The sequence below is a fragment of the Celeribacter sp. genome (genome assembly GCF_048261515.1).
Taxonomy (GTDB): domain Bacteria; phylum Pseudomonadota; class Alphaproteobacteria; order Rhodobacterales; family Rhodobacteraceae; genus Celeribacter.
In genome coordinates, this window is record NZ_JBLXFZ010000009.1 from 1 (window position 1) to 109,688 (window position 109,688).

Sequence of the window (109,688 nt, forward strand, 5' to 3'; positions counted from 1 at the left end):
AGATTAGCAGCCTAATGTGAAACCCTGATCCACCTTAAATGGGCTGCAATATGGTCGAAAAAGCTGGACCACCTCTGGGCGTGCCACGTTTCGCGCGTGAGGTGGCGTGGAGCCACACAGGTTACCGACCTCGCGAAAAAGGGGGGGGGCGGTCGGCTGAAATGTGAATTGGGGGGAGTGGGGATGCGCATCGCCTGTTGGGCTGGCGGAGCGTTAGTAGATTGCGTTTCGCAAAATAAAAACGGCGACCGAAGCCGCCGTTTTTGAATTCAAGTGTCCCTAATGGGACGAAACTTAGTTCTTAGCGATTGCTGCAACAGCCAGCAGGCCGAGAAGGATCAGAGCAGCGGAACCACCGAGGGAGGAGCCAGCAGCTTCTTCCACGATAACCGGAGCTTCGATCACGGGCTCGGAGTAACCACCAGCAAAAGCGGCGGTAGCAGCCAGAGTAAGGCCAGCAGCAAGTACGACTTTTTTCATCACCAGATCTCCATAAAAGAGGTATACACTCGGCCACTCTGGCCAAGCTCGAAGCTGATTTTGCACAAACACGGCTTCTGATAAACCCCTAATTTGACCAGCTACCCCCCTAGCGCAGGCAATCTGTGCCTCTATAGCCACATATATTGCCCTACGGTGCCGTTTACCGTCTTTTGAAGCGGGTATATCGGGGCGCACGGGTATTTCCAACGCTCTGATTTTCAATCGTTCCTGATGATTCTTCTGGACATGTATTTGGACATGATCCATCTCCGATACAAGACGAGCAGTGAGGGAGAGTTATGGTTAAAGGCTTTTTGTGGCTGACGCTTGCTTATGGTTTGAGCCAGTTTTACCGCGCATGTCTTGCCGTGTTTGCGCCCGTGCTTGCTCAGGATATCGCCGTTTCGGCGGATCAGATATCGACGGCGCTAGGCCTTTGGTTCCTTGCTTTTGCCGCCATGCAGATCCCTGTGGGTTGGCTTCTTGACACCAAATCCCCGAGGATCACTGCGGCGGCGTTGCTCGTTCTTGGCGGTGGTGGCGGTGCGTTGGTCTTTTCTGTCGCGCAGGGCCCATTGGGTGTCTACATTGCGATGATTGGAATCGGCATCGGTTGTTCATCGGTTCTAATGTCTGCCCTGTATATTTTTGCCCGCCTCGCCCCGCCTGAGCGGTTCGGAACGCTGGCAGGGCTAATTCTCGGCATCGGATCACTTGGTAATGTCGCGGCATCGGTGCCGCTTTCATTCGCGCTCGATATGATCGGGTGGCGTGCCACGATGGTGGTTCTGGCGGGTATCACGGCGGTGGTTGGTGTGGCCCTTTGGAGGTTCGTCGAAGACCCGCCACGAATCCTGCGTGATAGCTCCGTGCCGACAACTTCCTTTGCCGACCTTCTGCGTATCTGGCCGATCTATCCCGTTCTCGCTATTGCGCTTGTGGCTTATGCGCCTGGTGCTGGACTGCGCGGGAGCTGGATCGGCGGCTACCTCACCGAAACCCACGGGCTTGATACGGTGGGGATCGGGCGGGCGACAATCTTCATGGCTCTCGCAATGATTGCGGGTAACCTCGCCTTCGGACCTGTTGACCGCATCATCCGAAGCCGCCGCCTCATTGTCGGCGGTGCGGCGGTTATCACGGGCCTTGCGCTCATCGTTTTGTGGCTCGCCGCCGACACACTGAGCCTCGTGCCCGCGTTGGCGCTGTTCATGATCGTTGGTTTTTTTACCTCAAGCTATCCGCAGATCATGAATCACGGGCGCTCTCTCCTGCCCGAAGCTCTAATCGGGCGTGGCGTCACTTTGATTAACCTTGCCTCTATAGGTGGTGTCGGCCTGTTCCAGATCGCGACGGCACGCACATTCAACGCTGCGCAAGCGGGCAAGCAAACTCCCGCCGATCCTTACGGCGCGGTGTTTCTTCTGTTTGCCGTTGCGGTGGGAGTGGGGTTGATGATCTATCTCACTGTTCGCCCCAAGGAAGCCAAATAGCCATGTCCTCATCATCAGACGTTGCCGTCATCGCGCCGAATCTGAAGCGCCGCTTGTCGGGCGTGACGGCGACTGTTGTGCGGCTGGTGCCCGTGCAGGCGAAAGAAATCGACATTCGGGCGACGGGGCCAGGTCTTCCGCCGTCGGTGCCGCATATCCCCTTGTGGCGTATACCGTTTTTAACGCGTCGCACACGGGTTTGGCATGCGAGGCGAAATGTTGAGATGCTGCTTGGACTGTTCTTACGCAATGTCCTGCGAATGCGGTTAAAACTGCTTTTTACATCGGCAGCGCAACGGCAGCACAAGCCCTTTACGAAGAAGCTGATAGCCAAAATGGACGCGGTCGTAGCGACATCGCCTCAGGCGGCTGCCTTCCTTGATCGCCCCGCGACGGTGATTATGCATGGAATCGACGTCGATACTTTTCGTCCGAGCGAGAACATGCACGCGACCCGTCGTAAGCTCGGTCTGGCGGATGGTATGTTGATCGGCTGTTCTGGACGGATCAGACACCAGAAGGGTCAGGATCTCTTAGTCGAAGCGGCGATCCCGCTACTTCGTTCTCGAACGAACGTGCATGTGGTGTTCACGGGACGGGCCACGCAGGAAAACGAAACCTATTTGTCTGCGCTCCGCGAAAAGATTGACGCAGCAGGCCTCGGAGACCGAATGCGTTTTATCGGCGAAATTCCGTGGGACGACATGATCGCATTCTACCAGTCGCTTGATCTCTTCGTGGCGCCCGCCCGCTGGGAAGGGTTTGGCTTGACGCCGATTGAAGCGATGGCCTGTGGAACGCCTGCGATTGCGTGCCGTGGCGTCGGGGCCTTTGATCAACAGATTAAGGACGGCGAAACAGGCGCACTGATCGAAAAGGACAACGTGTCCGATTTGCAAAGGGCATTTGAGGCGCTGATAGACAATCCGGACCGCCTCGCGGCCATGCGACCTGCAGCCCGCGCGCATGTCGTGGAGAAATTCAGCATCGCTCGTGAGGCCCAGGCGCTGATCGCGATTTACAGGGATCTTCTGTCCGATGGGTAAGTTCGGCTTTTTCATCGCGCGTCTTCTGCGCCGAGAGGCGCCGCTTGCCCGTCTCTCGGTGCCGCAAGCGAAAATCTTGAAGGCTCTAGAGGACAAAACTGTCGCGATTGTCGGGAATGCCCGCGCGCTGTCTAAGACCGCATACGGCGCTGAGATTGACACGCATGATGTGGTGATCCGCATCAACGGCGCGCCGGTGCCTGCCGCGATCAGTCACGGCACGAAAACTGATTGGCTGGCCATGGCAACACGGGTTCCGGCACAAGAGCTTTCACGGATCAATGCGGCGAGACTCATGTGGTTCAGCCACAAGCGTAAACGGCTCGATTGGCACGTGGCGCAAACTGAGGGGTTCTATCTGCATCCTCTTTCGGACTACGCGAAACTGGAGCGCACCTTGGGGCGTCAGCCGACGACTGGCGCGATGGTCATTGATCTGGTTTCCCGCAGCAACGCAGTCGAAATCAACCTCTATGGCTTCGACTTTTTCTCGTCGCTCTCGCTCTCTGGCCGCCGTAGTGCCGAGGATGTTCCACACGATTTTGACGCTGAAGCGGCCTTCGTCAAAGCACTAATCCGCGCTGATCCGCGGGTGTCTCTTCATGAAATGAAATAGGGTCGATCAAGGTTTCGCCCTTTACATTCCACCACAGTATTATATCCCGACGCCCGTCTAGAGAGACTGAAGGAGTATCCCTGATGGGCTATAAAGTCGTCGTCGTTGGCGCCACGGGTAACGTGGGTCGCGAAATGCTGAACATCCTCGCCGAGCGCGAGTTCCCCGTGGACGAAATTGCCGTGCTTGCCTCGCGCAAATCCCTCGGCACCGAAGTGAGCTATGGCGACACCACCCTCAAGACCCAAGACCTCGCCACCTTCGATTTCGCGGGTTGGGACATGGCGCTCTTTGCCGTAGGGTCCGAGGCGACCAAAGAATATGCACCCAAAGCGGCGAAAGCGGGCTGCGTTGTCATCGACAACTCGTCGCTATACCGCTACGATCCCGATGTCCCGCTGATCGTGCCGGAAGTGAACCCGGATGCGATCGAGGGTTATTCCAAGAAGAACATCATCGCCAACCCCAACTGCTCCACCGCGCAGATGGTTGTGGCTCTCAAGCCGCTGCATGACCGCGCGAAGATCAAGCGCGTTGTGGTCTCCACCTACCAGTCCGTTTCGGGCTCGGGGAAAGCTGCAATTGACGAATTGTGGAACCAGACCAAGGGCATGTATGTCCCAGGTCAGGAAGTGGCGCCGAGCGTCTACCCCAAGCAGATCGCCTTCAACGTGATCCCGCATATCGATGTCTTTATGGATAGCGGCGACACGAAAGAAGAGTGGAAGATGATCACCGAGACCAAGAAGATCATTGATCCGTCGATCAAGGTCACGGCGACCTGTGTGCGCGTGCCTGTGTTTGTTGGCCACTCCGAGAGCATCAATATCGAGACCGAGGAGTTCCTCGACGAGGACGAAGCGCGCGATATCCTGCGTGAGGCACCTGGTATTCTCGTGGTCGACAAGCGCGAAGACGGTGGCTACGTCACGCCTGTTGAAAGCGTTGGCGACTTCGCAACCTTCATCTCACGCATCCGTCAGGACGTGACGGTCGAGAACGGCCTGAACTTCTGGTGTGTGTCCGACAACCTGCGCAAGGGCGCGGCACTGAACGCGGTTCAGATCGCTGAACTTCTGGGACGTCGCGTACTCAAGAAGGGTTGATTGGCGGCTGTCATCACGCGCAAGAGATTCGGGGAAAGGCGCTTTCGGGCGCCTTTTCCTTTGCCTGATTGGTGGATGTGAGGCGTTTCCATGGGGGAGCAATTGCACGTCAAAGGCGATTTGGCCGACTTTCTGACGCAAGTCTTAAAAGAGTTTAACCACTTTAAGGCGAAGGGTTACAAAGTGTTACAAGAGATTGTGGCGCGCTCTGGCACGTATACTTTGAGTTTTATTCATCCTCAGGGCGAAATCCCGCCTCTGCTGTGCTCAAATTCAGGAAAGCAGAAAGGTCTACCGATATGATCCGAGTTTCCCTTAACCTGAACGCCCTGATCCACGCCCGCGACATTTCTCCCTCCACTGCGGGCCGAGGTGGGACGGCGGATTATAAAAGTGATTTGGGTCGCCCACTGTCCGAGCATCAGCCGCATTTGACTCGCGAGGAGGTGTGCGAGACCTTTGCGGACAAAGCGTGGTGCCGTGCCGCAATCGAGGCGGCACTGAAGAAACGCGACGAAATTGCGTGATGCCTTCCCGAACGCGATAGGCAATCCTCCGCCACGTTCGGACGACAATTGACGGAACACAGGAATTTGGGTTGCGCCTGCGGGGCGCCCGATGAAATCTGTGCCCTGTTATCAGGAGGATACCATGACCCTTATTCCCATTCGGTTTTCTGTTTTTGCTGCGGTGCTTGCGAGTGCTGTGCCCGTCGCGGCATGGGCCGATCAATTCGACGCGCAATCTGCCGTCAAAGCCGTCACACTCTATCCCCAAGGAGCCGAAGTGCATCGCACGGGGGCGGTTGAATTGCCCGCTGGCACGCATATCGTTACCTTTTCTGGCGTTCCCGCCGCGGGCGGCGAGGTATCGCAATTTGCACGCATGTTGCAGGTCGCGGTCTCAGGTGGTCAGGCTGGCGCTGTGACGGTTACGCCGAGCGTCAATGGCATTTCCCGCCCGACAACCGACATCGCCCGTGCCGCTCAGGCCGAGGTGGATCGGTTGAAGGATGCGCTCGATGACGCGCATCGCGCACAGGCGGCGATTCTCGACGAGGTGACAGCCGCGCAGGACAGTCTCGATTTCCTTGGACGTCTCTCAAGCGAGGCCGACGGATCGGCGCAGGAGATCGCAGCGACCGTACAAATGATCCGCACCGAGTCCCTCGCAGCACGCAAAACAATGGCCGAGGCGCAGGTTCGCGCGGATGCGATGAACGACGAAATCAGCGAGATCAGCGAGGCGCTGGACGTTGCACGCGCCGAACTCGCCGCCTATTTCGACGAGGAAGTAAATCGGGTCACGATTTCAGTTCCCGTCACGGTTGCGGAGGCGGGCACGGTCGGGTTTGATTTCACCTACCTGACGTCGGAGGCGATGTGGCAGCCGCGCTATGACATCCAGCTCGATACGGAAACCGAAGCCATGCGTATTTCCCGCAAGATGGGTGTGAGCCAATCGACGGGCGAAGCGTGGGAAAACGTGTCACTTACTTTCTCGACACAGGCTCCCAGTGGCGCACTGGCGCCCTCCGATGTGTATCCGCACATCCGCCGTATCGAAGATCCATCTGCGCCAAAGCCACTCGCTCGGGGTATGGCATTGAGCGATGGGATTGCGGCTCCCGCGATGATGGAGGAGGCCGTCATGGCCGATAAGTCGATCGCGGTGACAACGCGTTATGGCCTTAACGTCCAGTTCGACCTGCCCGCACCTGTCACGTTGTTGTCGGGCGACACCACGACGGATTTCGCGCTTGAAGAGGTGACGAGCGCGCCTGAGATCACCTTGCGTGCTGTTCCGCTCTACGAGGACACTGCATTCGTCGTGGCGGAATTCACCAATGATAGCGACGCGCCCCTTCTTCCTGGTGAGGCGGTTGTCTATCGCGACGGGGCGCTCGTCGGTGATCGAATGATGCCTCTGATTGCTCAAGGGCAAGAGGTCGAGCTGGGCTTTGGCGCGGTCGAGGGTGTCACCGTCCGCCGCGTGGTCCTTGATCGCAACGAAGGGGATCGCGGTGTGATCCGAAAATCTAACGAGCAAACGAACTCGATCCGTTTGGAAGTCGAGAACCTGACCGACCGTACATGGCCCATGGAGGTGATCGACCGCGTGTCGGTTTCCGAGCAGGAGGATCTCGAAGTGACATGGGAAGCAAGCACGCCGCCGAGCATCGAGAACCTCGACGAGATGCGTGGTGTGCTGGCGTGGACCTTCGATCTGGCGCCTTCCGAGACATGGACGACGGAAGTGCTTGAAACACTCAAATGGCCAGAGGGAAAAATCCTTCAGTAAGATAAATGAGTAGGGCCGCCGCTTACCGCAGCGGCCCTTCTACCATTGCGTGTCTCGCGCGATGGTGATTCGGGCAAAATTCTGGCGAAAACGCTTGCGCCACAATGTTGCCCAAATGCCGACGCGAAGCTGCCTTTGCACCGTCACGGAGATGACGGCCTGTTAACCGTGTCAGCACGGATAGAGCAGATTTTAACTTTCGCAAATGCGTCTGATTTGTCATTTTAAGTTACTGATAAGAAACAATAAGATTGTTCGTCAATGCAGCGCCCGTAAGAGCTTCCTAAAATTGAAAAGATGCATGAATTCGCCTCTCGGGCGCTTTGGTGTTCCATGATCTCAAGGGTTCAGGGGCACGGACCGAAAGGATGATAAAATGATCAAGCTGTTGAAAGCCGATGACCAAGGTGTCGAGACGAAAAGCGCGATTGTTCTCAACTGGGACGTGCGCATCGATGAGGCTGTGCCGCAGCCAGCAAACCACAATCTGACGCGGGAAGCGCGGGAGAGCAATGTTGTGCCCTTGGGCCACTACATCGCGCCGCCCGACTTCCGCCCCGATCTTGGCGCGCGGGCGGCCATTGCCGCCTGATCCGCCGCGACATTCGAGACATCAGACACAGTGACGAAAGGAAACCCCATGACCGATTTCATCGCGAAAGCCCGCGCCAACCGCGTGATTGCTCTGAAACTGCACAAAAGCGGGACGGTGATGTTCTTTCCCGACGACATCCCCGAGGTCGGGACATCGCGCAAAGTGACACATATCAGCAAGCCGATGTTCGTGCGCAGCCAGTCCCTGCGTGACGCCGCAATTGTAGCGACGCCAGCGAAGGAGGCCGTTGCCAACCTTGCTGACGAACCACTGGTTCTGGGGCGCGAACACGCCGCGTGACGTTAAGGGCCGTTTAGACAGGAACGAAGGAGTTGCTGTTCGGGTCGTATTGGTGCAACTCGCCTTCGCCGATATCGGTCCAGAGCGCGTGGAGTGACAGGTTGTTGTTCTCGACGGCTTCGCGCACGAAGGGGAAGGTCATGAGGTTCTCAAGGGAAACGAGAACCGCCTCCTTCTCCAGCGCCCGCGCGCGGTGCTCTTCGGGCACATCCTGCACACGTTCGTAGCCTGGCCTCAGGATATCCATCCAACGTCCGACAAAGGATGACTTCTCTTCCAGTTCGGGCGCGCGACCCTCGCACATGTCTTGGCATCCTTGAATGCCGCCGCAGTTCGAGTGACCGACCACAACGATATGGGCCACTTTCAGTGCGACAACTGCGTATTCCACGGCGGCGGAGGTGCCGTGGTTCTCGCCGTCATCGGTAAAGGGTGGGACCAGATTGGCGATGTTGCGGTGGATAAAGAACTCACCCTGATCGGCGCCGAAAATGGAGGTCACATGCACACGGCTGTCGCAACAGGCGATGATCATTGCACGGGGGCGCTGCCCTTCGGTCGCTAGACGCCGATACCACGCCGCATTCTCGTCGAAGGTGGTCGCCTTCCAACCTTGGTAGCGCTGGACCATGTATTTCGGGAGGGGTTTGGCGTTTTTCATGTCTGCGATCCTTATGTGTGCGTAGATCGTTCAAGATCATGTAGAATTTAGAGTAATTGCTGGGGAATTCGAGGGCAAAATACGCCCGCTGTTAAACCTTTTCTTGAGAGTGTCGGGAGCAAAATCATCTCGTGCGTGGGGGCGCATGACTATCAGGGGTAGAAAATGGTGGTGAGAAAACTTCGGCCCGATGCCGCAGTGACGGTGGACCGCGAACGATTGGACCAACTCTATGTGCGGCTTGGCACTTCTGGAGCGGATGGGGTCGTGAGCCGCGCGATGGAAGAACTGGCGGTGCGTCTGGCACGTGTTGCCAAGTGTCACGAGAAAGGGGACTTGGCGGAGTTGCGGCGCGCAGCTCGCTCGATGGTCGCGATCTCGGAGCAGATTGGCATGATGACTTTCGCTGCCGTGGCGAAGGATGTTTCCGGTTTGGCTTTGACCGACGATGGCACGGCGCTCGCGGCGACGGTCGAGCGTTTGACGCGGATCGGTGAGAATTCGCTTCTGGCGATATGGGATATTCAGGGCGCGTCGATCTAGGAGCGTTGCCAGAGTGGTGGGAATGAACGGGGCTCGCGCCAGTGTGCGGGCTCTCATGTGTTCTGATGTGGCGAAGGTCCCTGTCCCCTTGCAGCGGGCGTTCCATGGGCTAGGGTGCTTCCGACCGAATGCAAGCCGCGCCACGAGGATGCGGCGCACTACGAAGAGGTTTCCGACATGCCCATGACCTTTGCCACTCCCGACCCCGATGCGCGTCCACTTACGTTGATACGTGCTGAAGACCTAGATGCCTACTGCGAGACCTTGCCGCCATCACAAAAGGCATGGGTTACAGCGTCGGGGTTCAAAGCGGGGTTTGGCGAGACATGCGTCCTCCCTGGCGAGAGTGGGCTCGCGGGTGCTTTGGGCGGCTTGGGCAATGCAAAAGCACGAAAGCGCGACCGCTTCGCTTTGGCCTCCATCCGCGCCGCTCTCCCTGCGGGCATCTATCGCCTTGAAACCGACCTGAGTGGTCCTGCACTCAACGAACAACTTCTTGGCTGGTTGCTGGCGGGCTACCGATATGGCGCTTACAAGAAAACCACGCCACCCGAGGCACATCTTGTCGCCCCCGAGGGCATAGATGCCACGCGGTTGGAGGCTATTGCGGCGGGCGAGGCGCTTACCCGCGACCTGATCAACACGCCTGCCAACGACATGGGCCCCGCCGAACTGGAAGCCGCAGCACGAGACCTAGCGCGCACTTTCGACGCCGCAATCTCGGTCGTGGATGACCAGAAGGTGCTGGCAAAGGACTTTCCGATGATCCACGCGGTGGGACGCGCTTCGACCCGCGCGCCGCGATTGATCGACATGCGGTGGGGCGAGAGTGGCCCGACGCTGACACTCGTGGGCAAGGGGGTCTGCTTCGATACGGGCGGTCTTAACATCAAGCCAGGTGCCTCCATGGGGTTGATGAAAAAGGATATGGGCGGCGCGGCGACGGTTCTCGGGCTGGCGCGCATGATCATGGCTTTGGGTCTTGATATCCGCCTGCGTGTGCTCATTCCCGCCGTTGAAAACGCCATTTCGGGCGATGCGTTCCGTCCGCAGGATGTGCTGTCGTCACGCAAAGGGTTGAGTGTCGAGATTAACAACACTGATGCCGAAGGTCGTCTGGTACTGGCCGATGCGCTTGCGCTTGCGGACGAGGAGGTGCCTGATCTGATTATCTCAATGGCCACGCTTACGGGCGCGGCACGGGTGGCCGTGGGTCCTGATCTCGCGCCCTTCTTTGCGACCGAAAACGAGGACGCTGCGGCGGTGATCGTTGGCGGCGTGAAAGCCGCCGATCCAGTGTGGCAGATGCCCTTCTGGGACGGGTATGAAAGCATGATCGAACCCGCTGTGGCCGACCTCGACAACGCGCCCAAAGGGGGTATGGCGGGGGCGATTACCGCAGCTTTGTTCCTGCGCCGCTTTGTCACCGAGACCCCGCGCTACATGCATTTCGACATATACGGATGGTGTCCGTCGAGCAAACCCGCGCGCCCCAAGGGGGGTGTCGGACAGGGCGCGCGCGCCGTGCTTGATGCGCTGCCCGACCTGTTGTCGCTATGACCGACCGCCGTGTGATCCCCGCCAATGCGCGTGTAGCGCTCGCGGGATACGCCTGCGACGGTCAGCGCGAGGTGACGGCGCAACATGCGCAAATCTGCCTGCCCGTGGCCGACCTGCGCGCCGCGCCTGACGGCGCACGGGACAGGCAGTTGTTGTTTGGTGAAGGTTTCAACGTGTTGGAGCGGCGCGAAGGCTGGGCTTTTGGTGTGGCTGCGCGCGATGGTTATGTCGGCTATGTTGACGAGCAAGCACTCGGCGCGGTCGTGGCGCCGACGCATCAAATTTCGGTGCGCGCAACGCATCTCTATCCGCGCGATGATTTCAAGACGGAAGCCGGCGCTAGCCTGTCTTTCGGGTCCAAGGTCACGGTGATCGACGAGCGGCGCAAGTTTATGGAGATCGAGGGCGGGCATTTCGTGCCGAAGGCGCATATCCGTCCGCTGGAACGGCCCTTTTCGGACCCTGTTACAATCGCGCAGCTCTTTTTTGGCACGCCCTATCTCTGGGGCGGCAACTCGACCTTCGGCGTTGATTGTTCGGGGCTGGTTCAGGCCGCACTACTCGCCTGTGATATCGCGTGCCCGGGGGATAGCGATCAGCAGATGGGGCTGGGCGCGATGGCGACGGGGGATTACGCGCGGGGCGATCTTCTGTTCTGGAAAGGGCATGTTGCGATCTGTGTGGATAGTGAGGTGCTGCTTCACGCCAATGCGCACCACATGGCCACGCAATACGAGCCGATCAGCCGCGCCATCGCGCGTATTGAGGCGCAGGGCGAGGGGACGGTCATTGCCCGCCGACGCCTTTGAGTGCGGGAGTTACTCGACGGCGCGGATGAGTTTGCGGTCGAAAAAGCGTAAGACGGTGGGCAGGTCGTGGCCGCGTTTGAGAACTTGACCATCCATCCCGATCACCGCATACATGCCCTGACGTTTGCGTAGGCGGGGGCGCTTTTCGATGCGATACATCGGGTGCTCGGCGGTGCGGCGGAAGACTGAGAAGACGGCGACATCGCGCAGGAAGGACATGCCGTAGTCGCGCCATTCGCCAGCGGCAACCATGCGCCCATACATGCCGAGAATCGCGCCCAGTTCCTGACGGTCGAACGCGACTTTGTCCTGCGGGGAGCGACCATTGGGAAAGGGAGTGAGGTTCTGTGCGTTCATTCCACGATGGTGCGACCAATCCCTTGATAAATCAAGGATTGATGAGATGTGGTGGAGTGAGGCGGGGGCGCTGCCTTGTTTTTGCCGCATAATGACCTGCGCTTTGACTTTTTCGCTGCGAGTTTTGGCCCCCATTTATTGTCATACCTACTCCACGGAGCGAAAACGCTTTGCCCCGGTGTCGCGGTTTAACAGCCCCCACCCAGTTCGCGGCGCCGGGGATTTCGCTCCAGACCTATAAGAGCCGGGATTGCCGTATGGCGTCCCGGCTTTTCTTATTTCGCGCCTATGCTGCTGTGATGGTGGTTACGCGAAGCTGCCGTGACAGAACCAGCCCGACGACAAGGCTCCGCCATGCGCGTAGAAGAGCCATAGCGCATCGCCATTTTCGCAGATCACATGCCAGTAGTCCCGTACGCCAGACCGCCAGTCGGGTTCGTCGAGCCACCATTCGGGCGCGAGCCGTTCGGGGCCGCGATAGCTTGCAACGTCAAGCGTGCGCCCGCGCCAGCGGAATTGTGGCGGTGGGCGGGGGCGGTCAGGGGCGTGAACGCGTTCGGGGCGCCACATCATCAGCGGACGGGGGCGTTCGGGGTCGGGCCACGCCTCGCGCCACGGCTGCGACCACGCGGCGGCCATGAGGCGGGTCGTTTTTTCGGGGATATGGCTGTCGGCGGGGTGGATGCGGGTGATCCGTTCCATGCCGACGCGAGTGCCCATCCGCCCGATGAGATCGTCCACCCCTTGCCCCGCATGTGCCTTGGCGCGGGCGGCTTTTGTTGCGTCGAGGTGGCCGCGCATCTGCTGGTCCTGTACCGCTTCGGTGACGGGGGCGGAGATGCGCAGGACATCAATGCCGAAGCCTGCGTCGATGTCTCCGAGTTTGAGCGCCAGAAGCGGTTTGATTCTGTCAGGGTCATGGGAAGGGCGGGCGAGGCCGACTTCGATGGTCTCACGTCCCTGATCGACCCGAAAGCATTCCAACCGCACCCGCCGCGCTCCGCGCCCTTTTGCCTTGAGGCGGGTGCTGAGAGCGGGCAGGAGCCGATCCAACCCCGCCAGAATGTCACTGTCTAATCCGATGGGTTCGGGCAATGTCATCCGTGCGGCGAAATGCTCGGGCGGGCGTGCAGGGGAGACGGGTTCGGGATCTTGCCCGAAAGCCTGATCGAGCCTACGCACGAGATCGCGTCCGAAACGCCGCGCCAATGCGGCGCGCGGCATTCCCGACAGATCGCCGATACATTTGAGGCCAAGGCGGACGAGTTGCGCGGCGGTGTCGTTGTCGATGCGCAAGGCGGCTACGGGAAGTGGTGCGAGCGCTTGGTGCATCTGGCCTGGAGGGGCGATGCGCGGTGCACTTCCTGCGGGTACGCGCGACTGAGGCGCGGCCCCGCCGCGTTCCCAATGTCGACGTCTGGCTGCGCGCGAACGGGTGGCGCGGGCTTCCTGATCAATGTCGTCACCGCTGCGCAATCCCGCCTCTTCCCGCCCTGCGAAGCGCGCCAAGGCCCAAGCCGCGCCGACCGTATCCGCCAGCCCCGCTTCGACGGTAAGGCCGAGATCGCTGCCTTCGGTCATGATCTGCGCAAGCATTGCCTCTTCGCCGCCGAAAAGATGAGCGCAGCCCGTGATATCAAGCACCAATCCGTCGGGCGGCACCTCTCCGACCCACGGTGTGAATTTCCCTGCCCAGCGGCGCAGTGTGGTGAGAAAGGCGCTTTCGGCGTGGACGGAGCGCAGACGGGTGATGAGTGAAGGGCAGATCGCCATGGCATCACGCAGGGGTTGCCCCTGTACCAGTCCCGCCGCACTTGCCTCGTGCGACAGTGACCACAAGACCTGCATCTGGCCTATCTCGCGAAGTACGGCAAAGGGCGCGTTTTCAACGCCCGCGTGACCTGACCTGATCATGCGCTCGGCACCCAAGCGAGGGAACCATAGGGAGAGGATGCGGCGGTTTCTACGGGACATACGGCGCGGGATTCTGATGGGTGTTCTTGTAATGTTCTTGTTGGTATCAGGTTAGAGGCGGTTCTGTCGAGTCTGTGGCGTTGCCATGCGACATGACGCAAAGTTGATCCCATTTCCTGATGCCCTAAGATACGGTCGCACTTGAAAGACTCAGCCACATTAGGGAGCTACCATATGAAGATCACACTCGTTGCCGCTACGCTTAGCCTCGGACTTGCCGTTGGGGCCGTGGCTCATGACCACGTTTCAAACCCCGCCGTTGCCGCGCGCATGGAAGCAATGTCCGCTATCGGCGCGTCGATCAAGACGCTCGGCAGCATGGCAAAGGGTGAAATTGAATTTGACGCTGACGCGGCTCAGGCGGCAGTCGACACGGTGGCTGTGGAGTCAACAAAAGTGCCAGCATTGTTCGAGGCGCAGGAAACCGACCCCGAAAGTGAGGCAAAGCCCGAGATCTGGTCCAACTGGGATGATTTCGTAGCCAAAGCACAGGCGCTGCAAACGGCGGCCGAAGGCGCGACGATTTCTACTGCGGCCGATATCGGACCTGCAATGGGTGCCATGGGCGGGACCTGCAAGGCCTGCCATTCCGACTACCGCTTGTAAGAGCTCAGAGACGGTGCGGGTGGAGATCACCCGCACCAAACCCGCACAATACGTTCGTCCTCATCGAGGTCGATGTTGGTACGGTCCGGGCGGAAGTCATGCGTGACCATTCCGCCTACGGGGATCACTCGCACAGGGTCGGGTAGGGGCACACGCGACAGCGCACTGCGTGGCTCCCCGATGAGAGGGGTGACAACGGATTTGGCGCAGCCTTCGGTCATGTCGGAAAAGCCCTTTTGAGATGTTTGGGACTGTGCGTCCTCGCGACAGGCGCTCAAGCCTAGCGCGACCAGAAAGACGAGCGCGATCCGAGTGGTTGTGCGTATCATTTTTTCACTCCGTAGCGTGCCATGAACATCTCCACAGCGGCCGCGATGATGTGGTCGGTGTCGTAGCTCTCGTCATTGTGGAATGTGCAGCAGGTGACGGAACGAACCTTGCATAATTCGGCGAACTGCTCGGCCGCCAGTTCTATATCGTTGATCTTCAATTCATTCCGCTCGATTGCTGAGCGCAGGTAGTCGGAAATTCGCTCGCGCACCTGCATCGGGCCGCATTCGTAGAACTTCTTCCCGATCTCGGGGAAACGGCTGGATTCCGCCACAGCGGTGCGGAAGATGGCCTGCCCAAAGGGGGAGGTCATATATTCGACTAGCTTGTGCCCGATAAGCGGAAGCACCTCTTCGGGCGGACGGCTGGTGTCGAGGCTGGCCGCGCCGATGTCGGCCTGTCTGCGCATTTCGTGCGTGGCGACCTCGACGAAAAGAATGCGCTTGTCTGGGAAATAGGAATAGAGCGTGGCTTTCGACACGCCAGCCTCGCGCGCGATGTCGTCAACGGACGCGCCTTCGAACCCGTCGCGAAGAAAGACCTTGGTCGCGCCTTCGACCACTTGATCGAACTTGCGTCCCTTTTTGATTGCGGGGCTGTTCACTGCGCTTACCTGCTCCATTTTTCCGCGACAGCATAGCCTCTTGATGACACAGAGCAAAGCGCGGACGGTGAAAGAATGGCAGGTCCATGACGGACCTGCCCAGTGCTCGACAGGGATGTGTCGAAACGCACGGCTATGAGATCGTTCGCCGTGCGGATCATAAACTAAACCAGTCGGTTCAGTTGCGCAAGGGGAACTGAACTAAACGGTTCGCTTTTCGGGCTATGGGTGCCCTTGCGCAAATGGGGTGGCCTAAGTATTTTAGAATAATTCTAAACTGGAGTGACACATGATACCGGGATTGGCGAACAGGCGTCGTTTTGCAGACTTGAGCGAGCAGGAAATACTCGCGCTGGCGATCTCTTCAGAAGAGGATGATGCGCGCATCTACCGTCTTTATGCCGAACGGTTGCGCGAGGAATTTCCCGATAGCGCCGCCGTGTTCGACGGGATGGCCAAGGAAGAGGATGGCCACCGCGCGTCCCTTATCGCGCTTCATAAAGCTCGCTTCGGGGACGTGATCCCGCTGATCCGCCGCGAACATGTCTCGGGCTACTATGCGCGCAAACCTGTATGGTTGATTGAGAACCTTGGGCTGGATCGGATGCGGGCGGAAGCGCGGGCGATGGAGCGCGAGGCGGAGGCATTCTACACGAAAGCGGCAGCGCGCACGTCTGACGCCGACACCCGTGCCCTACTCGGCCAACTGGCGGCGGCGGAAGCGGGCCATGAAGTGAAAGCGGGGGAACTTGAAGAGAAGCACCTCGGCGATGACAACCGCGCTCGCGAGGATGAGGACGCGCATCGCAAGTTCGTCCTGACATGGGTGCAGCCAGGATTGGCGGGGCTGATGGATGGTTCCGTCTCGACCCTCGCACCGATCTTTGCCACCGCTTTTGCAACGCAGGACACATGGACCACGTTTCAGGTAGGTCTTGCGGCCTCCGTGGGGGCAGGGATCTCAATGGGGTTCACCGAAGCGGCTTCCGACGATGGCGAATTGTCGGGTCGAGGCTCGCCCGTCAAACGTGGTTTTGCTTCGGGCATCATGACGATGCTCGGCGGTTTGGGTCACGCATTCCCCTATCTTATTGCCGACTTCTGGACCGCGACGGTGATTGCAATCATCGTTGTGTTTGTCGAGTTGTGGGCAATCGCGTGGATCCAGAACAAATACATGGAAACGCCCTTCGTTCGAGCCGCGTTTCAGGTTGTGCTGGGCGGCGCGTTGGTGTTCGCTGCGGGGGCATTGATCGGGGTCGGATAGAGCGACCCTTGACCTGACGAAAGGCGACGCGGCGTGACAAAAATCTATGTGGATGCGGATGCCTGCCCTGTGAAGGCGGAGGCGGAGAAGGTCGCAACGCGCCACGGCGTGCCTTGCCTTTTGGTGTGCAACGGCGGGCTGCGCCCCTCGCAAAACCCGTTGGTCGAAGTTGTCTTTGTCCCCGACGGGCCGGACGTGGCCGACATGTGGATTGCCGACCGCGCGGGCAAAGGCGACGTGGTCGTCACGGCGGATATTCCGCTGGCCGCCAAGGTGGTCGAAGCGGGGGCACGGGTTCTCAAGCATGATGGCGAGGCGCTGACAACGGCCAACATCGGCAACGTTCTGGCTACCCGCGACCTCATGGCGGACCTGCGTGCCGCCGATCCGTTTCGGCAGGGCGGCGGGCGCCCCTTTTCCAAGGCCGACCGCTCAAGATTTCTCGACGCATTGGAGCGCGCCGTGACGGCCGCAAAGAGGGATAAAGCATGACGGTAGAGGCAGTCGTCTTCGACATTGGAAACGTGTTGATCACATGGAATCCCGAACGCCATTACGACGCGCGGATTGGGGAGGCACGGCGCAAGGAGATGTTTGCAGCCGTGGACCTACACGCCATCAACGACCGCGTGGATCGTGGAGAGCCGTTTCGCCAGACCATTGAGAAGGCCGCCAAGGATTACCCCGAATTCCGCGAAGAAATCCTGATGTGGTATCATGAATGGATACACATGGCGCAGCCGGCTATTCCGCAATCGGTGGCGTTGCTTCGTGCGCTGCGAGCCAAGGGGATGAAGGTCTTTGCCCTGTCCAACTTCGGCATCGAGAGTTTCGAATTTGCCGAGACGAAATACCCCTTCCTGACCGAATTCGACCGCCGCTATATCTCAGGCCACATGGGCTGCGTGAAGCCGCACAGCCTGATCTACGAGATGCTTGAAGCCGATTGCGGCGTTGGGCCTGAACGGCTCCTCTTCACCGACGACCGTCAGGAAAACATCGATGCGGCAACCGCGCGCGGCTGGCAAGGCCACCTGTTCGAGGGGCCAGAGGGCTGGGCCGAGCGACTGGTCGACGAAGGGCTTTTGACGCGGAATGAGGCGGGTCTCTAGCCTAACGCACGCGCCGCGCGCTGGCCCAGAGGCACTTCCTTAACAGGCAAATGTACGATGGCGGAAAATGCGCCGACACCGACGCCAACCCACCAAACGGCGGTGTAGTCGCCGTAGATGTCATAGAGCCGACCACCCAGCCACACGCCCATAAAGGCACCGAGCTGGTGGGAGAAGAATACAATCCCATACAGCGTCCCCATGTAACGCAGCCCGTAGATATGGGCCACGAGGCCAGAGGTCAGAGGCACCGTTGCGAGCCAGAGCGCACCCATGACCACAGAGAACACCAGAACGGTGGTGGGCGTGATCGGCAGGGCTATGAACACGGCGGCGGCAATCGTGCGGCACGTGTAGATCGCGGCGAGCAGGTATTTCTTGGAGATGCGATTGCCAAGATAGCCTGCCATAAGCGTGCCGCCGATATTGGCCAGACCGATGAGCGAGATGGAGATCGCGCCAAGCGTTGATGTCGAGGTGACGCCGAGAGATGCCAGTGTGCCAGAGGGATCAATCGCGCCACACATCTCGGTCACAAGTGCGGGGAAATGCGCAGTGATGAAGGCAAGTTGGTAGCCACAGGAGAAGAATCCCAGAAAAATAAGCGTATAGGAGGGATCGCGCGCGGCCTTCAGAAGAATATGTCCGAGGCTCTCTTCCAACTCGGGCCGCGAGGCGGGCGCCGCGACACGCATCATGGGCAGGATTAGAAGCGAGGCGAGGACGGAGGCGGCGAAGAGCAGGAAGACACTCTGCCATGTCATGAAACCAAGCAGCCAGTCGGCCAGCGGCGCGCCGAAGACCTGACCCGCCGAGCCTGCTGCTGTGGCGATAGCCAATGACATGGAACGGTTGGCGTCCGAAGAAGCGCGGCCAACGACAGCGAGGATCACTCCGAACCCAGTGCCTGCGATGCCAAATCCGACGAGGACTTCATAGAGCTGATGTGCCTCTGGCGAGACAGCAAAGGAGGATAGGACAAGCCCCGCCGCATAGAACAGCGCACCGATGATGATTGCCTTGCGATCACCCATTTTCTCCGCGATGGCGCCGAAAATCGGCTGACCAATACCCCAAAAGAGATTCTGGATCGCAATGGCGAGAGAGAATTCAGCGCGTGGCCAGTTGAACTCGGATCCGATTGGGATTTGAAACACGCCAAAGGAGGCACGGATCGCGAAACTCACGACGATGATGATACAGCCCGCGATAAGCACGGGGGTGATGAGCGGTGCGCGCGTGTCGGACATTTTGGCCTCCTTTGGCGCGGAGCATCTGTCGAAGGGGGCGGGGTGGTCAATCAAATGATCTGCATGCCCCCTATTCGCTTTTGTTATCCGGCGTGAAACGCTAGGGAGAATTATGGAAAATTTGACCTCGATCTATCGCGCCAAAGTCGCTGATGGCGCGCTCAAAGCAGACCCTGCACAGGAAGCCGTGTTGCCGCTGATGGACAGTGTGCGCAAAGAACTGGCGGCCAGCGGGCATGGCAAGGGTGGCCTACTGTCGCTCATCGGCGGACGACGTAAGCGGCCCGCAGCAAAAGGGCTCTATCTGTGGGGCGGAGTCGGCCGTGGGAAATCCATGCTCATGGATCTATTCCACGAACACAGCCCCGTGCCCTCCCGCCGCGTTCATTTCCACGCCTTCATGCAGGAGGTGCAGGCCGAAATTCATGACGCGAGGAAAAGCGGCGTCGCGGATGCGCTTGCACCCGTGATCGAAAAGGTGGCGCGTGACATTCGCCTGCTCTGCTTCGATGAGATGCAAATTACCGACATCGCCGATGCCATGATTGTCGGGCGGTTGTTTGAGGGGCTTTTCGAACGCGGCGTCACGGTCGTGACCACCTCCAACCGCGTGCCTGATGATCTCTATAAGGATGGATTGAACCGTCAGCTCTTTCTCCCCTTCATCGCGTTGATCAAGGAAAAGATGACGGTGCATCATTTGCATTCCCCCGTTGACTACAGGCAAGGACGCCTGACAGGAGCGCAGGTCTATTTCCACCCAAATGATGCGGACGCGCGGGCGGCGGTTGATGACATCTGGAACGACCTTACGGGTGGTGCGAAGGACAGCCTGACGCTACGGGTCAAGGGGCGCGATGTGGTGCTGCCACGCTTTCACAACGGTATGGCGCGTGCCGAGTTCTGGGAGTTGTGCGGGCAAATGTATGGTCCCGCTGACTACCTTGCCATTGCCGAGACGGTGAAGTTGCTGATCCTTGAGGATATTCCACGACTGACGCGCAACAATTTCAACGAGGCCAAACGGTTCGTCACGCTGGTCGATGCGCTTTACGAGGCGAAGGTGCGGCTTGTCGCGACGGCGGTGGATGAACCCGAACGGCTCTATATCGAAGGGGCAGGGGCGTTTGAATTCGAACGCACTGCGTCGCGTCTGCGCGAGATGCAGGATGCGGATTGGGGCGTGGAAGACTAGCCGCGTCACAACGAATTCGGGCCGCCCTTTCGAGCGGCCCGCATCACACTTTTGTCTGAGGATCTACTCGCCAGCGACAGTGTAAGCCGCGCCCATCGTGTCAATCCACGGATGGCTGCGCAGGGCTTCTTCCACGGCGGCACGTGCGTCATCGACGAGCATCTGACCGTCATAACCCTTGCTGTTCATGTCTGCGATCCACTCTGCGATTACTTCGTCGCCAAGCGCCTTGATCTTGTCGGTCTCTTCGGCAGGCAGAAGCGCGATCTCGTTGCCACTGGCGCGGATTTCTTTCAGCCCGTCCTCGTCGCCGTGATCATAGGCGGCACCCGCCCATTGCGACGCCATCAGACCAGAATTCGCGTCGATAACGGCCTTCAGGTCATCGGGAAGGCTGTCATACTTCGCCTTGTTCATCGCCCAGATGAAGTAGAGATTGTAGAATGACCGATCACCCGCCACGTCGGTGTGGCTGTCTGTCAACTCATCTAGTTTCAGGCTCGGTGCCATTTCGAAGGTGATCATCCCTCCATCAAGAACGCCTTTGGCCAGCGCCTCGGGAAAGGCGGGAACGGGCATTCCCACAGGGGTCGCGCCAAGCTTGTCGAGCAGCAGGGTAGATGTCCGAGTTGGCGCCCGCAGTTTGAGACCCTTGAGATCGTCCGCCGTTTCGAGCACCTCGCCCTTCTTGTGAACCAGACCCTCGCCGTGCATGTGCACGGCCAGAACTTTAACGTCCTTGAAGTCGTCCATCAGGTGCTTTTGCGTGAAGCTCCACGCCGCGACCGAGGAGAGTTCTCCGGACTTCGCGGTGATGAAGGGAAGTTCGAGCGTTTCCGTTTCGGGGAAACGTCCAGGTTGATAACCGGGGATGACCCAGCCACCGTCAATCGCACCGTCGCGGATGAGGTCGAACTGGTCGGGCGCTTTCCCGCCAAGTTGCATCAGCGGGTAGATCTCGATCTTGATCCGCCCTTCGCTTTCAGCTTCGATCTTCTCCGCCCAAGGCTCCATGAAATACATCGGTGACCCCGATGCCGGTGAGACAAAGTGTTGGAAACGAAGCGTGACTTCTTGTGCAAAGGCTGTGCTTGCAACGATAGACGCGGCTGCGGCGAATGCGGCAGCACGAAGGGTGAATTTGGTCATATGTATATGGCCCCCAAATAAGCTCCCCAAGGTCCGGCGCTATCCGGGAGCTTGATCGTTACGCCGTTGGACAAGTTCCCTGTGGAACAGGTCAGCCGGAGCGGCGAACTGAAGTTTACGTAAGGGCATTTCTGGGCGGGCGCAAGCGCGCATAGCGCCGCAGCCCGCCGCGTGTCAGGTCTTGTAGGTCGGGTGGAACATGCCTGCGGGAGAGGTCGTGAAGATATCCGCCCCTGTGGCCGTCACCCCAATGGAATGCTCGAACTGTGCCGAAAGCGACTTGTCGCGTGTCACGGCGGTCCAGTCGTCGGAGAGCACTTTCGTCTCGGGGCGGCCAAGGTTGATCATCGGCTCGATGGTGAAGAACATACCCTCTTCGAGCACGGGCCCCTGGCCTGGGCGGCCGTAATGCAGAACGTTCGGCGGCGCATGGAATACGCGCCCCAGCCCGTGACCGCAGAAGTCGCGCACCACCGACATACGTTTGCTTTCGGCGTAGCTCTGGATCGCATAGCCGATATCGCCAAAGGTATTGCCAGGCTTTACCGCTTCGATCCCGATCATCAGAGCGTCATGGGTGACTTGTATCAAACGTTCGGCGTGTTTCTTGGGGCGGCCTGCAACATACATGCGGCTTGAATCCCCAAACCAGCCATCCTTGATGACCGTGATGTCGATGTTGAGGATGTCGCCATCGAGAAGTGTATCGTCGTGGCGGCGCTTTTCGAGATTTCGCGAAGCGGTTTCACCCTTGCTCATCGGGATGCCCGCACCAGGAATGCCGTGGCAGACCACGTGGTTGATCGAAATGCAACTCGCGTGTTTGTAACCCTTGTAGCCGATGGTCGCAGAGGTTGTGCCCAGCTCGATCACGCGCTTTTCAACAAAGGCGTCGATTGCCCCTGTGGTTACGCCAGGCTGCACGATCTCGGCGACTTCGTCGAGAATTTGCGCGGTGACTTGCCCTGCCGCGCGCATCCCTTCGTAGTCCGCATCCTCGTGAATGCGAATTCCATCTTTGGTGATGCGGCCACGATGTGTCTCGTCCAAGGGTCTCTCCTACGTTAATGCGGCTTCATATACGCCCATGATCCCGTAAATTCCAGAGGCGAAGGGCCGCAGGTGAATTCAGCCGACATGCAAAGGGGTTGGCACCAGTGTGATCTCCTCGGGCGTGGCCTTAATGCCGTAGGCGCGGATAGAAACCCCCGCAGCGCGGGCGGCCACTTCGGCGGCTGCATAGGTCGGGTCGATGTCGGCGGCCACAGCAACGTGGTCACAATCCGTGCGCGCAACGAGGTAGAGCATCGTGGCGTTGTCTCCCGCTTCGACCTGCGCCGCCAGAGTGGCCAGATGTTTCGCGCCGCGCGCGGTTTTCGTGTCGGGAAACTCGGCGAGGCCCGCCTGCCGCGAGAGTGTCACCGATTTGACTTCAATCCATCTGCGCGCATTCCCGTTTGTCAGCAGAAAATCCGCCCTCGAGTTTTCGCCATAGGCCACTTCGGCACGCAGATTACCCGTGAACTCGGGAAGCAATCCTGCGGCCAGAGCCTCGCCCACGATCCTATTGGCAAGGCTGGTGTCGACCACGACCATCGCGCCACCGACCGCCGCCAGACGCCAGCCGAAATTGAGCTTCTTTTTGGGGTCGTCGTTTGGCTCGACCCAGATGCGCGTTCCTTCCTCCGCCATGCCCGTCATCGCACCCGGGTTTGGGCAATGCGCGGTGACTTCGCGTCCGTCCTCAAGTCGAATATCGGCGAGGAAGCGTTTATAGCGACGAATAAGCGTGGCGGGGACGAGTTCGGTTTGAAAGCGCATGGGCGCAGGCCTATACCGATAGGGTAGATATGCCAAGGAGGCCATGATGCCGAATCCAACCGCCGCCATGCTCGTGATCGGGGATGAAATCCTCTCGGGTCGCACACGCGACGCCAACATGTATCATTTGGCCGGTGCATTGACGAAACATGGCATCGATCTGAGGGAAGCGCGCGTTGTGTCCGATGACAAAGACGCCATCGTATCGGCGATCCGCGCGCTCTCGGCGTCCCACGATCATGTTTTCACGTCAGGCGGCATCGGTCCGACCCATGACGACATCACCGCCGATTGCGTGGCCGCGGCTTTTGACGTTCCTATTGATGTGCGCGAGGATGCCCGCGCGCTTATGGCAGCGCATTACGGGGCGCAGGGCGCGGAGTTTACGGCCGCACGGTTACGCATGGCGCGCATTCCCGATGGCGCGACACTAATCGACAATCCTGTGTCCATTGCGCCCGGGTTCACCCTTGGAAACGTTCATGTCATGGCTGGGGTGCCCCATATTTTCGAAGCGATGCTTGCCTCGGTTCTGCCCACAATTACGGGAGGCACACCGCTTATGTCGCAGAGCTATCGCATTGATCGGGGCGAAGGTGTTGTGGCCGAGCCGCTGCGCGACATTGCGGAGCGCTATCCCGATCTTTCGATTGGATCCTACCCATTCCAAAAGGGTGGCGCATACGGCACAAACATCGTCATTCGCGGCTTCGACGGCGCGCAAATCGACGCGGCCATGCTAGAGCTTGCCACATTGTTTCCGCGCGACTGAGATGACCTCCTACGCCTCCCGCCAAATCCGGACCGCGCTCCACACTTCGCCTGGAATGGCGACTTGGGATGGCTGCCACTTTCGTCAGAAAGGTTTCCGCTGACCCGATGCTTCCTCGCGTATTTTCCCTGACAATCGCGGCTCTCGTCGTTTTCGCTATACCCATGGCGGCGCTCGACCTTCCGTCGAACGCGATCGCTACTGAGCACGACGAAACCGTGCGCGAAATCACCTTTCCGACGCGCTCATTGGCGAATGGGGTTGTGGTTGATGACACGGTAATGCTGGCGCAAAGCGGCACGGTTACGCGGCGGGCGTGGTCAGTGCCCAGTTCGATTACCAGTTTCCAGCTTATCGACCCGCTTCGCGCGCAGATTGAGGCGGACGGCTTCGAGGTGCTTTTTGCCTGTGCCGATACTGTGTGCGGTGGCTTTGCCTTCCGCTTCGAGCTCGACCTCTTGCCGCCGCCACATATGTTCGTGGATCTCGGAGATTTCCAGTATCTTGTGGCGCGTGATGATGAAGGGCATGTGGCAAGTATTGTCACGAGCCGCACGCGCAACGCGGGGTTTATCCATCTGTCCGAAGTGGTCCCGCGCGGCGTACCGACAATAGACATCACTGCCGCACCTGCACCCGAAACTGCACCCGAACCGGGAGGGCTCCCAGAGGCGGATGCGGGGAGCGAGGAAACCATCGTGTCCGCGCTGATTACGCATGGCCATGTGTCGCTTGACGATCTGGCGTTCGAGACGGGCGCGTCGACCTTGGGGGCGGGGCCGTTTTCATCTCTCCGTGCCCTTGCCGATTTTCTTACGCAGACGCCTGACGCGCGGATCGTTTTGGTCGGGCACACGGATAATGTCGGAGCGCTCGAAAGCAATATCGCCTTGTCTCGCCGTCGCGCTGAAGCGGTAAGGGATCGCCTTGTGAGCAACTACGGCGTCTCGCCTTCGCAGATCTCGGCAGATGGCGTGGGCTACCTTGCGCCCCGTGTTTCCAACGACAGTGATGGCGGGCGCGACAAAAACAGACGGGTCGAAGCTGTTCTGGCTTCGACCCGTGAAAACTAACAGGATGGAAATGCGTGTCCCGACTTACCAGTTGTCGGGGCCTTTGTCGGCAAAGGTGTTCACGAGGAAGTCGATGAATGCGCGCACTTTCGGCTGCGTAAATCTGCCTGGCGGGTAGACCGCGTAGATGCCTTGGGTTTCCTGCGGCAGGCCTGGAATGGCCTCTTCGATCAATCCTTTTTCCAGCGCATCAGAGTAGAGGAAGGACGGCAGGTAAGCGATGCCCAACCCTGAAACGGCGGCGTTGAGAAGCGATTGCCCGTCGTTCACAGTGAGCCAGCCCGCGGTGCGTACCTGACGTTTCTCGCCTGAAGGAGCCGTGAGTTTCCAAACGGCGGAATTGGATTGGTTGCCGTAATGTAGGAGCTTGTGCTCGTTGAGGTCGTCGATCTTCTGCGGGCGGCCGTATTTCTGGAAGTAGGAGGGAGAGCCGACCATCATCTTGGTCGTCTCGGTCAGCTTGCGCGCGCGCAGAGTGCTGTCTTCCAACTCGCCGATACGGATCGCCATGTCGAAGCCTTCGGAGATCAACTCCACATAGCGGTTGTTGAGCACCATGTTGACGGTGATGTCGGGGAACTCAGAGAGAAATTCGCCAAGAACGGGTGAGAGATGATTGACCCCGAAATCGGTCGCAACGGAGATGCGCAACAGGCCCGAAGGCGCTGATTGCATAGAGGTGACAAGTGCATCAGCCTCACCTGCATCATTGAGCACACGGCGGGCGCGATCATAATAGGCCAATCCGATCTCCGTCGGACTTACTCGCCGCGTTGTGCGATTAAGAAGCCGTGCGCCGAGGCGGGCTTCAAGGGCGGAGACGTGCTTGGAAACGGCGGATTTGGAAATCCCCATCTTCTTCGCAGCGTCAGTAAAGCCGCCCTGATCCACAACCGTGGCAAAGGCTTCCATTTCAGTTAGTCGATCCATTTATTCTTTACCTGCAGCATCGTCCCCACGCAGACGAAAATCACAGGCAATTCGGGCAACAATGGGGAGATCGAAGGACAATAGCATGATCCTTTGATAGATCGTCACCAAGGGGGAAACGGGAGGCGTTACCCCCTTGGTGTGCTAATGCTTTGACAACGCGACGATTTCCTTCGCGTTAGAGCGTGGAGGCCAGTCGCGCAGCTTGGTCGATAGCGCGTTTTGCATCCAGTTCGGCGGCAACATCGGCGCCGCCGATGACATGCACCCGACGCCCTTCCGCCTCCAGAGAATCTGCCAGTGAGCGCTCGGACAGTTGTCCTGCGCACATGACGATCGTGTCGGCCTCGATCAGGCTCTGCTCGCCATTCTTGGTAATCAGGATCCCTTTGGGCGTGATTGAGTCGTAAGAGACGCCGCCCATCATCGTAACACCCTTCATTTGAAGCGTTGCGCGGTGGATCCATCCCGTCGTTTTGCCCAGACGTTTTCCTGGCTTCTCGGCCTTGCGTTGCAGCAGGGTGATCTGGCGAGCGGGGGCGTTGGGGTGGGGGCCGTCAGGCGAGAGGCCACCGCGATCCGTGGCGGGATCGGTGATGCCCCATTCTTCTTTCCACGCGTTAAGGTCGAGAGTCGGGCTATCCTGTGTCGAAAGGAATTCCGCAACGTCGAAGCCAATTCCGCCGGCGCCAATGATGGCCACACGCGGGCCGACGGCGACTTTGTCGCGCAGGATATCGATGTAGCTTACGGTGTTTCCGTGATCGTTCTGGCCTGCAATTTCGGGATCACGCGGAGTAACGCCCGTCGCCACGATCACCTCGTCGAAATCGCGTAGAAGTTCGGGCGTGGCGATGGTGCCAAGCCGCAGGGTCACGCCCGTTTGGTCCAATATAGTCGCAAACCAGTCGACGAGACCGTTGAATTCCTCTTTGCCAGGCACCTGACGCGCCATGTTGAGTTGGCCACCGATTTCATTCGCGCGGTCAAAGAGTGTAACGCAATGGCCGCGCTGCGCCGCCGTGATTGCGGCCATCATTCCTGCAGGGCCCGCGCCCACGATGCCAAGGGACTTGCTCTCGGTGGCTAGAGTGTCGTCAAATTCCGTTTCGTGGCAGGCGCGTGGATTAACGAGGCAGGACGACAGCTTGCCCTGAAACGTGTGGTCGAGGCAGGCTTGGTTGCACGCGATACAGGGCGCGATTTCTTCCGCCCTTCCAGCAGCAGCCTTCGCGACGAAAGCGGGGTCGGCCAGAAACGGGCGGGCCATGGACACCATATCCGCGCAGCCCTCGGAGAGAACCTGCTCGGCCACATCGGGATGATTAATGCGGTTGGACGTGACGACAGGGATGGAAACCTCGCCCATCATCTTCTTCGTCACCCATGAAAACGCGCGGCGCGGCACGGATGTGGCAATTGTCGGCACGCGGGCCTCGTGCCATCCGATGCCTGTGTTGAGGATCGTCGCACCCGCTTTTTCGATCTCGTGGGCGAGCGTCACAACCTCTTCCCATGTCGAACCGTTCGGGATCAAGTCGATCATCGAAATGCGGTAGATCACGATGAAATCAGGCCCGACAGCCTCCCGCACCCGTTTGACCACTTCGATGGGAAAGCGCATCCGGTTTTCATAGGAGCCGCCCCACGCATCTTCGCGACGGTTGGTGTGGGTGACGAGGAACTGATTGATCAGGTAGCCTTCGCTGCCCATGATCTCGACCCCGTCATATCCCGCCTCGCGCGCGCGTTTTGCGGCGGTGGCATAGTCGGCAATCTGCTTCTCGATTCCCTCTTCGTCGAGTTCCTTCGGCGGGAAGGGTGAGATCGGGGACTTGATGGCGGAGGGAGCAACGCAATCGGGATTGTAGGCGTAGCGGCCCGCGTGCAGGATTTGCATGGCGATCTTGCCGCCTGCGTCGTGGACAGCATCCGTCACACTTCGATGGTTGGCAATGTCGGCGTCGGAAAACAGGCCCGCCGCTCCTGCAAAAACGCCGCCCTCCGCGTTGGGCGACATGCCGCCCGTCACGATCAGACCGACGCCACCGCGTGCGCGCTCCGCGTAAAATTCTGCGACGGCGTCCCATTTCCCGCGTTCTTCAAGGCCCGTATGCATCGACCCCATCAGGACGCGGTTTTTGAGTGTCGTAAAGCCGAGATCAAGCGGCGCTAGCATATGCGGATATTGGGTCAATTCGAGCCTCCCTTTTGCCACGCAGAATGGGGTTCTTGCGCGGGCGTGTCACGCAAAACGCCGCGTCAGAGTGGCTGAAATCAGGCGCTGCCCGTGTCGACGCAATGGCGGCGAAAGGCGCGTTTGAGAAGGTCCAGTTCCTCGCGCATGAGTGCCATCTCTGCGCGAATGTCGCCCGCGAGCGCCTCGCCAGCGATCAGTGTGCAATCCCCAAGCCGCTCGCCCGTTTCGCGATCGGTGAAGAGAAAGACCTCAACCCCGTCGCTAATGATGTCGACGGGAATGGCAAAGCGGAAGAAATATATGCCTGCGCGATCCGGATCTTCGGCCAGCGTGTGACCCAGAACGGGTTGGTCGCGGTGTGTCACCTCGATCGTCGGTTCGCCCGTGTCACCGTCAGGCAGGTGTATTTCACCCTCCCAAACGCCCGCGTGGAGCCGTTTCTTGACCAGTTTCATCGTGCCAGTAGACATCCCTGTTTCCTTACATCTCGGCCCGTGGATGACGTGACACGGTCACGTCGCGCAACAGGATCTGGTTCATCTGCGGCCCCTCGAAAATCAGGTCAACCCAGAGCTTTTCTACGCGCGCCTCATTGAGGTCGGTATAGGCGAGGTCGAACTCGACAAACACGTTATCACTGTCGAGTGGCAACTCGCGGACCAACTCGTCGCTATTGGGGCCATGCTTGATATTTAGTCGGGCGAAAATCTCGATGGGATATTCGGTATCGACCGCACAATCGAGGCGGACAACGTGGCGTTTGGTCAATCCACTGTGCGCCTCGGAAGGTAGGTCGATGGAAAGCGACAGGAACGATCCGTCGAATCGCAGCACATCAAGGTTAAGCGCAAATGGCGACAGGTCGGTTTCCGAAATATTGCGCACCTGTCGGAAGGTCAGTTCGCTCGCCGCGCAGTCGTGGAATAGCGTGGCCTCCGCGCCGATCTTCGTTTTGGATGGGACCGCCGCGCCGCCGCGCGGAGTGATGGGGCCGCGCCAGATTTCGGGGCGATGCGCCCAGTCGGTGTAGAGAGGCAGTTGCATGGCGTTCGATCCGATCAGCGGCAGGGCCAGCCGACCATCGGCAATGAAGCGGAATCGTTCCAGAACATCCAGTAGGCCCCGCGCCTGCTGCCGCAGATCACGCAGGCTTTCGAGATCACAGGCCTCCGCCTCGTGCAGCCGCTTGCGCCAGCGCGCGCGAGCCAGACGGTTTAAGCGCCTCTCGATCAGTCGTGTCAGTCTGCCGCTCATGGCTCAGTGGTGCCTCTTGATTGTCGTTTCCAACAGTGGACCGCAGAAAGGTTGCAATTCAACAAATACCATCGGATTCACCCGCCTATTTCATTTTCAGAAACAATGTTTTGGGGCAAGGCTTGATTTGCGGCGGAAACTGATTGCGCAAAAGCGGCGGTTTGCCGTTTGACCTGTTCGCTCGACAATGGCGCGGCGGCGTATGGGGTGACGGTGAGCGACACGAGACGGTCAGAGACCACCATCACCGCGCGCCAGTATTCGTCGGATAAGGCGCCAAGCGGGTTCGGTGCGCTGTCGCGTGCGTGAACAAAGAACACGTTTCCATCCGTGAATGTGTCGATCAATGTGATCGTGCCCGCAGATCCTGCGCGTGACAAAGCGGCTTTCCCGGACTGTGACCCGAAGAAGCTGGAAAGGCGTTCCGCGTCGAAGGCGGTCGGGATCGATAGCGGGGCCGAGGCTGAGGCAGTCAGGAGCGCAAGCGCATCGTCGCCCCGCGATACGCGCCGCCCGTGCAATGCGTCGCAATTGGCCATCAGGACAAAGGCACCGTCCGCGCTGTCGTCAAGAGCTGCGCGATCAACGCAGTAACCGATGGGCCCCGCAATCGTCAGCCCCGCGCCCGTAAGCTGCACAGCATCCCGTTCGCGTGCTCCGCCAAAACCACCTGACGACAGGTCCAGTTCACACCCCGCCAGTGCCACCACAGCGACCAGCGTCACGCTGAGGCGGGCGCAATGTCCAAAGATGGGAAGTGCGATCATGGCGGACCTTTCGCCAGTGTGGCGTGTTAGGAGAGTGCCGCCGTGGATAGCCGCGCCCGCGAAGGTGTGCAAGGATTACGCATTGCTCCCTATGAGGGTCGGCGAACGGCTGCTAGATAGGCGCGAAAGGAGACGTTACGTGATTGATCCCGATTACTCCGCGATGCTGGCTTCGGCCCGTCGCCACCCCGAACAATGGCGCATTTTCGCTATTCTGGCCGTGGGCCTGTTTGTAATGATGCTCGGCACGCCGCTGTTCTTCCTGGTGGTTGGCTCCGCGGCGTCCGAGTTGAATGTAGTCGCATTAGGACGGAATCACATACCGCGCCTCGGCGTAACGCCTGGCGGAGCTTTCGTGGTCTTCTCCTCCTTTGTCGTCATGATCGGTGCGACTTGGTTGACAGCGAAAAGGCTCAATGCACGCGGTTTGCGTGATATCACGGGCCCCGCTGCGCGTCTGCGGGCGGATTTCGTGACCTGCGGGAAATGGGTGGTCGGGATCACTGCCCTCACCATGCTGCTGCCGTGGGACCATGCGGAGATGGAATTCGTTGCCCAATACACCTCGTCACAATGGCTTTTCTGGCTGCCGCTGGCGCTTCTTGGTCTGATGATTCAGGTCACGGCCGAGGAAATGTTTTTTCGCGGCTACCTGCAAACGCAGATCACGGGCGCGACGGGTTCGATTGCCCTTGGCATCCTCTTTTCGGCGTTGGTTTTTGGCATTGGCCACTTGGGCGCGAGGGATGGCGTGGGTACGGCAGGCATGATCTTCCCCGTCATTTGGGCGGTTGCATTCGGTCTTGTTGCGGGTGATCTGACGGCGCGAAGCGGCTCCATCGGCCCGGCCATCGCGCTCCACCTCGTCCACAACGCCACGGCGATGTTGATTGCGCCGCATGAGGACTTGCTGTCGGGCTTCGGCCTCTTCGTGCGCACTGGTGGTATCGCATCTGCCTATAGTGATCCTTTGGTCATGCTTTTCGAGAGCCTGCACCTTCTGGTGCTATGGCTGACGGTGCGAATTGCGCTTCGGCGTTGATTGCATTTCCTGCCCACACGGCTTATCTGGGTGGAAATCGAAAACGGCGCGAAGGCACCAGAATGAACTGGATCTCCAACTACGTCCGACCGAAGATCGGGTCCCTTTTCTCGAAACGAGACACGCCCGACAATTTGTGGACCAAGTGTCCCGAATGCGGAGCTATGCTTTTCCATCGGGAGCTTTCCGATAACCAGAACGTTTGCACGAGTTGTGATCACCACATGCACATCGCGCCGCGCGCACGTTTCAAGGCGCTTTTTGATGGCGGTGTTTTCACCGAGGTGGATGTACCCGAACCCATCGAGGATCCACTCAAGTTCAAGGATCAGAAGCGTTATCCTGACCGTATGAAAGCGGCGCAGCGCGCGTCGGGCGAGAAGGAAGCCATGTTGGTCGCGGAAGGCGAGATTGGTCGCACGCCCATCGTCGCCGCAGCGCAGGATTTCTCCTTCATCGGCGGGTCCATGTCGATGTATGTCGGCAACGCTTTCATTGCTGCCGTTGAGCGCGCGATCAAGCTCAAGCGTCCCTTTGTGATGTTCTCCGCCGCTGGCGGCGCTCGGATGCAGGAGGGAATTCTGTCCCTGATGCAGATGCCGCGCACGACCGTGGCGCTTCAGATGCTCAAAGAAGCGGGCTTGCCTTACATCGTGGTGCTCACACACCCGACCACGGGCGGCGTGACAGCGTCCTATGCAATGCTGGGTGATGTGCAAATTGCCGAGCCCAATGCGCTGATCTGTTTCGCGGGACCTCGTGTGATCGAGCAGACCATTCGCGAGAAGCTGCCCGAGGGGTTCCAGCGTGCCGAATATTTGCTGGATCATGGGATGCTTGACCGCGTTACACATCGCACCAAGCTCAAGGAAGAGCTGGTCACGATCCTGCGCATGATCGGAAACCTGCCGCCCGCTGTTGTGGCTGATTTGCCCGCGCCAGATGACGTGGACGAAAAGCCGGACGCGACCGAGACTGCTGCGGAGGCTGATGTTCAAGCGGAGCCTGCCGAGACTTCTGAAAAGGACAGCGCTGCGAAGTGACGCGCGGCGCGTTTTGCCTGTGAGGGCGCGATGACATCCGATGTGATTCTCGGTCGCCTCATGGCGCTCCATCCCAAGGTGATTGATCTCGTGCTTGATCGTGTCTGGCGGCTGCTGGAGGCGCTTGATCATCCCGAGTGCGACCTGCCGCCCGTCATTCATGTTGCGGGGACCAACGGGAAGGGCTCCACCCTCGCCATGATCCGCGCAGGGATTGAGGGGGCGGGAAAATCGGCCCATGTCTACACCTCGCCGCACCTCGCCTATTTCCACGAACGCATTCGTCTTGCCGGTGAATTGATTTCCGAGGACGGGCTTTCTGCGGTTCTGGAGGAATGCGAAGCGGCCAATGATGGTGCACCGATCACCTATTTCGAGATCACGACCGTCGCTGCGATCCTTGCCATGTCGCGGGTGCCTGCCGACTTCACGCTGCTTGAGGTGGGACTTGGCGGTCGGCTGGATGCAACCAATGTGATCGAGCGTCCAGCGGCGACCGTTATCACGCCCGTCTCTGTTGACCACACCCAGTTTCTTGGCGACACGATCGAACAGATCGCAGGGGAAAAGGCGGGGATCATCAAGCGCGGTGTGCCTGTCATCGTTGGTCCGCAAGAAGACGCTGCGATGGAGGTGATCGAGGATCGCGCCATGCGTCTCGGCGCGCCGATTCTGGCCTATGGTCAGCACTGGCACGTTTGGGAAGAGCGCGAGCGGTTGGTCTATCAGGACGAAAACGGCTTGCGTGATCTGCCTCTGCCTGCCTTGCGCGGGGAACATCAGATTATGAACGCGGGTGCGGCGCTGGCTGTGTTGCGGGCGCTGGAATTGGGTGATGCCGCCTGCGAGGCCGCAATGACTGACGCCGAATGGCCTGCGCGGATGCAGCGATTGCGGCGCGGTCCGCTATTCGACCGTACTCCCCATGCCGAGATATGGCTCGACGGTGGACATAACCCCGCAGCGGGGGAGGCTATTTCGCGGGTGCTCTCGAGCCTGCCTGAGCGTCCGACTTACTTCGTCTGTGGGATGCTCAACACCAAGGACATTTCGGGTTATCTGCGCCCCTTGGCTGCCCATGCCGCGCATCTTTATTCCGTGTCGATCGCGGGCGAGACCAATACGCTGCCCGCCTCCGAGACTGCTGCACAGGCTCGTGCCGTGGGTATGCAGGCAAGCGAGGCCGAGAGCATCGAGGCGGCGGTGTCTACGATTGCCGAACACGTGCCGAACGCCCGTATCCTGATCTGCGGATCGCTCTATCTCGCGGGCAATGTCCTGCGCGCGGGCAACGGCTAAAGACCGATACGCGCGGGCAGGTCGCGCAAGTCGGCCAGATGTTCGGCCCCTTCCCCACCAAGGCGCGCACCATCGCCAGACGGATCAAAACCGAAACAACGTATCCCCGCCCGCCGTGCAGCGATACAACCCGAGGGGCTGTCATCAACCATGACGCAGTTCTCGGGCGCAACACCCGCCGCTTTCGCTGCGATCAGCAAAAGGTCCGGGTCGGGTTTTGCCGTGTTGTGGCGATGTGCGGAGTGGATGCGCCCCTTGAGGCGCTCGTAGAGCGCGGGGTGCGCGCCGAGCGTGATCTCCATCTTCGCATCTGGACCATTAGAGGCCACGCAATAGGCAATGCTCGCGCCGTCGAGTTGATCGAGCACTTCCTCGATACCCTCCATGAGCGGCACGCCGTCGCCAAGACGGGCAAACATCTTTTCATAGAAACGCGGCACCCAGTCCTCGGGCAGATCGGCGCCTGCCGCACGTGCCTTCTTGGCGACATTCTCCATGAGCAGCCCAGTGTAGTCGCGCTCGATATCGGCCATGGCGAGGGGCAGACCATGTGCCTCAAGGTCGTCGCGCAGTAGCGAGAGGGTAGGCGGTTCGCTGTCCACAAGCACCCCGTCGCAATCGAAGATCACACATTGAACGGTCATTTCGGCTCCAGAAAATTGATTTTCGTATCCCCGTATCTGCGGGTGTCGAGCAGGGTCAGCTCGTCGGGAGGCACTATGGGCGCGCTGTCTTCCCAGACCACCAGCGCGCGGGGTGTCAACCAGCCTCCGGAAAGTGCGGCTGCGATAGCCTTCTCTCCGAGGCTTTTGGCATATGGCGGGTCGAGGAATACCAGATCGTAGGGGGCGCTTGTGTTGGCGGGCAGGCGGGTCGCATCGACGCGCATCACTGTGGTGACGTCTTCGGCTTTGCACTTCGCGATATTCTGCGCCACGAGGCTTTGCGCCTTCCTCCCGTCATCGACGAAGGTCACGCATTCCGCTCCGCGAGACAGGGCCTCAAGCCCCAATGCGCCCGTTCCCGCGAAAAGATCGAGCACGCGGGCGTCCGTGACGGCATCGCCGTATTTCCCCGCGACCAGAACCGAAAACAGGCTCTCGCGCACGCGGTCAGTGGTGGGGCGAAGGTGTGCACCCGCATCCCCCTTGCCAACGGACGCCAACGCCAGCCCGCGGAAATTACCTGCAATAATTCTCATCAGCCGCGTAGCAGTTCTTTGAGGTCGGTGTCGGGGTTGGCGGCGCGGGCGGGATCTACGCTCTTGCCCGCCTCGATCAACCGCTTGGCCACCATATAGGCGCGGGTGTCGTTCATGGAGTCGATGGCGATCAACTGGCCCGCGCGGTAATACCAGTGCGACCGTGTGCCCTCGCCCTCGCGCACGGCAATTTCGTCGTGCCCCATCGATAGGCCCGCGATCTGAAGCTTCACGTCATATTGGTCGGACCAGAACCACGGCTTCGGCACGTAAGGCACATTCGCACCAAGGATGTTGCATGCGACCAACTCGCCCTGATCAATCGCGTTGCCAACGCTTTCAAGGCGCATTTGCTGGCCTTCATGCGGGAATGAGGCGCAATCGCCTGCAGCATAGATCGACGGATCAGAAGTGCGCCCGTATTCATCCGTGCGAATGCCGTTCTCTATCTCTAGACCCGCCGCCTCGGCCAGTGCGGTGTCGGGAGTGATGCCCACGCCGACAATCACGAAATCAACGTCGAGCACCGTGCCATCCGTCAGTTCCGCTTCGCGCACCCTGTCGTCACCGCGCAGTTCCTTGAGGCCGACGCCTTCGCGCAGGTCGACGCCGTGCTCTTTGTGAAGGTCGCGGAAGTAGTCTGAAGTCTCCTTTGCCGCGACGCGTTGCAGGATGCGGTCGGCCATTTCCACCAACGTGACATTCAGGCCCTTCTTCGCGGCCACGGCCGCGGCTTCCAATCCGATATAGCCGCCACCCACGATCAGGACGCGTGCACCCCCTTTGAATTCGGGGGCGATGGCATCGGCGTCTGCTAGCGTGCGCATCGCATAGACGCCACCAAGTGCGCCGCCAATAGCCTCGGGCAGGAGCCGTGGACGGGCCCCCGTGGCCAGCACCAACGCATCATAGCTTTCCACACGCGGGCCTATCGAAACAGTCTTCGCCTCACGGTCGATGGAAGTCACGGATGTGCCCGTTACCAGTTCAATATTCGCGTCTTCGTAATAGCTCGCTGGGCGCAGGAACAGCCGTTCTAGCTCCATCTCGCCAAGCAGGTAGGCTTTCGACAAAGGCGGACGCTGATAGGGCGGTACGGGTTCGTCGCCGATCAGCAAGATACGTCCCTCATAGCCTTCGCTGCGCAGCTTGGTGACGATGGATTGACCCGCTTGACCTGCACCGATGACAATGACTTGACGCATCAAACTTTCCTCTAGACCAATTGCCACGAGACACTACATCTGAAGCTTAAGAAGATACAATGCGAAGGACATAAAATGACAATTACTATTGGCGACACGCTCCCAGCGGGCACTGTCTTAACGATTGGTGAAAATGGACCCGAAGCGGTTGATCTCGACACCAAATTCAAAGGTCGCAAGGTCGCGCTTTTCGGTTTGCCTGGTGCCTATACTGGCACCTGCACCACGGCCCACCTTCCCAGTTTCATCCGCACGAAAGGGCAATTCGATGCCAAGGGTGTGGACGAGGTGATCTGTATCTCCGTCAACGATCCTTTCGTGATGGACGCATGGTCCAAGGATACGGGCGCAGGCGATGCGGGGCTGACGATGCTCGCGGACGCAGAGGGCGCTTTCATCAAGGCGCTTGGCCTCGATTTTACAGCGCCGCCCGCGGGTCTCTACGGACGCTCGCAACGCTTCGCGCTCTATGCCGAGGATGGCGTGGTCAAGGCGCTCAACGTTGAGGATAACGCTGGCGAATGCACCGTGTCGGCGGGTGAAGCGCTTCTGGACGCGATCTAATCGTGATTGATCAAGGTTTGCGTGGGGAAGGGAATCTCCACGCCTGCCTGATCCAGCGCGACTTTCACATTGCGTTTCATATCGGCCTGGTATTGGAAATAGTCTTCGGATTTGACCCAAGCGCGCGCGAGGAAATCGACAGAGAAATCGCCAAGGTTATTAACTTGGAAAAATGGCTCGGGATCGGTGAGCGAGCGAGGGTCGCCCATAATCGTGTCACGAATGACCTTCTCGGCAAGTTTAAGATCCGCGTCATAGCTTACACCAAAGACCCACTCCGCGCGGCGTTTCGGATTGGTTGAGTAGTTGGTGATGATATTGCCCCAGACCTGCGAGTTCGGCACGATCACCTGCACATTCGACAAATCGGACAGTTCGGTGAAATTGAGTGAAATGTCTTTAACCGTGCCCATCTTCCCTGAAACCTCAACGAAGTCGCTTACCTTGAACGGGCGGAACAGGATGATCATTACCCCCGCAGCCACGTTCGACAGAGTGCCCTGAAGTGCCAGACCGATGGCGATACCCATGGCACCGATGAGCGCGGCGATGGAGGTTGTCTGAACGCCGAAGGAATTGAGGATGAACAGCACCGTGAAGGCGATGATCGCATAGCGGGCGATGTTCGACAGGAAGTTGAACAGCGTCGCGTCCATCCGCTTGTAAGTCTCGGGAATGCGACGGATGCGGCGACGCGCCCAGCCCGCGAAAAACAACCCGATGATCAGGAGCGTGAGCGCACCAGCAAATGATCCCAGCACACTCAGAAGGAATTCCTCGTCGAATAAGTCGGCCACCGTTATTCCATTGTAAAGCTCGTAGTTCAAAATCGTCTCAAGCATCGTCTGTCTTCCGTTCTGGCCCTCTTCGGGGCGGTGTTCCTCGCGGCCCAGATGGCCGGTCAGGCGGATAAATTGCAATGGGCCTGCTGTTGTTCAGTCGTGATCCTCGTCGCGCGCATCCTTTCGGAACGGCCCCCACGCGGTCAGGACTTCAACCTCCTCGTCAACGGCGGCCTGTTCGGCGGCGACAAATTCCGCAACCGCCCGTCTGAATCCCTGATCTGCAATCCAGTGTAGCGAATGCGTCGGGGTCGGCAGGTAGCCGCGCGCCAGTTTGTGCTCACCTTGCGCCCCCGCCTCGACCGTCGCAAGATCATGTGCAATGGCGTAGTCGATGGCTTGGTAGTAGCACAGTTCAAAGTGCAAACAGGGATGGTGCTCGGTGCAGCCCCAATAGCGTCCGAAAAGGGTATCGGACCCGATGAAATTGAGCGCGCCCGCAACGGGTTTGCCGGCGTCCAGCGCGAGGACCAAGAGCACATCGTTTCGCATCGTTTCATGCACATGATCAAAGAACGCGCGGGTGAGGTAAGGAGTTCCCCATTTTCTCGCGCCAGTGTCCTGATAGAAATTCCAGAAGGCATCCCAATGTTCTGGACGGATGTCATCGCCTGTGAACTGCACGATCTCACCGCCGAACCCCTGCGCAGTGGCGCGTTCCTTACGGATGTTTTTGCGTTTGCGCGACGACAAGTCGGCGAGGAAGTCGTCGAAGACTTCATACCCGCGGTTTCTCCAGTGAAATTGCTGGCCTCCGCGCGCCATGAGACCCATCTGTGTGCCTGCTTCGCGATCTTCGGTGCTGCAAAATGTGATGTGGAGCGAAGAAATTTGGTTCTGCGCGGCGACAGAAACTGCCCCCTCGGCCAACGCGGCTCGTCCGATCATCTCAAACCCTTCGCGGGCCAGGAGCCGTGTTCCCGTGACAGGCGTGAAAGGCACCGCGATTTGGAGCTTCGGATAGTATCGCCCGCCCGCGTTCTCATAGGCATTCGCCCATGAGTGATCGAAAACATATTCGCCCTGACTGTGCGATTTGGCAAACATGGGAGCGACCGCGATTACCTGCCCGTCCTTTCGGGCTGCGATGTATTGCGGGTGCCATCCCGTGCCCGGCCCGACCGACCCCGAGTCCTCCAGAGCGTGCAGAAAACGGTAGGTCGTGAAGGGATCGGCGGCCCTGCCATCAACATTGGAGCGCGCGCAGGCGTCCCAATCCACCGCGCCGATCCCGTCGATTGTGGGCGTAAGAAAAACTTCAATCTCGTCTGACACGCATCATGCTCCCGCTAGCGCTGTCGATCGCCCCCATAAACGGGGGTAATGCAGCGCCGTTCCTGTTCAGAATTGGTGTCTCACCCGCGGCGGTCAAGCGGGCAGGTAGCCCTCGAAGGTGATATTCTGCGCAACTTTCCGTGCCTTGATCTCCTGTGCAGCGCTCTTAACCGTCCAGCACAGAACAGGTATTCCGCGCTCTTTTAGCGCCAGAACGGGAGGGTGGTCCAATGCAGTGATCTTGTGCGAGATGAACGAGGCGCCAACGGCCTCGACCTTATCCAGAGATGCAAGCTCCGCACGCCGCGCGTCCGAGAGCAAGAGCCAGTCCTTTTTGGGAAAGTCTGAAGTTGTCAGTCCGCGTGGCACATCAGGCAGGAGGTCGCGCATCTCCGCGACGGCGTGCGGGTTGAAGGACATTACCGCGAGCGGACCCTCATAGTCGCGCAGCACTTTGGCCACGGAGGAACCAAGCGTTCCTATATCGGAGCCCATCATTCCGTCCTGATCCTTGATCTCGATAAGCAGAGGAACCCGCCCCGCAATTTGGTCGCAGATCTGGGCTAGAGTAGGGATGCCGACCTCGCCCGTGCGATAGGACACATTGGCCAGCGCATCCGCGCTCCTTTGACGGATCGCGCCCGTGGCTGTTGTCACCCGCCCCAGATCGTAGTCGTGAAACACCATCGCATCGCCGTCCGCGCTCGGTTGCACGTCGATCTCGATCCCGTATCCCCGCGCAATCGCCGCCTCTACGGCGAGGCGTCCGTTTTCGGCACGGGTTCGGTTGCCATCGTGCAGGGCGCGATGGGCAATGGGGCGGATCAGAAAAGCGTTTGGAAGCGGCGGAACGGGCATTAGGCGAGTTCGAAGATGGCCTCGATCTCGACCGCGACGCCGAAGGGAAGCGATGCAGCCGATACCGCCGAACGCGCGTGCCGCCCGGCATCGCCCATCACAGCGACAAATAGATCGGATGCGCCATTGACGACCTTTGGTTGGTCGCCGAAATCAGGCGTCGAGTTTACGAAGCCCACGAGTTTCACCAGCCGCTTGATCCGCGAGAAATCGCCCCCCGCGGCGGCGCGTGCCTGTGCCAGAAGCGCGAGCGCGCAGGTTTGTGCGGCTGCGGCCCCCTCTTCGACAGTCAAATCTGCTCCGAGCTTTCCAGTGATGAAACCGTCGGCACCAGTGGACACCTGCCCCGAGACATAAAGATGCTTCCCGCTGATCACGTAAGGAACGTAGTTGGCGGCGGGAGCAGGGGCGTCGGGCAGCGTCAGTCCGAGTTTGGTCAGTGCGTCGTCGATGGCGGTCATGGCATGGGTCTCTTTTCTAGATCAATCTTCGCGGAATGCGCGGTTGAAATAGTCTGCCAATGGTTTGACCAAATAGGCAAGAGGTGTCCGCCCCCCACGCGACATAAAGACCTCCACGGGCATCCCTGGCAGGAGCGTTGTCCCCTCGGGCAGCCGCGCCCTCTGATCCTGAGGGAGCGTAAATTCGGCACGGTAGTATTGCGCGCCTGTAAACTCGTCGCGGAACGCATCGGGGGAGATGGTGAGCAGTGTTCCAAGCAACTCGGGCGTGCGTCGTTGATCGAATGAGGTGAAGCGAAGACGCACGGGCTGGCCACGGTAGACCTGATCGACGTGGGTCGGGCTGATCTTGGCGGTGATGATGAGCGGGCTGTCAGCGGGGACGATATAGAGCACGGGCTCGGCGGGCGAGATGACTGCTTCGGGCCCGAACACAGACAGGCCGTATACCGTCCCGCTTACGGGTGCTTTCAATTCAAGCCGCGCGGCGCGTGCCGACATGGCGGCGCGTTGCTCGCGTAGCCGCGACAGGGCGGGTTCTATGTCCTGTAACTCGCTGATCGCACGCTCTCGCTGGTCTGTGCCGAGTTTGAGAATGGCCAGATCAATCTCCGTGATCTGCGCGCGGGCCTGTGCCAGTGATGCGGCGAGACGGCTGATCTCCCCAGTCAGGCCGATAACCTCGCGGCGCAAATCCGTTACGCGGCTTTGCTGGGTCAGCCCGCGGGCGCGTAGCGAGGTTTGGTCCTCAAGGTCAGCCTCGGCCAGTGCCTTTTGTTCGGTGAGCGCGGCGGCTTGGGCCTCCAGCCCGTCGATCTGAGCATCAATCTGGGTTTTGCGTTTTTCGAGTTGCTCAATTTCACGGGCCTGTGTGATGCGCCGTGCCTCGAAAAGCGATCGCTGCGTTTCGGCGGCTTTCGTGGCCACGTGATCTACGGAGACCCGCGCACGAAGTTCGTCGGGAAATGTCAGGGCATCCGCGCCATCACGCTCCGCTTCCAAACGGGCGGCGCGGGCGAGGAGTTCGAAATATTGCCCGTCGGCAATCGAGATATCGTTGCGTAGTTCATTGGCCGATAGGGTCAGGAGGATATCGCCCGCCTTGACCTTGTCGCCCTCGCCGACGTTGAGACTGGCTACGATGCCGCCATCGCGATGCGCGACTTCCTGTCGGTTCTGGGCTACCTCGACTTTGCCTGAGGCCACCACGGCTCCGTCGATGCGGGCAAAAGCGGCCCAGCCGCCGAAGCCGCCAAATAGCACCAGCACGCAGAGGAATCCGACCGTGGATAGGCGGCGCGTTGACCATGGGGGCGCGGAAGCGGTCATTGCACACCCCCTACGCTACCACGTCGTATTTCAGTGACATTACGCACGGTGTCCCTGAGCACTTGGTCTTTGGGGCCGAAGGCGCGGGCTGTGCCGTCTTTGAGCACAAGGAGCTTGTCGCATTCCTCGATTGCCGAAGGGCGGTGCGCCATGATTAACGCCGCGCCGCCAGCGTCCTTGTGCGCGCGGATCGCGGCATTGAGCGCCATGGAGCCTTCGTTGTCTAGGTTCGAATTTGGCTCATCAAGAATCACGACTACGGGTGCGCCGTAGAAGGCGCGGGCAAGGCCGATCCGTTGCAACTGACCGCCCGACAGCAACCCGCTCGAGGAGGAGACCTGCGTATCGTAGCCATCGGGCAATTCTAGGATCATCTTATGTGCAGCGGCTTTTCGAGCTGCGGCGACAACGGCCTCATGGTCGGGATCGACCGCCAGCCGCGCGATATTCTCCGTGATTGTTCCGTCGAAGAGTTCGACCGATTGCGGGAGGTAGCCGATATAGGTGCCGAGTCTTTCGGGATCATATTGGTCGATCTTCGCGCCATCGAGGCGAATGGTCCCGCCCGAAGCGGGCCACGCACCAGTCAGCGCCCGCGCCAATGTTGATTTGCCCGCGCCTGAGGGCCCAATCACGCCAAGCGCTTCGCCGGGAGTGACGTGAAAGGAGACCATGCGAAGGGAGGCTTGCGCCTGCCCCAGAGGGATGATGGTCAGGTTCTTCACGTGGAGGGCGGCGGACGGACGGGGCAGTTCCATGCGTGGCGCGCGCACGGGATGCGCGCCGAGAAGTTCGGCCAGCGCTTCCCGCCCGCGCAGTGCCGATTGGAGAACAGCCCATTGGTTGATCAGCACGCCGACGGGCTGCAAGGCACGTCCCAGCAGGATGGAACCTGCGATCATCGCGCCAGGCGTCAGTTCGCGTTCCAGCACGAGCCACGCCCCAAGCGCCAGCATCGCGGACTGTAAGAACAGGCGTAGCGCCTTGGATGCGGCGGTGTAGGACATTGTGATATCTGCAGCCATGATTTCGTTTTCAAGAGCGGCCTCGCGCGCAGTGAGCCAACGACGATAGGCGGCGCGTTGCATTCCCATTGACTTGAGCGCTTCGGATGCTGCGGTCAGGCGGGTGGCCATTTGTGCCGCGGTGATATCAGCGCGTTGTGCCTTTGCGTTTGGCTCTCTGGTCGCCCTGCGATGCGCCAGAGCGACGAGGACAAGAACAGCCCCGCCGCCAAGCGCGAACATTCCGAGGTGGGGATGAAACAGTGCGATGCCTAAGAGGAACAGCGGCGTGAAGGGCAGGTCAAAGAACGCGGCCAACACGGGCGAGGACAGAAAACGTCGGATCGCGGCAAGATGATCCATCGCCTCCGAACGCTCGACCAATCGCGGGTTGTTTGCGGCGCGATCAAGGGCGGCGTTGAAAACGCGCTCCTCCAACGTCGATTGGAACCGCGCACCGATCCGCGCGAAGATGCGGCTGCGTACACCGTCCAGAAGCCCCATCATGAGAAAGAGAAACGCCACAATCGCAAAGAGCGCCACCAGCGTTGCTTCCGACCCCGAACCGAGCACGCGGTCGTAGACTTGCAGCATGAAAAGCGGACCAGTGAGCATCAGGAGGTTGATGCAGATGGAAAAGACAAAGGAACCAAGGAACGCCCCGCGCGACTGGCGTCGGACCTGCGAGAGTTCTTCGGCCCCTTGTCGAAACTGGTCTGTGGAAATGGAGGACATTGAGGGAATTTCTGCCTGCTTTTTTGGGAGACAGTGCAGCGCAAAAGCGCGCATATATGTGGTCTCGTGGAAAACGTGTTGATTCTCGGCCACACGACCATAAGTCCCTAAAGGTAAAGATTGGGCTTCCGTCGGAAAAACCCTATGTGCCCTCCACGAATTCTTCACCAAAGGCGTGGTCTCCGAACCGCGCCGATGTAACGATGCCACTGGTCGCTTCTGGCCTGTTCGATCTGAAAGTTTGATCCATGAACGCTCGCCTGCGCATAGCTCCGCCCGTCATTCTCGCCTCCGCTTTGCTTGCGGGGTGCGCTGCGACGACGCAGGGGGACATTGATCCTTACGAAACGGCCAATCGCGAGACCCATGAATTCAACACGGATGTTGACCGTGCTTTGGTAAGGCCAGCCTCGCAAGTCTACGGCACGGTACTTCCATCGGTGCTACGTCGAGGCGTCTCGAACGTGTCGGACACGGTCGGGCTTCCAGGGGTGATTGCCAATGATATCCTTCAGGCGCGCCTTGACGATGCGGGCTACAACCTCTTCCGCTTCACGGTGAACGCGACGATCGGGATTGGCGGGTTGCTTGATGTGGCCAATGCTTTCGGCCTGCCTGCTCGTCCGACAGACTTTGGCGAGACGCTTCATGTCTGGGGCGCGGGAGAAGGGCCCTATGTGGTCCTCCCCGTGATTGGCCCATCGACGACACGGGATGCCGTCGGCCTTGCTGTGGATGTGGCATTGAACCCTGCGAAAGTCGTGTTCGGCGCGGATGTGGTAAAGGCCATCGGCCCTTTGCGCGCTGCGACGTTGGTGAACGACCGCTATGAATATTCGGATATCTACGAATCCGTTCTCTATGACAGCGCTGACAGCTATACTGTGATGAAGCTGACCTATCTCGATAGTCGCCGTTACACGCTCACGGGCAATGACCCCGCGCGCGACACAGGTGGCGAACCCTCCGCTGACGATGCGGCTAACTATGATCTGTATGAGGATTTCTATGATTGACGCGACGCAAATGTCCCGACGTTTCTTTTTGGCTGCGGGTCTGTCGACAGTGGCTCTGGCCGTGACCCTGCCGCGCCCCGCCCTTGCGTTTTCGGAAGGCGAGGCGCGGTCGCTCATCACGCGTACGGTTTCCGACATCAACGGGATTATTAATTCGGGGAAATCTGAGAGCGCGATGTATCGCGACTTTGAGGGTGTTCTGACCACCTACGCGGATACGCCGTCGATTGCGCGCTCGGTCCTCGGACCGCCCGCCCGTAGCGCGTCATCGTCCGACCTGACCGCTTTCACCAAGGCGTTCAAAGGGTATCTTGCCCGCAAATACGGCGCACGTTTCCGCGAGTTCATCGGCGGGCAGATTCAGGTCAACTCGGTGCAGAAAGTCAATTCGATCTACGATGTGCGCTGTACTGCGATCCTGCAGGGAGAGGCGCCTTTCGCAATCTCCTTCATCGTCCACGACAAGTCGGGCAAGTTCATCGATCTGCAGATCGAGGGCATTTCCCTGCTTAAGACCGAACGCGCCGAGATCGGGGCAATGCTCGATCGGGCGGGAGGTTCGATTTCCGCGCTGACACGCTCGTTGGGCTAAAGGCGGTAGGGCAGGCGCTCGTTTGGCGCGTGCCTTAATTTCCTCCGAAAATCTGGTCGAGAATGTCCATGATGACGTTGTCGGCCTTGTTGTTTGAGCGCGAGCCGTCCGAACCTGCGGTTTGGGCGGTGCTGTCGACGCTCGGCGGGCGTTCGGGGCGGATCATCGGCAGGGGCTTCGGCTCGATCCCTTCCATGACACGGCTCATGGTTTCGTGCCAAATTTCGGCTGGCAGGCCGCCACCCGTCACACCAGTAAGCGGCGTGTTGTCATCGTAACCCATCCAGACACCTGCAACATAATCAGCGGTGAACCCCATGAACCATGCGTCGCGCGCAGCCTGTGTCGTGCCTGTCTTGCCAGCCACTTCGATCCCGTCGATGGCGGCGCGTGATCCCGTGCCACGCTGCACCACGTTATACATCATGTAAATCAATTGCTGAGCGGCGGAGGGGGTGATCACGCGTTCACCAAGGCCGCCTTCCTGCCCCATCAGCGGCTCGGAATCTCCTTTGAGCCGAAGCGACTTGAGACCGTAGGGCGTCACGGAGGTGCCGCCGTTGAGAATCCCCGCATAGGCACCTGTCATCTCAAGGAGCGTCGTCTCGGATGCGCCGAGCGCCAGAGCAGGGCCTTGGGCCAGATCGCTTTCGATCCCAAACATCTGCGCCACGGTGCGGACGTTTTCCAACCCGACATCGGTGGCGAGCTTCACCGCAGGTATGTTGTAGCTGTGGCGCAACGCATCGGTGAGCGTAACGGGGCCGTGGAATGTGCGGTCGTAGTTTTGTGGCGTCCACGGACCCGAGCCAGGGATGTCGAGCGTGATCGGCTCGTCCACTATGACGCTGTCGTATGAATAGCCGAGGTCCAGTGCCGTGGCATAGACGAAGGGTTTGAAGGCGGAGCCGGGTTGCCGCTTCGCCTGTGTCGCGCGGTTGAATGCGCCAGATACTTTGAGCTTGCGCCCACCCACCATCGCACGCACTGCTCCGTCCGCGCTCATGACAACAATAGCCGCTTGAGCCTCGGACCCTGCACGCACCTTATTCTCGAACACCCAGGTCAGCGCCTCCTCGGCGGCGCTCTGGATGCGGGTGTCGAAGGTGGTCTCGATCACTACATCCTCGGTCGTATCACGGGTCAGGAAGTCAGGACCCGAGCCCATCACCCAATCCGCGAAATATCCGCCCGCGTTCCTCTCGGCCGTTTCCGAAAGTTCGGCGGGGTGCGCTTTGGCGTAGGCACGTTCGTCGTCGTTGATGTAGCCCTGCTGGTTCATCAGCAGCAATACAATCCCCGCGCGCTCTTGCGAGCGTTGCAGGTTGTTGGTCGGTGCATAGCGCGAGGGCGCCGTGAGCAGACCAGCAAGCATTGCGCTTTCGGCAATGTTCACTTCTGCCGCTGATTTTCCGAAATAGCGTTGCGCGGCGGCCTCGAATCCGTTGGCGCCGCCGCCCAGATAGGCGCGGTTCATATAGATCGAGAGGATCTCGTCTTTGGAGTAACGCGCCTCCATCGCCATAGCGTAGATGACTTCCTTGATCTTGCGCGCAATCGTCGTCTGCCGGCAATCGGCTTCATAGGCAGTCTGGCTCTCCCACTCTTTGGGATCATAGGGCGTGCCAAGGCAGAGCAGTTTCGCAACCTGTTGCGTCAATGTAGACCCGCCGTGGCCTGAAAGCGGTCCGCGTCCTTCGCTCAGGTTGATCCGAATGGCCGAAGCGATGCCGCGCGGGGAGACGCCGAAGTGACGATAGAAGCGTTTGTCCTCCGTCGCGATAATTGCGTTCTTTAGATACGGCGATACGGTGTCAGCGGTGATTTGCCCGCCAAACTGCTCGCCACGCCATGCATAGACCGATCCGTTGCGGTCGAGCATCGTGACCGACCCTCGTGCGCGTCCGTCCAAAAGGTCGGTTACAGGAGGGAGTGTGGTGTAGATATAGGCAACGGACAGCCCGATCACGATCGCCAGCACCACTGCCGTGCGCGAAATGACGACCCAGATGAACCGCCCAATCCAGCGCAACAAGCCCAGAACTACGCGCACAATCCACGGCCCCTGTGGCTTTGACTTTCGCGCGGCACGGGATTTTTTGCGCGTCGCAGGTTTCGCTGCTTTCGATTTGGCGTTTGATTTCGCTCCGCCCGTAGGCTTCTTGGGATAGCGACGATCCGCGACCAGTTTTCCGCCTTTGCGATTCTGTCCTGTCATACCTCTGCCCAGCCGTTCTGTGACGGTTTGCTGTCGTTTCGGGCAGACTACAGGGGGTTTGTCGGAATGTTGAGTGGAAAGGCGCCGGTTCTCAAACTTCCTCGATTGCCTAATTTTAATGCATGTCGCACAATTTGTACAATTTTTGTGCGTTTTTATCTACTGGTGACCCGATTCGCACCCGCCCTTTTCTTGTGCGATCCCGTCTCACTGCCTCTTGTGAAGCCGTGACTGCCGCCAATCGGCAGACGCCCGCTTAATCGGAAGGGGAAAAACGTGAAACTGATTATTGCTGCGATCAAGCCGTTCAAGCTTGAAGAAGTCCGCGAAGCGCTAACTGGCATCGGCGTGAGTGGTATGATGGTGACCGAGATCAAGGGCTTCGGCGCCCAGTCCGGACACACCGAAATCTACCGCGGCGCGGAATACGCCGTGAACTTCGTGCCGAAGGTGAAACTGGAGATCGTTGTCTCCGACTCAATGGCCGATCAGGTCGTATCCACCATCGCCTCCACCGCCAAGACCGCCAAAATCGGCGATGGCAAGATCTTTGTCCTCGACGTGGAAGGCGCCGTGCGCGTCCGCACCGGCGAGACCAACGACGACGCGGTTTAACCCGCGCCTGTCTCAAGAGACAAAAGGGACCAATCCAAGATGAAACTCTCCAAACTTATTCCGGCCTCTGTGGCAGCCTCAGCGCTTCCCCTGATGGCCTTTGCCCAGGACGCCGAGGCGGCTGCGCCGACATTCGACGAAATCGGCCCCTACATCATGACCACGCTGCTGTTCCTGATCGGCGGCTTCCTCGTGATGTGGATGGCTGCAGGCTTCTCCATGCTCGAAGCGGGTCTTGTCCGCTCCAAGAACGTCACCACTCAGCTGACCAAGAACGTTGCCCTCTTCGCAATTGCTTCCGTCATGTACTGGCTCATCGGCTTCAACCTGATGTACCCGGGTGAATGGATGATCGAAGGGATCATGGGGCCGTGGTTCTCCACAACCTCGCTTGAGCCTGTCGGTCTCGGCGCTGCCGATGCATCGCTTGACTATGCATCCGTTGCTTCCGACTTCTTCTTCCAACTGATGTTCTGTGCGACCACCGCATCCATCGTGTCTGGTACTCTCGCCGAGCGCATCAAACTGTGGCCGTTCCTCATCTTTACCGCGATCCTGACTGGCGTGATCTACCCGATCGAAGCGTCCTGGCAGTGGGGCGGTGGCTTCCTGAGCGAAATGGGCTTCTCCGACTTCGCTGGTTCCACAGTTGTGCACGCTGCTGGTGGCTTTGCCGCTCTCGCTGGTGCAATCGTCCTCGGCCCACGTATTGGCAAGTACAAAGACGGCAAAGTAAACCCGATGCCCGGTTCCAACCTTGCTCTCGCAACGCTTGGTACGTTCATCCTGTGGCTCGGTTGGTTTGGCTTCAACGGCGGTTCGCAGCTTGCTGCTGGTACCGTTGGCGACATCACTGACGTTGGCCGCATCTTCGCGAACACCAACATGGCCGCTGCTTCCGGTGCACTGGTCGCACTCATCCTGACGCAGGTTATCTACGGTAAAGTTGACCTCACCATGGTGCTCAACGGCGCTCTGGCTGGTCTGGTGTCGATCACTGCTGAGCCGCTCACCCCGTCGCTCTTCATGTCTCTGTTCATCGGTGGCATCGGCGGTCTGATCGTGGTCTTCGCAGTCCCTGCACTCGACAAGATGAAAATCGACGACGTTGTCGGCGCGATCCCTGTCCACCTCATTGCTGGTATCTGGGGCACCCTCGCTGTGCCGCTGACCAATGATGGCACGTCCTTCGTGACGCAGATCATCGGTGTGGTTGTCATCGGTCTGTTCGTCTTCATCGTGTCGCTGATTGTCTGGATCATCCTCAAAGCAGCCATGGGTATCCGTGTCTCCGAGGAAGCCGAGATCACAGGCCTCGACAAAGCGGAACTGGGCATGGAAGCCTATCCCGAGTTCTACAAAGGCTGATCTCCCTTCCTAACATCAGCCAACATTGGCCCGGGCGTTCGCGCCCGGGTTTTTTCGTTTTCACGGCGTCTCTCTGCCGTCCATAAACGTATTTGAAACCAAGTGCGCCTAAACCCGAAGGCAGTGAGTTCCAGAAGGACCAATGCCTTGGGTAAGACCGCCACCGCATCCGCTCCGCTGCGCCCCATTGCGCGCGACAGGATTCCCGCCTGTATGTGGGTGGCATTGGCCCTCATCGCGATGTTCTCGACGCATCCGCTTACCGCCTGTGCCGAGCACGCGTGGGCGGCTAGGGCGCAACCGCTGGCCACACGCTTTGCGCGCCCACTCGCAGCGCCACAGGCTGACACTTCACTCATCTCACCAGTGGCTCCCTTGATGGAAGGTCCGTCTGTTAACCAGCCACCGATGGAAGCCTCGCTTGGGGTAAGAGAGGGCGTGCCGTTCCTTACGCCGCACAATTCCGCGAACAGCCTCTTTGCGGGGCGTGAGAGCGGAAGCTTCTTCGCGCCCTTGCCGCCACGAGTTTCTGGCGCGCGTATCCAGCACGTCGCACCATCGCGACTTGGTCCCGTCACTGGCCTCCGCGACATTATCGGTCGTGCGGAATCGCGGCGCGACGGATACGATGCTGTCAATCACGGCGCGAAGGTCAAGCCGCCACGCCGCCCGACCGAGATGACCATCTCCGACATCTACAATTGGATCGACGCCACGCCGGGTCAGCCGCACGCCATAGGACGCTTTCAGTTCATTCCCAAAACATTGAGGCGCCTCGTCGCGATACTCGGCGTCCCCCATTCGGCACAGTTCTCGCCCGAGCTTCAGGACTATCTTGCGGACCAACTTCTTCGTGAAGCGGGGATCATGGCGATGCAGGCAGGGCAGATCACGCGGCGCGACTTCATGATAAATCTCGCGAAGATCTGGGCGGGTCTTCCGACCCCATCAGGGAAATCGCACTACCACGGTTTCGCGGGCAATAAGGCGACGATCACTTGGGCTGAATTTGATAGGGAAATGGCGCGGCTCTTCCCGACATAGGCGAGGGTGTCTTCGCGGGACAATTAGCAGCAAAAAGGGGCGCCCAAAGGCACCCCTTTGTCGCTTTGTTTGCGACTTGATCGCCTACTTGCAAGTCTTGGCGATTGCCTCGGCCAGAAGCGGCACGGTCTTGCTGTTGAGGCCCGCGATATTCATACGCGAGTCACCTACCATGTAGATGCCGAATTGATCGCGCATCACTTGCACTTCTTCTGGCGTCGCGCCAATGCGTGAGAACATGCCGCGGTGTGTTGCGATGAAATCAAAACGGTCAGAGTTCGTGCGCTGGCGCAACTCGTCGGCGAGCTGTTGGCGCAGGCCAAGCATTCCGTTCCGCACCTCTTCCAACTCCGCCATCCAGTCGGCTTTCAACGCATCGTCGTTGAGGATCATCGTCACAAGACGCGCGCCGTGGTCGGGCGGGAAGGAGTAGTTCTGGCGGTTCAGGAAGTTGAGTGATCCTTGCGCCTTGCTCATGCCTTCCGCCGTTTCGGTCATCGCCATGAGGCAGCCAGCGCGTTCGCGGTAGATGCCGAAGTTCTTCGAGCAAGACGCTGCGATGAGAAGTTCCGGCAGCTTGGAGGCGAGAAGACGGGTCGCTGCGGCGTCCTCTTCAAGACCGTCGCCGAAACCCTGATAGGCGATATCGACAAGCGCCAGAGCGCCCTTCTCGATGATCAAATCGGCCACCGCGCCATATTGCTCAAGCGTCAGGTTGGCGCCCGTCGGATTGTGACAGCAGCCGTGCAGAAGTACCAGATCGCCCGCCTTCACATCCTTGAGGCTCTCCATCATCGCGCCGAAATCGACGGTGCAGCTTGCTTCGTCGAAATAGGCATACTCGCGATTGGGCAGCCCCATGAATTTGAGGATCGATAGGTGGTTCGGCCACGTCGGGTTCGACGTCCAGACGGTGCAGTCAGGGTTGGCCAGACGGGCCAGTTCAAATGCCTGACGAATCGCACCCGTGCCGCCAGGGGTGGCGATGGCCGCTACGCGGGCGTGATTGACACTGTCGGCCAGAACCAGAGATTTCATCGCCGTGCCATAGGCGGGGTCGCCTGAAAGTGCGGTGTAGGATTTCGTGGTTTCTTCTTCCCACAATTTCTTCTCGGCCGCCTTGACCGCACGCATGATCGGGGTGTGGCCGCTGGCGTCCTTGTAGACACCGACGCCAAGGTCGATTTTCGTATCGCGCGGGTCTTCGCGATAGAGTTGCATCAGTTGAAGGATTTTGTCGGCCGCTTGCGGCTTCAGATTTTCGAGCATCACGCTTCTCCAGTTGCGACGCGCAGGTCGCCATACATGCCCCATTCCGCCCAAGAGCCATCGTAAAGCGCGTGGGTTGCGCCGATGCGTTCGAGCGCGAGGCTAAGAATTGCTGCCGTCACCCCTGAGCCGCAGGATGTGATGGCGGGTTTGGTGAGATCGACGCCTGCGCGTTCGAAGATAATGCGCAGTTCGCCGGGTGTTTTCATCGTGCCATTGCTGTTGAGTACATCGCTAAACGGCACATTGCGGGAATTCGGGATATGACCCGAACGCAGGCCCGGACGCGGTTCCACGACTTCACCACGAAAACGCGGGGCTGCGCGGGCGTCGACGATGGTGTGGTCGCCGAGTTTTGCGGAGGCGGCGACCTGCGTTACGTCACGCACCAGTGCGTCGTTGATCTGCGGCACCATGTGTCGGTCGCGGATCACGGGTGGTTCGTCGGTCACGGGGCGTCCCTCGGCCACCCATTTGGGCAGGCCTCCGTCGAGGACGGCCACATTGTTCTGGCCGAAGTATTTGAACATCCACCACACGCGCGGAGCGGAGAAAATTCCAGCACCGTCGTAGATCACGACCTGATGCCCGTCCCCGATGCCGAGTGCGCGCATCCGCGACATGAATTTCTCAACTGGTGGCAACATATGGGGAAGAGCAGATCGCGCGTCCGAAACATCGTCGATATCGACAAACCGTGCACCAGGAATATGCGACGCGGCATACTCTGCCTTCGCGTCGCGTCCCGCGTCGGGCATGTACCAGCTCGCGTCGATCACACGCAGCTCGGGCGATTTGAGGTTCTCGGCGAGCCAGTCGGTCGAAACCAGCGTTTTAGGGTCGGATTGGGGCATATCGCACCTATTCAACTGTTGCGCATGTCTGCCATACCCGTCCCTTTTGGCCCGTGCAAGCGATGCGGGCGGAGCGGTGGTCTAATTGCGAATAATTGCGGCGCTACCCGCTTTGTTTGAGCAAGCGCTGTTTCTGGCGGCCCCAGTCACGTTTGGCCTCGGTCGCGCGTTTGTCGTGGTTCTTTTTACCCTTGGCGATGCCAAGCTTAATCTTCACGCGCCCCTTGTGGTTGAAATACATGACCAGCGGCACAAGCGTCATGCCTTGGCGACCGGTTGCCTGCCAGAGCCGCGACAACTCGCGCTTGGAGACCAGCAATTTGCGTTTGCGGCGTTCCTCGTGCGGGAACATGGCTTGCTCGTAAGGGGCGATATAGGAGTTCGTCAGCCAAAGCTCGCCATCTTCCACCGCGGCATAACTCTCGGCGATATTGGACTGGCCCACGCGCAGCGATTTGACCTCGGAGCCTGACAATACGACGCCGCACTCGATGTCATCTTCGATGGCATAGTCAAAGCGCGCGCGCCGATTCTCGGCGATCACCTTGTAGTTCTTCTCTTCGGGCGTCTGTTTTTTCTTGGCCATGGTCAAATGCAGATAGGGGATGAAAGGCCCAGTGTCCACTGGCAGCGCCAAGGCCGCGTGGAATTCGGGCCATGCGAGAGAAAGAAAACGCCGCGCTCCAGTGCTAGGGCGCGGCGTTCGGTCGTTGTGAAGGCGTGGGCGCTTACAGCAGTTCGGCGTGCTCCATCGCCGCACGGATATGGGCCTTGGTCTCGTCCGCAAGCGGCGTGAGTGGCAAGCGCACCTCATCCGAGCAAAGCCCGAGAAGGGACATGGCGTATTTCGCACCTACCAGACCAGGCTCAAGGAAGAGCGAAATGTGGAGCGGCATGAGCTTGTCGTTGATCTCGCGGGCGAGTGCATAGTCCCCGTCGAGTGTCGCCTTCTGCATCTGTGCGCAGAGCTTCGGCGCAACATTCCCAGTCACCGTGATGCAGCCGAGACCGCCGTGCGCATTGTAGCCGATAGCAGTGGCGTCCTCGCCAGAAAGCTGAAGGAAGTCAGTGCCACATGTGATGCGCTGTTGCGGGACGCGGGACAGGTCGCCTGTTGCGTCCTTCACGCCGATGATGCGGGGAAGTTTGGACAACTCGCCCATTGTCTCGGGCAACATGTCGATGACCGAGCGCGAAGGGATATTGTAGATAATGATCGGAATATCAGCGGCGTCATGCAGCGCCGTGAAATGCGCGATCAGCCCTCTCTGTGTCGGCTTGTTGTAGTAGGGCGTCACCACGAGAGCCGCATCCGCGCCGACTTTGGCGGCATGGCGCACAAGGCGGATGCCCTCGGCGGTGTTGTTCGACCCTGCGCCAGCGATCACGGGGATGCGCCCAGCTGCGGTTTCGACGACGACTTCGACCACTTTCTCGTGCTCGGCATGGCTGAGTGTCGGGCTTTCGCCCGTGGTGCCAACGGGGACAAGCCCGCTGGAGCCTTGCTCGATGTGCCATTCGACCAAGTGTTTGAGTGCATCGAGATCCAGTTCGCCGTTCTTGAACGGCGTCACCAATGCAGGAAGAGACCCTTTGATCATGATGCGCTCCTTTTCGGAAATATAAAATTGTTTGTATGTCCGCCGACCGCGTGAGTCGCGCCCGTGGGGACGCGCGGAAACTAGCCGCGAACTTCGGGAATGCCAAGAATGTGTCTTGTCCGCGCTCCGCGCTGCGTTACCCTCGTGGCAAAAGCGCACCGATCAAGGCGCGCAACTGACCTGAGGATTATCGACCAGACCATGCCATTGCCCTTGATTCATAGGCTCATATCACGCACCGCCTTTGTCGCGGCGACCTTTGCCGTAACGCTGTCGAGTGCCACGGCCTCACCCGAATCGGATGCGCTTGAAGTTGCTTATCAGCACCGCGCGGCGGGTGACTGGGATGCGGCGCGTGCCGCCGTGAGCGGTTTGGGGCGCGATATTATCGACTGGCACTACCTGCGTGCAGGCAAGGGCAGCTTCGCCGAATGCCAGGCCTTTCTGGAACGCAACGCCGATTGGCCAGGCCTTCCGCTTCTGGCGGAACGTTGTGAGCAGAACATTTCCGAGGGCACCAATCCTAACGACGTTATTGCCTATTTCGACGAATTTCCGCCCGAGACAGGCGAAGGCACGATTGCCCTCACGCGTGCCTATCAGCAACGCGGACTTGAAGCCGATGCGCAGGCGCAGGCCGTGATTGCGTGGCAAAGTCTCTCGCTCGACGATGAGGTGACCGCCTACCTGTTGACCCACTTCCCCGCGCAGGTTGCTCCCTTCCATGAGGATCGCGCGCGGATGCTCCTGTGGCGCGGTTTCTACGACGAGGCGAGGTCTCTTGAACCCTACCTGCCCGATGGGTGGGGGGCGCTTATTGATGCCGCGTCGAAACTGCGCGGCGATAAAAACGGTGTGGACGACGCGATTGCGGCTATTCCCGACACGCTTGCCGATGCTCCGATTCTTGCGTTCGAACGATTCCAGTGGCGCATGCGCAAGGGGCGATACGATGATGCGACCTCGCTCCTGTTGCAGCAATCCACCTCCCGCGACGCCTTGGGCCAACCTGAAGCGTGGGGTGAGCGCCGCCGCGCACTTGCGCGTCAGATGATGCGCGACGGCAAGGCGCGGATTGCCTACACATCGGCGGCGCGGCACTACCTTGACCCTGACGAGGATCACTACGCCGATCTCGAATGGCTCGCGGGCTATATCGCGTTGCGCTATCTCGACGAACCACTGACTGCACTCGACCATTTCAACCGCTTCCGCGTGGCCGTGGCGACACCCATTTCACTGGGCCGTGCGGGCTATTGGGAGGGGCGCGCGTTGGAGGCGCTCGGAGCTGAGGCGGATGCGCTTGCCGCCTATTCATTTGGGGCGCAGTTCCAGACTTCCTTTTATGGGTTGCTCGCCGCCGAACGTGCGAGCCTGCCGCTTGATCCAGCGCTTACGGGCGAGGTGCGTTTCGAAGATTACAGCGGCGCGGCCTTTATGAGTTCGACCGTGTTACGCTCGGCGCAACTTCTATACGAGGCAGGAGAGAAGCCACTCGCCGCACGTTTCATGCGCCACCTTGGTGAAAGCCTGACGCCGCAGGAGCTTGGCCAGTTGGGCGATCTTGCGCTCGACACACATCCCTATCTCGCCGTGCTTGTGGCCAAATTCGCCGCCGATCAGGGCATCGTGCTCAACCGTGCCTACTATCCGTTGCACGATCTGGCTGATGCCAACCTTCCCGTTGATCCCGCGCTCGCGCTGGCCATTGCGCGCCGAGAGAGCGAATTCAATCCCGACGCGATGTCCTACGTTGGTGCGCGCGGGTTGATGCAACTTATGCCGCGCACGGGCGAGGCGATGGCCTCAAAGCTCGGCGTGGACGGGTTTGAGGAAAGCGACCTGCATGATCCCGTGTTGAATGCCCGCCTTGGCTCGGCCTATCTGGCGCAGTTGATCGAGGAGTTCGGCGCGAACATGCCGCTTGTCGCGGCAGGCTATAACGCCGGTCCATCGCGCGCCCGCGACTGGATTGCGCGCTACGGTGATCCGCGTGGAGGGGGCGTCGATCCCGTCGATTGGATCGAACACATCCCCTTCCGCGAGACACGCAACTATGTGATGCGAGTGATGGAAAGCCTGACCGTCTACCGCGCGCGCCTGTCAGGCGAAACGGGACCAGTCACGCTCTCCCAACAACTCACCGCCCGCTAGAGGTCACGGCTCACGGTGTCCGCTGCTCGGCCACCTTGCGGGCGCGTAACAGTGCAAACATCCCTGCCGCGACAACAAGCGACGTGCCGATCGCCACGTTAAGGCGGATCACATCGTGGAAAACGATCACGCCGAGCATGGAGGCGAAGACGAGTTGTAGGTAGGCAAATGGCTGGATCGCAGAGGCCTCGGATAGCTCATAGGCACGGATGAGCAGGTAGTGGCCGAAAGTCGATGTCGCGCACAAAAGGGCCATCCACGCCCAATCGCCAAACGTCATTGTTTCCCAGAACCACACACCGATTATCGTCGTCACGATTGCGCCAGAAATCCCCGTGTAAAAGAACGTTACCGATGCGGGGTCGCGGCGGGCAACATAGCGGTTGAGCAATCCGTAGAGCGCGAACATGGCTGCCGAACCGAGCGGGAAGATTGCCGCCATCGACCACACGCCTGATCCGGGCATCAGGATGATCAGAACCCCGATGAAGCCAAGCGCCACCGACATCCAGCGGCGCCACCCGACGCGCTCGCCCAGCAGTGGCCCCGACAAGGCGGTGATGATGAGCGGATAGGTGGCGAACATCGCGTGGCTCTCGACCAACCCCAGTTTTACAAAACCGATGACCATTACGATCACTTCGAGCGCAAGCAGGGCGCCGCGAAAGAATTGGAGCTTTGGCTGAGCGCTACGAATGACTTTCGACAGGCCGCCTGCCGTACGTGCCGACCAAAGGATAACGAAGCTGGCAAAGACCCAGTAGCGGATCATGATCACCATGTAGACGTTGTATTCCCCCGCGAGGTGGCGCGAAATGCCGTCCTGCATGGCGAAGATGAACATCGTCAAAACCATGAGCATGACGCCGAGGCGCGTGTTCTGTTCGGTCATTTCCCGTCCTCTCGTTTGGTCCCTTGGCTCATGTGGCGTTTGCGCCCGAAGCCAGAGCAACGCGTCACATCGAACCCGCCCGCGTCGAGGGCGCGGCGCACGTGGCCCGCCGCGGTGTAAGTAGCAAATGTGCCGCCCGAGACCGTGTGCCGTCCGACTTCCTGCATCAGGTCCTCGCCCCATAGCTCTGGGTTTTTCGCAGGTGAGAACCCGTCGAGGAACCACGCGTCGGCCTGTCCGTCCCACGCTGCGAGCTTCCCCCGTGCATCACCTTCGATCACCTCCACAGAAAGCGTGCCAAGCGTGAAGCGTCGTGCGCCCTGCGCCCAAGCGTCCAGAAAAGGCGCGGAAATCGCAGCGGCTTCGGGAAAGGCATCGAGCGCTTTGGTGATGTCATCTACGGTCATCGGGAAGGCTTCAAACGATGTAAATCGCACCTTGGGGCCGCCCTCATTCGCCAGCGCCAACGCCAGCATATTGAGCCCCGTCCCAAACCCCAGTTCAGCCACATGGAAACCATCGCACAGCCGCGCGGGCAGGTCATTGCCCGCCAGAAACACGTGCCGCGTTTCCTCCAGTCCAGAGGTTAGCGAGAAATAGGGATCGTCGAACCGCGTCGAAACAGGGAGTGTTCCGTCGCGCCATGCAATCTGGGCTGTCTGGTGGTCGGCCATGGGATGTCTTATGAGAGAGGTTGCGTCTACCGCCCAGTTAGCGGTCAGGCGGTTCGGGTTGCAATGGGCAATAATGCAGATGGCACAAGCGGATATCACCATCTACGGCGCGGGGGCATTCGGCCTGTCCTGCGGATGGGAAGCGGTGAAGCGCGGCGCGAAGGTGCGCGTGATCGACCCTAATGGGGTCGGCGCGGGCTCTTCGGGTGGTGTTGTGGGCGCTCTGGCTCCGCATACGCCCGAACGCTGGAACCCGAAAAAAGAGTTCCAGTTTCAAAGCCTCATCATGTCCCGCGACCACTGGCCTGCCGTCGAGGCCGCGGGCGGTGTCTCATCGGGCTACGGGCGCGCGGGTCGGCTTCAGGCTGTGGTGAACGCGCGCCAGTTGGAGCTTGCGCATCAGCGTGCTGAGGAGGCCCGTGACCTGTGGCAGGGGAAGGCCATCTGGGAAGTGCTGGATGCGCAGGCCATCGCCGCGCGGTTTGGCGATTGGGCGCCGCACAGCCCGACGGGTTTCTGGGTTTTCGACGACCTCTCTGCTTGCCTCAACCCGTGGCGCGCGTGTCAGGCGCTGGCTGCCGCGATCACTGCGCATGGCGGCGAGGTGGTTACGGAAGGCCCAGAACAAGGCGCGGTCATCCACGCGAGCGGTTGGTGGGGGCTGAAAGACCTCAACGCCGCTTTCGGGCGCGAAGTCGGCAATGGTGTGAAGGGGCAGGCGCTCCTGCTTGATCTCGACATGCGCGACCAGCCGCAAATCTATGCCGAGAGCCTGCATGTCATTCCTCACGCCGATGGCACAACGGCGATCGGCTCGACCTCTGAGCGGGAGTTCGATAGTCCCGATACCACGGATGCGTTAGCTGATGACCTGCGTGCCCGTGCAATCGCCGCGCTTCCGCAACTCGCTGATGTGCCCGAAATCCGCCGCTGGGCTGGCGTGCGCCCGCGTGCCAAAAGCCGTGCGCCGATGCTTGGCGCATGGCCCGAACGTGACGGGCATTACATCGCCAACGGCGGATTTAAGATCGGCTACGGCATGGCACCGCTTGCGGCGAAGGTGCTTGTCGATCTCATCCTTGAGGGGCGCGACGCGATCCCCGAGGATTTCAAGGTCGAAGCGAGCCTTTAATACTCCACGCCGCGCTGTGCTTTCACGCCTGAGCGGAAGGGGTGTTTGATCAACTCCATCTCGGTCACAAGATCGGCAACCTCGATGAGTTTCTCCTTCGCATTCCGCCCTGTCAGAACGACATGGGTGAGCGGCGGCTTTTCGGTCTGGAGAAAGGTCACGACCTCGTTGATGTCGATGTAGTCATAGCGCAGCGCGATGTTGATCTCGTCGAGCAGCACCATGCGATTGGCTTCGTCGCGGATCAGCTCCTTGGCTTTCTCCCACGCGGCCTGTGCCATCTCGATGTCGCGTTCCTTGTTTTGGGTCTCCCACGTGAAGCCTTCTCCCATCGTGTAGAAGGCGCAGGTGTCGGAAAACTTCTCATTGATCAGATCGCGCTCGCCGCACTCCATGCCGCCCTTGATGAATTGCACCACGGCGCATTGCATATCGGCGGCGATGCAGCGGAAAATCATCCCGAAAGCGGCCGAGGATTTCCCCTTGCCTTTGCCCGTATGCACGATGACCAGACCTTTTTCATCGGTCTTGGTCGCCATGATCTTGTCGCGCGCGGCTTTCTTCTTGGCCATCTTGGCGGCGTGGCGGGCGTTGTCGTCTGTATCGGTCATGGGATGCTCCTTTTCGCGCCGCAACAGACTGCCTGTCTGCGCGCGAAATGGCAACGGCAAAGCGGGCGCGCAGCGGACACGAAAAAGGGCGCGCCCGATCAGGCGCGCCCAGCCGCTCTTGTAGAGGAAGGGACCTACTCGGCGGGGACTGCGTTAGGCTCCGATGTGCTGAAGTGTTGCCCGTTGAGGCGGAACACCAGAGCGATCATGGCAAGCTGGAACCCGATGGCGATTGCGGTGACGACCCAGTAGGCGGTGCCGAATTTTTCGATCATGCCTGCGCCAACAAGACCCTTGTTGATGAAGAAGAACCCAAGCACCGACAGCGCCACCCCTGGGCAGACCAGAGCGTAGGAACCCGCGGAGGTTTTCGTGCCGAAGACGAAGTCCTTAAAGTAGCCCTGACGCTTGAGAACGGTGAGCCCGAGGCCGAGGAAGACCAGCTGGATCGACACACCTTTGGCAAGGAACATCAGCGTATCCGTTGCGGTCGAATGACCGTCGAAGGTCGTGTGCAGCCCGTGGTCCTGACGCATGAACATGATCGACAGGATCGTGACCAGCGGGATGATGATCATCAGAGTCGGGCCCGCTTCTTCTGCCGTGCCGTAGTGCAGCATGGAGTTGAATGCCGTGACCAGCGCGAGCAGGGCATAGACCAGCGCTGCCGTGCCGAGCATGGTGGAGCCGACGAGCGATGTGCCCACGATCCACGGTGTTTGCGACATTGCAGCGGGGGAGGCAAAGCCCACGGCGGACATGGCGAGTGCGAAGGCAGGCAGGAGCTGCGCAAAGGAGTTGTGTGCGGTCACATCGAACACGCCGCCTTTCGACAACACCCGACCAAGAAAGTCGGCAATGGTCTTCAGCGCGTTAGCGGCGATCAGCGCAAAGGCGATCATCGCGAAGGGGAAGAGGTATTCGACCACGTTCCACAGACCAGGCACGAAAACCATACCCGCGATAAACAGGCCGTTTACCGACATTGCCAGCGCAAGCGGCATCGCCAGAAGTGTCGTTTCCGCGTTCGATGCACGCAGTTTTGCGTAGCGTTCGGATTTCTTGAAACGGTTATACTGTCCAAGGTTCCAGAACAGGTACTTGAGGTTGAGGAAGACAAAGGTCGCGATCCCGATCATCGCCACGGTGATGCCGAATTTCAGCGCCCCGCCCGATGTGGCCCACGCCGCCATGATGTCTTCGAAGATCGGTACAGGACGACCCGGATGTGGCACCCAGAACATCAGATACATAAAGAACGTGACGGCCAGCCCACCTGCGCCGACCGATGAGAGGAAGTAGAGCGGAACATAGTTCTCGCTGGCTTTTGAGGGTTTCATGATGCGTCTCCTAATTCATATTCAATACCGTGAATATAAATGCGGACGGCTTTTCGCATTGATCTAAGTCAAATGCATCTTTTAATGCGGCGGTGGCTCCGTTTTGATGCATGGGAGCTTTGTCGCTCATGCGCCGATTGCGCTGCGGCGGTAAGCGAATTTCACCAAGGAAACGGATCTGATGCAGATTATCGCCCTCACCACCTATCCACTCAAAAGCGGCGCCCCCACCAGCCACGAACGCATTCTCGCGGGGCCGATGGGGTTGGAGGGCGACCGTCGTTGGGCTGTGTGCGACGAATCGGGCGTGGTGGCGACGCGCCGCGAACTGCCGCAACTGGCGCGATTGAATGTAGCCTCAACTGCGGACGGGTTGCGGACCACCTGCGACGGGATTTCTTTGGAAGTCCCCGTTCCCGTTAATGTCGATCCCGTCGCGGCGCAAGTTTTCTCAACCCGTTTCAATGGCGTTCTGGATGCGGGAGATGCGGCGGCGGGCTTTGTCTCCGAAGCGCTCGGCCAACCGCTACGCCTCGTCTATTTCCCCGACGCGCCTCTGCGGCCTGTTTCGGTCAAGCACGGACCCGAGGGGCATTATACGGCCTTCGCCGATGGCTACCCGATCCTCATCGCCACCGAGGCCTCCCGCGCCGCTTTGAATGCGGCTTTGGGCGAGGAAATCGCCATGCGCCGCTTTCGCCCCAATATCGTAGTCGACGGCGATTTCGCGCCGTGGTCGGAGGACAAGTGGGTTCTGATCCGCGCGGGCGGAGCGCTGCTGCGCATTGTCAAACCCTGCGAACGCTGTGTCATGACCACGCAAGACCCCGACACGGGCGAACGCCTTGATCCGCGCGAGCCGCTCTATACGCTCGGCAAACTCCACCGCTCGGCCCGTGGGAAGATCATCTTCGGCCAGAATGCCATCGTCGAAGAGGCGGGGGTGTTGCGGCTTGGGGATGCGGTCGAGGTGGTGGAAACAGGACCGTCCAATCTGCTGTAATCGCGACAAGCGTTAGGGATTTGTTAACCGTGTCCGTGCAAGCTCCCGGCCATGCGCTTGATCCTGACCTTTCTAATCGCCGCGCTCCCGCTTTCCGGATGCATGACCTCCGCTTCCATCGGATCGGAGCGCCTGACCGCAACGCCGGTCGCCGTCGATGGCCATCTCTATCACGTCTATCGCCACAGGGACGAAAACCGCGCCGAGGCACATCGGGTCGATTTTGTCGTCCCGCCCCCGTCACGTGTTGAGGTTCTCCAAGGCGGATACAAGGCCATCATAGCCGCCACAGGATGCAAAATCCCCAATGGCTCCCTAGATGGCGATCAGGCGATTGTTACAGCAAAGCTCGACTGCTCCTAGTCGCGTAACGCTTCCAGACGCGCCCGCGCCGAGTTCGACCGAGGACGCCACAACCCGCGATCCATCGCCTCCAAGAGCCGCTGGGCAATCTCGTCCAGAGCGGGCGCATTGTGGTCCGCGATAAACTCCCGCGTCTCATCATCCTCGATAAAGGCCGCGTGAACGAGGTCGAAATGATGGTCGCGCACCGCATGGGTCGTGGCGGCGAAGGCAAACAGGTAATCCACTGTCGCCGCGATCTCGAAAGCGCCCTTGTAGCCGTGGCGCTTCACCCCGTCGATCCACTTCGGATTGACCACCCGCGAGCGGATCACCCGCCCGATTTCCTCGTCCAGCGTGCGGATGACGGGCCGTTCGGGGCGTGAGTGATCGTTGTGGTAGATCGGGCGTTCCTGCCCCTGAAGCGCGGCCACCGCCGCCGCGGCGCCCCCCTCGAACTGGTAGTAATCATCACTGTCGAGAAGGTCGTGTTCGCGGTTGTCTTGGTTCTGCACAATGGCTTCGACCGAGGACAGCCGTGCCTCGAAACTTGCGCGATCCCGCACGCCTTCGCCTCCCGCGCCATAGGCATAGCCGCCCCACTCCAGATAGGCATCGGCCAGATCGGCGCGGTTTTCCCACAGCCGCTCGTCGATCATCGCCTGCAAGCCCGCGCCATAGGCCCCTGGTTTCGATCCGAACACCCGCGCCGTGCCTTCGCCCGCCCGCGCCCGCGCGGCGGCGGGGTTGTCGGCATCGCTCTCGTCCAGCGACTGCACCGCACGGGCCGCACTATCCACCAGCGCAATGAGTTGCGGAAAGGCATCACGGAAGAAGCCCGAAACGCGCAGGGTCACGTCCACACGCGGACGCCCCAGCACCGAGGCGGGCAGAATCTCGAACCCCGTCACGCGGCGGCTCATGGCATCCCATGTGGGCTTCACCCCCATGAGCGCCAGCGCCTGCGCAATGTCATCCCCACCCGTGCGCATGTTCGCCGTGCCCCACGCGGTCACAAGCATCGCCCGCGGCCAGTCACCGTGGTCCTGCAAATGCCGCTCGATCAGCAGGTTCGCGGATTTCCAACCCAGCGTCCACGCGGTCTGCGTCGGCACGGCGCGGGCATCCACGGAGAAAAAGTTGCGCCCCGTTGGCAACACATCCATCCGCCCGCGCGTCGGAGCGCCAGAGGGGCCAGCCTGAACGAAACGGCCCGAAAGTCCGCGCAACAGCCCCTCAATTTCGGCAGGACCACAGGCGGCTACGGTCGGCATGACCACGTCGCGCAGGTGGGTCAGAACCGCGTCCGAGAGCGGCCCGACACCGCTCGTTTCCTCATCAAGCATCTGCGCCGAAAGCAATTCCAGTCGTTCCACCGTGTCGCCCGTGGTGCGCCAAGAGTCCTTACTGGTCCGCGCGAGCGCATCAGGGCGCGGTCCCTCCCACGGTGCGGCCATGTCGCAGTCCAGCGGATCGAACCCAAGCGCCAGATCATCGGCCAATGCACGGGTCAGAGAGGCGTTCTCTCCCGTCCCATCCCCGCGCGGAACCCGCACCAGCGCCAGCGCCAGATCACGTGCCAGACGCCCCTCGGGCGCGGTGCCGAAGATATGCAGACCGTCGCGGATTTGCGCTTCTTTGAGTTCGCACAGATAGGCATCGAGTTTGGCAAGATCGCCATCCTCATCCGTCCCTGTCATCCCTGCGTCACGGTCCAGACCTGTCACCGACGACAGCGACAGGATTTCCTTGCGCAGTGTCTCGATCCGTCGCGGATCGACGCCCGCCGCCTCGAAATACTCGTCGACCAGAGCCTCAAGATCGCGCAGCGGCCCATAGGTCTCTGCGCGGGTCAGGGGCGGGGTCAGGTGGTCGATGATCACCGCCTGCGCACGGCGCTTCGCCTGTGTCCCTTCGCCCGGATCGTTGACGATGAACGGGTAGAGATGCGGCATGGGGCCAAGCACCACTTCGGGCAGACAGGTTTTTGAGAGCGCCACGGCCTTGCCTGGCAACCATTCCAGATTGCCATGCTTGCCCATATGCACAATCGCCTGCGCACCGAAGGCATGGCGCAGCCAGAAGTAGAAGGCGAGGTAGTTGTGCGGCGGCACGAGATCGGGCGCGTGATAGGTGTCCGTCGGGTCGATGTTATAGCCCCGTGCGGGTTGGATGCCGACAACCGCATTGCCGTATTCCAGAACGGACAGCGCGAAGCCGCCCGCGTCCCCGTCAAAGAACGGATCAGCCTCGGGCGTACCCCAGCGATCCTCGATCCCCTCGCGCACCTCACGCGGCAGGGTGTCATAGGTCGCGCGATATTCCGCCAGCGAAAGCCGCACGCCCCCCGTCCGCGTTGCGCGGTCGGTAAGCCAGTTGGTCGGTCCGCTCAGGATCGCCTGCATCAGCGCGTCGCTATCGTCGGGAATGCCAGTGACGGCATAGCCCTCACCTGCCAGCGCCCGCAGCGTTTCAATCGTGGCGGCAGGGGTATCAAGACCCACACCATTGGCCAGCCGCCCGTCCTTGTTGGGGTAGTTGGCAAGCACCAAGGCCACCTTGCGTTCCGCTGTATCCGTTCGGCGCAGCGCCGCCCAATTCGCTGCAAGATCGGCCACGAAGCGGATGCGCTCCCCGTCGGCCTGATAGGTTGCAATCGTACATTCGGTTTCCGCGTCGAAATATGCCTCCCCCTTGAACGACACGGCACGGGTAAGCACGCGGCCATCCACTTCGGGCAGGGCGACATTCATCGCGATGTCACGAGCCGATAATCCCGTCAGGCCCTCGTCCCACGCCTCATGAGAGCTGCTCGACAGCACCACTTGGAACACGGGCGCCTCATTGGCAAATGGCGCAGCGAGCGGGTTGTTGCCCGCCTTTTCAGGTGTGCCCACGGCAAAGGAGGTGCAGTTGAGGATCACATCGGGCGGCGCATCGGTGAAAAGCGATTCCAGTGTGGCGACCGAAATCGGGTCTTTCAGCGAGGCGACGAAAACAGGCAGGGGGTTGAGCCCCTTGCGCATAAGCGATTTGACCAACTCGTTGATCGGCGCAAGCCCCGCGCCTTGCACCAAAGCGCGGTAGAAGGTGATCGGCACGATGGGCGCACCCTCCGTCCACTGCGCCCGCGCCGTGTCGAGGTCGCAGACACCATCACCTGGCCAATAAACGCCCGCCCGCAAAAGAGAGGTGGCAGGGGCAGGGCGCTCCCCGCCGTGAATCATCGCTTTGGCATAGGACAGGAACGCGGTCGCATTGCTCGCGCCACCTTCCACCAGATAGGCCCAGAGCGCGTGGTAGTCCTCGGTCGATACGGTCGAAAGTCCCGCCAATTCGGCGTCTGGTTTGTCGTCGCCCGGAAGCGCGGCAAAGGCGACCCCCTCCTCCATCAATCGCGCCGCATATTGCTCCAGCCCGTATTTCCAATAGCCCGACCCGCCAAGCACCCGCGCGACCACCAGTTTCGACTTCGTTGCACAGGTGTCCAGATGCATATCCACCGACATCGGGTGGCGCAGGTGCATGAGTGAGGCAAGCCGCAGCGTGGGCGGCGCGTCCATATCGGCGCGCGCCTGCGACAGCGCCGCCAGTTCCGTGTCTGCGGCGGAAATCACCACCAGATCGGCGGGCGTCTGGCCGAGGTCAAACGCCTCCGTACCATCGTCGATGGCTCCCGGTGTGGCGGCGAGCAGGTGCATTACAATGCCTTTTCGTAGAACACGGAGACGCCATTGTTTTCGTAGTCGCCAAAGGCGAGACAACGGGTAAATCCGTGGCGCTCGTAGAGGCGACAGGCGGCTTCCAACTCGTCGCCCGTCTCCAACTTGAGCGCGCCCAATCCTTCCTCACGCGCTGCATCCTCAATGGCGCGCAACAGGGAACTTGCGATCCCCTTGCCTCGTCCCGCCGCAGCGGTGAACATGGATTTCACCTCGCCATAACCGTCCCCGAGCTTGTAGGCTCCGACTCCCAGAACCGCATCTCCCTCGCGCGCGATGAAGAACCGCACATCATCGGCAGCCAACGCCTCGGTCGGTAGCGCGTGATTGTGCTCGTCGGGGTAGATTTCCGCCTGCAACGCCTGCGCCTCGGCGAGCAGGGCAGCGGGTTGCGGATCGAGCGGGTTGCCGCGTTCAACGATGATCATGGGTCTTAGGCTTTCAGTGCTGTTTCGATGGCGGCGCGATCCATCCCCGCTTGTCCGATTACAACAAGGCGCGTCTGGCGTGGCGCGGTGCCAAAGGGTTGGTCAAAGTAATGATCGACGCGCGGGCCGACTGCTTGCACCGTGAGGCGCATCGGTTTGTCCTTCACCGCGACAAATCCCTTGAGCCGCAGGATGTCATGGGCTCGGATGGTCTGTGCGACTTGGGTGGCGAAGGCTTTCGGGTCCGCGATCTCGTCGCGTTCCACAACGAAACTCTCGAAGTCGTCATGGTCGTGATGGTGGTGGTGATGATGGTCGTGATCATGATCCTCATCGTGATCGTCATGATCATGGTCGTCGTGGTGATGATGATGCACCTCGCCACGCGCGTCCATGTCGGCCTCCGACCCTGCGCCCTGACCGAGCAACACATCCACAGGCAACGCGCCCATTGAGGCTCGCACGACTTGAACGCCGTCACGTGCTTCGCCTTTGAGACGCGTGACCAGAGCCTCCGCCTGTGCTTCGCCAAGCAGGTCAGCCTTGTTCACAACGATCATGTCGGCACAGGCGATCTGATCCTCGAAGAGTTCCGAAAGCGGTGTCTCGTGATCGAGGTTCTCGTCGAGTTTGCGCTGGGCATCCACGGCGGCGACGTTATGAGCGAAACGCCCCTCGTCCACGGCCTTGCCATCAATCACCGTCACCACGCCATCGACCGTCACCTGCGTCGAAATCTCGGGCCAGTTGAAGGCCCGCACAAGCGGTTGCGGCAGGGCCAGCCCGCTGGTTTCGATCACGATGTGATCGGGTTTGTTCTCGCGCTCCAGAAGTTTCTGCATCGTCGGGATGAAATCATCCGCAACCGTGCAGCAGATGCAGCCGTTCGACAGCTCCATCACATCGTCCTCGGTGCAGGTCTCGTCCCCGCAGCCCTTGAGAATGTCGCCATCGACGCCGAGATCACCGAACTCGTTGATGATAAGTGCGATGCGCTTGCCGTTGGCATTGGCAAGCATGTGGCGGATCAGCGTGGTCTTGCCCGCGCCGAGAAAGCCTGTGACCACGGTGGCAGGAATTTTGGTAGCCATATCAGGCCTCCCCATAACGTGAAAACGCCGGAGCGATGAGGCCCCGGCGTGAGTGTGGAAAATTGCGGAGCTTAGGCGTTGGCCAAGGTGCGCGGCGACACCAGACCTGTGCGGTCCAGACCTTTGATCGCTTTCGCACCCGCCAGAATGGCAAGGTCAACGAAAGGCTCGATGGCGATCACGGCGATATAGGCCGCGCCGAAGGTTGCGATCTCGCCCATGGCAGCAAAGCCCTGACCGTAGATGGCCCAGAAGGCGACCCATGCAACGATGCCCGCCTGATAGGTTGTGGATAGCGCCAGCGCCTGTTTGTAGCTCACATCTGCATAGGCTGTTTTCGGCGCGATGATGCGGTCGGCAACCATCTTGATCGCGAACAACGGCACCAGAAGCGTCGTCACGTTCATCCCGTATTGCGGCAGATCGAAGGGCGCGACCGTCACACCTTGCAGTAACAGACCAAGCGCAAGGCCGAGCGCGGCAGGGGCTGCGCCGAACAGCAGGAACAGTGTCGAGCCGAAGATGAAATGCACCTCCGAGACGCCCACGGGCACATGCGGCAGCACTTGGAAGGAGAAGAAGGTGGCGATCACTGCGAGCGCGGAGCGGGAGATGAGCGACGTGGCGCCGCTCTCTTTGATAGCGTCCCACGCGTATTTCGCGGTGAAGCCCGCAGCGCCAGCGGCAGTGGCAACAGAAAGCGCGATCTTCGCGCCGTTCACGATTCCGGGTTCGATATGCATAATCTCTGTCCTCTAATGCCGTCATCCCCGACGGCGGTTGGTTATGAGGCGAAGGCTGGTCTCCTGGCTCACGGGTCGTAACGCGTCCGTCCCCTTCCCAAGGCATCTCTGCCCCAGTGGGTGTCTTGACGAGGCGCTCACCGCTTACAGTCGCGGGGGCGGCTTCGGCTTTGGACCCCGATTTGGGTCGTCCACACCAAATTCCCAATTCTCCCCTGAACGCTTGGCGTCATCATTGGGGAACCTTTGCAGGGCCCATTTGGCGTATCGACTCGCCGAGGGTCAAGGTCTTTCGCCTTCCCGCGACCCTTTGGCCTCCGCAGGTCGCCGATTTGCGCGATATCTTGTGGATAACTGTGCCTGATTGCCCACATCTCGGTGCATCGCCATTGACACGCGGCAGTCACCTCCGAACACTCGCTCTATCCGACGGAATCAGAGAGGAATGCGCCCTTGCGGTTCACCCGCCTTAGACTGAACGGCTTCAAAAGCTTCGTTGACCCGACCGATCTTGTGATCGCGGACGGGCTGACGGGTGTTGTCGGGCCGAACGGTTGTGGCAAGTCGAACCTGCTGGAGGCATTGCGCTGGGTCATGGGGGAGAACCGCCCCAAGGCCATGCGCGGCGGCGGCATGGAAGATGTGATCTTCGCTGGTGCCTCGACGCGTCCCGCGCGCAACTTTGCCGAAGTCTCCCTGATGATCGACAATTCCGAGCGCCTCGCACCGCCCGGTTTCAACGACGCCGATAGCGTCGAGATCATCCGCCGTATCACCCGCGACGCGGGCTCCGCTTATAAGGTCAACAGCAAGGACGTTCGCGCCCGCGATGTGTCCATGCTCTTTGCCGACGCCTCCACGGGCGCACATTCGCCCGCGCTCGTGCGTCAGGGGCAAATTTCAGAACTGATTAACGCCAAGCCGAAGAACCGTCGCCGCGTGCTTGAGGAAGCGGCGGGGATTTCGGGACTTTACCAGCGCCGCCACGAGGCCGAGTTGAAACTCAAGGGCGCTGAGACCAACCTCGCCCGTGTCGATGACGTGATCGAACAACTCGCCAGCCAGTTGGCCTCGCTCGCCCGCCAAGCCCGTCAGGCCGCCCGTTACCGCGAGATCGGGACGGAACTGCGCCATGCCGAGGGGCTGCTTTACTACCGCCGTTGGCGCGATGCCGACGAAGCACGCTCCGAGGCCGATGATGCTTTGCGCACCCGCACCAAGCAGGCAGGGGAGGCCGAGCGCCTTGCCCGCGAGGCATCAAAGCAGCGCGAAGCCCGCGAAGAGGCCCTCCCGCCCCTGCGTGAGGAGGAGGCCATCGCGGCCGCTGTCCTGCAACGTCTCACCACCGCCCGCGACCAGTTGGACGAGGAAGAGAGCCGCACCGCCGACACGATCGCAACGCTCACTCGTCGTATCGAACAACTCGTGGCCGACATGGCCCGTGAGGAACAGCTCAACAAGGACGCGGGTGAAACCATCGCGCGGCTGGAATGGGAGCAAAAGGAACTGGCCAAGGCCTCCGAGGGCCATGGCCCGCGCCTTGAGGCCGCCGCTCTGGAATCACAAGAGGCCAGCGAGATCCTGTCCGACCGCGAAACCGACCTGTCGGAACTGACCGAGGATGTGGCCCGCCTCTCTGCGCGCCACCAATCCGCCAACCGCCTTGTCGAAGACAACCGGAAAACACTTGAACGCGCTCGCGTCGAGGCTGATCGCGCCCGCGAGGCCGTAGACGCCGCCCGCGAGGCGATGGAGACATCTGGCGCAGCGCTCGAAGCCGCCAAAGCCGCGCAGGACGAGGCCACCGCCCGCGCCGAGGCTGCCGAAGCCAAGCTGCTCGCTACAGACGAGGCCCGCGCCGAAGCCCATACCCGTGAAAGCCAAGCCCGCGCTGCACGTTCCGAGGCCGAGGGCGAGGTCGGTGCGCTCAAGGCCGAAGTCTCCGCACTCGCCAAACTGCTCGACCGCGACCAGACATCGGGTACGCAACTTCTCGATCTCGTGAAGGTTCAATCTGGCTATGAGAAGGCGCTGGGCGCCGCGCTGGCCGACGACCTGCGCCAGCCCGCCATCGAGAGCTATCAGGCGTCGGGCTGGGTCACGCTGCCCGAGTATGACGACGATCAGGACTTGCCGCCCTCCGTGCAATCGCTTGCCGATTTCGTCACCGTCCCCGACCTGCTCAAACGCCGCATCTCGCAAATCGGTTTCGTGCGTGCCGAGGATGGCGCACGGCTTCAGGCCGAGTTGGAGCCGGGTCAACGTCTGGTCTCCATCGAGGGCGACCTGTGGCGCTGGGACGGGTTCCGCGCAGGGGCCGAGGACGCCCCTTCCGCCGCCGCACTGCGCCTGCAACAACTCAACCGCTTGGAAGACCTCAAACAGGAACTCGTTGCCGCCGAGGCCAAGGCATCGGGCGCGGTTGCCGCCCACGACCATCTCAAGGCCGAACTGACGCGCCTGACCGAAGAGGACCGCCGCGCACGCGAAGACCGTCGTGAGGCCGACCGCGCGCTTTCCGAGGCGGCCCGCGCCCTGTCACGCGCCGAGAATGACCGCAGCCTCGCCGAGGGCAAGGTTGAGAATCTTGGTCTCGCCGTGTCCCGCCACGAAAGCGACGCCCGCGACGCCGAGGCGCGTTTGAGAGAGGCCGAGAAGGGGCTTCAAGGGCTGCCCGATCTGCAAGCCGCCCGCGACCGTATCGAAGAGATCAAGATGACCGTCGAGGCCGCGCGGATCACCATGATGACCAAGCGCTCAAGCCACGACGAAATCCGCCGCGAGGGCGAGGCCCGCACCCGCCGCTCGCAGGAAGTGACCAAGGAATTGAGCGGCTGGCGTCACCGCCTTGAGACCGCCGAGAAGCGCATCGGCGAGTTGATGGAGCGCAAAAACGCAACCGAGCAGGAGTTGGAAGCCGCCTCCACCCGCCCCGCCGAAATCGCGGAGAAACGCGCGAGCCTCATGGAGGAAATCGCCACAGCCGAAACCCGCCGTAAAGCCGCGTCGGACGCGCTGGCCGAGGGGGAGACCGCTCTACGCGATGCAGTGCAGGCTGAACGCGAGGCCGAGCGATTGGCGTCCGAGGCTCGCGAATCCCGCGCCGCCGCCGAAGCTCGCCGCGATGCCGCCCGTGAAACCGTCGAGGGCGCCGTGGCCCGTATTCGCGAGGAGTTGGAAACCACGCCCCGCGCCTTGCTCGAAGAGCTCGACGTGGACCCCGAAACGATCGCCGACCACGATACCATCGAAGTCGATGTGAACCGCCTTAAACGCTTGCGCGACAGTCTGGGTGCGGTGAACCTGCGTGCCGAGGAAGACAGCCGCGAAGTGCGCGAGGAGCATGACTCTCTGGTCGCGGAAAAGAACGACTTGGAAGAGGCGATCAAGACCCTGCGCGGGGGCATCAATGCGCTCAACCGCGAGGGCCGGGAACGTCTCCTGACCGCCTTCGAGCAGGTCAACGAGAGTTTCGGAAACCTCTTCAAACACCTCTTCGGCGGGGGCGAGGCGAAACTCGTTCTGGTCGAAAGCGACGATCCGCTTGAGGCTGGGCTGGAAATCATGTGCCAGCCACCTGGAAAGAAGCTTTCCACCCTTTCGCTGTTGTCAGGTGGGGAGCAGACGCTGACCGCGCTGGCGCTGATCTTTGCGGTGTTCCTTGCCAACCCCGCGCCGATCTGTGTGCTCGACGAGGTGGACGCGCCTCTCGACGATGCCAACGTCACGCGCTTCTGCGACATGCTTGACGAGATGACGCGCCAGACCGACACGCGCTTCCTCATCATCACCCACCACGCCGTTACTATGGCGCGGATGGATCGCCTGTTTGGCGTGACGATGCAGGAGCAGGGTGTGAGCCAGCTGGTCTCCGTCGACCTCAAAAAAGCCGAGCAGATGGTGGCGTAATCCCCGCCGCATAGGGCGGGGATTGTGCGTGTCGTTGAGCCTTACAGCGCGTTCAGCAACGCCGTTGTCGGCCACGCATCGGCAGGCAGGCCAAGCCGCTTTTGCTCCGCTTGCACCGCCGCGCGGGTCTTGCGGCCAAGGATACCATCGACACCGCCGACATCATGCCCACGCGCCGAGAGCTTGCGCTGCAACTGTTCCATCTGCGCACCCGACAGGCTCGCATCGGGATTGCCCGCGTTGTAAACTGGAGCGCCCTCAAGACGGGTGGCGAAATAGGCCGCCGTGGTGACGTAGACGAAACTCTTGTTCCACTCGAAGTAGACCTCGAAATTCGGATAGGCGAGGAAGGCGGGCCCCTTGCGACCCATCGGCAGGATGACGGAGGCCTTCAGGTTGCCGTTGCCGAGTGATCCGCTGCGCGGCTTCACGCCGAGCTTGGCCCATTGCGAGACTGTCAGCTTGGTATCCAGACCCGTTTTCGACCAATCGAGATTGGAAGGGACGGTGATCTCCTGCAACCACGGCTCTCCCGCACGCCAGCCCAGATCCTTGAGCATCTTGCCGCCTGACATAAGCGCATCGGGCGCGGAGGTCTTGAGCGAGACATGCCCGTCACCGTCGCCGTCCACGCCGTTGTGGAGAATGTCTTCGGGGAGCATTTGCACCATGCCGATCTCGCCCGCCCATGCGCCCTGCGTGGTCGCGGGGTCAAAGTCGCCACGGGCATAGAGTTCCAGCGCAGCGACGATCTGTGGCTGGAACAACTCGGGGCGGCGGCAGTCATGGCCGAGGGTCATGAGCGCGTTGAGCGTGTTGAAGTTGCCCTGCACCTGACCGTAGTCCGTTTCCAGCGCCCAGAAGGCCAGAAGCACCCCGCGCGACACGCCGAATTCGCGTTCCACTCGGTCGAAAACCGAGGCGTATTTGCCGCCGTAGTGGCGACCGTTGTCGATGCGGTTCTGGCTGATGACAGCGCGGGAGAAGTCGATGAAGTCCTTTTTGAATACGCCCTGCGCACGGTCGGCGCGCAGCACCGCATCGCTTTTTTGCGCGGAGGCGAAGAAGCGGTCAACGGTAGCCTTGTCATAGCCGCGCGATTGCGCGTGGGATTTCATGTTGCCGACAAAACTGCCGAAGGAGCCGCCGCAGGGCACGACTGTCTGCGCGGCCCCCACCTGTGGCAGGGCAAGGCTCGCGGCGAGGATGCTCGCGGAAATTACGGTGCGGCCAAACGATTGAAATGGCGCGCGGAGTCGGGCGGTGAATGTCATGACGTGTCCCTTGGTAAACTGGTTTGCAGGCACGTTACCCACCACCGCGCTCTCACGCAAACGCGACGATGGCAGTCACCGCGACCATCACGCCCCAGACCCGCCAGAGCGCACCGCAGGCGCGGGTGATATCGGCAGGTTGTGCGTCGCGGCGGCCATCAGGATGCACCCAAGGGAAAGGCGTGAGCGTGCCCCCGTAAGAACGCGGCCCCGCAAGCGCCACGTCAAGCGCCCGTGCCATCGCCGCTTCGGGCCAGCCCGCATTGGGGGAGCGATGCCGTGCGGCGTCATGGGCGATGCCGACGGGTTCGATCCGCAGGTGCGTCAGCGCGATGAAGAGCGCCGTGAGCCGTGCGGGGATCAGGTTGAGCAGGTCGTCGAGCCGCGCGGCGGCCTTGCCAAACTCCTCGTGGCGTTCCGTGCGGTAGCCAATCATGCTGTCGGCGGTATTGACCATCTTGTAGATCAGCATCGCGGGCAGGCCGCCGATCAGGAACCAAAAGGCAGGCGCAACAACGCCGTCGGAAAAATTCTCCGCCGCGCTCTCGATAGCGGCGCGGGCAACCGCGTCAGGCGTCATCTCGGCGGTGTCCCGTCCGACGATTTTGCCCACTTCCGCCCGTCCCTCGCGCAGTCCCGTGGTGAGCGCCTTTGCCACCGCTCCGACGTGATCCACCAGCGAACGATGCGCCAGCAGGATCGCGGCTACCACGATGTCGAGCAGGGGGAAGAGGGCGAGGACATAGCCCGCCACTCCCGAAAGAAGCACCAGCGCGAGGATCAGCACGGCACCCTTGGCAATTCGATGGTCGCCCGCGTTGAACCGTTCGTCCGCCCAACCGATGAGCCGCCCCATCACAACGGCAGGATGTGGCACACGCGACCAAAGCCAGCGCGGTTCGCCCAGTGCCGCATCCAGCAGCAGTGCCAGAAGAAGCGCAAGGCCCGTGCTCATAGCGCGGCCTCCACCTGATCCCATCCCGTTGCGGGGGGCAGGCCGAGCCGCAGCCATCGCTCCGAATAGGGGAAGATCCGCGACCAAACACGCCCTTCGGCCAGTCGCCGCTGCCATGCGCGGGCGTCGTCAACGTCGTAAAGGCGGAAAAGTGTCGTGCCGCCCACAAGCCGCGCACCCTTGTCTGTCACGAGAGCATCAAGCCGCGCGGCATCCTCCGACAGTCTCGCCCGTGTCTCCGCCGCCCATTCGGGATCGCTCAAGGCGGCCGCGCCAATGGTGAGCGCGGGGCCAGAGACCGCCCACGGTCCGATCATCGTCGCCAGACGATCCACCAGCGCAGGCGCGCCGATGGCAAAGCCGAGCCGCAGCCCCGCCAGACCCCAGAACTTCCCGAAGCTTTTCAGCACAATCGTATCGTCGCGGGTGGTGCGGTCGATGTGGCTGGTTTCGGGCGCGACATCGCAAAAACTCTCGTCGATCACCGTGAAGGGCGCGGTAAACTCCGCTGCATTCCAAAGCCGCCCGTCGGGGTTGTTGGGATGCACAGCGACCTGCACCGATCCGAAATCCTCGCCCACGTCCCAGCCATGCGCCTCAAAGGCGCCCGCGTGTTCGTTATAGGTTGGCGTCACGATCCGCGCCCGTCCCTGAGGCCAGAGCGCGGGGATGCGCGCGATCAGCGAAGAGGCTCCAGGAGCGGCCAGAACAGCCGCCTCGTCAGGCACGTTCCAGAACGCGCGGGCGGACTGGATCAAATGATCCTGCGCCGCGGCGTCAGGGAGTGCGGACCAAGCGTCTGCGCCGATCTCGCCAATAGGGTAGGGGTCGGGATTGATTCCCGTGGACAGGTCAATCCAATCGGATCGTTCCCCGCCGTATCGCGCCACGGCGGCGTCCAACCCGCCCCCATGATCACGATGCCTGCTCATCAGGTATCTCCGTCGGAGGGCTCGGGCAGGGGCAGATGCCGCGAGACGAAATGCCCCTTCACGCCTTGGGGCCATTCGCGGAAGGGCACTTGGCCTGTGGGTGCGGCGGCATGTTGCGCGGCATAGGCGACGATGGCCTCGGCGTCCTCCGCCGTGCCGTCGAATTTGCCCAAGCTATAGCCGATTTTGCCCGCGCCCTGCACAATCACATTGCACGCACGCTCGCAGCCCATGGTGCAAGCCACGCGGCGCGTCGCAACGCCTGCCTTCTCCGCACGGGCTTCGATCTCGGCGGCGAGAACCTCGCCGTCGGTTTTCTCATCCCCGCGCGCGGCCCAATCGTCGCGCTTGCAGGTTTCGCAAATGGTGATCCATGTCGTCATGGCCCCTCTTTTGCCACCCGCCCGCACAAGTGCAAGTCAAATCTACCCGCGACAGTGCGGCGCGTCGAAATCAATCTCGGGTGTGACTGGGACGATGCGGTTGGGATTGATCGTGTCGTGGCTGTAGTAGTAGTGGCGCACGATGTGATCGAAGTTCACGGTCTCCGCCACGCCCACCCATTGGTAAAGCTCGCGCACACAGCCCCAGATGTTCGGGTAATCCTTGAGCATGTGGCGGTTACACTTGAAATGCCCGTGATACACCTTGTCGAAACGGACCAAGGTGGTGAAGAGCCGCCAGTCGGCCTCGGTCACGCGGTCGCCCGTCAGGTGGCGGTTTTCAGCCAGAATGCCCTCGATCCAGTCGAGACTGTCAAAGAGCGGACCAACCGCCTCGTCGTAGGCGTCCTGCGTCGTGGCAAAGCCGGCCTTGTAAACACCGTTGTTCACCGTGTCATAGATACGCGCGTTGAGTGCGTCGATCTGAGGGGCGAGGTCATCGGGATAGAAGTCCAGCGTATTGCCCGTGAGCCCGTCGAAGGCAGAGTTGAACATGCGGATGATCTCGGCGCTTTCGTTGGACACGATGGTGCCGCGCTGTTTGTCCCACAGGATTGGCACAGTGACACGGCCCGAAGCTTGCGGATCGGCCTTGGTGTAGATGTCGCGCAGGTAGGGCAGGCCAAAGAGATCATCGCCCGTCGCTCCGTCGAAATCCGCATCAAAGGTCCAGCCTTCCGACAGCATGTCGGGATGCACCACGGAGACCGTGACGAGATCCGTCAGCCCCTTGAGCGCGCGGAAGATCAGCGTGCGATGGGCCCAAGGGCAGGCATAGGAGACATAGAGGTGATAGCGGTCGGCCTCGGCCTTGAAGCCGCCCTCTCCGCTCGGTCCTGCCGATCCGTCTGGCGTGATCCAGTTTCGGAAGCTCGTGACGGTGCGCACGAACCGCCCGCCCGATGCCTTGGTGTCATACCAGCTGTCGTGCCATTCGCCGTCTTGCAAATATCCCATGTCATTACTCCTGATCGCACGGCTCCAAAGGCCGCGCCCCGTATATTTCGTTAAACAAAACCTAGTGCGCAGACGTGTGTGCGAAAATGTTGATTGGGGCGCAGAATGCCTGCGCATATGCACAGAAATATAACGGACCTCGCGCAGGACATTGCCATGCGACAGGAGCTGCGTGGAAAGCGTTTGAGAATCCTCCCCGCGCATCCTATAGATGGGGCGACGAGCCCCGCCATGCGGGACAGAGAGGTTGGCCGCAGGAAAGATCGACCCATATCGGGGATCGGATGCAGCATCGTCAAAGGTCGCCCGCGCCGCACCGCGCGGATCGTCCCAAGCCTCCTTGACAGTAACGCCCGCCCGTTCGGGCAAACGACAAGGATATACCATGAGCCGCACATTGCGCAGTGTCACAGCCCTTCCCCTTCTCCTCGCCGCGGCCCCTGCCGTTGCGCATCCCGGACACATCACCGACACCGTCGCAGGTCACGACCATTGGGTCGCTGGCATCGCGCTGGGCATTGCGGCTGGCGTTGCCATCATCGGTGCGATCAAGTCGATCAAGGGCTCCAAAGCCGCGCAGGAAAGCGAAAACGAGGCCGCCGAGAGCGACGCCTCCTCCGACGCCGACCCGCAGGAAGCGTGAGCGCCATGAAAACCGGAGTGATGATCTGCGGCCACGGGTCACGCAGCCAAGCCGCCGTGGACGAATTTGCCGTGCTGGCCGAGAAACTGCCCGCGCTTCTTCCCGAGGACTGGCTGGTTGACTACGGCTATCTCGAATTTGCCAACCCTGTGATTCGCGACGGCCTTGACCGTCTGCGCGAGGCGGGCTGCGACCGCATTCTCGCCGTGCCGGGGATGCTCTTTGCCGCGATGCATTCCAAGAACGACATCCCCACGGTTCTCAACACCTACGCCGCCAAACACGGTGTGGACATCTCCTATGGTCGCGAACTTGGCGTTGATCCCAAGATGATCGCCGCCGCCGCCGACCGTGTGCGCGCCGCTGTAGATGCCGCCAATGCCGAACATGGTGAAATGCCGCTGCACGAGACCGCACTGGTCGTCATCGGGCGCGGGGCCTCTGACCCTGATGCCAACGCCAACGTGTCGAAAATCGCGCGGATGCTGTGGGAAGGCATGGGCTTCGGCTGGTGCGAAGTGGGCTATTCGGGCGTGACCTTCCCGCTCGTGGAGCCTTGCCTGCAACACGTTTCCAAGCTCGGTTACAAGCGCGTCATCGTCTTCCCCTATTTCCTCTTCACAGGCATCCTGATCGACCGCATCTACGGCTTCACCGATCAGGTCGCCGCCGAACACCCCGACATCCAGTTCGTCAAAGCAGGCTACCTGCGCGACCACCCGAAGGTGCTCGAAACCTTCGCCGAGCGGATCACCGAACAGGCGGGCGACGCGCAGATCCCCAACTGCGGCATCTGCGCCTACCGCACCCAAGTGCTGGCGATGGACAAGGGCGAGAGCCGCACCATCTCCTCCGAGGACCGCAACCACCCCGCCTTTGCCGACATGCCGCCACCCACCTGCGTGCTGTGCAAATACCGCACCCAAGTGATCGGCTTCGAGGCCGAGGTCGGCGCGGTGCAGGAAAGCCACCACCACCACGTCGAGGGCCAAGGCGCCTCCGCACCTGGTTCCAACGTGGCCGATTGTACGCTGTGCGATACCTTCTGCACGGGGATGTGCCGTCTCGACATGCAGCACGAGCATCACCACCACGACCATGACCACCACCACGGTCATAGCCACGGTCACGACCATCATCATCACCACGGTCACGATCACCACCATGACCATGACCACGTGCATCCCGTCTACCCGCACGCGGATCACCCGCACGGGCCGGAAAGCGCGCGGAAAGCAAAGTGATGCGCCCCTACATCAAAGACCCCAAGGCGATCTACGCGGAGAGCTTCGCCACCGTGCGGCGCGAAGCGCGCCTTGATCGCTTCGGCGCGGGCATGGAGCATCTCGCCATCCGCCTGATCCACGCCTGCGGCATGGTCGAAGTGGCCGACCGCCTCGCCTTTTCGCAAGGGGCCTATGAGGCGGGCCACGCGGCCCTGCAAGCCGGTGCGCCGATCCTGTGCGATTGTGAAATGGTCGGCGCGGGAATCATCCGCCGCTACCTGCCCGCCGAAAACGAGGTCATCGTCACGCTCAACGATCCTGCCGTGCCTGATCGCGCCGCGGCCATCGGCAATACCCGCTCGGCGGCTGCCGTGGAACTGTGGGACGACCACCTCGACGGTGCGGTTGTCGCCATCGGCAACGCCCCCACGGCGCTCTTTCACCTGCTCGAACGCATCGACGAAGGCGCACCCAAACCCGCGCTCATCCTTGGCTTCCCCGTGGGCTTCGTCGGTGCCGCCGAGAGCAAGGCCGAACTCGCCACCAACCCGCGCGGTGTGCCTTTCGTGGCGCTCAAGGGACGGCGCGGCGGATCGGCCATCGCATCGGCGGCGGTCAATGCGCTCGCCGTGGGCCTGCCTGAAATCGGGGAGCGGCAATGACGACCCGCGCACCTTGGCTCCATGTCATCGGCATCGGTGATGATGGCCTCGACAGCCTCACCCCCGCCACCCGTGCTGTGCTGGAAAGTGCCGAGGTTATCTTCGGCGCAGACCGCCACCACGCCCTGACCAATAGGCTCAAGGCCGAGCGCCGCGCATGGCCCTCGCCCTTTGACGCGCTGATCTCTGACTTGCGGGCGCTGCGGGGCAAACGTGTTGCGGTCCTCGCCACGGGCGACCCGCTCTGGTACTCGGTCGGCGCACGTATCGGGCGGGAGATCGACCCCGCCGAGATCACCTATCACCCGCAATTCTCCGCCTTCCAACTCGCCGCCTGTCGTCTTGGCTGGAGCCTCGCCGATTGCGAGACGCTCACCATCCACGGACGCCCTGCGGCGCAGATCGTTCCCTTCCTCGCGCCCCGCCAAAGGCTGCTTATCCTCACCAAAGACGCGCAAAGCCCGTCCGAGGTCGCGGGCCTCCTGACCGAGCGCGGCTATGGTGCTTCCCGCCTCACGGTGCTGGCACATATGAACGGCGCGGATGAGGCGCGGTTCGAGGGCACTGCCGCCGACTGGTCCCACGCCGTCCCAGACTTCCACACCCTCGCGGTGGAATGTATCGCCGACGAGGGCGCGGCCCTGCTCCCACGCACGGGACTTCCCGACGATGCCTTCCTCTCGGACGGTAATATGACCAAACGCGAGACCCGCGCCGTGACGCTGGCCAAACTCGCGCCCGCACGCGGGGCGCTGCTTTGGGATATCGGCTGCGGCTCTGGCTCCGTGGCAATCGAATGGATGCGCGCGGCACGAGACGCCCGCGCCATCGGGATCGAGCGCCGCGCGGACCGCCGCGACATGGCCACAACCAATGCCGTGACCTTGGGCGCACCCGCACTCAAACTGATCGACGGGGAGGCTCCCGCCGCGCTTGACGGATTGCCCGCGCCCGACGCGGTGTTCATCGGCGGTGGCCTGACCCGCGCCGTGTTCGACGCCGCATGGTCCGCGCTCAAACCCCACGGGCGGCTCGTGGCCAATACCGTCACGCTTGAGGGCGAGGCTGCGCTGTTGGCGTTGCACGCTGAATTTGGCGGCGAGCTTGTCCGCCTCTCGGTGGAGCGCGCCAAACCTGTCGGGCGGCTGCACGGCTGGAAACCCTTCATGACCGTTACGCAATGGTCGCTGACCAAGGGAGTTATCGCATGAAAGGCACCCTTTATGGCGTTGGCCTCGGGCCAGGTGATCCCGATCTGATCACGCGCAAGGCTGCGCGGCTGATCGAAAACGCCGAAGTCATCGCCTACCCGACGCTTGCGGGCGGCTCGTCCTTTGCCCGCGCTATCGCCGCCGAGTTGATCCCCGCCACTGCGCAGGAGATTGTCATGGATGTGCCTATGAGCGTCGAGCGTGGCCCCGCGCAGGCTGCCTATGACAAGGGCGCAGCCGAGATCCGCGCCGCTCTTGATGCAGGTCGCGATGTGGTGGCGCTCTGCGAAGGCGACCCGTTCTTCTACGGTTCCTTCATGTATCTCTTCGCGCGGTTGCGAAAGGACTATGCGGTTGAGGTCGTGCCTGGTGTGACCTCGGTGACGACCTGCGCCGCCGTTTCGGGGCTGCCTATGGCGGCGCGTAACGAGGTGGTCACAATTTTACCCGCCCCTAAGATAGCGTACGCAGGGGTCCGACAGATGTCCGACACATATCCGACGGATATCATACAGGGGTCCGACACCATCGCGATCATGAAGCTGGGCCGCCATTTTGCCGCTGTCCGTGCCGTGATCAAGGAGGCGGGCCTGACCGAAAAAGCGGTCTATATCGAGCGTGCATCGACCCCCGACGAGGTGGTCCTTCCACTCGCGCAAGCGCCTGAAAAGGCACCATATTTTTCCATGATCCTGATCGTGAAAGGGGCCGACCCGTGGCTGTAAAACCCGTAGTTGTGGCCGTAAGCGCCAGCGGAGAGGCGACCGCCGCGAAAATCGCCGTGGAACTCGGAGCCGAGCTTCATGGCCGCGAAGGGCGCACTCAGGCAAAGATTAGCTTTTCCAATGCCTTAGAGCATATCCGCGACCTGTTCGCGGCGGGTATTCCCGTCATCGGCGTCTGCGCCAGCGGCATCCTCATCCGCGCCGTCGCGCCGCTTCTGGGCGACAAGACAACCGAGCCGCCCGTTTTGTCTGTCGCCGACAACGGCAGTGTGGTTATTCCGCTGCTCGGAGGTCATCGCGGCGCCAACCGCTTAGCCTCTGAAATCGCTGGATTTTTGGGCGCCAAAGCGGCGATCACCACAGCGGGAGATGTGTCGATGGGCGTGGCGCTGGACGCGCCGCCCGCGGGGTGGAAACTGGCCAATCCCGAGGCCGCTAAAACGGCCATGGCAGGGATGCTAAGTCACGGTGGCGCAACGGTTTCTGGCGATTTCGCACAGGCCGCCGCATGGCTTTCCGATGTGCCCGAAGGCACGGGCGCAACACTCCTATGCACCGAAGCGCCGCAAGAAGACGACACCGCAACCCTCGTCTACCACCCGCAACGCTACATCCTCGGTGTCGGCTGCTCCCGCAATTGTCCACCCGAAGAGTTGGAAGCACTCGCCCGCCAACAGCTTGAAACCGCTGGCATTTCTCACCACTGCCTCGCCGCAATCGCGACCGTTGACCTCAAGGCCGACGAGCCCGCGATTCTCGCTTTGGCGAAAGCGTGGGACGTGCCGCTGCGCCTCTTCACGGCGGCGGAACTGGAGGCGGAGACAGAGCGCGCGGCCACGAAATCCGACATTGTTTTCAATGAGATCGGCACGCATGGCGTGGCCGAGAATGCCGCGCTGGCCTGTGGCGGGGAGGCGGTTTCTCTGACCCATCCGAAGATCAAATCCGAAATGGCCACCGCCGCCCTCGCCCGCGCCGAAACCGTCATCACGCAGCCTCTTGGCAGACCGCGTGGCCGCCTCTCCGTCGTCGGCATCGGACCAGGCCAGGCCGCATGGCGCACGCCCGAAGTGTCGAAGCTGATCGCTGACGCCGAGGAGCTTGTCGGCTACTCGCTCTACATCGACCTTCTCGGTCCGCTCGCCGCAGGCAAACAGCGCAGTGACTACCCCCTTGGCGGGGAGGAAGACCGCTGCCGCTACGCGCTGGAACAGGCGGCGAAGGGCAAGAACGTTGCGCTGGTTTGTTCAGGTGACGCAGGCATTTACGCCATGGCCGCACTGGTGTTTGAGTTGCTCGACCGAGGGCCTGACGAGAACGGCGTTTCGGATGCAGCGCGGCGGGCAGAGGTCATCTGCTCCCCTGGTGTTTCGGCGCTTCAAGGCGCGGCTGCACGGGCGGGTGCTCCCTTGGGACACGACTTCTGCGCCATCTCGCTCTCCGACCTTCTGACGCCGCGTGACGACATTGTGCGACGCTTGAAAGCCGCCGCCGAAGGCGATTTCGTCATTGCCTTCTACAACCCCGTATCAAAGAAACGCCGCACGCTTTTGGCCGAGGCGCGGGATATCTTGTTGCAACACCGTCACGCCGACACGCCCGTGATGCTGGCCTCCAATCTGGGGCGCGCGACCGAGCATGTGCGCTACCGCCGCCTTGATGAACTAGACGTGGACGAGGTGGATATGCTGACGGTTGTGCTCGTCGGATCCTCCAACACGCGCCTTGCGCAACTGGGCGAAGGGCCACGCATGTTCACGCCGCGCGGCTATGCCCGCCGCATCGACGGTGATCTCAAACACGTCGGCAACCGCCACCTCGAAGGGGAGAGCTCCACATGACGGTCTACTTTATCGGCGCGGGGCCAGGTGATCCCGAACTGCTCACCAAGAAGGCCGAGCGGTTGATCGGGGAATGTCCCGTTTGCCTTTACGCGGGATCGCTGGTCCCTGCGGAGGTCGTGGCCTGCGCACCCGAAGGGGCGCTGGTGATGGACACCGCACCGATGACCCTCGACGACACCCATGCACAGATCAAACTGGCCCATGAGAAGGGGCAGAACGTTGCCCGTGTTCATAGCGGCGATCCCTCGCTCTATGGCGCAATTGCCGAGCAGATCCGCCGCCTGCGCGCCGATGGGATCGACTACGAAATCATTCCTGGTGTGCCCGCCTATGCCGCCGCTGCCGCTGCATTGGGGCAGGAACTCACCATCCCCGAGATCGCGCAGTCCATCGTTTTGACCCGCGTTTCGATGAAATCCACCTCCATGCCCGAAGGCGAGACGCTGGAGAACTTTGCCCGCACAGGGGCAACGCTGGCCATTCACCTCGGCATTCGCAACCTGCGCGAGATCGAGCGGCAATTGGCGCCGTACTACGGCTCGGACTGTCCCGTTGCCGTGGCCTATCGCGTTGGCTGGCCCGATCAGGTGCTGATCCGCGGCACCCTGTCGGATATCCGTGAAAAGGTCCGCGCCGAGAAAATTACACGCACGGCCCTGATCCTCGTTGGCCCAGCTATGGGTGAGGTTTCGGACTTCATCGACAGTGCGCTCTACGATCCCGACATGCCGCATGTGCTGCGCCCGCGAGTGCGGCAAACGGGTGACTCCTGAAGATCGGAAGGGACCGTCACGAAAGGGTAACTTGACGGTAACTATATTCGGCGCATCTTAGTGTTAACCAACGCTTGGAGTGGTCTTATGTCCGAATACACATCCGAATTCCTACCCAAAGAGGTCCGCGAAGGTCTGGAGCTTGCCCGCAAGGCGAGCCTGAAGAAGCGGTCTCGCCTGCGTGTGCAGACGGGGGAGGAGACCTATCGCGTGTTGCGGATGTGGGAAAACGGCTTTGCCCTCGACCGCGACGATGCCGATCACTTGCGCGGGTTGGTCGACGTTTATGACGGCTCTAGGCACCTCTATCAGGCGCTGATCGTGGCCAGTCAGGATGACGGCCACGAAATGCAGTTCGAGTTCAAACGCTCCACCGCAGCCACTGACCGTGCGCCGCTGGACTATGATCGCCCCGACGACGCGCCGATCGCATTGTTGCCGCGATAGGCGTTTTTACTGAAGATCGCTGAACGCCGCCGTGAGCCTGTCGCAAGCCTCTTGAACGAGGCTGCGCGGGGTTGCGAGGTTGAAGCGTAAGTAGCTTTCTCCTCCTGTGCCGAATGTTTCGCCGTGGTTGGGCGCGACACGAGCGGTCTTCTGCACGCGGGTGAGGTATTCGTCCTTGCTCATTCCCGTCCCCGAGAAATCCACCCACGCCAGATAGGTCGCTTCCAAGGGCATGGACGCCAGCCCCGGAATGGCGTTGATCGTCGCGTCGAAAATCGCGCGGTTGCCGTCGATATAGGCCACCATGTCGTCCACCCACGCGGCTCCCTCGGGCGAGTAGGCGGCAGTGGCCATATGAACGCCGAAGGAATTGGGCGAGATACCCAAAGCCGCCATCGTTCCCGCGAACTGTTTGCGCAACTCGGGGGCTTCGATAATGACGTTGCCCACGTGGCTGCCCGCGATGTTGAAGGTCTTGGTCGTCGCGGTCATCATCACCAGCCTGTCGGTGATGTCGCTGAACTGCGCCATAGGGATATGGGTGTTCCCGCCAAATACGATGTCGTGGTGGATTTCGTCGGACACGAGGATCAGATCGTGGCATTTGCAGAAGTCGGCTACGCCTTGCAACTCCTCGCGCGTCCAGACTCGGCCACCCGGGTTATGCGGCGAGCACAGGATGAACATGGTCTCATTGCCCGTCATCTGCGCATCCCACGCATCGAAATCCATCGTGTAGCGGCCATCGGTCATCGCGAGTTCGCACTCGACCACTTCGCGACCCGCTGCTTTGATCGTGCGGGCGAAGGCGTGGTAGACGGGCGTGGTGAGCACAACCCCGTCGCCTGCTTTGGTGAAGGCCTCAAGGCAAAGCCCCGTTCCGTTGACCAATCCGTGTGTGGTGAAAATCCATGCAGGATCAACCTCCCAGCCGTGGCGCTCTTTCATCCACCATTGGATCGCAGCGTGGTAGTCGCCTTCGTCTCCGAAATAGCCGTAGATGCCGTGGGTCGCCATATCTTCGACCGCCTTTTGCACGCAGGCAGGGGGCCGGAAATCCATGTCAGCGACCCACATCGGGATGCCGTCTTTGGGCGAAACGCCATAAAGGGCCTCCATCTGGTCCCACTTCGCGGAATGGGTGCCTGTGCGGTTGATAATTTCGTCGAAACGGCTGTCGGTCATGGGGCGTCCTCTTGCACTTTTTTGAGAGCTTAGATGCGCTGCGCGGTGGATGAAATGGAAAAACGGCGAACACGGTCATTGCATGAAGTGATGACCCTTGCCGCGCTCTGTGTGCCGTCACAGTTGCACCCGCGCGCGGGTTTGACTACATGCATCCCATGACCCTGAGACCGATCCTGATCCACCCCGACCCGCGTCTGAAAAAGACATGCGATCCCGTCACGGACTTCGACACCGCTTTGGCGGCGTTGGCCGATGATATGTTGGAGACGATGTATGAAGCGCCTGGCATCGGACTGGCCGCGCCGCAGATCGGCGTGATGAACCGTCTTCTGGTAATGGATTGCGTGAAGGAAGAGGGTGGCACGCCCGAACCCATGGCACTCGTGAACCCGAAAGTTGTTTGGGAGAGCGAGGATAAGAACGTCTACGAGGAGGGATGCCTCTCCATTCCTGGACAATATGCCGAGATTGAACGTCCCAAGATGGTGCGTGTTCAATGGCAGGACGTAACGGGCAAGGCGCACGAAGAGGAGTTCGACGAGTTGTGGGCCACCTGCGTCCAGCACGAAATCGACCACCTCAACGGCACGCTCTTCATCGATTATCTGAAGCCGCTCAAGCGCCAGATGATCACCCGCAAGATGCAGAAGCTGAAGCGCGAACAGGCGCGGGCGTAAGCTGTCCCGTGACGGTCCCGCGCGCGTGAGGCCTGCGACACCAGTGTAACGACGATCCGAGGACCGCCATGCCGACGCGCCCCTTTCTGCCCTATCCCGACAAGCGCCTGAAAACCGCCGTGCCCCCCGTCGAGGCGATCACCGACGAGGTGCGCGCGATCTGGGATGACATGGTCGAGACCATGGACGCCATGCCAGGCTACGGGCTTGCAGGGCCGCAGATCGGCGTGATGCAGCAGCTCGCCGTGGTCGATTGCTCGACCGAACGTGGCAAAGCCGTGCGCATGGCCAACCCCCGTATCCTGCACGCCTCCAGCAGATTGCGCGAACATGAGGAAGCCAGCCCGAACCTGCCCGGAATGTCCGCCGTGATCTCCCGCCCCCGCGCGGTGACGGTCGCCTTTCTCAACGAGCATGGCGAGGAAGAAGAGCGCGATTTCGTTGATCTCTGGGCCACTTCCGTCCAGCACCAGATCGACCACCTTCAGGGGCGGATGTATTTCGACAGCCTCAAACCTGTGAAGCGTCAGATGTTTCTCAAGAAAGCGAAGAAGACGGGAGCGATGAAATGAAGGTTGTGTTCATGGGGTCGCCCGACTTCTCCGTGCCTGTGCTTGATGCGCTGGTTGAGGCGGGGCACGAGATTGCCTGTGTCTATTGCCAGCCGCCGCGTCCTGCAGGGCGTGGGAAGAAAGATCGCCCGACCGCCGTTCATGCGCGCGCCGAGGCTCTTGGTCTACCCGTGCGACACCCGCTCAATTTCAAGGATGCCACCGATGTCGAGGCCTTCGCCGCGCTTGAGGCGGATGTAGCTGTGGTCGTGGCTTACGGGCTGATCCTGCCGCAGGCGTTGCTCGATGCGCCGAAACACGGTTGCCTCAACATCCACGCCTCACTCCTGCCGCGCTGGCGCGGGGCCGCCCCGATCCACCGCGCGATCCTTGAGGGCGATGCGATGACGGGTGTTTGCGTGATGCAGATGGAGGCGGGTCTCGATACGGGGCCGGTGCTCTTGCGGCAGGAAACCGAGATTTCCGACGAAGACACCACCGCCACGCTGCATGACCGCCTGTCCGAGATGGGGGCCGATGCGATCTGCGCCGCGCTCGACGGGCTGTCGGTTCTGGTCCCCGAGCCGCAGGCCGAAGAGGGCGTTACATACGCCAAGAAGATCGACAAGGCCGAAGCTAGGATCGATTGGTCCAGCTCTGCCACCGAGGTGGACCGCAAAATTCGCGGCCTCACCCCGTTTCCAGGTGCATGGGCCACGCTGAACGGTGAGCGGATCAAGTTCCACATGTCGCGCGTCACGGATGGTGCGGGCGAGGCGGGCACGGTGATCGGCCCGTTCACCATCGCCTGTGGCACGGGTGCGGTCGAGATCACAGTTGCGCAGCGTGAGGGAAAACGGGCTATGCCTGTGGATGAAATTCTGAAAGGATTGGAACTCCCCGAGGGCAGCCAATTCAAATGAGGTTCGCATGTTTCCCGTATTGATCGGCACAGTCGTTATCGCTGGCATCGTCGGCTACGCGTCAGAGAAGACGGGGTTCACCCGAAACGGCTATCTCCAGTCGATCATCATTTGCGTTGGCGGAGCCTTCCTCGCCTATTTCGTAAAGTTGATGTTTGGCCTCGGATTTCGCCCCTCAGGGGTGAACGCCATCGTTGCGTCTCTCGGGGCGTTGATTATTGTTCCCACGCATTGGCGCAAACGCTAGGAGGGCAACATGCCCATACTCTATCTGATCATCGTTGGTGCAGCGGCTGGGTTCATCGCGACCCGCGTTCTGGATATGCGCACCTCCGTGCCTATGACTATCGGGATCGGGATGGCCGGCGCGCTGTTTGGCGGCTTGATCCTGCGCCTTGTCGGATCGCTCTTCGGCTTCCTTGGTGGGTTCGTCGGTGCGGTCATTGGCGCGATGCTGCTCATCTGGATTTGGAAGAAGCTCTCGGAGCGCGGGTAAGCGGTGATGCTCGGCCTGCTCTCCATACCAGGACGTTTGCTGGGACTGTTTGTCGGGCTATGCCTGTGGCTCTTTACGCGACCTGGCGGCTGGGCCGTGGTCTGCGTTCTCGTGCTGGTGGCGTCCGAGTATTACACCGATTTCCTTGGCATCGGCGGTCGCCCCTGACACGTCAGCTGCGCGGCGGCTGTGATTTATAGACTGGTAGCGTCCAGCCAAAGCGCAAACTTCCCGCGCGCAGTACGAATGTCACGATCCCGCAGCTTAGAGCCATCACCACGGGGGACGGGGTGATAAAGGTCGTCACCACCCCCGCAATTGCCCCCGCGCAGGCCGCAGAGGCATAAAGCTCTCCTTGTTTGAGAACGAGCGGGACCTCGTTACACACCACATCCCGCATCAACCCGCCAAAGCACCCCGTGGCGATCCCCATGATCACGACGATAACGGGCAATTGGTCCATCTCGTTGGCCACACCTACGCCCGCCGAAACCGCCACGGCAAGTGCGACAGCATCGGCCCATGTCAGCACCTTGAGGCGGCTTTCAAACAGGTGGGCGGTAAAGAACACCACGAAGGCCGCCAGAACAGCAACGCCGATGTAGGTGACATCCTCGATCCAGAACACTGCGTCGCGGCCGAGCAGTACATCGCGGGTGGTGCCGCCCCCGACCGCAGTCAGGCAGGCGACGAAGGCAAAGCCCACGAGGTCGAGTTGCGCGCGCGATGCGGCCAGCGCACCAGAGATCGCAAACACCACGACCGCGGCGAAATCGAGCGCCCCGACGAAGGTCATTTTGCTGCCGACTTCGCAGGCTTGAAGGGGGCCATTCCCGCCCGAGCCAACTCGTCGGCGTGCTCGTTCTCGGCGTGGCCTGCGTGACCCTTGATCCATTTCCACGTCACGTTGTGGGTCGCCTGCGCCTCATCCAGACGCTGCCAGAGATCCACATTCTTGACTGGCTTCTTGGATGCGGTTTTCCAGCCGTTGCGCTTCCAACCGTGAATCCACCCCGTCACGCCGTTTTTCACGTAGGCGCTGTCAGTGGTGATGGTGATGTCGGTCGGGCGTTTGAGCGTCTCCAGCGCGTTGATCGCGGCCAGAAGCTCCATGCGGTTGTTCGTGGTCTCGGCCTCGCCACCCTTAAGTTCGCGCTCTTTGATGACGGTGCCATCCTTGAGCGCGCGCATCAAAACGCCCCAGCCACCAGGGCCAGGATTGCCCGAACAGGCACCATCGGTCCATGCGTGGATTTCGGTCATTGGGCGGGCACCCTCAGAACGCGGGGCACTTTGAACTCGATGTTCTCTTGCGCGGTTTCGACCAACTCTTGTGTCACGTCGAAGCGGTCGCGGAAGGCGTCGATGACCTCGTTGACCAGCACTTCGGGAGCCGATGCGCCCGCCGTGATGCCGACCGATGTGATCCCTTCAAGCGCGCGCCAGTCGATGTCCGTGGCCCGTTGCACCAATTGCGCATAGGCGCATCCGTTGGCGCTGCCCACTTCAACGAGGCGTTGCGAGTTGGATGAGTTCGGTGCGCCGATCACCAAGAGCGCGTCGATTTGTGGCGCGATGGCTTTCACGGCAGCCTGACGGTTGGTGGTGGCGTAGCAGATGTCTTCCTTATGCGGGCCGACAATATCGGGGAAGCGGGCGCGCAGGGCGGCGACGATATCAACGGTGTCGTCCACCGAAAGCGTTGTTTGCGTGATGAAAGCCAGCCGCGACGGATCGCGCACGTCGAGCCCCGCCACGTCGTCGGGCGTCTCGACGAGGAGCACTTCGCCGTCGGGAAGTTGGCCCATTGTGCCGATGGTTTCGGGGTGGCCCGCGTGGCCGATCATGACCATTTGCAACCCGTTTTCGTGATGGCGCTCAGCCTCGATATGAACCTTGGAGACCAGCGGGCAGGTCGCGTCGACGTAGACCATTTCGCGACGCGCGGCCTCGGCTGGGATCGCTTTGGGCACGCCATGCGCGGAGAAGATCACAGGGCGGTCATCGGGACACTCGTCCAACTCCTCGACAAAGACCGCGCCCTTGTCTTTGAGGCTGTCCACGACGAATTTGTTGTGCACGATCTCGTGGCGCACGAAAACGGGCGGCCCCCACTTGTCGATGGCCATTTCCACGATCTTGATCGCGCGGTCGACGCCTGCGCAGAACCCGCGCGGGGCGGCGAGATAGAGGGTGAGGTCGGGCTTGGACATTGGGCACTCCTGTTCGCCTCCCAGAGGTAAGGCGCAGGCGGGCCGAGGTCCAGACCCAACCTGTCTCCAAACGAAGTCGGGCAGGCCAATGTGACCTGCCCGCTAACCGTTTGACGTGTTGAAGCCGCCTAGTCGTTGTCGAGGCGATCGTTGTCGGTGAATTCGCGCGGCGGACGTCCGATGACCTCGCGCAGATCGTCCAGCTCGATGAAATTGTCAGCCTGACGGCGTAGCTCGTCGGCGATCATCGGCGGCTGGCTGCGAATAGTGGAGACCACGGAGACGCGCACGCCTTGTCGCTGGAGGCTTTCGCACAGCGGGCGGAAATCGCCATCGCCCGAGAACAACACAATGTGATCCACATGCGGGGCCAGTTCCATCGCGTCGACGGTCAGTTCGATATCCATATTGCCCTTCACCTTGCGTCGACCCATCGAGTCCGTGAACTCTTTGGCGGGCTTGGTGACCATGGTGAAGCCGTTGTAATTCAGCCAATCGACCAACGGGCGGATCGGCGAATAATCGTCATTTTCTAACAGCGCCGTGTAGTAAAACGCGCGTAACAGCTTGCCCCGACGCATAAACTCCTGACGCAGGAGTTTATAGTCTATATCAAACCCGAGCGCCTTCGTTGCTGCGTAGAGGTTCGAGCCGTCAATAAATAGGGCGAGACGTTCATCTTTATAAAACATTGGGTGGCCTTGTGTTTCTTGCCAGACGTTTGTGCCGCGACTCAAAATCTGTGGTGCCGCGAAGGGAACATATATAGTGATTACGGAATCGGACAACCAGACGCTGTATATAGGATCGTAACGTCGTGAAATTTGATCTCAGTCATTCTGCGTCGCGGGATCGTCCAGCTTTTATTGCTCTTGGCTCCAATCAGCCGTCCTTCGCGGGGCCGCCGAAAGAGACGCTGCGCGCGGCTCTGGAGATGATGGCGGAGCACGGTTTTGTGGTGGCGCGCGAAAGCCGATTTTACGAAACGCCTGCTTTTCCTGCGGGGTCGGGGCCGAATTTCGTAAATGCTGTTGTGGGGGTCGAAACGTCGCTGTCCCCGTCCGAATTGCTCTTACAACTCCACGAGATCGAACGTGCCTTCGGGCGTGAGCGCAAGGAACGATGGGCCGCGCGTCCGCTCGATCTGGATCTTCTGGCTTATGGTGATGTGATCTGCCCTGATGTGGACACGGTGCGCGACTGGATGGCGTTGCCACTTGACGAGCAGATGGCGCGCGCACCCGAGGGGCTTGTTCTTCCACATCCGCGCCTAGCCGAGCGGTCTTTTGTGCTGATTCCCTTTTCCGATGTCGCGGCTGATTGGACCCATCCGATCACGGGAAAATCAGTTGCGGATATGCTGCGCGCCTTGCCTGTGGGTGATATTGAGGCGGTCAAACCGCTCTGAAATCGGCGGCACAGGGCGTAAATTCGCCCAAAACACCTAGAATTGAGGGGATAGCCCTTCCATCCGTTCTTGTCATTCGTCTGTAAGCGGCCTAAATAGAGCGCTTGTTACCCCGTCCTGATAGAGATTGGAGATCCCATGGCCCGCGTGACCGTAGAAGATTGCGTCGATAAGGTTCCGAACCGTTTCGAGCTTGTGATGCTTGCGTCGCACCGTGCCCGTGAGATCGCTGCGGGTTCTCCCCTGACTGTGGACCGCGACAACGACAAGAATCCCGTCGTGGCACTGCGCGAGATCGCGGAAGAGACCCAGTCCGCCGACTCCCTGCGCGAACGCGCGATCGAGTTCTATCAGACGCAGATCGAGGTTGATGAACCCGAAGAAGACCAAATGGCGCTTCTCATGGGGCAGGAAACCGACAAGCCCGCCGACGACGACATGTCCGAGGAGAAGCTTCTGCGCGCTTTGATGGAAGCACAGGGGCAGCAGTAATAGCGTCGTGCGCAACTCGCACGGCCAAGACACGGAGTTCGCGGACCGGCCATGATCGACGTCGAAGACCTGATCGCGCTGGTCCGTAACTACAATCCACGAACAAATGCCGATCTGATCCGCGAGGCCTACGCCTATGGCCGCGAGATGCATGAGGGGCAGTTCCGCCACTCTGGCGAGCCGTATTTCACCCATCCCGTTGCCGTTGCCGCCATTTTGACTGAACAGGCGCTCGATGACGCGACGATCATCACGGCCCTTCTCCACGACACGATCGAAGACACCCGCGCCTCCTACCAGGAGGTGAAGCGGCGTTTCGGTCAGGAAGTTGCCGATCTTGTCGATGGTGTGACCAAGCTGACCAACCTGCAACTGTCGTCGACCGAGACCAAGCAGGCGGAAAACTTCCGCAAGCTCTTCATGGCCATGTCGAAAGACTTGCGGGTGATTCTCGTTAAGCTGGCCGACCGCCTCCACAACATGCGCACGATCAAGTCGATGCGCCATGAAAAGCAACTCCAGAAAGCGCGTGAAACCATGGACATCTTCGCGCCGCTGGCAGGGCGCATGGGGATGCAATGGATGCGTGAAGAGTTGGAGGATCTCTCCTTCCGCGTCATCAACCCCGACGCGCGCAACTCGATCATCCGCCGTTTCATCACGCTGCAACGCGAGACGGGCGATGTGATCCACAAGATCACCAACGACATTCGCACCGAGTTGGAAAAGCAGAAGATCGACGCGGATGTATTCGGGCGCGCGAAGAAACCCTATTCGATCTGGCGCAAGATGGAGGAGAAGCAGCAGAGCTTCTCACGTCTTTCCGACATCTACGGCTTTCGCGTCATCACCCGCTCCGAGGCTGATTGCTATCGTGTGCTTGGCGTAATCCACCAGCGGTGGAAGGCAGTTCCTGGACGTTTCAAAGACTACATCAGTCAGCCGAAATCCAACGGTTATCGCTCCATCCACACCACCGTTTCAGGACGTGATGGCAAGCGTGTCGAGGTACAGATTCGCACGCAGCAGATGCACGATGTGGCCGAAAGCGGCGTGGCCGCGCATTGGTCCTACCGCGATGGCGTGCGCGCGCAGAACCCCTTTGCCGTTGATCCCGCCAAGTGGCTCGCGCAACTGACCGAGCGTTTCGAGAACGCCGAGGATCACAGCGAATTTCTCGAGCATGTGAAGCTCGAAATGTATGCCGACAAGGTGTTCTGTTTCACGCCGAAAGGCGAGGTCGTGTCCCTACCCAAGGGCGCGACACCTCTGGACTTTGCCTATGCGATCCACACGCGGATCGGGGATAGCTGCGTTGGTGCCAAGGTTGACGGGATTCGCGTGCCGCTTTGGACACGTTTGAAAAACGGTCAGTCCGTGGTTGTGCTCACGGCCGAAGGGCAGCGACCACAGGGCACTTGGCTCGATATTGTGGTGACGGGACGTGCTAAAGCCGCGATCCGCAAATCCCTGCGCGAAGAGGACCGCGAACGGTTCGTCAAACTCGGCACAGAACTGGTGCGCGTGGCCTTTGCCCATGTGAACAAACGGGCCACCGATAAGGCGTTGAAAACTGCGGCCAACCAGTTGTCTTTGGCCAGTGCCGAGGAGTTGCTCGCGCGAGTTGGTTCGGCCGAGCTTGCGGCGTCCGATGTGGTGCGCGCGCTCTATCCTGAACTCATCGAGGAGAGTGACGAGATCGAGGCGAAACGCGCCGTGATCGGCCTGTCGGAAGGCGAGACCTTCCACCGCGCTGATTGTTGCCAGCCTGTGCCTGGCGAGCGGATTGTCGGCATCACCTATCGCGGGCGCGGCGTCATCACTCACGCCATCGACTGTCCCGCGCTTGAGGAGTTGGAGGCCGAGACAGATCGCTGGGTCGATCTGCAATGGCACGCGGGTCCGCACGCCGCGCAGCACACGGTGTCGCTCGACCTGACTATTTCCAACGGAGCGGGCGTTCTCGGGCGGATCTGCACCCTGATCGGGGAGCAGAAGGCCAATATCTCCGATCTGAATTTCATCGATCGCAAGCCTGACTTCTATCGTCTGATTGTCGATGTGGACCTGCGCGATATCGAGCACCTTCACGCAGTGATGCTGGCGTTGGAGGCCGAGAATGATGTTGCTCGCATCCGCCGTTACCGCGACCTTGATCGCAGACCCTGAGGGGCGCGTGAATGGTGTTTAAGCGACGGGATAAACTCTCTCCGCTGATGTGGCTGAGTAATGTGCTGTGGCCGAAAGGTGGCTGGCATCGCGCCGCGCTATACCTGCGTCACCGCCTGCATCGCCTTCCTGACACGCCGCAGAAAATTGCCCGCGGTGTCGCGGCAGGTGTCTTTGTCAGTTTTACGCCCTTCTTCGGCCTACACTTTGTCATCGCCTTCTTGGGTGCGAAACTTGTGCGTGGCAACTTTATCGCTGCATTGCTTGGAACCTTCGTGGGTAATCCGCTGACCTATGTTCCCATCGGTGTGATCTCGCTCAAGATGGGACACTTCATGCTCGGCACCGCGTTCGATCATGCTCATGAGCGGTCTTTCGTGGGGAAGTTCTTTGATGCCGCGCGGGACTTCTGGATCAATTTCAAAGCACTCTTCACGGGTGCGGATGCGAACTGGGACGGGCTTATCGTCTTTGGTCGGGAAGTATTCCTGCCTTATCTGGTAGGGGGCATCCTGCCGGGTTTGGTGGCGGCCATCGCGGCCTATTACCTCACCTTGCCGATGATCGTCGCCTATCAGGCGCGGCGCAAGAAACGCCTGCGTGCCAAGCTTGAAAAACTACGCAAGCGGGCGGCGGGAGAAAAGGTCTCTGGCAAGCGAGGATAGGGGTGCGTGATCGGCCTTATCATCAAATGTCGTTTTCCTTTTCGGGCCGCGCCGTTATGGTTTCGCCATAGCATAATCAACCTCAATCAGGCCCAAAATGACACAGACCCTTCCGCTTCGCCTCGGCATGAACATTGACCACGTTGCGACCGTGCGAAACGCGCGCGGGTCCGAATATCCAGACCCGATCCGTGCCGCAAAACTCGCCGAAGAAGCAGGGGCCGACGGGATCACCGCTCACCTGCGCGAGGATCGCCGCCACATCACCGACACCGATATTGACCGTTTGATGGAGGCACTGTCGTTGCCGCTCAATCTCGAAATGGCTGCGACCGACGAGATGCAGGCGATTGCCCTTCGCCACAAGCCGCATGCGGTCTGCCTCGTGCCCGAAAAACGCGAAGAGCGGACCACGGAGGGTGGGCTTGAAGTGGCGCGCGAAGAGAACAGGCTGGCACATTTCATCGCGCCGCTGCGCGAGGCGGGGTGCCGTGTGTCGATCTTCATCGCCGCCGACCGTCCGCAGATCGAAGCCGCCGCGCGCATTGGGGCTGCCGTTGTCGAATTGCACACAGGCGCCTATTGCGATTTGCATGCCGAGGGGAAATTTGACGAGCGTGACGAGGAGTTGGAGCGCCTGCGCGAGATGGCCGCACTTGCCGCAGATCTCGGACTTGAGGTGCACGCAGGCCACGGTTTGACCTACGACACGGTCAAGCCGATTGCCGCCATCCCGCAGATCGTCGAATTGAACATCGGGCATTTCCTGATCGGGGAGGCGATTTTCCGTGGCATTAAACCCGCCATTGACGAGATGCGCCGCCTTATGGACGAGGCGAGGGGGTAAGAGATGGCGCGCGTCACGACCCCGACACTTCCGCCCGCCCAGCCCATTGCTACGCGAGAAGGGATGTCAGCATGATCCTGCATACTGTTTTTTGCGCACTCACGCCCGATCACGATCCCGCCGAACTGGCCGCTGTCATGGCGGGGCTTGAGGCACTGGAGTTGGACGGTTTTGTGGGGTTCGCGCATGGCCCGAATGTTGACGCCGAGGGCAAGACACCGCGCTATCCATACGGATTCCAATGCACATTCACCGATCGCGCCGCGCTTGACCGCTACGCGCAGGATGCGGGGCATCGGGCGCTCGGAGCGCGGCTTGTGGCGATTTGCGAAGGTGGCGGCGAAGGTGTCCTCGTGTCCGACATCGATACGGATCAGGCCGTGGGCATCGCCACGGGTGGAGCGGCTCAATGATCCTCGGGATTGGCACCGATCTGGCCAATATCGAGCGTATTCAGGGCACGCTCGACCGTTTTGGCGAGAGGTTCAAAAACCGCGTATTCACCCCCACGGAGCAGCGCAAGGCGGAGAACCGCAAGGATGTGGCGGGGACATATGCGAAACGCTGGGCGGCGAAAGAAGCCTGTTCCAAGGCGCTCGGGACGGGGCTTGCCATGGGGATTTCGTGGATCGACATGGCCGTGACCAACCTCGGCACGGGCCAACCCGTCATGGAGGTCACGGGCTGGGCCAAAGAGCGGCTCGAAGAGATGACGCCCGAAGGTCACGAAGCAATTATCCATGTCACGCTCACCGACGACCACCCCTGGGCGCAGGCATTTGTCGTGATCGAGGCGCGTAAAATCGGCTGATCTTCGCGTGTTGCGGGGGCCATAAATCCCCGTATTACTTGACTCTACGCACCCGCGCCCGCATGAAGCCCATGAAACAGTGCGCCGTTCGATTGCGGTGCCTATGAGCAATGCAAAGACGGACACACCCGACAGATGAGTAGCTTCAAAGACAGCGCGATTGAGACAGTCAAAACAATCGTCTACGCCCTCCTGATCGCGGGGATCTTCCGCACCTTCTTCTTCCAGCCGTTCTTTATCCCCTCCTCGTCGATGAAGGACACGCTGCTAATCGGTGATTTCCTCTTTGTGAATAAGATGAGCTACGGCTATTCGAAGTCCTCTTGTCCGCAGTTGGTGAATTTCCTGTGCCCGATCTCTGGACGTATCCTCGACCGTGCCCCTGAGCGTGGCGATGTGGTGGTCTTCGAACACCCGACGCAGCACCGCGCCTTCGTGAAACGTCTCGTTGGCCTGCCTGGTGATCGCGTGCAGATGCGCGACGGGGTGCTCTACATTAACGACGAAGAATCTGTGCAAACGCCCGACGGCACCTTTGTCGAGACCTACGCGCGGCAAGGGTCAGCGGGCAACATGCCACGATGCGCCAACCCCGCACCCGGCACTGGGGCCGACTGTATAAAAGAGAAGCTCATCGAGACCTTTCCTGACGGGCATAGCCACTCAATCCTCAACATCGGCCAAACCCGCGTAGACAACACCAGTGTTTTCACTGTTCCCGAGGGGCAGTATTTCTTCCTCGGTGACAACCGTGACAACTCCGCCGATAGCCGCGTAGCGCAACCCTCTGGTGTCGGCTTCGTGCCCGAGGAATACCTGCTGGGTCGCGTGGATCGTGTTATCTTCTCCGCCGAGGGGCGCTCGCTCCTGTTCTTCTGGACTTGGCGCCTTGACCGTTTCTTCGAGAAAATCATTTGAAACTTTCAGCCGAACTCGAAACCTTCCAAAGTCGCCTCGGGCACCACTTCTCCGATCCCGAGTTGCTGATCCGTGCCACTACGCACAGCTCGATTTCCTCAGCCTCGCGGCCTGACAACCAACGGCTTGAATTTCTGGGGGATCGTGTGCTCGGTCTGACCATGTCCGAGGCGCTGTTCCAAGCTGACAAGGCGGCGGCCGAGGGTCAACTCGCGCCGCGTTTCAATGCCTTGGTCCGCAAGGAAACCTGCGCCGATGTGGCCCGCCAGATCGATCTTGGTGCGGTTCTGAAACTTGGACGTTCGGAGATGCTTTCAGGTGGGCGGCGCAAAGAGGCGCTGCTGGCCGATGCGATGGAAGCGGTGATCGCGGCTGTCTATCTTGACGCGGGCTTTGAGGCCGCGCGGGACGTGGTCCTAAACCTCTGGGGTAAGCGGATCGAAAGTGTGGACGATGATGCCCGTGACCCGAAATCCGCGCTTCAGGAGTGGGCGCAGGCCCGCAAACAGGCCCCGCCGAAATACGAGACCGTTGCGCGCACGGGCCCCGATCATGCTCCCGTTTTCACCATCCGCGTGACGCTCGATAGCGGCGAAAACGAACAGGCGAAAGCGCCGTCGAAACGCGCCGCCGAACAATCCGCCGCAAAGGCGCTGCTTATGAAACTGGAGGCCGGAAATGGCTGATTCCACTGATACCCGCGCGGGCTTTGTCGCCCTGATCGGCGAACCGAATGCGGGCAAGTCGACTCTGCTCAACCAGATGGTCGGCGCGAAGGTGTCCATCGTCACGCACAAGGTGCAAACCACCCGTGCCCGTATTCGTGGCGTGGCGATCGAAGGTGAGAGCCAGATCGTTTTTGTCGACACGCCGGGGATTTTCAAACCCAAACGCCGCCTCGACCGCGCGATGGTCACTGCCGCTTGGGGTGGTGCTGCGGATGCAGATATCACCGTGCTGATGGTGGAGGCGCATCGCGGTCTGACCGAGGGCGTCGAGGCCATTATCGAGGCACTGGAAGAGAACCCCGTGCGCGGGAAGGTTGCTCTGGCAATCAACAAGATCGACATGGTGGAGGTCCAGAAATTGCTGGACCTGACCAAGAAGCTCAATGACCGCTTTACCTTCGTGGAGACCTTCATGATCTCCGCCGAAAAGGGGCGCGGTGTTGATGATCTGCGTAAATGGCTGGCCAAAGAACTTCCCGAAGGGCCGTGGCTCTACCCCGAGGATCAGATCGCTGACTTACCGATGCGTATGATTGCGGCCGAGATGACCCGCGAGAAACTTACGCTGAACCTGCATCAGGAATTGCCCTACCAGCTCACGGTCGAGACGGAGAAGTGGGAAGAGCGCAAGGACGGATCGGCTCGTGTCGACCAGATCGTCTATGTCTCCCGCGATGGCCACAAAGGGATCATCCTCGGCAAGCGCGGCGAGACGATCAAGCGGATTTCCCGTGCCGCACGTGAGGAACTCGAGGAGTTTCTGGGCCGCAAGATCCACCTTTTCCTTCAGGTGAAGGTCCGCCCGAACTGGCTGGAAGAAGCCGAACGCTACGGCGAGATGGGTCTCGATTTCAAGGATGGCAATGCCTGAGGCGCGGCTGGCCAGCGGGGTTTGGGTCTCGGCCTATCTCACGCGATTGCGGTTGGCCGATATCCCTGCCTTTGTCGTTCAGAAGGGTGATGCGACGGCGGGTGCTGTTCTGGTGAAACTTAACACGCTTGATGGTCGCGCAGTTGTCTACCAGCGCGAGTTCAATCTGATGGAAGATCGCCGCGCATGGGCTGTCTTGGCGGAGGGTGAGGAGCGCGAAGTGGACGCAGCCCTTGCTCGTCAGAAGGGGTTTGATCCCGACCTGTGGATTATCGAGATTGAGGATCGCGCGGGTCGGACCTTGCTCGATCAAGAGGGGCTGAGCGAGTAAGCATCCGCGCCACCCCGATCTGAAGCGCCGCCGCTATGCCGAATGACAGCGCGAGAATGACAACCCATTTGGCCACCCCGTCCCATCCGAGAACGTTCGGATCAATGAAGAAGTAGGGATAAACCCCGTCGATCATCCCGCGGCCGACACCATAGATCGCGTAGCCCAAGGGCCACGCCAGCCACATGACGGCATGGCGGAAGGTGAGCCGCTCTTTTTCCGCAAATGCAATCCACCACAGCACCGTTGTCAGTGGCGTCACCGTGTGCACCATGTGATTGGACAGCCAGTCGGCCCCTTCGCGTGGCTCGATTGTGGCGTCGAGAAGTCCCCAATAAACAACGCCCACAATCGCGATCCAAAGCGCAAGCGCCGCCGTGACGGGTTGCGCTGCGGTGCGACCTGTACTCGCCATGCGAGAGAAAACGATTGCAACCATCAGGTTCGTCAGGATCGTGAAATAGCGTAACAGTGACCAGACCGTTGCCAGCGCTGTGGGGTTTTCGGCGCGGTTCACGGTGAACTGGAGGGCGAGGCCAAGCACCGCGCATAGCGCGATGACGGTGGCGGATTGATGGGCGCGTTTGCTCAACATGCTCGAAGCGTAAGACAGATGCAGACCGCCACGCAATCCGCTTGCGCCCGTCGTGACGTGACGACACAGTATCGTGCATGGAATGGCAGGATCAGGGCGCGGTTCTTTCCGTGCGCAAACATGGCGAAACATCGGTGATCGTGGAGTTGTTCACCGAGAACCACGGCCGCCACGCGGGTGTGGTGCGCGGGGGTATTTCGCGCAAGATGTCACCGCACCTGCAACCTGGTGGACAGATTTCCGTGCGATGGAAAGCACGGCTTGAGGACCATCTGGGCAGCTTCACATTCGAGCCTTTGCGGTCGCGCGCAGCCAACGTGATGTCCGATCCTCTTGCTCTTTCCGGTCTAAATGCCTTGACCGCAATCCTGTCGGCCACGCTGCCCGAACGCGAGCCGCACGGTTATCTCTACGCCGAAACCGTGTCTCTATTCGACCGCCTCGGAACAGACCCTATGTGGCCGCTGGCCTACCTGCACTGGGAGGTCTCGCTGCTTGAGGAGCTGGGTTTCGCGCTCGACCTTTCGGCTTGCGCCGTCACGGGCAGCCCCGATGACCTCGCCTATGTCTCGCCTAAAACGGGACGGGCCGTGAGCCGCCAAGGGGCAGGGGAGTGGGCCGATCGCCTCTTGCCGCTTCCGCAGTCGCTGTTGGGGCAATCGTCCCTCGACTATGCCGAGATCGTTCAGGGCATGGCGACAACGGGCCATTTCCTCGCGAAGATTATCGCGGAACTGTCCGACAAACCACTGCCGCAGTCCCGCGAACGCTTGATCGCGCGGTTTGAGCGTCTGGCCTAGCGCGGGGCAGGTCAGGCGAGGAGCCTTCTTGCAATCACCTGCGCCTGAATTTCGCCTGCGCCTTCGAAAATGTTCAAAATCCGCGCATCACAGAGGATGCGGCTGATCTGATATTCAAGCGCAAAGCCATTGCCGCCATGGATCTGCAGCGCGTTGTCCGCCGCCGCCCAAGCCACGCGCGCACCCAAGAGCTTGGCCATGCCTGCCTCAAGGTCGCAGCGGTGCCCGTTGTCCTTTTCCCATGCGGAGAAATAGGTGAGTTGGCGGGCAACCATGATCTCGACCGCCATCATGGCGAGCTTACCGGAGACACGGGGGAAATCGATCAGGGACTTGCCGAACTGCTTGCGGTCCTCGGCATATTGCATCCCGACTTCGAGCGCGTTCTGGGCCACGCCGATGGCGCGGGCGGCGGTTTGGATGCGCGCGGATTCAAAGGTCTGCATAAGCTGCTTGAAGCCCTGACCTTCCTCGCCTCCGAGCAGGTTTTCGGCGGGCACTTCAAAACCGTCGAACCCTAGCTCGTATTCTTTCATCCCGCGATAGCCGAGCACCTCGATTTCCCCGCCCGTCATGCCAGATGTGGGGAAAACGTCATCATCGGTGCCAGGTGTTTTCTCCGCCAGAAACATGGACAGGCCTTTGTAGTCCGGAGTCTCGGGGTCGGTGCGGGCCAGAAGCGTCATGAGATTGGCGCGCGCGGCATGGGTGATCCACGTCTTGTTACCTGTCACCGTGTAGGTCTCGCCTTCCTTGACCGCGCGGGTGCGCAAGGAGCCGAGGTCGGAGCCCGTGTTCGGCTCGGTAAAGACCGCCGTGGGAAGAACCTCACCCGACGAGATCAGCGGAAGCCACTTCTCCTTTTGCGCATCCGTCCCTCCACCAAGGATCAACTCAGCCGCAATCTCGGAACGCGTTCCGAGCGAGCCGACGCCGATATAGCCGCGCGACAATTCTTCGGACACAACAACCATCGCGGCCTTCGGGAAGCCAAACCCGCCGTATTCCTCAGGGATGGTCAGGCCAAACACGCCAAGCTCGGCTAGTTCCTCGATGATTTCCATCGGGATCAACTCGTCCTTGAGATGCCAGTCATGAGCATCGGGTGCGACCCGCTCATCGGCAAATCGGCGGAACTGCTCGCGAACCATTTCCAGCTCGTCATCCAAGCCCGTTGCTCCGAAGGTCGCATGGCCACGATTGTCGCGCATCAATTCGACAAGACGGCTGCGTGCGGCGGGCGAATTGCCTGCATGGATCAATGTGCTGACGGACGGGTCGGCAGGTTGGACATGGCCGAGGCCAAGGTCGGAGAGGCGCACGATCTCCCCCTGATTCATCGGGATGCCGCCATAGATCTGAGCGAGGTATTCGCCGAACGCGATCTGGTGGATCAACTGCTCCATCTCGCCGAAGGTGCCGCCCTCGACAAGTGCTTCCGCCCATTTCTGCATCTGGCGCAGCGCTTCGATATAGGTGGCAAGCCAAGCAAGCCCGTGCACCGCTGTCTGCTTTTCTTCGACCATGGCGGCCGACACCCGATCCCCATCCACAACCTGCGCACGCACTTCGTCGCGCGCGCGCGTCAAAAGCGCCTCTGCGGGCACAAGCGCGGCGGCGGTAGTTTGGAGAAGGTCGGTCAGCATCTTCGGTTCCTGAGTGTCTAGGGCCATGGGAATCTCTCCTCGAAATTACATTGGTTGTTCTAATCCTTTCGCAGTTGCAGCGCAATAATATTTTAACAATAGCTTTTTTGAAGTTCATAAATGTCGTCAACGAATTGTAGTGCGCATCGCTCGCCACGAAGATAGTCTCCGCCAAATGCTACAATTCATCTTCTCCGATCTCTCCGCGGCCCATACCGCATTCGCAATAGGCATCGCGCTCCTCGCGGGCTTCGTAAAAGGCGCGACAGGCTTCGCTTTGCCCATGATTATGGTGTCTGGGCTGGCCTCCGTCCTTCCTCCCGAAACCGCAATCGCGGCGATGATCGTGCCAACGATCCTGTCGAACCTGTGGCAATCCCTACGTGGTGGCGGCATTTCCCAAGCGTTGGAACTCTCGGGTCGGTTCAAGATCTATATCGCCACTCTACTCGTCTTTATCGTCCTCTCGGCACAACTCGTCGCCGCGCTGCCGCAAAACGTCCTCCTGCTGTCACTCGGGTTGCCGATCATCGCCATGGCTCTGTTGCTTCTGCGCGGGCGCACGATCTATATCGATCCGTCAAAACGCGGGGGATACGACTTCGGAGTTGCCGCCGTTTCAGGCATTATCGGGGGGCTGTCGGGCATCTGGGGGCCGCTGACAATCACCTACCTTACCGCGATCAATACCCCGAAAAAGGAGCAGATACGGCTCACGGGTGTCATATTCGGAATGGGGGCGGTCACATTGGCATTGGCGCATTTGGGAAGCGGCGTTCTGAATGCGCAGAGTTTGCGGCTCTCGGTCTTTATGGTGGTGCCTGTGCTCGCAGGGCAAACGCTCGGAAATGTCGTGCAGGACCGCCTCGATCAGCAGCGGTTCCGCCGCGTGACCCTTTTCGTCCTCGTTGTCGCTGGGCTAAATCTCGTGCGGCGCGGGCTGATGTGACCCGCACGCCCTGCAAGCCTCGCAGGTGAAAACCTCAAAAAGAAAGCGCACCCGAAAGCGCGCTTCCATAATTTCCTTTTGACGCATCCTAGCCGATTGCGGCGGCTTTCACATCGTCGTCGATATAGTCGATGTATTGGGCGAAATTCTCCGAGAACATCGAAACCAGCTTCTCGGCCTGCGCGTCATAAGCCTCAGCGTTGCTCCAAGTGCGGCGCGGGTCGAGGAGGATGTCAGCAACACCAGGAACGGAGACAGGCACCTCGAAGCCGAAGTTCTCGTCTTTGCGGAACTCAACCTCGGATAGCGAACCATCAAGTGCGGCGTGGAGAAGGTTGCGTGTCGCCTTGATCGGCATACGCGATCCGGTGCCATAAGCGCCACCGGTCCAGCCCGTGTTCACTAGCCAGCATGTCGCGCCGTGCTTGGCAATCTTGTCGCGCAGCAGGTTGCCGTAGGCTTCGGGCCTGCGCGGCATGAACGGCGCACCAAAACAGGTCGAGAATGTGGGAACTGGTTCGGTGATGCCTTGCTCGGTTCCAGCCACTTTCGAGGTAAAGCCCGACAGGAAGTGATACATCGCTTGTGCGGGCGACAGGCGCGCGATCGGGGGAAGCACACCGAAGGCATCACAGGTCAGCATGATGATGTTTTTCGGATGGCCACCCAGCGACGTCTCGGAGGCATTCGAGATGTAGTGCAGCGGGTAGGCGCACCGCATGTTGGCCGTCAGGCTGTCATCGTGGAAATCAAGATCCTTGGTGTGCTCGTCGAAGACCATGTTCTCGACAACCGTGCCGAATTTGGACGTGGTCGCGTAGATTTCTGGCTCCGCTTCGGGCGACAGGTCAATGGTCTTCGCATAGCATCCGCCTTCGAAGTTGAAGGTGCCGCGATCCGACCAACCGTGCTCGTCATCACCGATCAACACGCGTTCGGGGTCGGCGGAGAGCGTCGTCTTGCCCGTGCCCGACAGGCCGAAGAAGATCGCAGTGTCGACGGGGTTGTTCGGCGCATGGTTGGCCGAGCAATGCATCGCCATAACGCCCTTGCCTGGAAGGATGTAGTTGAGGAGCGAGAACACGCCCTTCTTGTTTTCACCTGCATAGGCCGTGCCGCCGATCAGGATGATCTTCCGCGAGAAGTTGAGCGCGATCACGGTTCCCGAACGACAGCCGTGCTTTTCGGGGTCGGCGCGGAAGGACGGGCAGGTGATGATTGTGAAGTCGGGAACGAAATGATCGATCTCGGTCAACTCGGGACGGCGCATCATCGTGCGGACGAAAAGGTTGTGCCACGACAGCTCCTGAATGAAGCGCACGTCAAGGCGGTGCGCACTGTCCGCGCCGCCGTAGAGGTCTTGCACGAAATAGTCGCCGCCCTTCATGTGTTCGAGCATGTCCTCGTAGAGCACATCGAATTTTGCGGGGTCCATAGGCTTGTTGTTTTCCCACCAAATCGAGTCTTCTACGTCTGGTGTGCGAACAACATACTTGTCCTCGGGTGAGCGACCCGTGTGGTCCCCCGTTGTGACATAGAGCGAGCCGCCTTTCCCCAGCGTGCCTTCACCTCGCTTGAGCGCTTCCTCGATGAGGGCTGGCTCCAGAAGGTTGTAATAGACATTGCCAAGGTCCGTAATGCCCTGATCTTCCAGTTTGAAATCCGGGTTCACGCGTCCGGTTGCCATGGTTCAAGCTCCCCGCCACAGTGTCTGTAGCGTCTAATGAAGTGTATCTGGTCATGTCGCGAAAGGCGTTTCGCGGGCCGCCCCGAAATGGGCGGGACAGGGTCGCTATAGCACGCGAAATTCACGCGTAAACAGGAGTGAGGTCAAAGTTAGCGCAACCATTAATTGTTTAGCGCAAACAGTTTCAATCTGCCGCATGAGGAGGCTCGAACGCAGGGCGCGCGAATGGCTGTCAGGCGCTGCATGACGCGAAATGTGAGGCAAATTAGTCAAACATTGAATTTTTTGGCGTCCCAATAGTCGAAGGCCGCGGAGTGATTCGCGGTTTCGCTTGATTTGACCAAGCGAGTGCAAGAAGATAGCCCGCAAAACAAACAAGCAATAAAGCAACTATTGAGCAGCTGAAGGACCCCGAAACATGTCTCGGATCGCATTGGTCGACGACGACCGGAATATCCTCACCTCCGTTTCCATGACCCTCGAGGCGGAGGGTTTCGAAGTGGAAACGTATAACGATGGCCAATCAGCGCTGGACGCTTTCAACAAAAAGCTCCCTGATATGGCTGTGTTCGACATTAAAATGCCGCGGATGGACGGGATGGATCTCCTCCAACGCGTGCGCCAGAAGACAAATATGCCTGTGATCTTCCTGACCTCGAAAGATGACGAGATCGACGAGGTGCTGGGCCTGCGCATGGGCGCAGACGACTACGTGAAGAAGCCCTTCTCGCAACGTCTTCTCGTTGAGCGCATCCGCGCATTGCTCCGCCGTCAAGAGGCGCTTGATGGCGCCGAAATCACCGAGACCGAAGAGACCAAGATGATGGTGCGTGGTCAGTTGACCATGGACCCGTTGCGTCATGCCGTGACATGGAAGGGGCAGGACGTGACCCTGACCGTCACTGAATTCCTTCTCTTGCAAGCGCTCGCGCAGCGTCCTGGTTTCGTGAAGTCGCGCGACCAGTTGATGGATGTTGCCTACGACGACCAAGTCTATGTGGATGACCGCACGATCGACAGCCACATCAAGCGACTCCGTAAGAAGATGCGCACGGTTGATAATGAGTTCTCCGCGATCGAGACCCTTTACGGGATCGGTTATCGCTACAACGAGGAATGAGGGGGGACACGATGTCGCTTTCCTCTCGGATGGATGGGTCACACAGATCGACCAAGGACACGGACGTGGTTCTTGGCGACGATTGGGTTGCGCCACAGACATCCGATGCTGATCTGCGTGAGAAGCGTGCCCGAAGAAGGCTGATCTCGGTCAATCGCTCGCCTCTTGCGCAGAAAATCATCACCTTCAACCTCGTCGCCATCATCTTGATGGTTGCGGGCATCCTCTATCTCAATCCCTTCCGCGACAGCTTGGTAACACAGCGCGAGATGGCGATGGTCACAGAGGCCGTGCTCATCGCGGACATGCTGGAGGCCACGGCAGCTCAGGACGGTGCGATCGAGGAGGCCGAAGGGTCACAGGACGCAAGTGCGCTGCGCGCGGTTCTTGAGACGCCGCTTCGCGAGAATGTCTACGTCTATGATGCCGAAGGCGGCCTTCTGACCTCGACCGAAGGCATGCCTCGGCTCAACCCTGGCAATATTGCGGGTCTGCCCCGTGAAAACCGCCCGACGGTGATTTCCGATTTTCTCAATCGTGTCTGGTCGATCATGTCGTTTTCGGGCAAGGCGAGTGATACGGATGGAGCTCTCGACGACGAGGCGCATCTGACCAACCTGCTTGATGGCGCGCTCGACAACGAGATCATGGTCAACACGGGCGTGTCCTCGACGGGCTCCACGCTCTTCGCCGTTGCTGCTCCCATCACCTTCACGGATGCCAGCGGAACGCGAGCGATCGGGGTGGTTGGCTTGATCTCGGGCGAGGGGGAAATCGATGAGCTGGTCCGCGTCGAGCGCGAACAGATCCTTCAGGTCTTTATCATCGCCATTCTGGTCTCCATCGGTTTGAGCCTCGTGCTCGCCTCGACCATTGCCAACCCCTTGGCCGATCTGGCCGCTGCCGCCGAAATCGGGCGCGACAAGAACAGCCGCAAGGTCTCGCCAGGCCGTGTGCGCATTCCTGACCTGTCTGGGCGTCCCGACGAGATCGGGCGCCTTTCGGCGGCGCTTCGCGGGATGGTGTCGGCACTCTACGACCGCATTGATGCAAATGAACAATTCGCCGCAGACGTCGCCCACGAGATCAAGAACCCGCTGGCATCCTTGCGCTCCGCCGTTGGCTCCCTTCGGATGATAAAGAAAGAAGAGCACCGCCAGAAACTGCTCGACGTGATTGACCACGACGTTCGCAGGCTCGACCGTCTCGTGTCCGACATTTCCAACGCCTCGCGCTTGGACAGCGAGTTGGTGAAAGAGGAGGAGGAGGAATTCAACCTTCTCAAGATGCTCTCGAACCTCACCGAATTCCTCTCTCAGGACGCGCAGGAAAAAGGCATCGATTTCATCGCCGACATGCCTGATGAACCGATTGTCGTCTCGGGGCTTGAAGCGCGTCTGGCGCAGGTTTTCGTCAACCTTATCACCAACGCGATTTCCTTCTGTGAGGACGGGGATGCAATCCGCGTCTGGGTCCGCAAACGTGACAGCCGCGTGTTGGTCGTGGTTGAAGACACGGGGCCCGGTATCCCCGACCAAGCCTTGTCCAAGATCTTCAAACGCTTTTACTCGGAGCGCCCCGAAGGGCAGTTTGGCAATAACTCGGGTCTTGGACTTGCGATCTCCAAGCAGATTGTTGAGGCGCATGGCGGCGTGATTTGGGCCGAGAATATCCGCCCCACCGATGCTGATTTGACCTCCGAACCTCTCGGTGCGCGTTTCGTGGTGGGTCTGCCGGTGTGAGTGCCATGGACGCCTCCGCAACGGGCGCCGCGTCATCCGACGCGACTGCCGACGCGAGCAACGAGGCAAACGACCTCCTTCATGCGACCTGCGTGGCGCTCGATGCTAAGTCAGGGCTCCTGATCCTCGGACCTTCGGGCAGTGGCAAATCGGCACTCGCGTTGGCCCTCATGGCTTGTGGCGCGCATCTGGTGGCTGATGACCGCACCCGAATTCACCGCGCCGCAGGTGCCGATGTAGTCGAAGCGCGTTGTCCCGAAGCGATCGCGGGGCGGATCGAGGCGCGTGGTGTCGGTATTCTTGCCGCAGATCCACTGGCCTCCTGCGTCCTCCGAGGTGTCGTCGATTTATCACAAATTGAGGAGGAGCGCTTGCCTCCGCTGCGCGAAACGCGCCTACTCGGTGTTTCGATTCCCCTCTTCCATAAGGTCGACGCTCCGCATTTCGCGCCCGCCTTGTTGCAATGGCTAAAAGGAACGCGATGCGCATGAGACCCGATGCCGAAGGTACTTCAGCGGATGGCCCCATCCCACCGTCCGCAGCGACCAAGCGAGTGGTCTTGGTAACAGGTCCGTCTGGGGCAGGTCGCTCGACCGCGATCAACGTGCTTGAAGACCTCGGCTACGAGACCATAGACAACCTGCCTCTATCGGTTCTGCCGCGCCTGCTCGATGCTGACGACACGGCACGCCCGCTCGCGCTCGGTCTCGATGTGCGCAACCGCGACTTCTCTATTGCCGCGTTGATCGAGGTGATCGATGGCCTCGCACGCGCGCATGATATCTCCGCCGAATTGCTCTTCCTTGAGGCATCGCCTGATACCCTGGTGCGGCGCTATTCGGAGACCCGTCGCCGCCACCCTCTCGCCCCCGCCGAAAGCGCAGCGGAAGGTGTGGACCGAGAACGCGACCTGCTCGTGCCGATCCGTTCGCGTGCTGACATTCTTATCGACACAACCGATTTGACCCCGCACCAGCTTCGCGACGAAATGGAGCGCTGGTTCGCGCAAGGGGACAGCCGCCAGATGGCCGTTCTGATTCAGTCGTTCTCCTATAAACGCGGGATGCCGCGTGGCGTTGATACGGCCTTTGATGTGCGGTTTTTGGCTAACCCCTATTGGGACGCGGACCTGCGCGGCCTGACAGGCATGGACCCGCGTGTCCGCAGCTACGTCGAAGCCGATTTGCGCTACCATGAGTTCTTTGACAAAGTTGTTGATTTGACGAAGCTTTTACTCCCCGCCTATGAGGAAGAGGGTAAGCGCTATCTGGCAATCGGCTTCGGGTGCACAGGCGGGCAACATCGCTCGGTCACGCTTGCAGAAAACTTGGCCAAAGCCCTTGCAGATCAGGACTGGCGGGTGTCAATTAGACATCGCGAATTGGAGCGGCGCGGCCTGACGGTCGCCACAGATACATCGGGGACGTCGGCGTGATCGGAATTGTCATCGTCGCACATGGAGGACTGGCCAAGGAGTATCTCGCGGCCGTCGAGCACGTAGTCGGCCAACAAGCCGGCATTGAAGCCATTGCCATTGAGCCCGACCACAATCGTTCTGACAAACAGCAGGAAATCTGCGACGCGGCCGACACCGTCGACGCAGGCGAGGGCGTGGTTGTTGTGACTGATATGTTCGGCGGCAGCCCCTCGAACCTGTCGCTACTGGCCTGCCATCATAGAGACCGCCGCATCATATATGGGGCGAACCTGCCGATGCTGATCAAGCTGGCCAAGTCTCGCCACAAACCCGTGGTCGAGGCCGTTGATAGTGCCTTGGCAGCGGGCCGCAAATACATCGACAGTTTCGACGTTCATGCTCGTTAATACGTATAAGGATATTCCCACATGCCGTCCGTGACCCGCACCCACGAGATTATCAATGTCAAAGGGCTTCACGCGCGCGCTTCGGCAAAGTTTGTGGAAACCGTCGAGGAATTTGACGCCACGGCAGAGGTTTGCAAGGACGGAATGTGCACTGGTGGCGACAGTATCATGGGTCTTTTGATGTTGGCAGCATCCAAGGGAACATCTATTGATGTGACAACCAGCGGGGCGCAGGCGGAGGCGCTTGCAGATGCCTTGCAGGACTTGATCAACGACCGTTTCGGCGAGGAGATGT

Annotated in this window: 115 protein-coding genes and 1 riboswitch (1 of these 116 running past the window's edge); of the genes, 65 read left to right on the forward strand and 50 right to left on the reverse strand. The window is 60.5% G+C overall.

Translation table 11 applies throughout. The features are described from left to right. Positions 1-294: 294 nt before the first annotated feature. The gene (locus ACN0SC_RS14520) at positions 295-480 is read right to left on the reverse strand and encodes a hypothetical protein (protein WP_417250410.1); all 186 of its coding nucleotides are present in this window, start codon (positions 478-480) and stop codon (positions 295-297) included. 302 nt (positions 481-782) lie between these two features. On the opposite strand from ACN0SC_RS14520, the gene ACN0SC_RS14525 reads away from it, so the two are divergent. The 8 genes from ACN0SC_RS14525 (at position 783) to ACN0SC_RS14560 (ending at position 7,940) form a co-directional block, all read left to right on the forward strand. Further along, positions 783-1,976, forward strand: a complete 1,194-nt coding sequence (locus ACN0SC_RS14525; protein ID WP_417250411.1) for an MFS transporter — start codon at positions 783-785, stop codon at positions 1,974-1,976. Positions 1,977-1,978: 2 nt separating this feature from the next. Next, on the forward strand, positions 1,979-3,022 hold the full coding sequence (locus ACN0SC_RS14530) for a glycosyltransferase family 4 protein (RefSeq protein ID WP_417250412.1): 1,044 nt from the start codon (positions 1,979-1,981) through the stop codon (positions 3,020-3,022). Further along, positions 3,015-3,638, forward strand: coding sequence for a glycosyltransferase family 29 protein (locus ACN0SC_RS14535; protein ID WP_417250413.1), 624 nt, complete (start codon positions 3,015-3,017; stop codon positions 3,636-3,638). Before ACN0SC_RS14530 ends, ACN0SC_RS14535 begins: the two co-directional genes overlap by 8 nt. Before the next feature lie 83 nt (positions 3,639-3,721). Beyond that, positions 3,722-4,744 (forward strand): aspartate-semialdehyde dehydrogenase, encoded by a 1,023-nt coding sequence (locus ACN0SC_RS14540; RefSeq protein WP_417250414.1) that lies wholly within the window; start codon positions 3,722-3,724, stop codon positions 4,742-4,744. Between the two features lie 299 nt (positions 4,745-5,043). Further along, positions 5,044-5,271 carry a hypothetical protein gene (locus tag ACN0SC_RS14545; RefSeq protein WP_417250415.1) on the forward strand — a complete coding sequence of 76 codons (228 nt, stop codon included), beginning with the start codon at positions 5,044-5,046 and terminating at the stop codon, positions 5,269-5,271. A 124-nt stretch (positions 5,272-5,395) separates the two neighbouring features. Next, positions 5,396-7,045 (forward strand): mucoidy inhibitor MuiA family protein, encoded by a 1,650-nt coding sequence (locus ACN0SC_RS14550; RefSeq protein WP_417250416.1) that lies wholly within the window; start codon positions 5,396-5,398, stop codon positions 7,043-7,045. A 376-nt stretch (positions 7,046-7,421) separates the two neighbouring features. After that, positions 7,422-7,637, forward strand: a complete 216-nt coding sequence (locus ACN0SC_RS14555; RefSeq protein WP_417250417.1) for a hypothetical protein — start codon at positions 7,422-7,424, stop codon at positions 7,635-7,637. Positions 7,638-7,685: 48 nt separating this feature from the next. Next, on the forward strand, positions 7,686-7,940 hold the full coding sequence (locus tag ACN0SC_RS14560) for a hypothetical protein (RefSeq protein WP_417250418.1): 255 nt from the start codon (positions 7,686-7,688) through the stop codon (positions 7,938-7,940). Positions 7,941-7,953: 13 nt separating this feature from the next. On the opposite strand, the gene ACN0SC_RS14565 is transcribed toward ACN0SC_RS14560, so the two are convergent. Then, positions 7,954-8,601 carry a carbonic anhydrase gene (locus ACN0SC_RS14565; RefSeq protein ID WP_417250419.1) on the reverse strand — a complete coding sequence of 216 codons (648 nt, stop codon included), beginning with the start codon at positions 8,599-8,601 and terminating at the stop codon, positions 7,954-7,956. A 165-nt stretch (positions 8,602-8,766) separates the two neighbouring features. Between ACN0SC_RS14565 and ACN0SC_RS14570 the strand changes: the two genes are divergently transcribed. From ACN0SC_RS14570 to ACN0SC_RS14580, 3 genes are all read left to right on the forward strand, one after another. Continuing rightward, positions 8,767-9,144: a hypothetical protein gene (locus tag ACN0SC_RS14570; RefSeq protein WP_417250420.1), complete on the forward strand. Its 378-nt coding sequence runs from the start codon at positions 8,767-8,769 to the stop codon at positions 9,142-9,144. Positions 9,145-9,321: 177 nt separating this feature from the next. After that, positions 9,322-10,704 carry a leucyl aminopeptidase family protein gene (locus tag ACN0SC_RS14575; RefSeq protein WP_417250525.1) on the forward strand — a complete coding sequence of 461 codons (1,383 nt, stop codon included), beginning with the start codon at positions 9,322-9,324 and terminating at the stop codon, positions 10,702-10,704. Continuing rightward, on the forward strand, positions 10,701-11,513 hold the full coding sequence (locus ACN0SC_RS14580; protein ID WP_417250421.1) for an NlpC/P60 family protein: 813 nt from the start codon (positions 10,701-10,703) through the stop codon (positions 11,511-11,513). The genes ACN0SC_RS14575 and ACN0SC_RS14580 overlap by 4 nt, the downstream gene beginning before the upstream one ends. A gap of 9 nt (positions 11,514-11,522) precedes the next feature. Here ACN0SC_RS14580 and ACN0SC_RS14585 read toward each other — a convergent pair whose 3' ends face one another. Further along, on the reverse strand, positions 11,523-11,870 hold the full coding sequence (locus ACN0SC_RS14585) for a DUF2794 domain-containing protein (RefSeq protein WP_417250422.1): 348 nt from the start codon (positions 11,868-11,870) through the stop codon (positions 11,523-11,525). Between the two features lie 306 nt (positions 11,871-12,176). Next, positions 12,177-13,784 (reverse strand): Y-family DNA polymerase, encoded by a 1,608-nt coding sequence (locus tag ACN0SC_RS14590; protein WP_417250423.1) that lies wholly within the window; start codon positions 13,782-13,784, stop codon positions 12,177-12,179. A gap of 234 nt (positions 13,785-14,018) precedes the next feature. On the opposite strand from ACN0SC_RS14590, the gene ACN0SC_RS14595 reads away from it, so the two are divergent. Beyond that, positions 14,019-14,450 carry a c-type cytochrome gene (locus tag ACN0SC_RS14595; protein ID WP_417250424.1) on the forward strand — a complete coding sequence of 144 codons (432 nt, stop codon included), beginning with the start codon at positions 14,019-14,021 and terminating at the stop codon, positions 14,448-14,450. A gap of 26 nt (positions 14,451-14,476) precedes the next feature. Here ACN0SC_RS14595 and ACN0SC_RS14600 read toward each other — a convergent pair whose 3' ends face one another. Together ACN0SC_RS14600 and ACN0SC_RS14605 are read right to left on the reverse strand one after the other, a co-directional pair. Further along, complete coding sequence (locus tag ACN0SC_RS14600) at positions 14,477-14,779, reverse strand: I78 family peptidase inhibitor (protein ID WP_417250425.1); 303 nt, start codon at positions 14,777-14,779, stop codon at positions 14,477-14,479. Continuing rightward, positions 14,776-15,402 carry a TetR/AcrR family transcriptional regulator gene (locus ACN0SC_RS14605; RefSeq protein ID WP_417250426.1) on the reverse strand — a complete coding sequence of 209 codons (627 nt, stop codon included), beginning with the start codon at positions 15,400-15,402 and terminating at the stop codon, positions 14,776-14,778. Before ACN0SC_RS14605 ends, ACN0SC_RS14600 begins: the two co-directional genes overlap by 4 nt. A 271-nt stretch (positions 15,403-15,673) precedes the next feature. Between ACN0SC_RS14605 and mbfA the strand changes: the two genes are divergently transcribed. The 3 genes from mbfA to ACN0SC_RS14620 are packed head-to-tail and all read left to right on the forward strand — an operon-like array spanning position 15,674 to position 17,763. After that, entirely contained in the window at positions 15,674-16,651 is a 978-nt protein-coding gene (gene mbfA / locus ACN0SC_RS14610) for an iron exporter MbfA (RefSeq protein ID WP_417250427.1), read from the forward strand. A 33-nt stretch (positions 16,652-16,684) separates the two neighbouring features. Then, positions 16,685-17,143 carry a YaiI/YqxD family protein gene (locus ACN0SC_RS14615; RefSeq protein WP_417250428.1) on the forward strand — a complete coding sequence of 153 codons (459 nt, stop codon included), beginning with the start codon at positions 16,685-16,687 and terminating at the stop codon, positions 17,141-17,143. Beyond that, positions 17,140-17,763, forward strand: coding sequence for an HAD family hydrolase (locus tag ACN0SC_RS14620; protein ID WP_417250429.1), 624 nt, complete (start codon positions 17,140-17,142; stop codon positions 17,761-17,763). Before ACN0SC_RS14615 ends, ACN0SC_RS14620 begins: the two co-directional genes overlap by 4 nt. On the opposite strand, the gene ACN0SC_RS14625 is transcribed toward ACN0SC_RS14620, so the two are convergent. Beyond that, on the reverse strand, positions 17,760-19,013 hold the full coding sequence (locus tag ACN0SC_RS14625; protein WP_417250430.1) for an MFS transporter: 1,254 nt from the start codon (positions 19,011-19,013) through the stop codon (positions 17,760-17,762). The two genes, ACN0SC_RS14620 and ACN0SC_RS14625, sit on opposite strands and share 4 nt — an antisense overlap. A gap of 112 nt (positions 19,014-19,125) precedes the next feature. Between ACN0SC_RS14625 and zapE the strand changes: the two genes are divergently transcribed. After that, the gene (gene zapE, locus ACN0SC_RS14630) at positions 19,126-20,208 is read left to right on the forward strand and encodes a cell division protein ZapE (RefSeq protein ID WP_417250431.1); all 1,083 of its coding nucleotides are present in this window, start codon (positions 19,126-19,128) and stop codon (positions 20,206-20,208) included. A 63-nt stretch (positions 20,209-20,271) separates the two neighbouring features. On the opposite strand, the gene ACN0SC_RS14635 is transcribed toward zapE, so the two are convergent. From ACN0SC_RS14635 to sfsA, 3 genes are all read right to left on the reverse strand, one after another. Continuing rightward, a complete protein-coding gene (locus tag ACN0SC_RS14635; protein ID WP_417250432.1) occupies positions 20,272-21,357 on the reverse strand; it encodes a TRAP transporter substrate-binding protein in 1,086 nt (361 codons plus the stop codon). Between the two features lie 174 nt (positions 21,358-21,531). Beyond that, on the reverse strand, positions 21,532-22,335 hold the full coding sequence (map, locus tag ACN0SC_RS14640) for a type I methionyl aminopeptidase (protein WP_417250526.1): 804 nt from the start codon (positions 22,333-22,335) through the stop codon (positions 21,532-21,534). 150 nt (positions 22,336-22,485) lie between these two features. Beyond that, entirely contained in the window at positions 22,486-23,178 is a 693-nt protein-coding gene (gene sfsA / locus ACN0SC_RS14645; RefSeq protein WP_417250433.1) for a DNA/RNA nuclease SfsA, read from the reverse strand. Between the two features lie 46 nt (positions 23,179-23,224). Between sfsA and ACN0SC_RS14650 the strand changes: the two genes are divergently transcribed. Together ACN0SC_RS14650 and ACN0SC_RS14655 are read left to right on the forward strand one after the other, a co-directional pair. Further along, positions 23,225-23,950, forward strand: coding sequence for a competence/damage-inducible protein A (locus ACN0SC_RS14650; protein ID WP_417250434.1), 726 nt, complete (start codon positions 23,225-23,227; stop codon positions 23,948-23,950). A gap of 68 nt (positions 23,951-24,018) precedes the next feature. Next, entirely contained in the window at positions 24,019-25,023 is a 1,005-nt protein-coding gene (locus ACN0SC_RS14655) for an OmpA family protein (RefSeq protein WP_417250435.1), read from the forward strand. A 24-nt stretch (positions 25,024-25,047) separates the two neighbouring features. Here the strand turns inward: ACN0SC_RS14655 and ACN0SC_RS14660 are convergent, their stop codons facing one another. The 5 genes from ACN0SC_RS14660 to ACN0SC_RS14680 form a co-directional block, all read right to left on the reverse strand. Then, positions 25,048-25,953 carry a LysR family transcriptional regulator gene (locus tag ACN0SC_RS14660; RefSeq protein WP_417250436.1) on the reverse strand — a complete coding sequence of 302 codons (906 nt, stop codon included), beginning with the start codon at positions 25,951-25,953 and terminating at the stop codon, positions 25,048-25,050. 178 nt (positions 25,954-26,131) lie between these two features. Then, a complete protein-coding gene (locus ACN0SC_RS14665; protein ID WP_417250437.1) occupies positions 26,132-28,150 on the reverse strand; it encodes an FAD-dependent oxidoreductase in 2,019 nt (672 codons plus the stop codon). 80 nt (positions 28,151-28,230) lie between these two features. Continuing rightward, complete coding sequence (locus tag ACN0SC_RS14670) at positions 28,231-28,623, reverse strand: hypothetical protein (RefSeq protein ID WP_417250438.1); 393 nt, start codon at positions 28,621-28,623, stop codon at positions 28,231-28,233. Between the two features lie 10 nt (positions 28,624-28,633). After that, positions 28,634-29,407: a DUF6478 family protein gene (locus tag ACN0SC_RS14675; RefSeq protein WP_417250439.1), complete on the reverse strand. Its 774-nt coding sequence runs from the start codon at positions 29,405-29,407 to the stop codon at positions 28,634-28,636. Positions 29,408-29,484: 77 nt separating this feature from the next. Further along, a complete protein-coding gene (locus ACN0SC_RS14680) occupies positions 29,485-30,174 on the reverse strand; it encodes a hypothetical protein (protein WP_417250440.1) in 690 nt (229 codons plus the stop codon). A 139-nt stretch (positions 30,175-30,313) separates the two neighbouring features. Here ACN0SC_RS14680 and ACN0SC_RS14685 point away from each other — a divergent pair, with 139 nt between their 5' ends. From ACN0SC_RS14685 to ACN0SC_RS14695, 3 genes are all read left to right on the forward strand, one after another. Beyond that, a complete protein-coding gene (locus ACN0SC_RS14685; protein ID WP_417250441.1) occupies positions 30,314-31,216 on the forward strand; it encodes a CPBP family intramembrane glutamic endopeptidase in 903 nt (300 codons plus the stop codon). A gap of 62 nt (positions 31,217-31,278) precedes the next feature. After that, the gene (gene accD, locus ACN0SC_RS14690) at positions 31,279-32,259 is read left to right on the forward strand and encodes an acetyl-CoA carboxylase, carboxyltransferase subunit beta (protein ID WP_417250442.1); all 981 of its coding nucleotides are present in this window, start codon (positions 31,279-31,281) and stop codon (positions 32,257-32,259) included. Positions 32,260-32,289: 30 nt separating this feature from the next. Continuing rightward, positions 32,290-33,558, forward strand: coding sequence for a bifunctional folylpolyglutamate synthase/dihydrofolate synthase (locus ACN0SC_RS14695; protein ID WP_417250443.1), 1,269 nt, complete (start codon positions 32,290-32,292; stop codon positions 33,556-33,558). On the opposite strand, the gene ACN0SC_RS14700 is transcribed toward ACN0SC_RS14695, so the two are convergent. The 3 genes from ACN0SC_RS14700 to ACN0SC_RS14710 are packed head-to-tail and all read right to left on the reverse strand — an operon-like array spanning position 33,555 to position 35,964. Next, positions 33,555-34,202 carry an HAD family hydrolase gene (locus tag ACN0SC_RS14700; RefSeq protein WP_417250444.1) on the reverse strand — a complete coding sequence of 216 codons (648 nt, stop codon included), beginning with the start codon at positions 34,200-34,202 and terminating at the stop codon, positions 33,555-33,557. The two genes, ACN0SC_RS14695 and ACN0SC_RS14700, sit on opposite strands and share 4 nt — an antisense overlap. Continuing rightward, complete coding sequence (gene rsmD / locus ACN0SC_RS14705; protein WP_417250445.1) at positions 34,199-34,759, reverse strand: 16S rRNA (guanine(966)-N(2))-methyltransferase RsmD; 561 nt, start codon at positions 34,757-34,759, stop codon at positions 34,199-34,201. The genes ACN0SC_RS14700 and rsmD overlap by 4 nt, the downstream gene beginning before the upstream one ends. Further along, on the reverse strand, positions 34,759-35,964 hold the full coding sequence (locus ACN0SC_RS14710) for an NAD(P)/FAD-dependent oxidoreductase (protein ID WP_417250446.1): 1,206 nt from the start codon (positions 35,962-35,964) through the stop codon (positions 34,759-34,761). The genes rsmD and ACN0SC_RS14710 overlap by 1 nt, the downstream gene beginning before the upstream one ends. A gap of 75 nt (positions 35,965-36,039) precedes the next feature. Here ACN0SC_RS14710 and ACN0SC_RS14715 point away from each other — a divergent pair, with 75 nt between their 5' ends. Next, positions 36,040-36,528, forward strand: a complete 489-nt coding sequence (locus tag ACN0SC_RS14715) for a peroxiredoxin (RefSeq protein WP_417250447.1) — start codon at positions 36,040-36,042, stop codon at positions 36,526-36,528. Here ACN0SC_RS14715 and ACN0SC_RS14720 read toward each other — a convergent pair. From ACN0SC_RS14720 to ACN0SC_RS14745, 6 genes are all read right to left on the reverse strand, one after another. Beyond that, the gene (locus ACN0SC_RS14720) at positions 36,525-37,370 is read right to left on the reverse strand and encodes a mechanosensitive ion channel family protein (RefSeq protein WP_417250448.1); all 846 of its coding nucleotides are present in this window, start codon (positions 37,368-37,370) and stop codon (positions 36,525-36,527) included. The two genes, ACN0SC_RS14715 and ACN0SC_RS14720, sit on opposite strands and share 4 nt — an antisense overlap. 93 nt (positions 37,371-37,463) lie before the next feature. Continuing rightward, complete coding sequence (locus ACN0SC_RS14725; RefSeq protein ID WP_417250449.1) at positions 37,464-38,645, reverse strand: GNAT family N-acetyltransferase; 1,182 nt, start codon at positions 38,643-38,645, stop codon at positions 37,464-37,466. Between the two features lie 93 nt (positions 38,646-38,738). Then, the gene (locus tag ACN0SC_RS14730) at positions 38,739-39,503 is read right to left on the reverse strand and encodes a glycerophosphodiester phosphodiesterase family protein (protein WP_417250450.1); all 765 of its coding nucleotides are present in this window, start codon (positions 39,501-39,503) and stop codon (positions 38,739-38,741) included. Next, on the reverse strand, positions 39,503-39,964 hold the full coding sequence (locus ACN0SC_RS14735; RefSeq protein WP_417250451.1) for a RidA family protein: 462 nt from the start codon (positions 39,962-39,964) through the stop codon (positions 39,503-39,505). Before ACN0SC_RS14735 ends, ACN0SC_RS14730 begins: the two co-directional genes overlap by 1 nt. 21 nt (positions 39,965-39,985) lie before the next feature. Continuing rightward, positions 39,986-41,293, reverse strand: a complete 1,308-nt coding sequence (locus tag ACN0SC_RS14740) for an HlyD family type I secretion periplasmic adaptor subunit (RefSeq protein WP_417250452.1) — start codon at positions 41,291-41,293, stop codon at positions 39,986-39,988. Beyond that, positions 41,290-43,023 carry a type I secretion system permease/ATPase gene (locus ACN0SC_RS14745; protein WP_417250527.1) on the reverse strand — a complete coding sequence of 578 codons (1,734 nt, stop codon included), beginning with the start codon at positions 43,021-43,023 and terminating at the stop codon, positions 41,290-41,292. Before ACN0SC_RS14745 ends, ACN0SC_RS14740 begins: the two co-directional genes overlap by 4 nt. Positions 43,024-43,280: 257 nt before the next feature. On the opposite strand from ACN0SC_RS14745, the gene ACN0SC_RS14750 reads away from it, so the two are divergent. Both ACN0SC_RS14750 and ACN0SC_RS14755 read left to right on the forward strand, forming a co-directional pair. After that, positions 43,281-44,048: a VacJ family lipoprotein gene (locus tag ACN0SC_RS14750; RefSeq protein ID WP_417250453.1), complete on the forward strand. Its 768-nt coding sequence runs from the start codon at positions 43,281-43,283 to the stop codon at positions 44,046-44,048. Positions 44,049-44,058: 10 nt separating this feature from the next. Further along, the gene (locus ACN0SC_RS14755) at positions 44,059-44,640 is read left to right on the forward strand and encodes an MlaC/ttg2D family ABC transporter substrate-binding protein (protein ID WP_417250454.1); all 582 of its coding nucleotides are present in this window, start codon (positions 44,059-44,061) and stop codon (positions 44,638-44,640) included. Between the two features lie 34 nt (positions 44,641-44,674). On the opposite strand, the gene ACN0SC_RS14760 is transcribed toward ACN0SC_RS14755, so the two are convergent. Beyond that, positions 44,675-46,858: a transglycosylase domain-containing protein gene (locus ACN0SC_RS14760; protein WP_417250455.1), complete on the reverse strand. Its 2,184-nt coding sequence runs from the start codon at positions 46,856-46,858 to the stop codon at positions 44,675-44,677. Positions 46,859-47,134: 276 nt separating this feature from the next. On the opposite strand from ACN0SC_RS14760, the gene ACN0SC_RS14765 reads away from it, so the two are divergent. From ACN0SC_RS14765 to ACN0SC_RS14775, 3 genes are all read left to right on the forward strand, one after another. Continuing rightward, positions 47,135-47,473 carry a P-II family nitrogen regulator gene (locus tag ACN0SC_RS14765; protein ID WP_417250456.1) on the forward strand — a complete coding sequence of 113 codons (339 nt, stop codon included), beginning with the start codon at positions 47,135-47,137 and terminating at the stop codon, positions 47,471-47,473. A 39-nt stretch (positions 47,474-47,512) separates the two neighbouring features. Beyond that, positions 47,513-48,841: an ammonium transporter gene (locus ACN0SC_RS14770; RefSeq protein ID WP_417250457.1), complete on the forward strand. Its 1,329-nt coding sequence runs from the start codon at positions 47,513-47,515 to the stop codon at positions 48,839-48,841. A 147-nt stretch (positions 48,842-48,988) separates the two neighbouring features. After that, entirely contained in the window at positions 48,989-49,885 is an 897-nt protein-coding gene (locus ACN0SC_RS14775; RefSeq protein WP_417250458.1) for a hypothetical protein, read from the forward strand. 84 nt (positions 49,886-49,969) lie between these two features. Here ACN0SC_RS14775 and ACN0SC_RS14780 read toward each other — a convergent pair whose 3' ends face one another. The 4 genes from ACN0SC_RS14780 to dapA form a co-directional block, all read right to left on the reverse strand. Further along, positions 49,970-51,154, reverse strand: a complete 1,185-nt coding sequence (locus ACN0SC_RS14780) for an aromatic amino acid transaminase (protein ID WP_417250459.1) — start codon at positions 51,152-51,154, stop codon at positions 49,970-49,972. Then, positions 51,154-52,008: a 3-mercaptopyruvate sulfurtransferase gene (gene sseA, locus ACN0SC_RS14785; protein ID WP_417250460.1), complete on the reverse strand. Its 855-nt coding sequence runs from the start codon at positions 52,006-52,008 to the stop codon at positions 51,154-51,156. Before sseA ends, ACN0SC_RS14780 begins: the two co-directional genes overlap by 1 nt. 103 nt (positions 52,009-52,111) lie before the next feature. Continuing rightward, entirely contained in the window at positions 52,112-52,594 is a 483-nt protein-coding gene (gene smpB / locus ACN0SC_RS14790; protein ID WP_417250461.1) for an SsrA-binding protein SmpB, read from the reverse strand. A gap of 142 nt (positions 52,595-52,736) precedes the next feature. Next, positions 52,737-53,609 carry a 4-hydroxy-tetrahydrodipicolinate synthase gene (gene dapA / locus ACN0SC_RS14795; protein ID WP_417250462.1) on the reverse strand — a complete coding sequence of 291 codons (873 nt, stop codon included), beginning with the start codon at positions 53,607-53,609 and terminating at the stop codon, positions 52,737-52,739. Between the two features lie 201 nt (positions 53,610-53,810). Here dapA and ACN0SC_RS14800 point away from each other — a divergent pair, with 201 nt between their 5' ends. Continuing rightward, the gene (locus ACN0SC_RS14800) at positions 53,811-55,763 is read left to right on the forward strand and encodes a lytic transglycosylase domain-containing protein (protein ID WP_417250463.1); all 1,953 of its coding nucleotides are present in this window, start codon (positions 53,811-53,813) and stop codon (positions 55,761-55,763) included. Positions 55,764-55,773: 10 nt separating this feature from the next. Here the strand turns inward: ACN0SC_RS14800 and ACN0SC_RS14805 are convergent, their stop codons facing one another. Together ACN0SC_RS14805 and mnmD are read right to left on the reverse strand one after the other, a co-directional pair. Further along, a complete protein-coding gene (locus tag ACN0SC_RS14805) occupies positions 55,774-56,655 on the reverse strand; it encodes a DMT family transporter (RefSeq protein WP_417250464.1) in 882 nt (293 codons plus the stop codon). After that, complete coding sequence (gene mnmD / locus ACN0SC_RS14810; RefSeq protein WP_417250465.1) at positions 56,652-57,329, reverse strand: tRNA (5-methylaminomethyl-2-thiouridine)(34)-methyltransferase MnmD; 678 nt, start codon at positions 57,327-57,329, stop codon at positions 56,652-56,654. Before mnmD ends, ACN0SC_RS14805 begins: the two co-directional genes overlap by 4 nt. A gap of 79 nt (positions 57,330-57,408) precedes the next feature. Here mnmD and ACN0SC_RS14815 point away from each other — a divergent pair, with 79 nt between their 5' ends. After that, on the forward strand, positions 57,409-58,461 hold the full coding sequence (locus tag ACN0SC_RS14815; protein WP_417250528.1) for an NAD(P)/FAD-dependent oxidoreductase: 1,053 nt from the start codon (positions 57,409-57,411) through the stop codon (positions 58,459-58,461). Here ACN0SC_RS14815 and cobO read toward each other — a convergent pair. Together cobO and ACN0SC_RS14825 are read right to left on the reverse strand one after the other, a co-directional pair. Continuing rightward, positions 58,458-59,072: a cob(I)yrinic acid a,c-diamide adenosyltransferase gene (cobO, locus tag ACN0SC_RS14820; protein ID WP_417250466.1), complete on the reverse strand. Its 615-nt coding sequence runs from the start codon at positions 59,070-59,072 to the stop codon at positions 58,458-58,460. The genes ACN0SC_RS14815 and cobO overlap by 4 nt on opposite strands. A gap of 134 nt (positions 59,073-59,206) precedes the next feature. Then, entirely contained in the window at positions 59,207-60,412 is a 1,206-nt protein-coding gene (locus ACN0SC_RS14825; protein ID WP_417250467.1) for a TsoY family (seleno)protein, read from the reverse strand. Positions 60,413-60,593: 181 nt separating this feature from the next. Between ACN0SC_RS14825 and ACN0SC_RS14830 the strand changes: the two genes are divergently transcribed. Both ACN0SC_RS14830 and ACN0SC_RS14835 read left to right on the forward strand, forming a co-directional pair. Next, a complete protein-coding gene (locus ACN0SC_RS14830) occupies positions 60,594-61,415 on the forward strand; it encodes an MOSC domain-containing protein (RefSeq protein ID WP_417250468.1) in 822 nt (273 codons plus the stop codon). 51 nt (positions 61,416-61,466) lie between these two features. After that, the gene (locus ACN0SC_RS14835; protein WP_417250469.1) at positions 61,467-61,778 is read left to right on the forward strand and encodes a hypothetical protein; all 312 of its coding nucleotides are present in this window, start codon (positions 61,467-61,469) and stop codon (positions 61,776-61,778) included. Here the strand turns inward: ACN0SC_RS14835 and cobN are convergent. From cobN to ACN0SC_RS14855, 4 genes are all read right to left on the reverse strand, one after another. Beyond that, positions 61,775-65,458, reverse strand: coding sequence for a cobaltochelatase subunit CobN (gene cobN, locus ACN0SC_RS14840; protein WP_417250470.1), 3,684 nt, complete (start codon positions 65,456-65,458; stop codon positions 61,775-61,777). The genes ACN0SC_RS14835 and cobN overlap by 4 nt on opposite strands. Then, complete coding sequence (locus tag ACN0SC_RS14845; RefSeq protein ID WP_417250471.1) at positions 65,458-65,907, reverse strand: GNAT family N-acetyltransferase; 450 nt, start codon at positions 65,905-65,907, stop codon at positions 65,458-65,460. Before ACN0SC_RS14845 ends, cobN begins: the two co-directional genes overlap by 1 nt. Positions 65,908-65,912: 5 nt before the next feature. After that, positions 65,913-66,998 (reverse strand): cobalamin biosynthesis protein CobW, encoded by a 1,086-nt coding sequence (cobW, locus tag ACN0SC_RS14850; RefSeq protein WP_417250472.1) that lies wholly within the window; start codon positions 66,996-66,998, stop codon positions 65,913-65,915. A 71-nt stretch (positions 66,999-67,069) separates the two neighbouring features. Continuing rightward, positions 67,070-67,741 (reverse strand): energy-coupling factor ABC transporter permease, encoded by a 672-nt coding sequence (locus ACN0SC_RS14855; protein ID WP_417250473.1) that lies wholly within the window; start codon positions 67,739-67,741, stop codon positions 67,070-67,072. 35 nt (positions 67,742-67,776) lie between these two features. Continuing rightward, a riboswitch (cobalamin riboswitch) is annotated at positions 67,777-68,004 on the reverse strand. 190 nt (positions 68,005-68,194) lie between these two features. Between ACN0SC_RS14855 and smc the strand changes: the two genes are divergently transcribed. Beyond that, the gene (gene smc, locus ACN0SC_RS14860) at positions 68,195-71,650 is read left to right on the forward strand and encodes a chromosome segregation protein SMC (RefSeq protein WP_417250474.1); all 3,456 of its coding nucleotides are present in this window, start codon (positions 68,195-68,197) and stop codon (positions 71,648-71,650) included. A gap of 41 nt (positions 71,651-71,691) precedes the next feature. Here smc and ACN0SC_RS14865 read toward each other — a convergent pair whose 3' ends face one another. The 5 genes from ACN0SC_RS14865 to ACN0SC_RS14885 are packed head-to-tail and all read right to left on the reverse strand — an operon-like array spanning position 71,692 to position 76,211. After that, a complete protein-coding gene (locus tag ACN0SC_RS14865; RefSeq protein ID WP_417250475.1) occupies positions 71,692-72,924 on the reverse strand; it encodes a lytic murein transglycosylase in 1,233 nt (410 codons plus the stop codon). 52 nt (positions 72,925-72,976) lie between these two features. Further along, the gene (cbiB, locus tag ACN0SC_RS14870) at positions 72,977-73,879 is read right to left on the reverse strand and encodes an adenosylcobinamide-phosphate synthase CbiB (protein WP_417250476.1); all 903 of its coding nucleotides are present in this window, start codon (positions 73,877-73,879) and stop codon (positions 72,977-72,979) included. Beyond that, positions 73,876-74,811: a threonine-phosphate decarboxylase gene (locus ACN0SC_RS14875; protein WP_417250477.1), complete on the reverse strand. Its 936-nt coding sequence runs from the start codon at positions 74,809-74,811 to the stop codon at positions 73,876-73,878. Before ACN0SC_RS14875 ends, cbiB begins: the two co-directional genes overlap by 4 nt. After that, a complete protein-coding gene (locus ACN0SC_RS14880) occupies positions 74,811-75,194 on the reverse strand; it encodes a DUF1636 family protein (protein ID WP_417250478.1) in 384 nt (127 codons plus the stop codon). Before ACN0SC_RS14880 ends, ACN0SC_RS14875 begins: the two co-directional genes overlap by 1 nt. Before the next feature lie 42 nt (positions 75,195-75,236). Next, positions 75,237-76,211 (reverse strand): glutathione S-transferase family protein, encoded by a 975-nt coding sequence (locus tag ACN0SC_RS14885; RefSeq protein WP_417250479.1) that lies wholly within the window; start codon positions 76,209-76,211, stop codon positions 75,237-75,239. 385 nt (positions 76,212-76,596) lie between these two features. Between ACN0SC_RS14885 and ACN0SC_RS14890 the strand changes: the two genes are divergently transcribed. The 8 genes from ACN0SC_RS14890 (at position 76,597) to ACN0SC_RS14925 (ending at position 83,742) form a co-directional block, all read left to right on the forward strand. Further along, positions 76,597-76,854: a DUF6732 family protein gene (locus ACN0SC_RS14890; RefSeq protein WP_417250480.1), complete on the forward strand. Its 258-nt coding sequence runs from the start codon at positions 76,597-76,599 to the stop codon at positions 76,852-76,854. A gap of 5 nt (positions 76,855-76,859) precedes the next feature. Beyond that, complete coding sequence (locus tag ACN0SC_RS14895; protein ID WP_417250481.1) at positions 76,860-78,098, forward strand: sirohydrochlorin chelatase; 1,239 nt, start codon at positions 76,860-76,862, stop codon at positions 78,096-78,098. Then, positions 78,098-78,742 carry a precorrin-8X methylmutase gene (locus ACN0SC_RS14900; protein WP_417250482.1) on the forward strand — a complete coding sequence of 215 codons (645 nt, stop codon included), beginning with the start codon at positions 78,098-78,100 and terminating at the stop codon, positions 78,740-78,742. Before ACN0SC_RS14895 ends, ACN0SC_RS14900 begins: the two co-directional genes overlap by 1 nt. Further along, positions 78,739-79,953 carry a precorrin-6y C5,15-methyltransferase (decarboxylating) subunit CbiE gene (gene cbiE / locus ACN0SC_RS14905; RefSeq protein WP_417250483.1) on the forward strand — a complete coding sequence of 405 codons (1,215 nt, stop codon included), beginning with the start codon at positions 78,739-78,741 and terminating at the stop codon, positions 79,951-79,953. The genes ACN0SC_RS14900 and cbiE overlap by 4 nt, the downstream gene beginning before the upstream one ends. Continuing rightward, on the forward strand, positions 79,950-80,678 hold the full coding sequence (gene cobI / locus ACN0SC_RS14910) for a precorrin-2 C(20)-methyltransferase (RefSeq protein ID WP_417250484.1): 729 nt from the start codon (positions 79,950-79,952) through the stop codon (positions 80,676-80,678). The genes cbiE and cobI overlap by 4 nt, the downstream gene beginning before the upstream one ends. Then, the gene (cobJ, locus tag ACN0SC_RS14915; protein WP_417250485.1) at positions 80,669-82,519 is read left to right on the forward strand and encodes a precorrin-3B C(17)-methyltransferase; all 1,851 of its coding nucleotides are present in this window, start codon (positions 80,669-80,671) and stop codon (positions 82,517-82,519) included. Before cobI ends, cobJ begins: the two co-directional genes overlap by 10 nt. Next, complete coding sequence (cobM, locus tag ACN0SC_RS14920) at positions 82,516-83,295, forward strand: precorrin-4 C(11)-methyltransferase (protein ID WP_417250486.1); 780 nt, start codon at positions 82,516-82,518, stop codon at positions 83,293-83,295. Before cobJ ends, cobM begins: the two co-directional genes overlap by 4 nt. Before the next feature lie 87 nt (positions 83,296-83,382). After that, positions 83,383-83,742 (forward strand): hypothetical protein, encoded by a 360-nt coding sequence (locus ACN0SC_RS14925; RefSeq protein ID WP_417250487.1) that lies wholly within the window; start codon positions 83,383-83,385, stop codon positions 83,740-83,742. A 6-nt stretch (positions 83,743-83,748) separates the two neighbouring features. On the opposite strand, the gene ACN0SC_RS14930 is transcribed toward ACN0SC_RS14925, so the two are convergent. After that, complete coding sequence (locus ACN0SC_RS14930; RefSeq protein WP_417250488.1) at positions 83,749-84,927, reverse strand: MalY/PatB family protein; 1,179 nt, start codon at positions 84,925-84,927, stop codon at positions 83,749-83,751. A 158-nt stretch (positions 84,928-85,085) separates the two neighbouring features. Between ACN0SC_RS14930 and def (ACN0SC_RS14935) the strand changes: the two genes are divergently transcribed. The 6 genes from def (ACN0SC_RS14935) (at position 85,086) to ACN0SC_RS14960 (ending at position 87,745) form a co-directional block, all read left to right on the forward strand. After that, positions 85,086-85,607 carry a peptide deformylase gene (gene def, locus ACN0SC_RS14935; RefSeq protein ID WP_417250489.1) on the forward strand — a complete coding sequence of 174 codons (522 nt, stop codon included), beginning with the start codon at positions 85,086-85,088 and terminating at the stop codon, positions 85,605-85,607. A 68-nt stretch (positions 85,608-85,675) separates the two neighbouring features. After that, positions 85,676-86,179 (forward strand): peptide deformylase, encoded by a 504-nt coding sequence (gene def / locus ACN0SC_RS14940; protein WP_417250490.1) that lies wholly within the window; start codon positions 85,676-85,678, stop codon positions 86,177-86,179. Further along, positions 86,176-87,081 carry a methionyl-tRNA formyltransferase gene (fmt, locus tag ACN0SC_RS14945; protein ID WP_417250491.1) on the forward strand — a complete coding sequence of 302 codons (906 nt, stop codon included), beginning with the start codon at positions 86,176-86,178 and terminating at the stop codon, positions 87,079-87,081. Before def (ACN0SC_RS14940) ends, fmt begins: the two co-directional genes overlap by 4 nt. Positions 87,082-87,088: 7 nt before the next feature. Next, a complete protein-coding gene (locus tag ACN0SC_RS14950) occupies positions 87,089-87,328 on the forward strand; it encodes a hypothetical protein (protein WP_417250492.1) in 240 nt (79 codons plus the stop codon). Between the two features lie 9 nt (positions 87,329-87,337). Then, positions 87,338-87,577 (forward strand): GlsB/YeaQ/YmgE family stress response membrane protein, encoded by a 240-nt coding sequence (locus ACN0SC_RS14955; RefSeq protein ID WP_417250493.1) that lies wholly within the window; start codon positions 87,338-87,340, stop codon positions 87,575-87,577. Between the two features lie 6 nt (positions 87,578-87,583). Beyond that, entirely contained in the window at positions 87,584-87,745 is a 162-nt protein-coding gene (locus tag ACN0SC_RS14960) for a hypothetical protein (protein ID WP_417250494.1), read from the forward strand. Between the two features lie 4 nt (positions 87,746-87,749). Here the strand turns inward: ACN0SC_RS14960 and ACN0SC_RS14965 are convergent, their stop codons facing one another. The 4 genes from ACN0SC_RS14965 to ACN0SC_RS14980 form a co-directional block, all read right to left on the reverse strand. Then, a complete protein-coding gene (locus ACN0SC_RS14965) occupies positions 87,750-88,373 on the reverse strand; it encodes a trimeric intracellular cation channel family protein (RefSeq protein ID WP_417250495.1) in 624 nt (207 codons plus the stop codon). Further along, positions 88,370-88,840, reverse strand: a complete 471-nt coding sequence (gene rnhA, locus ACN0SC_RS14970) for a ribonuclease HI (protein WP_417250496.1) — start codon at positions 88,838-88,840, stop codon at positions 88,370-88,372. The genes ACN0SC_RS14965 and rnhA overlap by 4 nt, the downstream gene beginning before the upstream one ends. Further along, positions 88,837-89,790 (reverse strand): 4-hydroxy-3-methylbut-2-enyl diphosphate reductase, encoded by a 954-nt coding sequence (ispH, locus tag ACN0SC_RS14975; protein ID WP_417250497.1) that lies wholly within the window; start codon positions 89,788-89,790, stop codon positions 88,837-88,839. Before ispH ends, rnhA begins: the two co-directional genes overlap by 4 nt. A gap of 128 nt (positions 89,791-89,918) precedes the next feature. Next, positions 89,919-90,482 carry an NYN domain-containing protein gene (locus tag ACN0SC_RS14980; protein WP_417250498.1) on the reverse strand — a complete coding sequence of 188 codons (564 nt, stop codon included), beginning with the start codon at positions 90,480-90,482 and terminating at the stop codon, positions 89,919-89,921. A 125-nt stretch (positions 90,483-90,607) separates the two neighbouring features. On the opposite strand from ACN0SC_RS14980, the gene folK reads away from it, so the two are divergent. From folK to ACN0SC_RS15035, 11 genes are all read left to right on the forward strand, one after another. Continuing rightward, positions 90,608-91,198, forward strand: a complete 591-nt coding sequence (folK, locus tag ACN0SC_RS14985; protein WP_417250499.1) for a 2-amino-4-hydroxy-6-hydroxymethyldihydropteridine diphosphokinase — start codon at positions 90,608-90,610, stop codon at positions 91,196-91,198. A 138-nt stretch (positions 91,199-91,336) separates the two neighbouring features. Beyond that, positions 91,337-91,690, forward strand: a complete 354-nt coding sequence (rpoZ, locus tag ACN0SC_RS14990) for a DNA-directed RNA polymerase subunit omega (RefSeq protein WP_417250500.1) — start codon at positions 91,337-91,339, stop codon at positions 91,688-91,690. Positions 91,691-91,741: 51 nt separating this feature from the next. Next, entirely contained in the window at positions 91,742-93,859 is a 2,118-nt protein-coding gene (locus ACN0SC_RS14995; RefSeq protein ID WP_417250501.1) for a RelA/SpoT family protein, read from the forward strand. An 11-nt stretch (positions 93,860-93,870) separates the two neighbouring features. Continuing rightward, the gene (locus tag ACN0SC_RS15000) at positions 93,871-94,524 is read left to right on the forward strand and encodes a DUF2062 domain-containing protein (RefSeq protein WP_417250502.1); all 654 of its coding nucleotides are present in this window, start codon (positions 93,871-93,873) and stop codon (positions 94,522-94,524) included. A 97-nt stretch (positions 94,525-94,621) separates the two neighbouring features. Further along, complete coding sequence (locus ACN0SC_RS15005; RefSeq protein WP_417250503.1) at positions 94,622-95,371, forward strand: pyridoxine 5'-phosphate synthase; 750 nt, start codon at positions 94,622-94,624, stop codon at positions 95,369-95,371. A gap of 71 nt (positions 95,372-95,442) precedes the next feature. After that, on the forward strand, positions 95,443-95,784 hold the full coding sequence (locus ACN0SC_RS15010; protein WP_417250504.1) for a Dabb family protein: 342 nt from the start codon (positions 95,443-95,445) through the stop codon (positions 95,782-95,784). Then, positions 95,781-96,182: a holo-ACP synthase gene (gene acpS / locus ACN0SC_RS15015; RefSeq protein WP_417250505.1), complete on the forward strand. Its 402-nt coding sequence runs from the start codon at positions 95,781-95,783 to the stop codon at positions 96,180-96,182. Before ACN0SC_RS15010 ends, acpS begins: the two co-directional genes overlap by 4 nt. A 135-nt stretch (positions 96,183-96,317) precedes the next feature. Further along, positions 96,318-97,100 (forward strand): signal peptidase I, encoded by a 783-nt coding sequence (gene lepB / locus ACN0SC_RS15020; protein WP_417250506.1) that lies wholly within the window; start codon positions 96,318-96,320, stop codon positions 97,098-97,100. Next, positions 97,097-97,786 carry a ribonuclease III gene (rnc, locus tag ACN0SC_RS15025; protein ID WP_417250507.1) on the forward strand — a complete coding sequence of 230 codons (690 nt, stop codon included), beginning with the start codon at positions 97,097-97,099 and terminating at the stop codon, positions 97,784-97,786. Before lepB ends, rnc begins: the two co-directional genes overlap by 4 nt. Beyond that, positions 97,779-98,699, forward strand: coding sequence for a GTPase Era (gene era / locus ACN0SC_RS15030; protein WP_417250508.1), 921 nt, complete (start codon positions 97,779-97,781; stop codon positions 98,697-98,699). Before rnc ends, era begins: the two co-directional genes overlap by 8 nt. Next, the gene (locus ACN0SC_RS15035) at positions 98,692-99,030 is read left to right on the forward strand and encodes a DUF1491 family protein (protein ID WP_417250509.1); all 339 of its coding nucleotides are present in this window, start codon (positions 98,692-98,694) and stop codon (positions 99,028-99,030) included. The genes era and ACN0SC_RS15035 overlap by 8 nt, the downstream gene beginning before the upstream one ends. Here ACN0SC_RS15035 and ACN0SC_RS15040 read toward each other — a convergent pair. Continuing rightward, a complete protein-coding gene (locus ACN0SC_RS15040; protein ID WP_417250510.1) occupies positions 98,969-99,625 on the reverse strand; it encodes a Pr6Pr family membrane protein in 657 nt (218 codons plus the stop codon). The two genes, ACN0SC_RS15035 and ACN0SC_RS15040, sit on opposite strands and share 62 nt — an antisense overlap. A 77-nt stretch (positions 99,626-99,702) precedes the next feature. On the opposite strand from ACN0SC_RS15040, the gene recO reads away from it, so the two are divergent. After that, complete coding sequence (gene recO / locus ACN0SC_RS15045) at positions 99,703-100,425, forward strand: DNA repair protein RecO (RefSeq protein ID WP_417250511.1); 723 nt, start codon at positions 99,703-99,705, stop codon at positions 100,423-100,425. 11 nt (positions 100,426-100,436) lie between these two features. On the opposite strand, the gene ACN0SC_RS15050 is transcribed toward recO, so the two are convergent. Continuing rightward, positions 100,437-102,098 carry an acyl-CoA dehydrogenase family protein gene (locus ACN0SC_RS15050; protein ID WP_417250512.1) on the reverse strand — a complete coding sequence of 554 codons (1,662 nt, stop codon included), beginning with the start codon at positions 102,096-102,098 and terminating at the stop codon, positions 100,437-100,439. Positions 102,099-102,246: 148 nt separating this feature from the next. Between ACN0SC_RS15050 and ACN0SC_RS15055 the strand changes: the two genes are divergently transcribed. Continuing rightward, the gene (locus tag ACN0SC_RS15055) at positions 102,247-103,020 is read left to right on the forward strand and encodes a sulfite exporter TauE/SafE family protein (RefSeq protein WP_417250513.1); all 774 of its coding nucleotides are present in this window, start codon (positions 102,247-102,249) and stop codon (positions 103,018-103,020) included. Between the two features lie 88 nt (positions 103,021-103,108). Here ACN0SC_RS15055 and ACN0SC_RS15060 read toward each other — a convergent pair whose 3' ends face one another. Further along, positions 103,109-104,707 (reverse strand): phosphoenolpyruvate carboxykinase, encoded by a 1,599-nt coding sequence (locus ACN0SC_RS15060; protein ID WP_417250514.1) that lies wholly within the window; start codon positions 104,705-104,707, stop codon positions 103,109-103,111. Positions 104,708-105,125: 418 nt separating this feature from the next. Here ACN0SC_RS15060 and ACN0SC_RS15065 point away from each other — a divergent pair, with 418 nt between their 5' ends. The 6 genes in view from ACN0SC_RS15065 to ACN0SC_RS15090 are tightly spaced (at most 21 nt apart) and all read left to right on the forward strand, a layout consistent with a single transcriptional unit that may run on beyond the window. After that, positions 105,126-105,827, forward strand: a complete 702-nt coding sequence (locus ACN0SC_RS15065) for a response regulator transcription factor (protein WP_417250515.1) — start codon at positions 105,126-105,128, stop codon at positions 105,825-105,827. Positions 105,828-105,838: 11 nt separating this feature from the next. After that, positions 105,839-107,569 carry a sensor N-terminal transmembrane domain-containing protein gene (locus ACN0SC_RS15070; RefSeq protein WP_417250516.1) on the forward strand — a complete coding sequence of 577 codons (1,731 nt, stop codon included), beginning with the start codon at positions 105,839-105,841 and terminating at the stop codon, positions 107,567-107,569. Positions 107,570-107,574: 5 nt separating this feature from the next. Then, positions 107,575-108,060, forward strand: a complete 486-nt coding sequence (locus ACN0SC_RS15075) for an HPr kinase/phosphorylase (RefSeq protein ID WP_417250517.1) — start codon at positions 107,575-107,577, stop codon at positions 108,058-108,060. Continuing rightward, positions 108,057-109,004, forward strand: coding sequence for an RNase adapter RapZ (rapZ, locus tag ACN0SC_RS15080; protein WP_417250518.1), 948 nt, complete (start codon positions 108,057-108,059; stop codon positions 109,002-109,004). Before ACN0SC_RS15075 ends, rapZ begins: the two co-directional genes overlap by 4 nt. Further along, a complete protein-coding gene (locus ACN0SC_RS15085; protein WP_417250519.1) occupies positions 109,001-109,393 on the forward strand; it encodes a PTS sugar transporter subunit IIA in 393 nt (130 codons plus the stop codon). Before rapZ ends, ACN0SC_RS15085 begins: the two co-directional genes overlap by 4 nt. A gap of 21 nt (positions 109,394-109,414) precedes the next feature. Further along, positions 109,415-109,688 carry the 5' portion of an HPr family phosphocarrier protein gene (locus ACN0SC_RS15090; RefSeq protein WP_417250520.1) on the forward strand. 2 nt of this gene lie beyond the right edge of the window, so 274 of the gene's 276 nt are visible here — the first part of the coding sequence; the start codon lies at positions 109,415-109,417; only part of the stop codon is in view: it crosses the right edge, with 1 base visible at position 109,688.

What these genes read in the sequence shown, in the direction of transcription:
- ACN0SC_RS14520 (WP_417250410.1), bottom strand. Translation starts at nt 480, where the DNA reads ATGAAAAAAGTCGTACTTGCTGCTGGCCTTACTCTGGCTGCTACCGCC.
- ACN0SC_RS14525 (WP_417250411.1), top strand. Translation starts at nt 783, where the DNA reads ATGGTTAAAGGCTTTTTGTGGCTGACGCTTGCTTATGGTTTGAGCCAG.
- ACN0SC_RS14530 (WP_417250412.1), top strand. Translation starts at nt 1,979, where the DNA reads ATGTCCTCATCATCAGACGTTGCCGTCATCGCGCCGAATCTGAAGCGC.
- ACN0SC_RS14535 (WP_417250413.1), top strand. Translation starts at nt 3,015, where the DNA reads ATGGGTAAGTTCGGCTTTTTCATCGCGCGTCTTCTGCGCCGAGAGGCG.
- ACN0SC_RS14540 (WP_417250414.1), top strand. Translation starts at nt 3,722, where the DNA reads ATGGGCTATAAAGTCGTCGTCGTTGGCGCCACGGGTAACGTGGGTCGC.
- ACN0SC_RS14545 (WP_417250415.1), top strand. Translation starts at nt 5,044, where the DNA reads ATGATCCGAGTTTCCCTTAACCTGAACGCCCTGATCCACGCCCGCGAC.
- ACN0SC_RS14550 (WP_417250416.1), top strand. Translation starts at nt 5,396, where the DNA reads ATGACCCTTATTCCCATTCGGTTTTCTGTTTTTGCTGCGGTGCTTGCG.
- ACN0SC_RS14555 (WP_417250417.1), top strand. Translation starts at nt 7,422, where the DNA reads ATGATCAAGCTGTTGAAAGCCGATGACCAAGGTGTCGAGACGAAAAGC.
- ACN0SC_RS14560 (WP_417250418.1), top strand. Translation starts at nt 7,686, where the DNA reads ATGACCGATTTCATCGCGAAAGCCCGCGCCAACCGCGTGATTGCTCTG.
- ACN0SC_RS14565 (WP_417250419.1), bottom strand. Translation starts at nt 8,601, where the DNA reads ATGAAAAACGCCAAACCCCTCCCGAAATACATGGTCCAGCGCTACCAA.
- ACN0SC_RS14570 (WP_417250420.1), top strand. Translation starts at nt 8,767, where the DNA reads ATGGTGGTGAGAAAACTTCGGCCCGATGCCGCAGTGACGGTGGACCGC.
- ACN0SC_RS14575 (WP_417250525.1), top strand. Translation starts at nt 9,322, where the DNA reads ATGCCCATGACCTTTGCCACTCCCGACCCCGATGCGCGTCCACTTACG.
- ACN0SC_RS14580 (WP_417250421.1), top strand. Translation starts at nt 10,701, where the DNA reads ATGACCGACCGCCGTGTGATCCCCGCCAATGCGCGTGTAGCGCTCGCG.
- ACN0SC_RS14585 (WP_417250422.1), bottom strand. Translation starts at nt 11,870, where the DNA reads ATGAACGCACAGAACCTCACTCCCTTTCCCAATGGTCGCTCCCCGCAG.
- ACN0SC_RS14590 (WP_417250423.1), bottom strand. Translation starts at nt 13,784, where the DNA reads ATGATCAGGTCAGGTCACGCGGGCGTTGAAAACGCGCCCTTTGCCGTA.
- ACN0SC_RS14595 (WP_417250424.1), top strand. Translation starts at nt 14,019, where the DNA reads ATGAAGATCACACTCGTTGCCGCTACGCTTAGCCTCGGACTTGCCGTT.
- ACN0SC_RS14600 (WP_417250425.1), bottom strand. Translation starts at nt 14,779, where the DNA reads ATGATACGCACAACCACTCGGATCGCGCTCGTCTTTCTGGTCGCGCTA.
- ACN0SC_RS14605 (WP_417250426.1), bottom strand. Translation starts at nt 15,402, where the DNA reads ATGGAGCAGGTAAGCGCAGTGAACAGCCCCGCAATCAAAAAGGGACGC.
- mbfA (WP_417250427.1), top strand. Translation starts at nt 15,674, where the DNA reads ATGATACCGGGATTGGCGAACAGGCGTCGTTTTGCAGACTTGAGCGAG.
- ACN0SC_RS14620 (WP_417250429.1), top strand. Translation starts at nt 17,140, where the DNA reads ATGACGGTAGAGGCAGTCGTCTTCGACATTGGAAACGTGTTGATCACA.
- ACN0SC_RS14625 (WP_417250430.1), bottom strand. Translation starts at nt 19,013, where the DNA reads ATGTCCGACACGCGCGCACCGCTCATCACCCCCGTGCTTATCGCGGGC.
- zapE (WP_417250431.1), top strand. Translation starts at nt 19,126, where the DNA reads ATGGAAAATTTGACCTCGATCTATCGCGCCAAAGTCGCTGATGGCGCG.
- ACN0SC_RS14635 (WP_417250432.1), bottom strand. Translation starts at nt 21,357, where the DNA reads ATGACCAAATTCACCCTTCGTGCTGCCGCATTCGCCGCAGCCGCGTCT.
- map (WP_417250526.1), bottom strand. Translation starts at nt 22,335, where the DNA reads ATGCGCGCGGCAGGGCAAGTCACCGCGCAAATTCTCGACGAAGTCGCC.
- sfsA (WP_417250433.1), bottom strand. Translation starts at nt 23,178, where the DNA reads ATGCGCTTTCAAACCGAACTCGTCCCCGCCACGCTTATTCGTCGCTAT.
- ACN0SC_RS14650 (WP_417250434.1), top strand. Translation starts at nt 23,225, where the DNA reads ATGCCGAATCCAACCGCCGCCATGCTCGTGATCGGGGATGAAATCCTC.
- ACN0SC_RS14655 (WP_417250435.1), top strand. Translation starts at nt 24,019, where the DNA reads ATGGCTGCCACTTTCGTCAGAAAGGTTTCCGCTGACCCGATGCTTCCT.
- ACN0SC_RS14660 (WP_417250436.1), bottom strand. Translation starts at nt 25,953, where the DNA reads ATGGATCGACTAACTGAAATGGAAGCCTTTGCCACGGTTGTGGATCAG.
- ACN0SC_RS14670 (WP_417250438.1), bottom strand. Translation starts at nt 28,623, where the DNA reads ATGTCTACTGGCACGATGAAACTGGTCAAGAAACGGCTCCACGCGGGC.
- ACN0SC_RS14675 (WP_417250439.1), bottom strand. Translation starts at nt 29,407, where the DNA reads ATGAGCGGCAGACTGACACGACTGATCGAGAGGCGCTTAAACCGTCTG.
- ACN0SC_RS14680 (WP_417250440.1), bottom strand. Translation starts at nt 30,174, where the DNA reads ATGATCGCACTTCCCATCTTTGGACATTGCGCCCGCCTCAGCGTGACG.
- accD (WP_417250442.1), top strand. Translation starts at nt 31,279, where the DNA reads ATGAACTGGATCTCCAACTACGTCCGACCGAAGATCGGGTCCCTTTTC.
- ACN0SC_RS14695 (WP_417250443.1), top strand. Translation starts at nt 32,290, where the DNA reads ATGACATCCGATGTGATTCTCGGTCGCCTCATGGCGCTCCATCCCAAG.
- ACN0SC_RS14700 (WP_417250444.1), bottom strand. Translation starts at nt 34,202, where the DNA reads ATGACCGTTCAATGTGTGATCTTCGATTGCGACGGGGTGCTTGTGGAC.
- rsmD (WP_417250445.1), bottom strand. Translation starts at nt 34,759, where the DNA reads ATGAGAATTATTGCAGGTAATTTCCGCGGGCTGGCGTTGGCGTCCGTT.
- ACN0SC_RS14710 (WP_417250446.1), bottom strand. Translation starts at nt 35,964, where the DNA reads ATGCGTCAAGTCATTGTCATCGGTGCAGGTCAAGCGGGTCAATCCATC.
- ACN0SC_RS14715 (WP_417250447.1), top strand. Translation starts at nt 36,040, where the DNA reads ATGACAATTACTATTGGCGACACGCTCCCAGCGGGCACTGTCTTAACG.
- ACN0SC_RS14720 (WP_417250448.1), bottom strand. Translation starts at nt 37,370, where the DNA reads ATGCTTGAGACGATTTTGAACTACGAGCTTTACAATGGAATAACGGTG.
- ACN0SC_RS14730 (WP_417250450.1), bottom strand. Translation starts at nt 39,503, where the DNA reads ATGCCCGTTCCGCCGCTTCCAAACGCTTTTCTGATCCGCCCCATTGCC.
- ACN0SC_RS14735 (WP_417250451.1), bottom strand. Translation starts at nt 39,964, where the DNA reads ATGACCGCCATCGACGACGCACTGACCAAACTCGGACTGACGCTGCCC.
- ACN0SC_RS14740 (WP_417250452.1), bottom strand. Translation starts at nt 41,293, where the DNA reads ATGACCGCTTCCGCGCCCCCATGGTCAACGCGCCGCCTATCCACGGTC.
- ACN0SC_RS14750 (WP_417250453.1), top strand. Translation starts at nt 43,281, where the DNA reads ATGAACGCTCGCCTGCGCATAGCTCCGCCCGTCATTCTCGCCTCCGCT.
- ACN0SC_RS14755 (WP_417250454.1), top strand. Translation starts at nt 44,059, where the DNA reads ATGTCCCGACGTTTCTTTTTGGCTGCGGGTCTGTCGACAGTGGCTCTG.
- ACN0SC_RS14760 (WP_417250455.1), bottom strand. Translation starts at nt 46,858, where the DNA reads ATGACAGGACAGAATCGCAAAGGCGGAAAACTGGTCGCGGATCGTCGC.
- ACN0SC_RS14770 (WP_417250457.1), top strand. Translation starts at nt 47,513, where the DNA reads ATGAAACTCTCCAAACTTATTCCGGCCTCTGTGGCAGCCTCAGCGCTT.
- ACN0SC_RS14780 (WP_417250459.1), bottom strand. Translation starts at nt 51,154, where the DNA reads ATGCTCGAAAATCTGAAGCCGCAAGCGGCCGACAAAATCCTTCAACTG.
- sseA (WP_417250460.1), bottom strand. Translation starts at nt 52,008, where the DNA reads ATGCCCCAATCCGACCCTAAAACGCTGGTTTCGACCGACTGGCTCGCC.
- smpB (WP_417250461.1), bottom strand. Translation starts at nt 52,594, where the DNA reads ATGGCCAAGAAAAAACAGACGCCCGAAGAGAAGAACTACAAGGTGATC.
- dapA (WP_417250462.1), bottom strand. Translation starts at nt 53,609, where the DNA reads ATGATCAAAGGGTCTCTTCCTGCATTGGTGACGCCGTTCAAGAACGGC.
- ACN0SC_RS14800 (WP_417250463.1), top strand. Translation starts at nt 53,811, where the DNA reads ATGCCATTGCCCTTGATTCATAGGCTCATATCACGCACCGCCTTTGTC.
- ACN0SC_RS14805 (WP_417250464.1), bottom strand. Translation starts at nt 56,655, where the DNA reads ATGACCGAACAGAACACGCGCCTCGGCGTCATGCTCATGGTTTTGACG.
- mnmD (WP_417250465.1), bottom strand. Translation starts at nt 57,329, where the DNA reads ATGGCCGACCACCAGACAGCCCAGATTGCATGGCGCGACGGAACACTC.
- ACN0SC_RS14815 (WP_417250528.1), top strand. Translation starts at nt 57,409, where the DNA reads ATGGCACAAGCGGATATCACCATCTACGGCGCGGGGGCATTCGGCCTG.
- cobO (WP_417250466.1), bottom strand. Translation starts at nt 59,072, where the DNA reads ATGACCGATACAGACGACAACGCCCGCCACGCCGCCAAGATGGCCAAG.
- ACN0SC_RS14825 (WP_417250467.1), bottom strand. Translation starts at nt 60,412, where the DNA reads ATGAAACCCTCAAAAGCCAGCGAGAACTATGTTCCGCTCTACTTCCTC.
- ACN0SC_RS14830 (WP_417250468.1), top strand. Translation starts at nt 60,594, where the DNA reads ATGCAGATTATCGCCCTCACCACCTATCCACTCAAAAGCGGCGCCCCC.
- ACN0SC_RS14835 (WP_417250469.1), top strand. Translation starts at nt 61,467, where the DNA reads ATGCGCTTGATCCTGACCTTTCTAATCGCCGCGCTCCCGCTTTCCGGA.
- cobN (WP_417250470.1), bottom strand. Translation starts at nt 65,458, where the DNA reads ATGCACCTGCTCGCCGCCACACCGGGAGCCATCGACGATGGTACGGAG.
- ACN0SC_RS14845 (WP_417250471.1), bottom strand. Translation starts at nt 65,907, where the DNA reads ATGATCATCGTTGAACGCGGCAACCCGCTCGATCCGCAACCCGCTGCC.
- cobW (WP_417250472.1), bottom strand. Translation starts at nt 66,998, where the DNA reads ATGGCTACCAAAATTCCTGCCACCGTGGTCACAGGCTTTCTCGGCGCG.
- ACN0SC_RS14855 (WP_417250473.1), bottom strand. Translation starts at nt 67,741, where the DNA reads ATGCATATCGAACCCGGAATCGTGAACGGCGCGAAGATCGCGCTTTCT.
- ACN0SC_RS14865 (WP_417250475.1), bottom strand. Translation starts at nt 72,924, where the DNA reads ATGACATTCACCGCCCGACTCCGCGCGCCATTTCAATCGTTTGGCCGC.
- cbiB (WP_417250476.1), bottom strand. Translation starts at nt 73,879, where the DNA reads ATGAGCACGGGCCTTGCGCTTCTTCTGGCACTGCTGCTGGATGCGGCA.
- ACN0SC_RS14875 (WP_417250477.1), bottom strand. Translation starts at nt 74,811, where the DNA reads ATGAGCAGGCATCGTGATCATGGGGGCGGGTTGGACGCCGCCGTGGCG.
- ACN0SC_RS14880 (WP_417250478.1), bottom strand. Translation starts at nt 75,194, where the DNA reads ATGACGACATGGATCACCATTTGCGAAACCTGCAAGCGCGACGATTGG.
- ACN0SC_RS14885 (WP_417250479.1), bottom strand. Translation starts at nt 76,211, where the DNA reads ATGGGATATTTGCAAGACGGCGAATGGCACGACAGCTGGTATGACACC.
- ACN0SC_RS14890 (WP_417250480.1), top strand. Translation starts at nt 76,597, where the DNA reads ATGAGCCGCACATTGCGCAGTGTCACAGCCCTTCCCCTTCTCCTCGCC.
- ACN0SC_RS14895 (WP_417250481.1), top strand. Translation starts at nt 76,860, where the DNA reads ATGAAAACCGGAGTGATGATCTGCGGCCACGGGTCACGCAGCCAAGCC.
- ACN0SC_RS14900 (WP_417250482.1), top strand. Translation starts at nt 78,098, where the DNA reads ATGCGCCCCTACATCAAAGACCCCAAGGCGATCTACGCGGAGAGCTTC.
- cbiE (WP_417250483.1), top strand. Translation starts at nt 78,739, where the DNA reads ATGACGACCCGCGCACCTTGGCTCCATGTCATCGGCATCGGTGATGAT.
- cobI (WP_417250484.1), top strand. Translation starts at nt 79,950, where the DNA reads ATGAAAGGCACCCTTTATGGCGTTGGCCTCGGGCCAGGTGATCCCGAT.
- cobM (WP_417250486.1), top strand. Translation starts at nt 82,516, where the DNA reads ATGACGGTCTACTTTATCGGCGCGGGGCCAGGTGATCCCGAACTGCTC.
- ACN0SC_RS14925 (WP_417250487.1), top strand. Translation starts at nt 83,383, where the DNA reads ATGTCCGAATACACATCCGAATTCCTACCCAAAGAGGTCCGCGAAGGT.
- ACN0SC_RS14930 (WP_417250488.1), bottom strand. Translation starts at nt 84,927, where the DNA reads ATGACCGACAGCCGTTTCGACGAAATTATCAACCGCACAGGCACCCAT.
- def (WP_417250489.1), top strand. Translation starts at nt 85,086, where the DNA reads ATGACCCTGAGACCGATCCTGATCCACCCCGACCCGCGTCTGAAAAAG.
- def (WP_417250490.1), top strand. Translation starts at nt 85,676, where the DNA reads ATGCCGACGCGCCCCTTTCTGCCCTATCCCGACAAGCGCCTGAAAACC.
- fmt (WP_417250491.1), top strand. Translation starts at nt 86,176, where the DNA reads ATGAAGGTTGTGTTCATGGGGTCGCCCGACTTCTCCGTGCCTGTGCTT.
- ACN0SC_RS14950 (WP_417250492.1), top strand. Translation starts at nt 87,089, where the DNA reads ATGTTTCCCGTATTGATCGGCACAGTCGTTATCGCTGGCATCGTCGGC.
- ACN0SC_RS14955 (WP_417250493.1), top strand. Translation starts at nt 87,338, where the DNA reads ATGCCCATACTCTATCTGATCATCGTTGGTGCAGCGGCTGGGTTCATC.
- ACN0SC_RS14960 (WP_417250494.1), top strand. Translation starts at nt 87,584, where the DNA reads ATGCTCGGCCTGCTCTCCATACCAGGACGTTTGCTGGGACTGTTTGTC.
- ACN0SC_RS14965 (WP_417250495.1), bottom strand. Translation starts at nt 88,373, where the DNA reads ATGACCTTCGTCGGGGCGCTCGATTTCGCCGCGGTCGTGGTGTTTGCG.
- rnhA (WP_417250496.1), bottom strand. Translation starts at nt 88,840, where the DNA reads ATGACCGAAATCCACGCATGGACCGATGGTGCCTGTTCGGGCAATCCT.
- ispH (WP_417250497.1), bottom strand. Translation starts at nt 89,790, where the DNA reads ATGTCCAAGCCCGACCTCACCCTCTATCTCGCCGCCCCGCGCGGGTTC.
- ACN0SC_RS14980 (WP_417250498.1), bottom strand. Translation starts at nt 90,482, where the DNA reads ATGTTTTATAAAGATGAACGTCTCGCCCTATTTATTGACGGCTCGAAC.
- rpoZ (WP_417250500.1), top strand. Translation starts at nt 91,337, where the DNA reads ATGGCCCGCGTGACCGTAGAAGATTGCGTCGATAAGGTTCCGAACCGT.
- ACN0SC_RS14995 (WP_417250501.1), top strand. Translation starts at nt 91,742, where the DNA reads ATGATCGACGTCGAAGACCTGATCGCGCTGGTCCGTAACTACAATCCA.
- ACN0SC_RS15000 (WP_417250502.1), top strand. Translation starts at nt 93,871, where the DNA reads ATGGTGTTTAAGCGACGGGATAAACTCTCTCCGCTGATGTGGCTGAGT.
- ACN0SC_RS15005 (WP_417250503.1), top strand. Translation starts at nt 94,622, where the DNA reads ATGACACAGACCCTTCCGCTTCGCCTCGGCATGAACATTGACCACGTT.
- ACN0SC_RS15010 (WP_417250504.1), top strand. Translation starts at nt 95,443, where the DNA reads ATGATCCTGCATACTGTTTTTTGCGCACTCACGCCCGATCACGATCCC.
- acpS (WP_417250505.1), top strand. Translation starts at nt 95,781, where the DNA reads ATGATCCTCGGGATTGGCACCGATCTGGCCAATATCGAGCGTATTCAG.
- lepB (WP_417250506.1), top strand. Translation starts at nt 96,318, where the DNA reads ATGAGTAGCTTCAAAGACAGCGCGATTGAGACAGTCAAAACAATCGTC.
- era (WP_417250508.1), top strand. Translation starts at nt 97,779, where the DNA reads ATGGCTGATTCCACTGATACCCGCGCGGGCTTTGTCGCCCTGATCGGC.
- ACN0SC_RS15035 (WP_417250509.1), top strand. Translation starts at nt 98,692, where the DNA reads ATGCCTGAGGCGCGGCTGGCCAGCGGGGTTTGGGTCTCGGCCTATCTC.
- ACN0SC_RS15040 (WP_417250510.1), bottom strand. Translation starts at nt 99,625, where the DNA reads ATGTTGAGCAAACGCGCCCATCAATCCGCCACCGTCATCGCGCTATGC.
- recO (WP_417250511.1), top strand. Translation starts at nt 99,703, where the DNA reads ATGGAATGGCAGGATCAGGGCGCGGTTCTTTCCGTGCGCAAACATGGC.
- ACN0SC_RS15050 (WP_417250512.1), bottom strand. Translation starts at nt 102,098, where the DNA reads ATGGCCCTAGACACTCAGGAACCGAAGATGCTGACCGACCTTCTCCAA.
- ACN0SC_RS15055 (WP_417250513.1), top strand. Translation starts at nt 102,247, where the DNA reads ATGCTACAATTCATCTTCTCCGATCTCTCCGCGGCCCATACCGCATTC.
- ACN0SC_RS15060 (WP_417250514.1), bottom strand. Translation starts at nt 104,707, where the DNA reads ATGGCAACCGGACGCGTGAACCCGGATTTCAAACTGGAAGATCAGGGC.
- ACN0SC_RS15065 (WP_417250515.1), top strand. Translation starts at nt 105,126, where the DNA reads ATGTCTCGGATCGCATTGGTCGACGACGACCGGAATATCCTCACCTCC.
- ACN0SC_RS15070 (WP_417250516.1), top strand. Translation starts at nt 105,839, where the DNA reads ATGTCGCTTTCCTCTCGGATGGATGGGTCACACAGATCGACCAAGGAC.
- ACN0SC_RS15075 (WP_417250517.1), top strand. Translation starts at nt 107,575, where the DNA reads ATGGACGCCTCCGCAACGGGCGCCGCGTCATCCGACGCGACTGCCGAC.
- rapZ (WP_417250518.1), top strand. Translation starts at nt 108,057, where the DNA reads ATGAGACCCGATGCCGAAGGTACTTCAGCGGATGGCCCCATCCCACCG.